General features: G+C 42.6%; 105 protein-coding genes and 1 tRNA gene. 84 read left to right on the top strand and 22 right to left on the bottom strand.

Features of this window, described 5'->3' with window-relative positions; genetic code table 11:
• The first annotated feature begins 133 nt into the window (after positions 1 to 133).
• Positions 134 to 463 carry a NadS family protein gene (gene nadS / locus DUK53_RS14660; protein WP_052164802.1) on the top strand — a complete coding sequence of 110 codons (330 nt, stop codon included), beginning with the start codon at positions 134 to 136 and terminating at the stop codon, positions 461 to 463.
• Positions 464 to 570: 107 nt separating this feature from the next.
• Here the strand turns inward: nadS and DUK53_RS14665 are convergent, their stop codons facing one another.
• Positions 571 to 909, bottom strand: a complete 339-nt coding sequence (locus tag DUK53_RS14665; protein ID WP_036130242.1) for a DUF898 family protein — start codon at positions 907 to 909, stop codon at positions 571 to 573.
• Between the two features lie 125 nt (positions 910 to 1034).
• Between DUK53_RS14665 and DUK53_RS14670 the strand changes: the two genes are divergently transcribed.
• The 11 genes from DUK53_RS14670 (at position 1035) to DUK53_RS14720 (ending at position 11664) form a co-directional block, all read left to right on the top strand.
• Complete coding sequence (locus DUK53_RS14670; RefSeq protein WP_052164803.1) at positions 1035 to 1514, top strand: hypothetical protein; 480 nt, start codon at positions 1035 to 1037, stop codon at positions 1512 to 1514.
• Between the two features lie 135 nt (positions 1515 to 1649).
• Positions 1650 to 2417 carry an ABC transporter ATP-binding protein gene (locus DUK53_RS14675; protein ID WP_036130244.1) on the top strand — a complete coding sequence of 256 codons (768 nt, stop codon included), beginning with the start codon at positions 1650 to 1652 and terminating at the stop codon, positions 2415 to 2417.
• Positions 2404 to 4386 (top strand): FtsX-like permease family protein, encoded by a 1983-nt coding sequence (locus DUK53_RS14680; protein ID WP_036130247.1) that lies wholly within the window; start codon positions 2404 to 2406, stop codon positions 4384 to 4386. The genes DUK53_RS14675 and DUK53_RS14680 overlap by 14 nt, the downstream gene beginning before the upstream one ends.
• Positions 4387 to 4443: 57 nt before the next feature.
• On the top strand, positions 4444 to 5121 hold the full coding sequence (locus tag DUK53_RS14685) for a response regulator transcription factor (protein ID WP_036077657.1): 678 nt from the start codon (positions 4444 to 4446) through the stop codon (positions 5119 to 5121).
• Positions 5122 to 5134: 13 nt separating this feature from the next.
• On the top strand, positions 5135 to 6001 hold the full coding sequence (locus DUK53_RS14690; protein ID WP_036092052.1) for an NAD-dependent epimerase/dehydratase family protein: 867 nt from the start codon (positions 5135 to 5137) through the stop codon (positions 5999 to 6001).
• Positions 6002 to 6121: 120 nt separating this feature from the next.
• The gene (locus tag DUK53_RS14695; protein WP_036130250.1) at positions 6122 to 6568 is read left to right on the top strand and encodes a hypothetical protein; all 447 of its coding nucleotides are present in this window, start codon (positions 6122 to 6124) and stop codon (positions 6566 to 6568) included.
• Between the two features lie 37 nt (positions 6569 to 6605).
• Positions 6606 to 8336 (top strand): adenine deaminase, encoded by a 1731-nt coding sequence (gene ade, locus DUK53_RS14700; protein WP_036130253.1) that lies wholly within the window; start codon positions 6606 to 6608, stop codon positions 8334 to 8336.
• 1 nt (position 8337) lies between these two features.
• Positions 8338 to 9381, top strand: a complete 1044-nt coding sequence (locus DUK53_RS14705; protein WP_036130256.1) for a sensor histidine kinase — start codon at positions 8338 to 8340, stop codon at positions 9379 to 9381.
• Between the two features lie 6 nt (positions 9382 to 9387).
• The gene (locus DUK53_RS14710; protein ID WP_036130258.1) at positions 9388 to 10488 is read left to right on the top strand and encodes an iron-containing alcohol dehydrogenase family protein; all 1101 of its coding nucleotides are present in this window, start codon (positions 9388 to 9390) and stop codon (positions 10486 to 10488) included.
• Positions 10485 to 10979, top strand: a complete 495-nt coding sequence (locus tag DUK53_RS14715) for a GNAT family N-acetyltransferase (protein ID WP_036130260.1) — start codon at positions 10485 to 10487, stop codon at positions 10977 to 10979. Before DUK53_RS14710 ends, DUK53_RS14715 begins: the two co-directional genes overlap by 4 nt.
• Positions 10980 to 11007: 28 nt before the next feature.
• Positions 11008 to 11664: a DNA alkylation repair protein gene (locus DUK53_RS14720; RefSeq protein WP_036092058.1), complete on the top strand. Its 657-nt coding sequence runs from the start codon at positions 11008 to 11010 to the stop codon at positions 11662 to 11664.
• Positions 11665 to 11696: 32 nt separating this feature from the next.
• Here DUK53_RS14720 and DUK53_RS14725 read toward each other — a convergent pair whose 3' ends face one another.
• Both DUK53_RS14725 and DUK53_RS14730 read right to left on the bottom strand, forming a co-directional pair.
• Entirely contained in the window at positions 11697 to 12356 is a 660-nt protein-coding gene (locus DUK53_RS14725) for an RloB domain-containing protein (RefSeq protein ID WP_036130261.1), read from the bottom strand.
• Positions 12357 to 13694, bottom strand: a complete 1338-nt coding sequence (locus tag DUK53_RS14730) for an AAA family ATPase (RefSeq protein WP_036092060.1) — start codon at positions 13692 to 13694, stop codon at positions 12357 to 12359.
• Positions 13695 to 13850: 156 nt separating this feature from the next.
• Between DUK53_RS14730 and DUK53_RS17945 the strand changes: the two genes are divergently transcribed.
• The 3 genes from DUK53_RS17945 to DUK53_RS14740 all read left to right on the top strand — a co-directional run bounded on the left by DUK53_RS17945 (position 13851) and on the right by DUK53_RS14740 (position 16119).
• Entirely contained in the window at positions 13851 to 13976 is a 126-nt protein-coding gene (locus tag DUK53_RS17945; RefSeq protein ID WP_255309551.1) for a hypothetical protein, read from the top strand.
• 259 nt (positions 13977 to 14235) lie between these two features.
• Positions 14236 to 14742: a flavodoxin family protein gene (locus DUK53_RS14735; RefSeq protein ID WP_077917871.1), complete on the top strand. Its 507-nt coding sequence runs from the start codon at positions 14236 to 14238 to the stop codon at positions 14740 to 14742.
• Between the two features lie 75 nt (positions 14743 to 14817).
• Positions 14818 to 16119, top strand: a complete 1302-nt coding sequence (locus tag DUK53_RS14740) for an MFS transporter (RefSeq protein WP_201740735.1) — start codon at positions 14818 to 14820, stop codon at positions 16117 to 16119.
• On the opposite strand, the gene DUK53_RS14745 is transcribed toward DUK53_RS14740, so the two are convergent.
• Positions 16111 to 17010: a LysR family transcriptional regulator gene (locus DUK53_RS14745; RefSeq protein ID WP_036130263.1), complete on the bottom strand. Its 900-nt coding sequence runs from the start codon at positions 17008 to 17010 to the stop codon at positions 16111 to 16113. The two genes, DUK53_RS14740 and DUK53_RS14745, sit on opposite strands and share 9 nt — an antisense overlap.
• A 321-nt stretch (positions 17011 to 17331) precedes the next feature.
• Here DUK53_RS14745 and gltB point away from each other — a divergent pair, with 321 nt between their 5' ends.
• The 6 genes from gltB to DUK53_RS14775 all read left to right on the top strand — a co-directional run bounded on the left by gltB (position 17332) and on the right by DUK53_RS14775 (position 28487).
• The gene (gene gltB, locus DUK53_RS14750; RefSeq protein WP_036130265.1) at positions 17332 to 21930 is read left to right on the top strand and encodes a glutamate synthase large subunit; all 4599 of its coding nucleotides are present in this window, start codon (positions 17332 to 17334) and stop codon (positions 21928 to 21930) included.
• 150 nt (positions 21931 to 22080) lie between these two features.
• Positions 22081 to 23550 carry a glutamate synthase subunit beta gene (locus DUK53_RS14755; protein ID WP_036130267.1) on the top strand — a complete coding sequence of 490 codons (1470 nt, stop codon included), beginning with the start codon at positions 22081 to 22083 and terminating at the stop codon, positions 23548 to 23550.
• Between the two features lie 1115 nt (positions 23551 to 24665).
• Positions 24666 to 25430, top strand: a complete 765-nt coding sequence (locus DUK53_RS14760) for a carboxymuconolactone decarboxylase family protein (RefSeq protein ID WP_036130269.1) — start codon at positions 24666 to 24668, stop codon at positions 25428 to 25430.
• Entirely contained in the window at positions 25427 to 26005 is a 579-nt protein-coding gene (locus DUK53_RS14765; RefSeq protein ID WP_036130270.1) for a histidine phosphatase family protein, read from the top strand. Before DUK53_RS14760 ends, DUK53_RS14765 begins: the two co-directional genes overlap by 4 nt.
• Positions 26006 to 26078: 73 nt before the next feature.
• A complete protein-coding gene (locus tag DUK53_RS14770; RefSeq protein ID WP_036130302.1) occupies positions 26079 to 27062 on the top strand; it encodes a Gfo/Idh/MocA family protein in 984 nt (327 codons plus the stop codon).
• A 288-nt stretch (positions 27063 to 27350) separates the two neighbouring features.
• A complete protein-coding gene (locus DUK53_RS14775; RefSeq protein WP_036130273.1) occupies positions 27351 to 28487 on the top strand; it encodes a DEAD/DEAH box helicase in 1137 nt (378 codons plus the stop codon).
• Between the two features lie 267 nt (positions 28488 to 28754).
• Here DUK53_RS14775 and DUK53_RS14780 read toward each other — a convergent pair whose 3' ends face one another.
• Genes DUK53_RS14780 through DUK53_RS14790 form a run of 3 tightly spaced genes read right to left on the bottom strand, consistent with a single transcriptional unit; the run spans position 28755 to position 31047 of the window.
• Positions 28755 to 29924 carry a tyrosine-type recombinase/integrase gene (locus tag DUK53_RS14780; protein ID WP_161564245.1) on the bottom strand — a complete coding sequence of 390 codons (1170 nt, stop codon included), beginning with the start codon at positions 29922 to 29924 and terminating at the stop codon, positions 28755 to 28757.
• A 51-nt stretch (positions 29925 to 29975) separates the two neighbouring features.
• The gene (locus DUK53_RS14785) at positions 29976 to 30350 is read right to left on the bottom strand and encodes a hypothetical protein (RefSeq protein ID WP_124892935.1); all 375 of its coding nucleotides are present in this window, start codon (positions 30348 to 30350) and stop codon (positions 29976 to 29978) included.
• 25 nt (positions 30351 to 30375) lie between these two features.
• Positions 30376 to 31047, bottom strand: a complete 672-nt coding sequence (locus DUK53_RS14790) for an XRE family transcriptional regulator (RefSeq protein WP_124892937.1) — start codon at positions 31045 to 31047, stop codon at positions 30376 to 30378.
• Positions 31048 to 31197: 150 nt separating this feature from the next.
• Here DUK53_RS14790 and DUK53_RS14795 point away from each other — a divergent pair, with 150 nt between their 5' ends.
• The 12 genes from DUK53_RS14795 to DUK53_RS14850 all read left to right on the top strand — a co-directional run bounded on the left by DUK53_RS14795 (position 31198) and on the right by DUK53_RS14850 (position 37070).
• A complete protein-coding gene (locus tag DUK53_RS14795) occupies positions 31198 to 31446 on the top strand; it encodes a helix-turn-helix transcriptional regulator (protein WP_124892939.1) in 249 nt (82 codons plus the stop codon).
• Between the two features lie 86 nt (positions 31447 to 31532).
• On the top strand, positions 31533 to 32243 hold the full coding sequence (locus DUK53_RS14800) for an ORF6C domain-containing protein (RefSeq protein ID WP_161564246.1): 711 nt from the start codon (positions 31533 to 31535) through the stop codon (positions 32241 to 32243).
• A gap of 44 nt (positions 32244 to 32287) precedes the next feature.
• Entirely contained in the window at positions 32288 to 32596 is a 309-nt protein-coding gene (locus DUK53_RS14805; protein WP_124892943.1) for a DUF771 domain-containing protein, read from the top strand.
• Between the two features lie 201 nt (positions 32597 to 32797).
• Positions 32798 to 33049 (top strand): hypothetical protein, encoded by a 252-nt coding sequence (locus DUK53_RS14810; RefSeq protein WP_124892945.1) that lies wholly within the window; start codon positions 32798 to 32800, stop codon positions 33047 to 33049.
• Complete coding sequence (locus DUK53_RS14815) at positions 33039 to 33680, top strand: hypothetical protein (RefSeq protein WP_124892947.1); 642 nt, start codon at positions 33039 to 33041, stop codon at positions 33678 to 33680. Before DUK53_RS14810 ends, DUK53_RS14815 begins: the two co-directional genes overlap by 11 nt.
• The gene (locus tag DUK53_RS14820) at positions 33667 to 33963 is read left to right on the top strand and encodes a hypothetical protein (RefSeq protein ID WP_124892949.1); all 297 of its coding nucleotides are present in this window, start codon (positions 33667 to 33669) and stop codon (positions 33961 to 33963) included. Before DUK53_RS14815 ends, DUK53_RS14820 begins: the two co-directional genes overlap by 14 nt.
• Entirely contained in the window at positions 33950 to 34327 is a 378-nt protein-coding gene (locus DUK53_RS14825; RefSeq protein WP_124892951.1) for a hypothetical protein, read from the top strand. The genes DUK53_RS14820 and DUK53_RS14825 overlap by 14 nt, the downstream gene beginning before the upstream one ends.
• Positions 34320 to 35183 carry a conserved phage C-terminal domain-containing protein gene (locus DUK53_RS14830; RefSeq protein WP_161564247.1) on the top strand — a complete coding sequence of 288 codons (864 nt, stop codon included), beginning with the start codon at positions 34320 to 34322 and terminating at the stop codon, positions 35181 to 35183. The genes DUK53_RS14825 and DUK53_RS14830 overlap by 8 nt, the downstream gene beginning before the upstream one ends.
• Complete coding sequence (locus DUK53_RS14835) at positions 35098 to 35979, top strand: ATP-binding protein (RefSeq protein ID WP_161564248.1); 882 nt, start codon at positions 35098 to 35100, stop codon at positions 35977 to 35979. Before DUK53_RS14830 ends, DUK53_RS14835 begins: the two co-directional genes overlap by 86 nt.
• 13 nt (positions 35980 to 35992) lie before the next feature.
• Complete coding sequence (locus DUK53_RS14840; protein ID WP_124892957.1) at positions 35993 to 36310, top strand: hypothetical protein; 318 nt, start codon at positions 35993 to 35995, stop codon at positions 36308 to 36310.
• On the top strand, positions 36307 to 36627 hold the full coding sequence (locus DUK53_RS14845; RefSeq protein ID WP_124892959.1) for a hypothetical protein: 321 nt from the start codon (positions 36307 to 36309) through the stop codon (positions 36625 to 36627). The genes DUK53_RS14840 and DUK53_RS14845 overlap by 4 nt, the downstream gene beginning before the upstream one ends.
• Positions 36624 to 37070, top strand: coding sequence for a hypothetical protein (locus tag DUK53_RS14850; protein WP_124892961.1), 447 nt, complete (start codon positions 36624 to 36626; stop codon positions 37068 to 37070). The genes DUK53_RS14845 and DUK53_RS14850 overlap by 4 nt, the downstream gene beginning before the upstream one ends.
• A gap of 268 nt (positions 37071 to 37338) precedes the next feature.
• Here the strand turns inward: DUK53_RS14850 and DUK53_RS17565 are convergent, their stop codons facing one another.
• Positions 37339 to 37479 (bottom strand): hypothetical protein, encoded by a 141-nt coding sequence (locus DUK53_RS17565; RefSeq protein ID WP_161564249.1) that lies wholly within the window; start codon positions 37477 to 37479, stop codon positions 37339 to 37341.
• Between the two features lie 123 nt (positions 37480 to 37602).
• Here DUK53_RS17565 and terS point away from each other — a divergent pair, with 123 nt between their 5' ends.
• From terS to DUK53_RS15000, 30 genes are all read left to right on the top strand, one after another.
• Complete coding sequence (gene terS, locus DUK53_RS14855; protein WP_124892963.1) at positions 37603 to 38379, top strand: phage terminase small subunit; 777 nt, start codon at positions 37603 to 37605, stop codon at positions 38377 to 38379.
• Positions 38369 to 39619 carry a PBSX family phage terminase large subunit gene (locus DUK53_RS14860; RefSeq protein ID WP_124892965.1) on the top strand — a complete coding sequence of 417 codons (1251 nt, stop codon included), beginning with the start codon at positions 38369 to 38371 and terminating at the stop codon, positions 39617 to 39619. The genes terS and DUK53_RS14860 overlap by 11 nt, the downstream gene beginning before the upstream one ends.
• 14 nt (positions 39620 to 39633) lie before the next feature.
• Entirely contained in the window at positions 39634 to 41112 is a 1479-nt protein-coding gene (locus DUK53_RS14865) for a phage portal protein (protein WP_124892967.1), read from the top strand.
• Entirely contained in the window at positions 41036 to 42025 is a 990-nt protein-coding gene (locus DUK53_RS14870) for a minor capsid protein (protein WP_161564250.1), read from the top strand. The genes DUK53_RS14865 and DUK53_RS14870 overlap by 77 nt, the downstream gene beginning before the upstream one ends.
• A 129-nt stretch (positions 42026 to 42154) precedes the next feature.
• Positions 42155 to 42781, top strand: a complete 627-nt coding sequence (locus DUK53_RS14875) for a capsid assembly scaffolding protein Gp46 family protein (protein ID WP_124892971.1) — start codon at positions 42155 to 42157, stop codon at positions 42779 to 42781.
• A 16-nt stretch (positions 42782 to 42797) separates the two neighbouring features.
• A complete protein-coding gene (locus DUK53_RS14880; RefSeq protein ID WP_124892973.1) occupies positions 42798 to 43712 on the top strand; it encodes an SU10 major capsid protein in 915 nt (304 codons plus the stop codon).
• Positions 43713 to 43739: 27 nt separating this feature from the next.
• Positions 43740 to 44054 carry a hypothetical protein gene (locus DUK53_RS14885; protein ID WP_124892975.1) on the top strand — a complete coding sequence of 105 codons (315 nt, stop codon included), beginning with the start codon at positions 43740 to 43742 and terminating at the stop codon, positions 44052 to 44054.
• Between the two features lie 6 nt (positions 44055 to 44060).
• Positions 44061 to 44411: a phage head-tail connector protein gene (locus DUK53_RS14890; protein ID WP_236637315.1), complete on the top strand. Its 351-nt coding sequence runs from the start codon at positions 44061 to 44063 to the stop codon at positions 44409 to 44411.
• On the top strand, positions 44408 to 44755 hold the full coding sequence (locus DUK53_RS14895) for a hypothetical protein (RefSeq protein ID WP_124892976.1): 348 nt from the start codon (positions 44408 to 44410) through the stop codon (positions 44753 to 44755). Before DUK53_RS14890 ends, DUK53_RS14895 begins: the two co-directional genes overlap by 4 nt.
• Positions 44724 to 45149, top strand: a complete 426-nt coding sequence (locus DUK53_RS14900; RefSeq protein ID WP_161564251.1) for an HK97 gp10 family phage protein — start codon at positions 44724 to 44726, stop codon at positions 45147 to 45149. Before DUK53_RS14895 ends, DUK53_RS14900 begins: the two co-directional genes overlap by 32 nt.
• A complete protein-coding gene (locus tag DUK53_RS14905) occupies positions 45142 to 45561 on the top strand; it encodes a hypothetical protein (RefSeq protein WP_124892980.1) in 420 nt (139 codons plus the stop codon). Before DUK53_RS14900 ends, DUK53_RS14905 begins: the two co-directional genes overlap by 8 nt.
• Before the next feature lie 4 nt (positions 45562 to 45565).
• A complete protein-coding gene (locus DUK53_RS17570) occupies positions 45566 to 46327 on the top strand; it encodes an Ig-like domain-containing protein (protein ID WP_161564252.1) in 762 nt (253 codons plus the stop codon).
• Between the two features lies 1 nt (position 46328).
• Positions 46329 to 47333 (top strand): immunoglobulin-like domain-containing protein, encoded by a 1005-nt coding sequence (locus DUK53_RS14915; RefSeq protein WP_124892982.1) that lies wholly within the window; start codon positions 46329 to 46331, stop codon positions 47331 to 47333.
• A complete protein-coding gene (locus tag DUK53_RS14920; RefSeq protein WP_124892984.1) occupies positions 47330 to 47608 on the top strand; it encodes a hypothetical protein in 279 nt (92 codons plus the stop codon). The genes DUK53_RS14915 and DUK53_RS14920 overlap by 4 nt, the downstream gene beginning before the upstream one ends.
• Positions 47609 to 47624: 16 nt before the next feature.
• Positions 47625 to 48098: a hypothetical protein gene (locus DUK53_RS14925; RefSeq protein WP_124892986.1), complete on the top strand. Its 474-nt coding sequence runs from the start codon at positions 47625 to 47627 to the stop codon at positions 48096 to 48098.
• A complete protein-coding gene (locus DUK53_RS14930; RefSeq protein ID WP_124892988.1) occupies positions 48095 to 48325 on the top strand; it encodes a hypothetical protein in 231 nt (76 codons plus the stop codon). The genes DUK53_RS14925 and DUK53_RS14930 overlap by 4 nt, the downstream gene beginning before the upstream one ends.
• On the top strand, positions 48326 to 51757 hold the full coding sequence (locus DUK53_RS14935) for a phage tail tape measure protein (protein WP_124892990.1): 3432 nt from the start codon (positions 48326 to 48328) through the stop codon (positions 51755 to 51757).
• 2 nt (positions 51758 to 51759) lie between these two features.
• Positions 51760 to 52476: a phage tail domain-containing protein gene (locus DUK53_RS14940; RefSeq protein ID WP_124892992.1), complete on the top strand. Its 717-nt coding sequence runs from the start codon at positions 51760 to 51762 to the stop codon at positions 52474 to 52476.
• Positions 52473 to 54713, top strand: coding sequence for a phage tail spike protein (locus tag DUK53_RS14945; RefSeq protein ID WP_124892994.1), 2241 nt, complete (start codon positions 52473 to 52475; stop codon positions 54711 to 54713). Before DUK53_RS14940 ends, DUK53_RS14945 begins: the two co-directional genes overlap by 4 nt.
• The gene (locus tag DUK53_RS14950) at positions 54688 to 55956 is read left to right on the top strand and encodes a BppU family phage baseplate upper protein (RefSeq protein ID WP_124892996.1); all 1269 of its coding nucleotides are present in this window, start codon (positions 54688 to 54690) and stop codon (positions 55954 to 55956) included. Before DUK53_RS14945 ends, DUK53_RS14950 begins: the two co-directional genes overlap by 26 nt.
• 41 nt (positions 55957 to 55997) lie before the next feature.
• Positions 55998 to 56345 carry a hypothetical protein gene (locus DUK53_RS14955; RefSeq protein WP_124892998.1) on the top strand — a complete coding sequence of 116 codons (348 nt, stop codon included), beginning with the start codon at positions 55998 to 56000 and terminating at the stop codon, positions 56343 to 56345.
• Positions 56342 to 56602 (top strand): phage holin, encoded by a 261-nt coding sequence (locus tag DUK53_RS14960; protein ID WP_124893000.1) that lies wholly within the window; start codon positions 56342 to 56344, stop codon positions 56600 to 56602. Before DUK53_RS14955 ends, DUK53_RS14960 begins: the two co-directional genes overlap by 4 nt.
• Positions 56602 to 57648 (top strand): GH25 family lysozyme, encoded by a 1047-nt coding sequence (locus DUK53_RS14965; RefSeq protein ID WP_124893002.1) that lies wholly within the window; start codon positions 56602 to 56604, stop codon positions 57646 to 57648. The genes DUK53_RS14960 and DUK53_RS14965 overlap by 1 nt, the downstream gene beginning before the upstream one ends.
• Before the next feature lie 22 nt (positions 57649 to 57670).
• Complete coding sequence (locus DUK53_RS14970) at positions 57671 to 58030, top strand: hypothetical protein (protein WP_124893004.1); 360 nt, start codon at positions 57671 to 57673, stop codon at positions 58028 to 58030.
• Between the two features lie 236 nt (positions 58031 to 58266).
• Complete coding sequence (locus tag DUK53_RS14975) at positions 58267 to 60948, top strand: sigma-54-dependent transcriptional regulator (protein ID WP_036130276.1); 2682 nt, start codon at positions 58267 to 58269, stop codon at positions 60946 to 60948.
• A 166-nt stretch (positions 60949 to 61114) separates the two neighbouring features.
• Positions 61115 to 61423, top strand: coding sequence for a PTS sugar transporter subunit IIB (locus DUK53_RS14980; RefSeq protein ID WP_103035028.1), 309 nt, complete (start codon positions 61115 to 61117; stop codon positions 61421 to 61423).
• A gap of 76 nt (positions 61424 to 61499) precedes the next feature.
• Entirely contained in the window at positions 61500 to 62780 is a 1281-nt protein-coding gene (locus DUK53_RS14985; RefSeq protein WP_036130279.1) for a PTS sugar transporter subunit IIC, read from the top strand.
• Positions 62781 to 63273: 493 nt separating this feature from the next.
• Complete coding sequence (locus tag DUK53_RS14990; RefSeq protein WP_036067278.1) at positions 63274 to 63579, top strand: PTS sugar transporter subunit IIA; 306 nt, start codon at positions 63274 to 63276, stop codon at positions 63577 to 63579.
• 71 nt (positions 63580 to 63650) lie between these two features.
• Positions 63651 to 64736: a DUF871 domain-containing protein gene (locus DUK53_RS14995; protein WP_036130281.1), complete on the top strand. Its 1086-nt coding sequence runs from the start codon at positions 63651 to 63653 to the stop codon at positions 64734 to 64736.
• Between the two features lie 116 nt (positions 64737 to 64852).
• Positions 64853 to 67543: a YhgE/Pip domain-containing protein gene (locus DUK53_RS15000; protein WP_036130284.1), complete on the top strand. Its 2691-nt coding sequence runs from the start codon at positions 64853 to 64855 to the stop codon at positions 67541 to 67543.
• A 234-nt stretch (positions 67544 to 67777) separates the two neighbouring features.
• Here the strand turns inward: DUK53_RS15000 and DUK53_RS15005 are convergent.
• A tRNA-Arg gene (locus DUK53_RS15005) sits at positions 67778 to 67851 on the bottom strand.
• A gap of 90 nt (positions 67852 to 67941) precedes the next feature.
• Between DUK53_RS15005 and DUK53_RS15010 the strand changes: the two genes are divergently transcribed.
• Complete coding sequence (locus tag DUK53_RS15010; protein ID WP_036130286.1) at positions 67942 to 69000, top strand: hypothetical protein; 1059 nt, start codon at positions 67942 to 67944, stop codon at positions 68998 to 69000.
• Positions 69001 to 69271: 271 nt separating this feature from the next.
• Positions 69272 to 69907, top strand: coding sequence for a CPBP family intramembrane glutamic endopeptidase (locus tag DUK53_RS15015; RefSeq protein WP_036130287.1), 636 nt, complete (start codon positions 69272 to 69274; stop codon positions 69905 to 69907).
• Between the two features lie 55 nt (positions 69908 to 69962).
• Here the strand turns inward: DUK53_RS15015 and mreBH are convergent, their stop codons facing one another.
• The 7 genes from mreBH to DUK53_RS15045 form a co-directional block, all read right to left on the bottom strand.
• Entirely contained in the window at positions 69963 to 70970 is a 1008-nt protein-coding gene (mreBH, locus tag DUK53_RS15020) for a rod-share determining protein MreBH (protein ID WP_036130290.1), read from the bottom strand.
• Between the two features lie 190 nt (positions 70971 to 71160).
• Positions 71161 to 72207, bottom strand: coding sequence for a rod shape-determining protein (gene mreB, locus DUK53_RS15025; RefSeq protein WP_036130293.1), 1047 nt, complete (start codon positions 72205 to 72207; stop codon positions 71161 to 71163).
• Between the two features lie 146 nt (positions 72208 to 72353).
• Positions 72354 to 73613: an MDR family MFS transporter gene (locus DUK53_RS15030; RefSeq protein WP_036092084.1), complete on the bottom strand. Its 1260-nt coding sequence runs from the start codon at positions 73611 to 73613 to the stop codon at positions 72354 to 72356.
• Positions 73614 to 73700: 87 nt separating this feature from the next.
• Positions 73701 to 74933, bottom strand: coding sequence for an aminopeptidase (locus DUK53_RS15035; protein ID WP_036092087.1), 1233 nt, complete (start codon positions 74931 to 74933; stop codon positions 73701 to 73703).
• Between the two features lie 84 nt (positions 74934 to 75017).
• Positions 75018 to 75185 (bottom strand): hypothetical protein, encoded by a 168-nt coding sequence (locus DUK53_RS17575; protein WP_156110575.1) that lies wholly within the window; start codon positions 75183 to 75185, stop codon positions 75018 to 75020.
• Positions 75186 to 75281: 96 nt separating this feature from the next.
• Positions 75282 to 75593 carry a hypothetical protein gene (locus tag DUK53_RS15040; protein WP_036092089.1) on the bottom strand — a complete coding sequence of 104 codons (312 nt, stop codon included), beginning with the start codon at positions 75591 to 75593 and terminating at the stop codon, positions 75282 to 75284.
• Between the two features lie 309 nt (positions 75594 to 75902).
• A complete protein-coding gene (locus DUK53_RS15045) occupies positions 75903 to 76352 on the bottom strand; it encodes a flavodoxin (RefSeq protein ID WP_036062755.1) in 450 nt (149 codons plus the stop codon).
• 271 nt (positions 76353 to 76623) lie between these two features.
• Between DUK53_RS15045 and map the strand changes: the two genes are divergently transcribed.
• Both map and DUK53_RS15055 read left to right on the top strand, forming a co-directional pair.
• On the top strand, positions 76624 to 77382 hold the full coding sequence (gene map / locus DUK53_RS15050; RefSeq protein ID WP_036092154.1) for a type I methionyl aminopeptidase: 759 nt from the start codon (positions 76624 to 76626) through the stop codon (positions 77380 to 77382).
• A 70-nt stretch (positions 77383 to 77452) separates the two neighbouring features.
• On the top strand, positions 77453 to 78250 hold the full coding sequence (locus tag DUK53_RS15055) for an AAC(3) family N-acetyltransferase (RefSeq protein ID WP_036092091.1): 798 nt from the start codon (positions 77453 to 77455) through the stop codon (positions 78248 to 78250).
• Here the strand turns inward: DUK53_RS15055 and DUK53_RS15060 are convergent.
• Positions 78237 to 78458, bottom strand: coding sequence for a DUF1128 domain-containing protein (locus DUK53_RS15060; protein ID WP_036092093.1), 222 nt, complete (start codon positions 78456 to 78458; stop codon positions 78237 to 78239). The genes DUK53_RS15055 and DUK53_RS15060 overlap by 14 nt on opposite strands.
• A gap of 93 nt (positions 78459 to 78551) precedes the next feature.
• On the opposite strand from DUK53_RS15060, the gene DUK53_RS15065 reads away from it, so the two are divergent.
• Both DUK53_RS15065 and rlmD read left to right on the top strand, forming a co-directional pair.
• On the top strand, positions 78552 to 79409 hold the full coding sequence (locus tag DUK53_RS15065; protein WP_036092095.1) for a YihY/virulence factor BrkB family protein: 858 nt from the start codon (positions 78552 to 78554) through the stop codon (positions 79407 to 79409).
• 24 nt (positions 79410 to 79433) lie between these two features.
• Entirely contained in the window at positions 79434 to 80807 is a 1374-nt protein-coding gene (gene rlmD, locus DUK53_RS15070; protein WP_124893006.1) for a 23S rRNA (uracil(1939)-C(5))-methyltransferase RlmD, read from the top strand.
• A gap of 77 nt (positions 80808 to 80884) precedes the next feature.
• Here the strand turns inward: rlmD and DUK53_RS15075 are convergent, their stop codons facing one another.
• The 4 genes from DUK53_RS15075 to DUK53_RS15090 all read right to left on the bottom strand — a co-directional run bounded on the left by DUK53_RS15075 (position 80885) and on the right by DUK53_RS15090 (position 84134).
• Positions 80885 to 82027: a tyrosine-type recombinase/integrase gene (locus tag DUK53_RS15075; protein WP_124893008.1), complete on the bottom strand. Its 1143-nt coding sequence runs from the start codon at positions 82025 to 82027 to the stop codon at positions 80885 to 80887.
• 418 nt (positions 82028 to 82445) lie between these two features.
• Positions 82446 to 83207 carry a DUF5067 domain-containing protein gene (locus tag DUK53_RS15080; protein ID WP_124893010.1) on the bottom strand — a complete coding sequence of 254 codons (762 nt, stop codon included), beginning with the start codon at positions 83205 to 83207 and terminating at the stop codon, positions 82446 to 82448.
• 69 nt (positions 83208 to 83276) lie between these two features.
• Positions 83277 to 83576 (bottom strand): helix-turn-helix domain-containing protein, encoded by a 300-nt coding sequence (locus DUK53_RS15085; RefSeq protein WP_124893012.1) that lies wholly within the window; start codon positions 83574 to 83576, stop codon positions 83277 to 83279.
• 147 nt (positions 83577 to 83723) lie between these two features.
• On the bottom strand, positions 83724 to 84134 hold the full coding sequence (locus DUK53_RS15090; RefSeq protein WP_124893014.1) for a helix-turn-helix domain-containing protein: 411 nt from the start codon (positions 84132 to 84134) through the stop codon (positions 83724 to 83726).
• Between the two features lie 181 nt (positions 84135 to 84315).
• On the opposite strand from DUK53_RS15090, the gene DUK53_RS15095 reads away from it, so the two are divergent.
• Genes DUK53_RS15095 through DUK53_RS15115 form a run of 5 tightly spaced genes read left to right on the top strand, consistent with a single transcriptional unit; the run spans position 84316 to position 86099 of the window.
• Positions 84316 to 84531, top strand: coding sequence for a helix-turn-helix transcriptional regulator (locus DUK53_RS15095; protein WP_124893016.1), 216 nt, complete (start codon positions 84316 to 84318; stop codon positions 84529 to 84531).
• A 42-nt stretch (positions 84532 to 84573) separates the two neighbouring features.
• A complete protein-coding gene (locus DUK53_RS15100) occupies positions 84574 to 85368 on the top strand; it encodes a phage antirepressor KilAC domain-containing protein (RefSeq protein ID WP_124893018.1) in 795 nt (264 codons plus the stop codon).
• A gap of 22 nt (positions 85369 to 85390) precedes the next feature.
• Positions 85391 to 85615 (top strand): hypothetical protein, encoded by a 225-nt coding sequence (locus DUK53_RS15105; protein ID WP_103035018.1) that lies wholly within the window; start codon positions 85391 to 85393, stop codon positions 85613 to 85615.
• A 16-nt stretch (positions 85616 to 85631) separates the two neighbouring features.
• Positions 85632 to 85892 (top strand): hypothetical protein, encoded by a 261-nt coding sequence (locus tag DUK53_RS15110; RefSeq protein WP_103035017.1) that lies wholly within the window; start codon positions 85632 to 85634, stop codon positions 85890 to 85892.
• A 24-nt stretch (positions 85893 to 85916) separates the two neighbouring features.
• On the top strand, positions 85917 to 86099 hold the full coding sequence (locus tag DUK53_RS15115; protein WP_103035016.1) for a hypothetical protein: 183 nt from the start codon (positions 85917 to 85919) through the stop codon (positions 86097 to 86099).
• Here DUK53_RS15115 and DUK53_RS15120 read toward each other — a convergent pair.
• The gene (locus DUK53_RS15120) at positions 86096 to 86284 is read right to left on the bottom strand and encodes a hypothetical protein (RefSeq protein WP_103035015.1); all 189 of its coding nucleotides are present in this window, start codon (positions 86282 to 86284) and stop codon (positions 86096 to 86098) included. The genes DUK53_RS15115 and DUK53_RS15120 overlap by 4 nt on opposite strands.
• Before the next feature lie 94 nt (positions 86285 to 86378).
• Between DUK53_RS15120 and DUK53_RS15125 the strand changes: the two genes are divergently transcribed.
• The 10 genes from DUK53_RS15125 to ssb all read left to right on the top strand — a co-directional run bounded on the left by DUK53_RS15125 (position 86379) and on the right by ssb (position 90307).
• Positions 86379 to 86564 (top strand): hypothetical protein, encoded by a 186-nt coding sequence (locus tag DUK53_RS15125; protein WP_103035014.1) that lies wholly within the window; start codon positions 86379 to 86381, stop codon positions 86562 to 86564.
• Between the two features lie 116 nt (positions 86565 to 86680).
• Positions 86681 to 87208, top strand: coding sequence for a hypothetical protein (locus DUK53_RS15130; RefSeq protein WP_124893020.1), 528 nt, complete (start codon positions 86681 to 86683; stop codon positions 87206 to 87208).
• 20 nt (positions 87209 to 87228) lie between these two features.
• Positions 87229 to 87462 carry a helix-turn-helix domain-containing protein gene (locus DUK53_RS15135; protein ID WP_036130654.1) on the top strand — a complete coding sequence of 78 codons (234 nt, stop codon included), beginning with the start codon at positions 87229 to 87231 and terminating at the stop codon, positions 87460 to 87462.
• Complete coding sequence (locus tag DUK53_RS17950) at positions 87455 to 87589, top strand: hypothetical protein (protein WP_255309554.1); 135 nt, start codon at positions 87455 to 87457, stop codon at positions 87587 to 87589. The genes DUK53_RS15135 and DUK53_RS17950 overlap by 8 nt, the downstream gene beginning before the upstream one ends.
• 165 nt (positions 87590 to 87754) lie before the next feature.
• Positions 87755 to 87916 (top strand): hypothetical protein, encoded by a 162-nt coding sequence (locus DUK53_RS17580; protein ID WP_156110579.1) that lies wholly within the window; start codon positions 87755 to 87757, stop codon positions 87914 to 87916.
• 10 nt (positions 87917 to 87926) lie between these two features.
• Positions 87927 to 88088 (top strand): hypothetical protein, encoded by a 162-nt coding sequence (locus tag DUK53_RS17585; protein WP_156110580.1) that lies wholly within the window; start codon positions 87927 to 87929, stop codon positions 88086 to 88088.
• A 445-nt stretch (positions 88089 to 88533) separates the two neighbouring features.
• The gene (locus DUK53_RS15140; protein WP_036130656.1) at positions 88534 to 88719 is read left to right on the top strand and encodes a hypothetical protein; all 186 of its coding nucleotides are present in this window, start codon (positions 88534 to 88536) and stop codon (positions 88717 to 88719) included.
• A complete protein-coding gene (locus DUK53_RS15145) occupies positions 88716 to 89192 on the top strand; it encodes a siphovirus Gp157 family protein (protein ID WP_124893022.1) in 477 nt (158 codons plus the stop codon). Before DUK53_RS15140 ends, DUK53_RS15145 begins: the two co-directional genes overlap by 4 nt.
• Positions 89193 to 89202: 10 nt before the next feature.
• The gene (locus DUK53_RS15150) at positions 89203 to 89853 is read left to right on the top strand and encodes an ERF family protein (protein WP_124893024.1); all 651 of its coding nucleotides are present in this window, start codon (positions 89203 to 89205) and stop codon (positions 89851 to 89853) included.
• A complete protein-coding gene (gene ssb, locus DUK53_RS15155) occupies positions 89843 to 90307 on the top strand; it encodes a single-stranded DNA-binding protein (RefSeq protein WP_124893026.1) in 465 nt (154 codons plus the stop codon). Before DUK53_RS15150 ends, ssb begins: the two co-directional genes overlap by 11 nt.
• The last annotated feature ends 121 nt before the right edge of the window (positions 90308 to 90428 follow it).

Raw genomic sequence — 90428 nt, forward strand, 5'->3', positions numbered from 1 at the left:
TTCCATAGCTCCATTATAATCTGGGAAATCACACAATATCAAAGCAAACCATTTACAAGCCGACAGGCTGTTATATGAAATTTTCAAAGAACAATTAAGAAGCTATAAACTTATTATACGAGGAGTGATGAACATGACAGAATTATTTGATTCTCTAGAAAGAGGGTTGAAACAAGCAGTTGCTCACGCGGATAATACGAAAAAAGCACGTACTAAAAAAATCATGATTACCGAACTTCCAACCTATACAGCGAAAGACATCAAGGCGTTTCGTCAAAAAGTGGAACTCACACAAAGCGCCTTTGCTGAATTGATGGGTATTTCTGTGAAAACTGTGGAAGCATGGGAAAGTGGTCGAAACAATCCAAACGGCTCAGCGTCTCGTCTCCTGCAACTAATTGAGGCGAATCCAGAAGTATTTATGGATGAACTGACGATAGAGAACGAAGCGATTTTGCATTGAAAAGAGCCACGAGTTTATACCAAACTCGTGGCTTCAGCGTGGCGACAAACGCTGGGGTTTGGTGCAAAATCATGTATGGTAGTCTTTCTACAGTCTAAAGCCACGAATTAATTTAAAAACGTTGTATTCCGTGCTTTCCAATCTTCCAGCTTAATGAAGACCCAGAAGGAGTAAATGCCAAGCGTGATGATAATAAGTAGCAGCCATTTAATCCAATTTCCAAATAAGCCAAATGCGGAGCCGTTGAATTGCATCCGGCGTCCTTCGATAACCGTATGATTGATTTTCCAACCATAAATCATCGTTAACGCCCACGGATAACAAATGCCAAGTGTTAGCACTGTCACAATGATTCCGAAGATACTCCAACCGATAAATTGCAATAAACCACCATCAAAAAAAGAAGTTCGTCCGTTCTTCGTTTCATAAAAATCTTCTCGAGCCATGTTTTAGCCACCTTCCATATAGCTCTATTTTAACGCAAAAATTGAAAAATTGTCTAGATTAACCCTATCTTTCTTGTTTTATTCAAGGTACAATAAAGATAAGTCTGAATTTAAATGAGGTTTTAATGGTGACAGAAAATTTTGCAGAGAAAATTGCAAGTGGGGAAAAAGCGCAGTTTAAGGTGAATCATACGCTAGTTATTTCGAGTAGTCTGTTGTGGATTGCGATTGGGCTATTATTATATGTTGTTTTTGACCATGTGAAGGCAATCAATGGTACGGAAAAACTGATTTTACTGATTTTTATTGGTTTCATTGTTTTGCGTCCGTTGTTTCGATTGCTTAACTTGTCGCCAACGCTTGAGCTTTCTGCTGAGGGAATGGCTTATCGTGGGGATTTTCAAGCGTGGAATCGTGTCGAGGAAGTGCGGGTGACGATGCCTTCGTTTAAACTTTTTTCACAAGGTAGAATGTTGGTCTATACGAAAATCAAGGATCAGCAGGAAATGGCGTGGGATATCGTAGCGGCGGATGTGAATATGCCACTTGCGGATTTGGAAATGTTGATCAACGAATGTATGGCGTTGTATAAGACAGAAGAATAAGAATAGAGGCTTTTCCTGATGTGTGACATGTCATGGAGAGCTTTTTTTGTAACTACATCTTAAGGTCAGGTGGGCATGTGTATGCTTTTAGTGTACAATGGATGAATAGAGATTTTGGAGCGGAGGTTTCGGTGAATGGGAGTTATTTTACAGGCAAAAAATGTGAGAAAAGTATATGGCTCGAAAAGTACGCTTTTTCCTGCGCTAAATAGTGTGAGTCTAGAGGTGCGTGAAGGTGAATTCGTTGGTGTAATGGGCCCGAGTGGTGCTGGAAAATCTACGCTATTGAACGTGCTGTCAACGATTGATAAAGCGACTTCGGGGAGTATCGAAATTGCTGGAAAACCGTTTGAGGATATGCGTGCGAAAGAGATGGCGATTTTTAGACGGGATAAGTTGGGTTTTATTTTTCAAGATTATAATTTGCTGGATACGATGACGATTAAGGATAATATCGCGTTGCCGTTGTCGCTTTCGAAGGTTAAGCCAAGTGAGGTGGAGGCACGTGTGGCGGATGTGATGCGCCAGTTTGGGATTGCGGATTTAGCGGCGAAATATCCGAATCAGGTTTCTGGTGGGCAGAAGCAACGGACGGCGGTGAGTCGGGCGATGGTGACGAATCCTGCACTGATTTTTGCGGATGAACCGACTGGGGCGCTGGATTCAAAGGCTGCGACGAATTTGTTGGAGAGCTTGGTCCAGGCGAAGGAAGTTCGGAATGCGACGATTATGATGGTCACGCATGATGCGTTTGCGGCGAGTTTTTGTGAGCGGATTTTGTTTATTAAGGATGGGGAGTTGTTCACGGAGATTTATCGTGGGACGGCGACTCGGAAGCAGTTTTTCCAGAAGATTTTGGATGTGTTAGCAATGCTTGGTGGTGGAATGAATGACACTATTTAATATTGCTTTTACGAACGTGCGCAAAAATTTCAGTCAGTTTTCGATGTATCTTGGTTCTTTGATTTTGAGTGTGTTGATTTATTTTACATTCGTTTCTTTGGCGTACACGAAAAGCATCGGCGTGATTTTTGAAAAATGGGGAATCGGTGGGCAGGGCGTCTTTATGGCGGCTGCGATTGTGCTGATTTTGTTTGTAGCCTTTTTTGTTTTTTATTCTAGTAATTATTTTACGAGGAGCAGGAAGCGGGAATTGGGTTTGTACTCGTTGCTTGGGTTGCGTAAGGGTCAAATTGGGCGCATTATTTTTTATGAGAACTTGATGATGCATGTCATGGCTGTCGTGTCGGGCATTGTGATTGGTGTCTTCTTTTCTAAATTTTTCTCGATGTTGCTGTTTCGGATTATGGATTTGTCGATCAATGGTGGCTTTACGTTTTCGGTGTCTGCGATTTTATCGACATTGTTTGTGTTCGGAATGATTTTGATTGTAACGACGGCGAATGGGTACTGGATTGTGTACCGGCATAGTATGGTGGAACTTTTTAAAGCGGATGTTCGGGAAAAAAATCCGGCGAAGGGTTCGCTGACGCTATCGATTGTGGGTCTTCTTCTGATTGGATTTGGTTATTTTTTGGCGACGAGATCGATTGAGGACTCTATTTTTTGGACGGAAGATTTTTTCTTTAGTTCGATGTTATTTGTCTTATTCGGCGTGATTTTGGGAACGTGGCTAGTATTGCGATTTTTGTTTCCGTATGTTGTGTATAAATTGTTTTTGCGTAAGTCGTTTTTCTATAGCGGAACGAATATTTTGACGCTGACGTGGCTGCGGTATCGGATGAAAAAAACGGCGGGGACGCTGACGATGATTGCGGTTCTCAGTGCGACGACATTGACAATTATTGGTGCGCTGAGCTCGGTTTACACGAATATTATTTCTTTTGCGGAGAGTTCGAATCCGAATAGTTATCAGACTGTTTGGAGTACGCAGACGGAGCGGGAGAAAATTCTGGAAGCGATTCGTGATAGTAAGTCGCATACGTTGGTGTATCACGATGCGGCGGATGTTTATAGCGGAGAAGTGATTGACAAAGTGGACGATGAGGACCTTCCTATAGTGGATCAGCGGATGACTCATTTTTCGGTGATGAGTTTGTCGGATTATAATCGGTTGGCGATGAAATTGAATAATAACTCGCAGAAAATACAGCATTTAGAGGACGGGGAGGCTGTTTTTCTTAGCCCGAATGATCGTATTGAAAACAAGAAGCGCGCTCATTTGTGGATGAAGGATCCGTACACGGTGGCGTTCAAGAATAATCCTACGACGTACAGATTGAAGATAGTAGATATTTATCATCATGTGGTGCTTAACACGGATATGGTGTATTCGGCGCTCGTTGTGAACGATAGGATTTATCAGGAAATTAGTCAGAAAACGATGCCGATGCATGTGGATATTTTTCAGGTGACGAATGAGGATAGGGCAGAGGCTCTGGACCAGAAAATTCAAAAAATTGTTGGCGGAAATCCGTATATGTATAACCTAGAGATGTCGAGTTTTTATTCGAATTATCACATGATGAGCACGCTTATTGGGGTCATTTTGTATATCGGTATGTTTATGGGTGTTGTATTTTTCGCGGCGACGGGTAGTATTATTTATTTCAAACAAATTACGGAGGCGGTGGATGAAAAGCCGCGATTCGAGGTGTTGCAGAAGCTGGGTATGAGCCAAAAAGAGGTGCGTGCAGTTATCGCAAAACAGGTATTGCCAGTGTTTTTGATTCCGCTAGTTTTGGGGATTTGTCATAGTATCGCGGCGATGATTGGTTTTTCGGTGAATATCATGTACAGAGTTGGTGCGCCAGTTGTGGTTAGTACGACGATTTATACGGTGTTTTTCATTGTCTATTATTTTGTCTGTGTGAACACATATACGAAGATGGTGTCGAATAGTGATGAGTAACGTTTGAATGGTAGCCGAATTTTCTGTACAATGGAATGAGGCGAAGGAGAGATGAGCATGGTAAAAGTGTATATAGTGGAAGACGACATCGTTATTCGTGACACGATTCAGAAGCATTTGTCAAAATGGGGATTTGAGGTCGCGGTTGTGGCTGATTATAACAATATTTTGAATGAGTTTTTGGAAGTGGAACCGCAGTTGGTGATTTTGGATGTGAATTTGCCGTATTTTGATGGGTTTTATTGGTGTAATCAGATTCGTGAGGTGTCGAATGTGCCGATTATTTTCTTGTCATCGCGGGATTCGCGGATGGATCAGATTATGGGCATGAACATGGGCGCGGATTATTACATTGAAAAACCGGTTGATTTGGATGTGCTGATGGCGCGGATTAATGCGCTGATTCGCCGCACATATTCGTATGTGGAGCTTGAGGAGCCGAACGTGATGGAGCATAATAATGTTTTCCTGCACATCGACACGAATACGCTGACTTATTTGGATGAAAAAGTGGAATTGACGAAAAATGAATTCTTGATTTTATACGAGTTATTGAAGCAAAAAGGACGAATTGTGAGTCGCGATGAGATTATGCGTGTGCTTTGGGAAGATGAGAGCTTTGTCGATGATAATACGCTGACGGTGAATGTTGTTCGGATTCGCAAAAAGTTGACGGAAATCGGTTTGGCAGACTTTATTACAACTAAAAAAGGTCAGGGATACATGATCGAGTAAGGGAGTGCTTCATTTGAAAATTCTAGTTTTTGGTGGAACGCGGTTTTTCGGTAAAAAATTGGTGACGCGGTTATTGGCGGATGGGCATGATGTGACGATTGCGACGCGCGGCAAGGCAACGGATGATTTTGGTGATGCGGTGAAGCGTGTGAAGATGAACCGGGAGTCTCGGGAGGCGTTGTTTTGTTTGGCGCAGGAGAATTGGGATGTGGTCTATGATAATATTTGTTTTTCGCCACAAGATGCGCTTTATTCGATTGCTGCTTTTCGCGATAAGGTCGGGAAATATGTGTATACGTCGTCGCTTTCCGTTTACCGGATGCGGGATCGGGCGTTAGTGGAAGCTGATTTTGATCCGTTTCATTATGAGCTTGTGACGGGATCGCGTGAGGATTTTGATTACGGGGAAGGGAAGCGTTTGGCGGAGGCGGTATTTTTCCAAAAGGCGAACTTTCCTGTTGTAGCGGTGCGTTTTCCGATTGTGCTGGGCGAGGATGATTACACGGGTAGACTTGAGTTTCATATCAAGCATGTGCAGGCGGGCGAAGAGATTGGCATGCCGAATGAGGAAGCAGAAATGGGCTTTATTTCTTCGGATGAAGCGGCGGATTTCTTATGTTGGGTTGGCACGAAGTCGGATATTGTCGGGCCAATTAACGCGACGAGTGATTCGGTGTACCGGTTGTCTGAGTTGATGGGCTTGATTGAGGATGCGACTGGGAAAACGGCAATCGTGGAAGAGATTACCGAGGATAACGACGATTCTCCTTTTGGCGTGGAAAAAACGTATTACTTGGATAATGCGAAGGCGAAAGAAGCAGGATTTGCGTTTCAGGATTTACACGAGTGGTTGCCGAAATTGATTGACGCAAAAATATGAGTATGTGAAAACAGGTGTCTGATGGTTAGGCGCTTGTTTTTATTTTTTTCGCGTTTTGTCCGTGGATTTAGTGTATAATAAGGCAGTGAAGAAAAATGAGAAAAAGGATGTGACGAAGGAATGCTTTCCTTTGAAGAGAAAAAGAAGATTATTGATGAATATACAGAATTAGAGGCACATCCTGTTTCCATGGGACGGATTAATTATCATTTCCCGGAGAGTGTGCGTGAAAAAAGAATCGCGGTCAATCATTTGCATCCGAACGGCAATGCGTTTGTGTATGCGCCTTATTTGGATGATGCGGACAAGAATGGTTTTATTAACATTCGTGAGGCGACGGAAAGCGAGATTCGGGAATTGATCACGGGCGCCATCGCATTTATGAGTACGGATGGAGACGAGTTCGAAGAGGGTTACGAGGAAGCGTTTCGTGATGCGTATCGGACGGTTGTGATTTTGCGTTATGAGAACAAGATGTGGGCGATTTATTCGGACGATCATTTAGAGGCGATTTTCCCTTCTCGTGAAGCGGCGGATGGCTATTTGGCGGACGAAGGTTTTCAGTGAGTTAGAACCGAATGAGACGTGAAAGGGGGAAACGTTGATGCGGAAAGTAAAGCAATTGCAAGAACGGGTTGCGGTGAGTGATTTACGTGCTGCGGCGGATGTGGTGATTAAGAATGGCCGAATTGTGAATGTTTTTTCGGGTGAAATCATGGAGGGCGATGTCGCGATTAAGAGTGGCTACATCGTTGGGATTGGCGAGTTTGATGATGCGGCGGAATTTATTGATGCGCGGGGCCAGTTTATTGTGCCTGGTTTCATCGATGCGCATGTGCACGTGGAGAGTGCGATGGTGCCTCCTTCTGAATTTGCGCGGGTGTTGTTGCCAAATGGTGTGACGACGATTGTGACGGATCCGCACGAGATTGCGAATGTGGCGGGTACAAAAGGTATTGAGTTTATGCTGGATGATGCGAAGGAATCACCGCTTGATATGTATGTAATGTTGCCGTCTTCGGTTCCTGCGACGCCGTTTGAACATAATGGTGCGACGCTTCTGGCGAGTGATTTACGCGCGCTTTACCAGCATGAAAAAGTGATTGGACTCGCTGAAGTGATGGATTTTCCTTCTGTGGCGAAAGGTCATGCAGATATGTTGCAAAAAATTGTGGACGCCGAACGGCATGGTGGTCGGATTGATGGGCACGGTGCTGGGCTTTCTAGGGCGGATTTGAATAATTATTTAGCGGTCGGGATTCGGACGGACCATGAGAGTACGACGGCAGTTGAGGCGATGGATCGGTTGCGCGCTGGGATGTTTGTCATGCTTCGTGAGGGCACGGTCGGTCGTGATATGATACATACGTTGCCTGCGGTGAATCCGAAGAATAGTCATAGGTTCTGTTTTTGTACGGATGATAAATTGATTGATGATTTGCTGGAAGAGGGCTCGATTAACTATAATGTGCGGCTCGCGATTGCGAATGAAATTGATCCAGTGATGGCGATTCAAATGGCGACGATTAATGCAGCGACGTGTCACAAGTTACCACATCTTGGTGCGGTTGCAGCGGGATATCAGGCGGATATTTTGTTTTTGCGTGATTTGGAAACGGTGACGATTACGAAGGTGATGAAGCGTGGTCATGTGGTTGTGGATGACGGTTTACGTGTGGAAGCGCTGTTTGAAAAAGCGGATTGTGCGTTTGAATCACCGGCGATTAGGCATTCGTTAAAGCCTGAGGATTTGAAGCTTGCGATGGGAAATAATACGGCGAATGTGATTGGTATGCAGCCGAATAGTTTATTTACGGAGCATTTGGTGGAGACGGTGACGGTTCAAGATGGCGAGTTTCAGACATCGGTCGAAGAGGATCAGCTGAAAATGGTCGTTGTTGAGCGGCATAAAGGTACGGGTTGTGTTGGCGTCGGAATTGTGAAGGGTTTTGGCATTAGGAATGCTGCCATTGCAACGACGGTCGCGCATGATTCACATAATATTGTGGCAGTAGGTTCGACGGACGCGGATATCATGGTGGCGATTGAGCATATTACAAAAATTGGTGGCGGAATTGCGGTCGTGAAAGATGGAAAAGTAGCGGCGGATTTGGCGTTACCGATTGCGGGACTTTTGAGTGTGCAGCCGTACGAGGAGATTCAGCACCAGTTAGGGCGTTTGAATGATGCGTTCCGTGATGTTAGTGCGAAACAAGGTTTTGATCCATTTTTGACGTTATCGTTTTTGACATTGCCAGTTATTCCGAATTTGAAGTTGACGGATCAGGGGTTATTTGATTTTAACAAGTTTGGGTTTATTGAAGTGGAGGTTTAACATGAATTGGTGGAGCTATGTGCGCGATAAGAAGTTTTTCTTGCTGTTCTTTGTGGTCGTGATGTTTTTCATTGGTGTGTTGCTTGCGGTTGATCCGAATAGTCAGTTGACGCTGGGCAATATTATTTATTTGTACGTCTTTATGTTGCTATTTTTGATTGCGTATTTGGTGCTCGGTTATTCGTTTAAACGCACGTATTGGAACGAAATGAAGGAATTGGTGGACGGCGAAATCGAGGAAAATATTCTGGAATTATTGCCAAAACCGCGGACGCGTGAGCAGGCTTTTTTCAATGAATTGATGCGTAAAAAACATCTGGAGGAGCAACGGGCGCTGACGGCATTGCGTGATAAGCAGCAGGAGTATCATGATTTTATTTTGTACTGGGTGCATGAGGTGAAAACACCGATTGTGGCGAGCAAAATGTTGATTAATAATCCGGATTTGAATGATCCTACGACGATTTATCGCGGGGTGGAGGCGGAGCTGGATTCGATTGATCGACTTGTGATGCAGGCGCTTTATTATTCGCGGTTGGATACGTTTGCGAAGGACTATTTCATTCAGGAAATGGCGCTTGGCCCTGTCGTTCGTGAGTGTGTGAAACGGCATTCGAAGCAGTTTATTTCGAAAAAAATGAAGCTTGATTTGGCGGAGATTAAGACGGATGTTCGCAGCGATAGTAAGTGGCTTGGTTTTATTTTGGATCAAGTGATGACGAATGCGCTGAAATATACGGATGCGGGTGGCGAAATTAAGATTTGGTGTGATGTGAGTGCCTCTGGCGGAACGGTGGCGCTTCATATTCGCGATACTGGTATCGGGATTAAGGAAGAGGATTTGCCGCGTGTGTTTGAGCAAGGTTTTACTGGAATGATTGGGCGGACGGAGAAAAAAGCGACGGGAATGGGGCTTTATTTAGCGCGCCAGATGTCTTGTAAGCTGGGACACAAAATCGCGATTTCGTCGGAACATGGTGTCGGTACGGAAATCGTGCTTACCTTCCAGCAAAAAGAGGATTATTTATTAATTGCAAAGGACTGAGGGCTTGTGGAGAAAAATTTGATTGTTCGCGGTGCGCCGCAGGAATTTGAATGTCGGGTTGGTGCTTGGGACGCGCTCGGTGAACATTTGGAACGTCGCGGGGTGAAGCGGGTTTTGGTGATTCATGGTGGCGTTTCTTGGGAGAAGGCGCGACGGTTTTTCCCTGATTTGACTGGTGTGGACGCGATTTTTGAGCCGTATGGCGGGGAATGTTCGTTTGAGGAGCGGGACCGGATGGTGGCGCTTGCGGAGACGGCGAATGTGGATGCGATTATCGGTGTCGGAGGCGGGAAAATTGCGGATTTGGCGAAAGCAGTTGCGGTTTATTTGGCGATGCCGGTCGTGATTTTGCCTACTTTGGCGGCGACGTGTGCTGCTTGGACGCCACTTAGCGTGATGTATGACGCGCGCGGGGAAATGTTACAGTATGATATTTTTGCGCGGAGTAATGCGCTTGTTTTGCTTGATCCGATGGTGATTCTGGATTCGCCGATCGAATTGATGGTCGCGGGAATCGGGGATACGCTGGCGAAATGGTATGAGGCGGACGTGATTATTTCGCAGCTCGCGGAACGGTCTGTGGAGATTGATATTTCTCATTACACGGCAAAATTGTGTCGGGATATTCTGTTGGAATCGAGTGCGGCGGCGCTTGAGGCAATGCGTGACGGGAAACTGAGCGAAGCGTTTGTGAAGGTGGTCGAGACGAATATTATGGTTGGTGGCATGGTCGGTGGATTTGGCGATGATTACGGTCGGACTTCTGGTGCGCATTCGATTCATGACGCGTTGACGGTGCTTGACGCGACGCACCATTTGCTACATGGGAATAAGGTGGCCTATGGTGTTTTTGTACAGTTGATGATCGAAGGACGGCCGGATGAGATTGTGGCATTGACGCCGTTTTATCAGGAATTGGGACTGCCAACGTGTTTGCATGATATGGGGCTGGACGGTTTGTCGGATGCGGAGTTGGTGCACGTAGCAGAACGTGCGACGGCTGAGGATGAGACGATTCATTTGATGCCGGGCGTGATTACGGTGGCAACGGTTTTGGACGCGATTAAAGGTTTGGAAATTTTGATGGCGGAGGTGCGTGTTCGATGATTCTGATCGATGTCGCGAAAAACGAAGATGCAAAAGGGATCCGTGATGTGCTGGAGGCAAGTTTTCAAACGCATGCCGAAGCCGATTTGGTGGATGCGATTGTGGCTTCTGAGCATTACGTCCCTGAACTTGCGCTCGTTGCGAAGGATGGCGCGGAGGTCGTTGGGTACAGTTTGCTGAGCGAGTGTTTTGTCGGGACGGAGCGGATTCTAGTATTAGCGCCAGTTGCCGTGAAACCCGAGTGGCAGTCGCGAGGCATTGGTGCGCAGTTGATTGAGGCTGGAATTGCCAAAGCAAAAACGACGGATTATAGCTGTATCAGTGTTTTGGGACATGAGATGTATTATCCGCGATTCGGTTTTGAATTAGCGAAAAACTACCAAATCACGGCGCCGTTTGACGTTCCAGATGTGAATTTTATGGTGTATCCGCTCCGGGAAGCGATTCCATCGGGAGTTGTACGCTATCCAGCGAGTTTTGATGTTGTATAAATAATGCGTAAGAAGGGATTTGTGTAAAATGGATAATAAGATAAAGCGCTCCCAAGAAGCAGAAAATATTTTAGCTCAGATCAATAGTCAAACGAAGCTGGGCGATTTAAGAAAAATCGCGAAGGACATCAAGAAAAATCACGAGCTCGCGATGGAACTTTGGTCAAGCGAAGCATTTTTGCCGCGACTATTAGCCATCTTAATTATGGACAAAAAACTTCTCACGCAAGATTTTCTAAATAAGCTGGATGAAGACATGCAGATGCACCCTTTTGATGAGCGGAATAATTTAATGGATTGGTTAATGGCTAATCAGCTCGCTAAAGACAAGAAAACAATCGCGTTGATGGCGTCGTGGGAAACCAGTTCTTCCGCTCTTCAAAGGCGAACTTTTTGGTATTATCAAGCGCGACTTAGATGGACTGGGCAAACACCGCCGGATAACACCGAGGACTTGCTAGCTGCATTGGAAACCACTATTATGCAGGAAGAGCCAGAAGTGAAATGGGCGATGAATTTTCTGGCAGGTTGGATAGGCGTTTATGATGAAACGAATCGCACGCGCTGCATGGAAATAGGCGAGAAAACAGGACTTTATAAAGATGAAGTAGTTTCAAAAGGCTGTACGCCGAACTATTTGCCAGAGTTTATTACGATGGAAGTTAATAAGCGGCGTGATAAGTAGGGGTGTTTGCAATCGGATAGCCCTTTTTCTACTTAGCCCCGACTAAGCGTCTGCAATTCCTTCACCAATAAATCCACATACGTGAAGGTTTCGCGGGTGATAAAATAATCCAGCAACTCCTCGTCGTTGAAATCGGGAAGTTCGGTTACATAGCGTTTCTTATCGCGCGTGCTACCGGACAGGATGATACGTCGGGATTTTTTTGCGTTGGCGCTGGCTGATCGTAAATTGTTATAGAGTCGCCCGCGTTCTTTGACGTACCAGCGCTCTTTTTTTGTGTAGTCGCGAGCCACGGTTTTGTTCAGGGCGGCTTGGGAGATGAAGCGCTTGGTGTAGACGCCGTGGTACATGCAGAGCCAGACTTCGAAGCTGCGACCAGAAACGAAGAGTTTGGCGTTTTCTCCAAGTTCAGCGAGATTGCGAATCTTTTTCTTAACGTATCGGAGGTTGGAGCGGTCTTCTGTGAAATCGAGATCGGTCACTATGAAAAATTTATCATCGGGATGAGCGCTGAATTTCAGCGCTTTTTTGAATTTGGTTTCTTGGGCGTGTGTGTAAATTTTGAGTTGGTAGTTTTTAAGTCTGCGTTGGAAAAGTAGTTTGAAATAGTGGGCTTCGCAGCTGTTTGGTTTGATGCCACCGCTGTCTTCGGGGATGAAGAGGTGGACTATTTTGCGGATTTCGCGGCTCATTTAAAACACCTCCGGAACGGCTCCAAAACGACCGTCTAAATAGAGATTTGTCCAATTGTGGTTGTCGTAGGTGATTTCATGGAATTCACTGAGGCTGAAAACTTCGCTGGCCTGGGTTTCGCGATCTTTCTGGATGAAAATGACTTGTTCTTTGGCAAAGCGATCGGGATTTAGCAGGAGCGGGTTATGGGAGGCGATTAGAAATTGTGCTTTTTTGTCGTTTTCTTGATGGATAAATTTGTTTAGTAGGCCTTCTTGGATTTTCGTGTGGTATTTGTTGTCGAATTCGTCGCTGATAAACAGGATTTCATGTTGCAACGCGTCGAAAAGCCGGATCGAACTTTCTAGGAATTTCTTGGTGCCATCGGATTCCATGCTCATGCTTAGCGGGTATTTCACGTCGTCCACGATATGCGCGGTACTGATTTCAAAGCGGCGGTTTTTCTTCGTTGTCGCGATAAGTTGAGCTTTCACGTCATCGGAAAATGTGGCTTGTTCAATGGATTCGACGAGATTATCAGTCATGTCGGTGACGGAAAAATCTTGAATCGCAAAATCGAAATCGTAAAGGGTTTCTAGGATTTCTTGTTTGAAATCGCTGTCTTTGTTGATTTGCTCGGCGAATGCTTCTAGGGAATCGCCGTCGAATTGCTTCGTTTGGAAGCCTTTGGTGACTTGGTTTGCGAGGGCTTCGGCGACTTTATAGGCAGGGGATGCGGTTTCTTTGCTGAAATAGGCTTTGTTGATGTCGTGAATGAGCATGGATAGGATGGATTTGTGCGTGATGTTTTCTTGTTCGATTTTAGCGAAAAGGCTTTTTAGTTGGGTGTTTTTTTTCGGAATTTGGCTTTTTAGGCGTTCAAAAACGATGATTGGCTTAGATAATGTTGTTTTGAGTATTTTTTTATACGTTAGGGATTCTGCTTGGATTTCTAAGGTGTCCGCGTCGATGGCGAGTTCGTAGGTGTATTGGATGTCTTGGTTTTCTTGGAAGTTAGTCTCGATAAAGGTGATGGTGAAGCGGCTGGTGGTTTCTTTTGTTGTGGAGAACTTGAAGGCGTTTGGTGTGATGTCAAAATCTGTTTTTTCGGTGTAGGTGTGGCTTTTTTGAATCATGGTGCGGATGAATTCGAAGGCGTAGAGTAGGTTGGTTTTGCCAGATGCGTTGGCGCCGTAAAGAATTGCGCCGTTTAGGATGCTGCGCTTTTTCTGGTTGTCGTAGTAGGTGTAGAGTGTGTTTTGGTTGAAAATATCGGCGGGGCTGTAGCTGTGATCTAGGGTTAGGCTTATTTGGTCGTGGATGGAAAAGAAGTTGCTGACGGTTATTTTGGAAAACATCGGATTCGTCTCCTGTCGTTTTTGTTTTATTATACCATCTGAGGAAAAAAGGAGTTAACAAAGATGGTTCCACCACGAAAACAAGGGATGAAACGACAATCACGAAAAAAGTCAAAAATGGTATTCAAGGCAACACAGAGCTGAAAGCAAGCGATAATGGTTGCAGAATGGGCACTGGCAAATGCGTATAAACAAATCGGTGAAGATGCGAAATCTACTGAAATGTTAGCGCGTTGCAAAGCTAATGTGCCGTATGGTATTATGCTACACAAAATGGCTTAAATCAAGGACTCATCAGGGAAACATAAATTCAAGCGTAAATATAGTATTGTTCGCAAGGCGTTTTCCTGATGAAGCGCCTTTTTTCGTGGTTTTAACGAAGGTTCCACACGAATTAGAAGCATTCACGCTTGCCTTGGAGTCCACTCCATGTGTTTTAATTTACAGGTAGAAGGTTGGAGGCGAGTTACAGAATGAACGCGAAATTACCTACAAAACTGCTCCAACTAAAAGAAACTGCTGAGTGGGGAGATTGTAAAATATGAAGAAAATAATCGCTTTTTCGGCTATGGCTGTAGTTGTGCTAGCTGTATGCGTTATCGTAGCTATAGATGCTAAAGGAGAGGACAAACAAATGAGTCATGTCAATTTATTTATCAATGCAAGTAAGAATCGGGACGGGAATACGGCAAGGTTAGCCAAGGAATATTTTGACGGGCAACCTTATAAGCAAGTTAATTTAGTGGATTATGACATCAAGCAACTTGGGCAAAATAGTGAGTCAGATGATTTTGAAAAGGTTCGTTCTGAGATTGAATCGGCTAAAAATATTGTGATTGGTACGCCTGTTTACTGGTCCGATATGACGGGGCTATTGAAAACGTTTATTGATCGACACGAGACGGTGGATACAAGATATGAAGGAAAAAATGTGAAGATTATTGTGCAAGGTTCTGGCCCCACGGAAGGGGAAATCGCAGCCATTTCGCATGTGTTAGAGCATTGGACGGAGCGGTTTAGTATGGAATATAAAGGAGTAATCAAATAACAAAATAGTAAACCTAACTGGTATTAACAGACGACCAAGCAAGGCAATATGAAAAATTGGAGTGAATGATACAAAGTGAAACAAGAAAAATTCGGCATGGTTTTGCCAATTACATTATTAGCATATTTTTTAATTTTGATGGATAATTCGATTATTTTTACGAGTTCTACGCAAATTGGGCAAAGCTTGGAGATGTCCGCGACTAATTTATCGTGGGTGTCCAATGCCTATACATTAACTTTTGGTGGGTTTTTATTATTGAGTGGTCGATTGTCAGATTTACTGGGACGCAAACGAATCTTTTTAATTGGCTTAACCATATTTGGCGTTAGTTCGCTGCTCATCGGTGTATCTCAAAATGCTACGATGATGATTGCTATGCGAGCGTTACAAGGTATAGGTAGCTCGATTATTGCGCCTACGACATTAGCTTTAATGATGGACGCGTATACGGGAAACATGCGGCAAAAAGCGATTTCTTATTATGGCGCGATGGCAGGCATTGGGGCGAGTGTGGGCTTACTAATCGGAGGAGCTCTGACCAGTTGGATTTCATGGCGAGCGGGGTTTCTAATTAATGTTCCTTTCACGATAGCGCTGATTTTCCTTACTTTGAAATGTGTTAAAAGTTCTCCAATGAGTAAATCAAAAATCGACTATTTGGGAAGTTTATTATCGATACTGGGATTAGGAGGTTTTATTTTTGGTTTGACGGAAAGGAGCGCTGTCTTAATTGGGATTAGTATTCTTGTTTTAGTTGCTTTTGTTCTGGGGGAACGTGCCATTAAATTTCCTATTCTACCATTGATGCTTTTCAAAAATCGAATTCGTTTTGGTGCTTACATCGTGCGTTTATTATTTATGATGGTGATGTTGCCGTATTGGTTTTTTGTGCCGCAAGTGATGCAGAGTGAATTTCATTTTTCAGCGTTACAAGCAGGGCTAGGATTTTTTCCGCTGACCATTTTGAATTTTATCGTAGCGATGCAGTTACCGAAGTTGGTCGCTAAATTTGGCAATAATCGTATGTTAATGGTGGGCGAGGTCATCCTATTTATCGGCTTATTGTGGACGGCTTTATCGGATTTGAGTAATGGTTATTGGATCGCGATTGCCCTACCGATGTCTGTTATTGGTATCGGTCAAGGCTTGATTTTAGCGCCAGTCACATCAGCGGGGGTTCATGATGCGCTTAAGGAACTGGCTGGTGCTGCTAGTGGATTGACAAATACGATGCATCAAATCGGACTTTCCATTATCGTGGCATCAACCGCCAATTTTCATATGGAAGTCGCCTTCATGACACTGTTTACTCTCCTTGCTGGCATCATTGTGGCGGTCATGATTTTAGGTGGAAGCAAGACGAAGCTAGATTGATTTATTGCTATCAAAATACCCCAACAAAAAATCACGGAACAGTGTCTCGGACGGCGACATGTTCCGTCTTTTTGTCGTGATAATCCCAACCGACCGCCGCAATTCCTGGTCCATCAACGCAATGCTTCGCGTCTCTTTAAATATCGCCCCATCCAATATCATCTCGGGCAAAATGCTGATGCCGAGTCCCGCGCCAACCAATCCTTGAATCGTGTGGAAATCGCGGCTTTGGAAAATCGTCTCAAGCTCAATGCCCTTCATCCGCGCCGTATCTTCCACCAAATGATACAAATCGAAATCTTGCGGGTATAAAATAAACTTCTCATCCGCCAAATCGGCAAGCGCGACCGAATGTTTCCCAGCTAACCGATGCCCGCTTGGAACAATCAACTTCAACTTCTCATCAAAAAATCGATGTGGCATAATCTCGTCATCTTCTTCTGGAACCGGCGACAAAAACGTGATATCGAGCGCGCCGGTCACCAACATCTGCTTCAAATCACGATTCGAACCTTCCATAAAACGATACGTAATTTGCGGATACTTTTCCCGGAATGCGGAAATAACGGCGGGTAGCACTTTTGTGGCAATCGAGTTTGGTAGTCCGACGCGAATCTCGCCAATCGTTGGGTCGGCGTATTCTTCCACGATCGCCTGGGCTTTTTGCAATTCTTGGAGGCCGATTTTGGCTTGGCGCAAGAAATCCTGACCTACCGCTGTCAGTTGCATGTTGCGGCCAATCCGGTCGAACAGCTTGATTCCGAGCTCTTCCTCGAGTTTTGTTATCTGTCTACTGACGGCAGATTGGGCAACGTGTAAATTTTCCGATGCTTGGGTCATGTGTTCGACGCGCGCGACTTCGATAAAATACTTTAATTGTCGTAATTCCATTGCTTGTCTCCAATCTATCTCGAAATGAGATTGTTTTATTCTATTATATATATTGTTTCGATAAATGAAAAGCATTAGAATAGATATTACACCAAAACGTTACAAACTAGAAATTAATGGGTAGAATATAGAATGGCGCGTGATACATAACCAGAGCGCCGACAAATGCTTAGTTTCTAGGCAAAGGAGAGTACCGAAGCGGAGCGTACGATTGTACGTGAGCATCGGAACGGAAGCTTTAACGACGAAAATGAGTATTTGTCGGTGCTCTGGATGAATTATCTGAACTCTTGAAAAATTGCGGTACGAGGAGGAATTAGGATGAAACAGACGAATATGCCTGAAAAACATGGCTTGTATGATCCAAAAAATGAACATGACGCTTGTGGTATTGGTTTTGTGGCGAATATTAAAGGGCGTTCTTCGCATAAAATTGTCGAGCAGGGAATTCACATGCTTTGTCAGCTGAAACATCGTGGCGGGGAAGTTGGCGGGGATACGGGCGATGGTGCGGGGATTCTTCTGGAAATTTCGGATGATTTCTTCCGTGATGCGTGCGCGAAAATCGATATTGTATTACCTGAAAAGTATCATTATGCTGTCGGGATGTTTAATTTCCCACAAAATGCCGACCAACGCAAAATTCTGCAGGCGGCGACGGAGTGTTTTATTGAGCAGGAAGGTCAGGACTTCTTGGGTTGGCGTAAATTGCCGACGGACGTGACGAAAGTTGGGCTTGGTGCGCAAAAAACGGAACCGGCTGTGTATCAACTTTTTATCGCGAAGGATGAGACGCTGGATGAGGCGGCTTTTGAACGGAAATTATACTTAATTAGGAAACAAGTGGAGCGTTTTGCGGTGGGCGATGCGCGGATTACGGAAACGTTTTATGTGCCGAGTTTGTCAACGCGGACGGTTATTTTTAAAGGGATGTTGACGCCGGAGCAGATTAATCAGTATTATTTGGACTTGGCGGATCCTGCTTATACGTCGGCTTACGCGCTGGTGCATTCACGTTTTAGTACGAATACGTTTCCGAGTTGGGAACGGGCGCATCCGTATCGTTATTTGATTCATAATGGGGAAATTAATACGCAGCGTGGGAATCTGAATTGGATGAAGGCTCGTGAGAAACGTGCGGAATCGGATTTGTTTGGCGCGGATTTGGCGAAACTTTTGCCGGTTATTGATGAAAGTGGAAGTGACTCGGCGACGCTTGATAATGCGCTGGAATTCTTGGTGCAAACGGGGCGGACGTTGCCTCACGCGGCGATGATGTTGATTCCGGAGCCTTGGGATAAAAATAAGGCGATGACGGATCCGAAACGGGCGTTTTATGAGTATCACAGTACGCTGATGGAGCCTTGGGATGGGCCGACGTCGATTTCGTTTACGAACGGGCGCGTGATTGGGACCATTTTGGACAGGAATGGGTTGCGTCCTGCGCGTTATTATGAGACGAAGGACCACACGATTATTTATTCTTCGGAGACGGGTGTTGTGCCTGTGGAACCGGAGGAAGTGATCCGCAAAGTGACGGTTGGCGCGGGTACGATGTTGTTGATTGATTTGGAAAAAGGCGAGATTATTTCGGATGATGTGATTAAATCGGAGTTGACGACGGAAAAGCCGTATCGTGAGTGGCTGGACGCGGAATTGACGGAGATTGGGACGTTGACGGAAAAAGATCGTTTGGAATATATTTCATTGAATAAGAAGGATTGCTTCAAGTTGCAGCGGGCGTTTGGCTATACGCAGGACGAGCTGAACAAAATCTTGATTCCGATGGTGACGGAGAAAAAGGATCCGATGGGGGCGATGGGTTACGATGCGCCGCTTGCTGTGCTTTCTTTCCGACCGCAGCTGTTGTTTAACTATTTCAAGCAGTTGTTTGCGCAGGTGACGAATCCGCCGATTGATGGTTTGCGCGAGGAGTCGGTGATTTCGACGATGACGTTGCTTGGAAATGAGGGCAATATTTTAAATCCAACAGCTGAAAATGCGAACCGAATCCGTTTGGAGACGCCGATTTTGTCTCGGAAACAGTACGCTTCGATTGCTTTACAGAAGAAATTTGCGAAACCGACCGCGTTCATTAATGCGTTGTTTAAAGCGGAGGAAAAGGAGAATTTGGCGGCAGTGCTGGATCGACTTTTTGCGGAAGCGGATGCGAAAATTGAGGCTGGCGCGGAGTTGCTTGTGATTACGGATGACGGCACGAACGATGAATTTATCGGGATTCCGGCACTGCTTATGACGAGTGGACTGCATCATCATTTGGTGAAACGTGGGACGCGGATGAAGGTGAGCTTGATCGTGAAAACGGCCGAGGCTCGCGACGTGCATCATTGTGCGATGTTGGTTGGCTACGGTGCAGACGCGATTTTCCCATATTTGGCGATCGATGTATTTACGAATTTGATCAAAGACGGTCGAATTAAAGGTTTTACAGCCGATGAGGCGGAGTCGCGCTATATTGAGGCGATTACAGACGGAATTTTGAAGGTTATGTCGAAAATTGGCATTTCTACTGTGCAAAGTTATCGGGGCGCGCAGATTTTTGAAGCGATTGGCATTGGCAACGATGTGATTGCGGATTACTTCCCAGGAACGGCGTCGCAACTTGGCGGGATTCCACTGGAAGTCATTGCGCAGGAGTCGTGGTTGCGTCATCGCGAGGCGTTTCACGATATCGGTTTCCAAGAATTCACGCTGAACACAGGTGGCGAATATCAATGGCGTTCGAACGGCGAATATCACGTTTTCAACCCGCTCGCGATCCATTCGTTGCAACAGGCGACGCGTGAAAACAATCGCGAAACGTACGATCTATACTCGGATTTAATGCAGAATCAAAATAACGCTTTCCTTCGCGGTTTGCTGACATTCAATTCGCATGGTCGCAAGCCGATTCCTATCGAAGAAGTCGAGCCTGCCGAAGCCATTTTCAAGCGGTTCAAGTCGGGCGCGATGTCTTACGGATCAATCAGTCAGGAGGCGCATGAGTCGTTAGCGATTGCGATGAACCGAATTGGTGGGAAAAGCAACAGCGGGGAAGGCGGCGAAAATCCAGACCGGTTCGAGCGTGATGCAAACGGCGATTGGCGTCGGAGTGCGATCAAGCAAGTTGCATCTGGCCGGTTCGGCGTAACGAGTCACTACTTGGTGAACGCGGATGAGCTGCAAATCAAGATGGCACAAGGCGCAAAACCAGGTGAAGGCGGTCATTTGCCAGGCGAGAAAGTGTATCCGTGGATCTCGAAAACCCGCGGATCAACGACGGGCGTAGGGCTCATCTCTCCACCACCACATCACGATATCTATTCCATCGAGGATTTATCCCAACTCATTTTTGACTTGAAAAATGCCAACAAGGACGCGCGGATCAACGTGAAACTCGTATCGAAAACGGGAATCGGCACGATCGCAGCGGGTGTTGCGAAAGGATTTGCCGACGTGATCTTGGTCAGCGGTTATGAAGGCGGAACGGGCGCGGCGGCGCGGAGTAGTATTCGCCATACGGGTGTTCCGTGGGAAATCGGTTTGGCGGAGACGCACCAAACGTTGCTACTAAACGGTTTGCGGAATCAAGTAGTCGTGGAAACAGACGGCAAACTGATGACCGGAAAAGACGTGTTAGTTGCCGCTATGCTCGGCGCGGAAGAATACGGTTTTGCGACGGCACCGCTTGTGACACTAGGCTGCGTGATGATGCGCGTGTGCCATATGGATACGTGTCCCGTCGGAGTTGCGACGCAGAACCCAGAACTTCGTAAAAAATTCGGTGGTTCCGCAGATTACGTCGTGAATTTTTTCAACTTCATTGTTGCTGAAATGCGCGAAATGATGGCCGAACTTGGCTTCCGCAGCCTCGAAGAAATTATCGGGCACAAAGAATATTTGGAGACCCATGAACGTAAGGAATCGCATTGGAAAGCGAAACATCTCGACTTTTCCAATATGCTTTATATGGATGACTTTTACAAAAATCAAGTCCAATTCTGCACGAAAGAACAAGACCATAAAATTGAGCAAACGCTGGATATGCGTGATTTGCAAAACGTTGTGGCGCCTGCGATAGAACGCGGTGAGAAAGTCACTGGACGCTTCCCAATTCGCAATATTGACCGCGCAGTTGGTACGATTACTGGCTCTTATATCAGCAAGAAATACGGCGCGGCTGGCCTCCCAGAAGACACGATCGACCTAACCTTCACGGGTGCGGCTGGTCAAAGCTTCGGCGCCTTCGCCCCAAAAGGAATGACGCTGCGCATTGAAGGCGACGCGAACGATTACTTCGGAAAAGGGCTATCTGGCGCGAAACTCATCGTATCTCCAGACGCCAAAACACCAATTGTAGCACATGATTCCGCGATTGTCGGAAACGTAACGCTTTACGGTGCAACAGACGGCGAAGCATACATTCACGGAAAAGCCGGTGCCCGTTTTGCCGTTCGTAACAGTGGCGCAGACGTGGTTGTCGAAGGAATTGGCGATAACGGTTGCGAATATATGACTGGCGGAACCGTGGTTGTCCTCGGCGAAACCGGCGAGAATTTTGCAGCAGGGATGTCCGGCGGTGTGGCCTACGTTTACGCCCCAGACCAAGCCCATTTCAACGCAAAAGTGAATCCAGAACTCGTGACGTGTCGCGGGATTACGACACCGCGCGAGGAACGGAAACTACGCGAACTCGTGGAAAATCATGTGCGCTATACCGACAGCGAATTCGCCCGCAAACTACTTGCAAACTGGGAACGCGAAATCCTGAATTTCGTCTACGTCATCCCGAACGAATTTGAAATCATGCTAACCCGCATCGAAAAACTAGAAGGCGAAGGCCAAACCCACGATGCCGCGGAGTTACAGGCGTTTTATGAGCATAAAAATAGGAAGCTGAATCCGCTCGTTCAGCTCTGAAAAAAACTGGAGCGGCCGCAGTGAAAACCCGATTTTGGTTTTTGCGGAGGGCGTGAAGTTTTCGAAGAGCTAGCGGATGAAGCTAGACTGCGAACACTTGAAAGAGGCGCAGAGCTCAGAAAAATTTCAAAAAAAGGAGCTGAAAAAACAATGGGAAAACCAACTGGATTTATCGAATATGACCGAATTCCAAGCCCAGTCCGCGATCCACTAAAACGGACGCGCGACTGGAACGAATACAATTTGCCAATGCCCGTCGCCGATTTACAGATCCAAGCCGCGCGTTGCATGGATTGCGGCGTACCATTTTGCCATACCGGCGAAGAAATCAAAAACGGCGTATCTGGCTGCCCGCTACACAACTTGATTCCCGAGTGGAACGACGCCGTGTACCGCGGAGAATGGCGCGAAGCCTTAGATCTTCTTTTAAAAACAAATAACTTCCCAGAGTTCACCGGCCGCGTTTGCCCAGCACCATGCGAAGGCTCCTGCACCGTCGCGATTTCCGAGCCAGCAGTTGGCATTAAATCCATCGAAAAAGCGATTATCGACCGCGGTTTTGAAGAAGGCTGGATCAAAGCCCAAGCACCGCAAAAACGAACTGGAAAACGCATCGCCATTATCGGCTCCGGCCCAGCTGGACTCGCGTGTGCCGACCAATTAAACAAAGCCGGCCACAATGTCACTGTTTTTGAAAAAAGCGACCGAATCGGCGGCCTGCTCATGTACGGCATTCCGACGATGAAACTCGAAAAAGACTCGATTAACCGTCGCGTCAACCTGATGGCCGAAGAAGGCGTCGAGTTCGTGACCAATGTCGAAGCCGGAAAAGACATCACGATGGCGCAACTAAAAGCAGAATACGATTCCGTCGTGCTAGCAACCGGCGCTGGAAATGCCCGCGACGTCAAGCTTCCAGGCCGCGACGCAAAAGGCATCCATTTCGCCGTCGACTACCTCACGCAAAGCATCAAAGACAACCTCGACAACAAAGGCGTTCAAACCATGTCCGCAGAAGGCAAAAACATGATCGTCATCGGAGGCGGAGACACAGGCGCGGATTGCGTCGCGACAGCTCTACGACAAGGCGCGAAAAGCATCTATCAATTCGGCCTGCGCGACAAACTGCCAGACATGCGTGCCATCCAAAATCCGTGGCCACAATTCCCGAAAGTATTCCAAATGGATTACGCACACAGCGAAGCCCAAGCGGTTTACGGCGAAGACCCACGTCAATACTTAGTCAGCTCCACCGAATTCATCAAAAACGAAAAAGGCGAACTCACAGGATTGCGCACTATCGACGTTGACCACGTAGACGCCGAACGCAACCTCCACGAAGTTCCAGGCTCCGAGAAAATATGGGACGCCGACATGGTGCTCATCGCGATTGGATTCGCCGGAGCGACGCCATCCATTTTTGAAGATTTCAAGGTAGGTAAAACAAAACGCCACACGATTGAAGCCGCGAAAGGTTTTTACCGAACTGACGTAGAAGGAATCTTCGCATGCGGCGACGCAAGATACGGTCAAAGTTTAGTCGTAACAGCGATTAACGAAGGACGCGAAGCCGCACGAGAAGTAGATTTCTACCTCATGGGCGAGACGTTTCTACCATAAAAACAAAAGAAGGCTCAAAAATCTGTCGATGTCCAGTAGCGCAAAAACTACAGGACATCGACAGATTTTCTTTATTAACTGGTATGACAGGGGTTAGGCGAGTTTTACGACAAATGAAAGCAACGCCAGATTAGCGAAAAAGGCAATTTTGCTATCGGTCGACAGAAATAGACTCATGAGGTATGATGGGAGTAGGGCTAAAATAGCACGGGGGTTTTATCTAAGTAATGTGAAACGTAAATCTAAAAAAGAAGACCGGTAGGCCTCCTGTGCGTTTTGGTTTTTATCTAAGTAATGTGAAACGTAAATCTTGATGGGTTTCCATCCACTCAAACCGTAGATAACGTTTTTATCTAAGTAATGTGAAACGTAAATAAGTAAATCGCGCTTAGCTACTGTCATGGCTGTGTAAGTTTTTATCTAAGTAATGTGAAATGTAAATGACGTAGCGCTTTCTGGTGCTGTTTCTGTTGTCGCTGGTTTTTATCTAAGTAATGTGAAATGTAAATTCGAAAAGTAGTTGTTTTGCTTCATCTTCTTCAACAGTTTTTATCTAAGTAATGTGAAACGTTTTTTATCCAACCAATACGAGAACTAAATACTTCAACCTGAAAATTTTCTGAATAAATCTACTCAATCCACGCTTCAAAAAAATCTTTTTGTTGCGTTTTCCCTGCGTATTGTGTAATCTGAATAAGGAAGCTCTGCAACAACTAGCCAAGCTTTCACGCATGTGCAATAAAAAATGCAATCATACATAAAGGTGGGGTCGATATGAAAAAAGGAAAAACAGTATGAACAGATCTGTTTACAATTATGATATATAAAGTAGTACTATTCTTTCTGGGAATCATTTCGTGCATCATTTATGTCTTTTCGAAAAAGAAAGATTGATAGAAATAAACTGTCCAATCTGCTGGTGTGCAGGTAACCGCGAAGTTACTTGTGCCACGGCGGATTTTTTTATGCCTACTAATCGTTTAAAATTGACTTGGAGCCCACTTCAGGGTTTAGACTTTACCTAGGAAGCAAAAAAAGTGCAAAACTTGGAGGTGTACAAAATTACGGCACCCACAGACTTTCCGGCAGAAAATCAATAATGGGAGGAATTGCAAATGTCTATTAGTAAAACGGCACAGGCCAACCACAATCAATTATTTCCAAATCACCAATCAACGTTAAAAGAAACGGACCCTGAGTTCATCGCAATTTTCGATAATTTTGCGTTTGATGAAGTTTTGCAATATACGCAACTGACGATCAAACAACGCATGAAAGTAACGCTCGCCGCGCTAATCGCGATGCAATGTGTGAACGAGTACAAAATTATGCTACACGCGGCGCTTCATATCGGTGTGACGCCAATCGAGGCAAAGGAAATCGTCTACCAAGCTGTACCATATGTCGGACTCGGAAAAGTATTTGATTTTTCGCAAGTAACCAACGATGTCCTGATAGAAAGAGGTGTACCCTTGCCGCTCGAAGGCCAATCCAGGACAACCCGCGAAAACCGATATGAAAAAGGTGCGGAGGCAATCAGGCGTGTAGCGGGGGACAAGGTGGATAAAATGCACGAGACGATGCCTGAAAATCAGAAACATTTCGCCGTTTTTTTAGCGGATAACTGCTTTGGCGACTATTTCACACGAGGCGGATTAGATGAGAACGAGCGCGAATTATTGATTTTTACGATGCTTGCTTCGATGGGTGGCGCTGATCAACAACTGAAAGGGCATATTGCGAACAACATCCAAATTGGCAATGACAAGCAATTAATGATCGACACTATCACCGTCCTGCTTCCGTATATTGGCTACCCAAGGACGTTGACAGCGCTAAATTGTCTCAATGAAATCATACCAGAAGGAGAAAACGAATGAAAAAAACACTTTATCTGATGCGTCACGGTCAAACACTATTCAACGTACGGAAAAAAATCCAAGGTTTCTGCGATGCACCATTGACGGAACTCGGCATTTACCAAGCCCAAGTCGCGGGAGACTATTTCAAAAAGAACGGAATCACATTCGGCGCGGCATACAGCTCCACATCCGAACGAGCTTGCGACACACTAGAACTGATTACCGATATGCCATACACACGCCTCAAAGGGCTAAAAGAATGGAATTTCGGCACATTCGAGGGCGAGAGTGAGGACTTGAATCCGCCGCTCCCATATAGCGATTTTTTCGCAGGATTTGGCGGCGAACGAGAAATGGATTTCCGCGCGCGCCTTGTTGAAACGATGGAATCTATCATGAGCCAAGAGGACCACGACGCCGTTTTGGCGGTTTCCCACGGTGCCGCTTGTGCTCAGTTCGCCCGCCATTGGGAAGCAAACAGCAAAACTGGCCCGATCAAAGGCTTGAAAAACTGCTGTATTCTGAAATTTGAATATGAAAACGGTCATTTCACGCTTGTAGACTTTATGAATCACGATTTTGCAAAAGTCTAGCCAATCTCTTCGCAAATTTTCCGATTTTCCGCTATACTGAATAGGAGAACACATGAAGAAGGGAAGTTTTGTTATGAAGCTTGGTATTATGGGAACGAACTGGATTACAGATGCATTTGTGGAGGGCGCGATTAACTCTGGCGAATGGGAAATGAACGCGGTTTATTCTCGCACACTGGAAAAAGCCTATGCCTTTGGTGAAAAATATAAAGTAGAAAACTATTTTGATGATATCGAAGTGATGGCGAGTTCAGACGTGATTGATGCGGTCTATATTGCGTCACCAAACGCGATGCATTACGAACACGCGTTACATTTCTTGCGTCACAAAAAACACGTTATCGTCGAAAAACCGATTTTTTCAACGGTTGCAGAACTAGAAGATGCGCATAAAGTAGCGAAAGAAAACGGCGTCTATCTTTTCGAAGCAGCGCGTCATATTCAAGAACCGAACTTCAAAATATTACAAGACAGCATTTCAAAAGTAGGGAAGCTTCACGGCGCAACGCTAGCGTACATGAACTATTCCTCGCGTTACGATAACGTGCTTGCTGGCGAAGAACCGAACATTTTCTCGCTCCAATTTTCAGGTGGTTCGCTGGTCGATTTAGGCGTTTATCCGATGTACACGGCGGTTGCGCTGTTCGGTGTTCCTGAAAAAGCGACGTATTTTGCGACGAAACTGCGCACAGGTGTTGACGGTGGTGGCCCGGTTATTTTCGAATATCCAGACTTCACGGTGACGATTTTACAAGCCAAAATGTCGCAATCCTTCATACCGAGCGAAATATACGGCGAAAAAGGCACGCTTGTAATCGACCCATTGACGGGCATTCAGAGCATCCAATACGCCGATAACCACACGAAAGAAATCGAGGAACTCGCGATGTCAACGATTCCAAACGACATGGAATTCGAAGCGACCGAGTTTGCCAGAATCATCAAAGAGAACGATCGATTAGCGTATGAAGACCTCGAAGACTTGAGCAAAGCCGTACTACAAATCTCCAACGACTTGCGCCACCAAAATGGTATTTGGTACAAAGTCGAGAAATAGTATAGAATAAAATGGACTTTACGCAAAATAGGGAGTTATCGCGAATCCTATTTTTGGGTAAGAAGTAGATTTTGCTTTACACAAATCGAGCGAAAGCGTTTGTATTCAGGGAGTTTGGCGGAAGCCGGAAGCGGAGCGTACGATTGTACGTAAGAACCGGAAGTCTGTCAAACTCCCTGAATGCGAGCGTTTGTCGCCGATTTTTTTTGACTATCACACTATTTTGTTGATTTTAGGGAAACGTGGTATGATAGGGATATCGAATTTAGAGGGAAAAAGGAGTTTATTATGACAATAAAAGAAGTACCTGAAATCTGGGCGGAGCAGTGGAAAGCCCACAATTATGAGGAAATGACCGAAATCCAGCAGCAATTATACACGCCGATCAAAGAGGGCAAAGATGTCATCGCGGTTTCGCCGACAGGAACCGGGAAAACAGTGGCTTATTCGCTACCTGCCATCGAGAAATTGGAAGTAAAACCGCATACGCAATGGCTTATTTTAGCGCCATCACACGAATTGGTCATGCAAATCGCGGATGTCGTGCGTTCGTGGCTACCGGCTGGTCTGAAAGTCATCGGCATCATCGGCAGCGCCAACATCAAGCGCCAAATCGACAATCTTAAAAAGAAGCCGCAAGTCATTGTTGGCTCGCCAGGTCGTGTTTTGGAGCTAATTAAACAAAAGAAAATCAAGATGCATGAAGTCAAAATGATTACGCTGGACGAATGTGATCAACTTTTGATTCGTGAAAACGTTCCGACCGTGCTTGAAATCGTGAATAGCGCGATGCGTGACCGCCAATTAGTGATGGCATCGGCGACGAAATTGGACGATCCGATGATGTTTTATCGCAATAGTGAGATCGAGCCGGTTATGATCGAAGCGAAAGCCGAGGAAAGCAACGCGAATGTCAACCATCTGTATATGGACGTTGAGCAGCCGCGCGACAAAGCGATTTTGCTACGCCGGATATCGAATGTGGAGGGCATGCATGCACTTGTTTTCGTGAAGGATAAAGTTCGGATGGACATTATTTTGGAGAAATTGCAGTATGATGGTGTTGCCGCAGCAGGAATTCACGGAGAAGTCGACAAAGAAAAGCGCAAAAAATACTTAGCGGCCTTCAAAAAAGCAGAATTGACGTATTTAGTCGTAACCGATGTCGCCGCGCGCGGTTTGGACATTCCCGATTTACCGTTCGTGATCCATTGCGACGTGGCGATGGACGCGAAACAATATACACATCGTTCTGGTCGAACAGGGCGGATGGGCAAAGAGGGGACAGTTCTCTCGTTTGCAAATGAACGCGAAGCTCGGACACTGCGCCAATATTTGAAGGAACTAAACAAAGACCCGATTAAAGTTCGCTATTACGAAGGCGTCTTGACAGATGACTTTGAAAGTAAAGCGAAACGTAAATAAAAAATAAACCCGTGAAAGGAGTGGCACGAATCTGAAATACTTCCTTTTGCGGGTTTTCTCTAAATTCTAAACAGCACAACACAAACCATGAAACAAATGATCGAGTTCGACTAGGTCAAGTTAGAAATTTTCCGACCTATTGATTTTTTAGTTTGCCGAATCACCTTTGTTACAGTTATAATAGAAGAATATACTGTAAAAACGCTAAGACCACTTTATACATCAGGTCTTAGCGTTTTATTTTTACGCTTGCCCCTAATTATGCCCCTAATGTTGCTGGGCCATGAAATTTTCGTACTGTTCTATTGCAAGCTTGTCCATCGCTTCATCACTGTGCATATATCGTTTTGTGACTGCCGATTCTTTTGAGTGTCCAACTCGTTGTTGAATCGTTATTTCTGGTACACCCGCCTCTACTAAATTCTTTACATGGGTATGTCTGAATGCGTGAACAGATCGTCCACGATAATTCACTACACCCGCACGTGATGATACGCGAGCTAACGTATCTCTTAGCAAAGAGTGGCGTATCGGCTTATTCAAATGAGAAAATAAAAAGTTATAGTCGCATTTTATTTCAGGATGTTTTAACTTCGACTTTTTGTTATCTAAAATGCGGCGTTTGATTATTTTTTCGGTTTCTGAATCTACATAAATTGTTCTATTCGAAGTAACTGTTTTAAGCCCTGAAAAGATGATATTACTGTGAGTTGATCTATTGAGTAACTGTTTGTTTATTGTCAGCGTACCATTATCTTCGTGGTAATCCTCCACAGTAAGTCCTAGGGCTTCACCAATCCTTAGACCAGTTCTTGGTAGGAATAAGATTAAATCAGCAATAACCGCCTTCTCCGTGGCTTTAGCAGTAGTATATAATTTATCAAGTTCCTCATTGGAGTAGTACATATGATTTTCAGTCACTAACCCTTTTTTCTTCTTCGCTTGAATTTTGATTTTCTCGGTAGGGTTATATTCGATGAGTCGTAAATCATGTAAGGCGAAGGACATGCAATTATTTACAACGGAATGAATAAGTTTAACCGTATTTATTGCATAGTCTTGGTTAATGAGGGAATTAATAAATTTCTGATACATTAATCTGTTTAGCTTGGTTACTGGTATAAATCCGAGATTGGGAAGGATATGATTTTCCATGCACCCTTTGTAACTAATCAGGGTGTTCACGGACAGTTTATCTTCCTTATAGGTTTTAAACCACTCGCGCATTAATTCCTCCAGTGTGATGTTACGATCTATTGCAACAAAATCGGAATTTTTCTCTTTCACCAGCTTAGCATATACTTGTGACCCTTCTAACTCGGCATCTTGCTGTTTATCTGCAGAACCTGATTTCTCATATTGCTTGCTATTAATCGTGACACGGGCGCGCCAGATCCATTTATTTCTTTTTTCATTATACTTTACTGAAAATCCCATAATAATCTCCATCCTTTTCCTCGGCGGAGGGGCGTGGATGGTTATTTGTTATTAAAAATAAGCGAGTTTATTGTCAATAAAAAATAGCTTGTAATCTTCGTCATTATTTTTTGCTTTGTAGATAAATACTTCTGATTTAGAACTGTTCTCAAAGTTAAATAGAAGCTCGTCAATATCATCTGTTACATACTTACTCAATGGATCATCCTTTAAACTCTCTATACTGTTTTTAATTCCGTTGCTTTCTTCTATTTTTTCATAAGGTTGGCCAAGTTCATCGATAACTTGGTCAACGGTCATACCAGTTTGAATATTTTCCATTTCTCTACTTGATGTTTCGTTATTTCCAGTAAAATAGAAAATAGCAGAAATTACAGCAATTACAACAAGAAAAATTAAAATAATCCAATACATTTTTTTCATCATTAAACCCCTTTTCTCTTTTTTTATGTCAATCGTAATTAACGATTGAAACCACTACTTTACCCCAAATTTTGAGGTTTTCAGCTGTTTCATATGGTACAACATAATCAACAAATGAACTGTTGAATGAATCAGGTCTGAAAATCACACGTTCATTTTCCTTGTCATTTGTATACCGCTTAATTGAAAAACTTCCAGAATCCGAAAAGACAACAATATCATTTGTTTTGAGTTTACCTATATCAACTGGTTTAATGCCAATAAAGGAGCCGTGCGGAATACATCTATTCATAGACTCACCATTTACATTAGTGATAATTATACTCGAATCACCAGCATACTTACCAAGCAAGATATCGGGTACTTCTATTGTTTCGAAGTCATCTTTTTTCAAAGAATCAATGTTATCAGGTATACCCGCAGAAATTGAAGAAGTCAAGTAGCTGTATGATCTAGTAGTTCCAATAACTACTGTATTTGTATCTTCACTAGCGGATAGGTCCGAGTCCATTAGACTAGATAAAGGAACGCTAAAAATAGTTGCTATATCCATTAGTACTCCAGCTTTTGGGGTATATTTTCCAGTTTCCCACTCACTTACAGAGGACGAGCTTTTTCTGCCGAGCATTTGGGCCAAATCTATTTGTTCCATTCCGCGTTGAGTTCTAAGATATTTCAAGTTTTTTGCAAAGTACGACATTTTTATTTCCTCCTTAGTTTCCTATAGTATAACATCAATTCGGTAAAAGTGAAATCTTTTTCTTGAAAATTATTTCGGTTTTTATGAATTGTATTTCTTGACTTCGGAATAACCGAAATGTATAATGGAAATCAGAAAGGGGATGAATTAATGAAAAAAAACGGAAAATATACACTCAAGCAACTTAGAGCAATGCAAGGAATGACGCAAGAAGAACTGGCGAAAAAGACTGGAATTACTACCAGAACGATAATCAACTATGAAAGTGATGTTAGTAATCTCCGTAATTCGGCATACAAGACAATTGAAAAATTGGCCGTGGCTCTAAATTCCAATGTGGATGATATATTTTTAGGTGGCATTTCGGAAAAACCGAATCAAGAGGAGGATAAAGAATGACAAATTTAAAAGTAATCGGAGTCCAACACTTAGGCCATTTCGAATTTACGGGCATTGAGGGAGGCTTTGGAGAAGGCAAGCGAGCAATGACAGTAAAGGATATCGCGAACATTCATAATCAACCTGTTAAAGAAATTAATCGACGTATTAATGATAATCGGGAAAGGTTCAAAATTGGCATCGATTTAATTGATTTAAAATGTGGTGGGTGTGAGCCACCACAATTCTTAGAGTTAGGGTATACCGCTATGATGATTTCGAAAGCTAACAATATCTATATCTTATCCGAACGCGGCTATTCCAAACTACTCAAAATCTTAGAAGATGATACAGCATGGGAGTTATACGATCAATTAGTAGATGGATATTTCGCGATGCGGGAAGCAATCAACAAGAAACTACCAACTGATCCGATGGAGATTTTAAGACTAGTTTTTGATGCCAACGACAATACAAACGTTGAAGTATCTAAGTTGGATAAGCGCGTAAATGAATTAGAAGTGAACAAACCACTTACTGCCAGTGATTATGGCTATATCACACGCTTAGTAAGTCAACGTGTTGGTAACGTAATTAAAGAAAGGCATTTAAAGCCAACGCAGGAACAAAAATCACAACTATACAAAGATTTAAATTCAGAAGTGAAGAAGATTGCGCAAGTGCCGCACCGTTCCCAATTGCGTATGCGCCACTATGATATGGTGATCGATTTTATTGTGAACTGGCAACCATCAACGGCGACCATGACACTCATAAATCAAATGGACAATGAGGACCTGGACAATATCGGATATTGAGCGGCAATAAAAAATTAAAAAAACGGCGGAGGGGCGTGGATTCCATGTCACTAATAAAATTTGACGAGGAAACAGTAAAACAGCTAATCAAGGAGAAAACGCAAGAGGTATTGGAAGAAATGGGTGTCGTTGGGCTAATTTGGAGAATGGACAGAATGCGGGTAGTTTGCGGTGGTTATAGCGAACGCTGGGTAGTAGATCATATTTGCCATCATCCTTATGTTGTTCAACATCAACTGGCTATTTCGACAAGTAGCGGCTGGATGTTCAAGGCGAAGCAGATGGAGGAATTTATCGATCTGTATTTTCCTGAACTCGGAGTCAATCACAAGCGAGGTGCTAAAATTGGCTAGTATATTAGCAATAGGGTGCGTGCTGATTATGTTCGCATTTGGTATGTTCAAAGTTGGCTATCATTCAGGATTAAAGGCAAAAAAATAAACCCACGCTCGGCAAAGCGGGGTTCGGGATGTAGCATACAATAAGCCACTGATTAAGCTTATTGTATGTCATATCCTCCAAAATATCAAGTTAAATTTGGGAGGTTTTTTATTATGAAAGCAGAAATATCATTGAAATTACTTGGCGAGGTGCTAAGGATTGCGAAGGCAGAAACAGAACGATCCATCGAATATATAAAGGGGTTGCCAGAGCGCGGAATTGGCGTAGGAATGGAAGATTTTCTATCTGGTCAACTTACTGAAAAAGAACGCTTATTAGCAGATATTGACGCTCAACTAGACGGACTAAACGCGATGACTTATTCCGTTGTCACGCGTCCATTGGAGGGGTTAGATGAAAACTAGACGAGATGGCCCAGACCTATACGAAGCAGCATTTTATAATTTTTGTGATCGTACGTTAGAAATAGGCAAAGTACACGGCCCTGATGCCAGCAAAAAATATTTAAAGGATCATTTTTTGTTCTATGCGATTAAATATCTTGGCAAATTGAGCCTTAAAAATAGAACAGAATCAGAACTAAAGTCACTTTTCGAATTATGTCGGATAGTAAGGGCGCACGTTGGTGTGATGACCCCCCGAGAATTTGCAACATTCTTTCCGATTGACAAGACTTACGACGGTGCTAAGTGGGGGAACAAAGATTATTTCTATACAATGAAATACATTAATGGCATCGGTGGAATGGACATGGTCATAGGGGAAAGAGACCTAGAATTTATATATGAGTACGATAATTGGGATGTTCGTTTCTTTACGCTTACCTCATTGGCGATTATAAGTGAGTTGCAAGAGGTTACAGACGGAAAGAACACCATGGAAGAATTTGCAAACCCATTAGATGCGGAAGTTTTTACAGAGCATGATTTTGGCACTGGCGTAATTCATTTAATCGGGGACAAGGGAACCACTCATATATTAAAGGATGGCGTGGGATTTCAAACAAATATCGGGGGTTTTGATGATGGCGAATAAATTTCATAAAGCGATGTTGGCATTTTCGTCCGAACGTATTAATTCGGTGGATAGAGCGTTAGATGATGTTTTGGAGTACAGAGAAACGGAGAGCGAGGCCAACGTAGTTCTACAGGAACTAACTAAAACACTCACGCCAGAGCAAAGGGGAAAGCTAGAAAAATATTTCGACAAAGCATCTTGTTTACCAATGGTATATGCCCAAAAAGTATACGAACTAGGTTTTTACGATGGTATAAGCTTTGCTCGCGAAATGGAGGGTTTTGGCAATGACTCAAACTAAAATCTATTCGCAATCTAAAATAAGCCAGTATGTAACAACAGCTGTAGCCATTGGAAGCCTTGAGGAAATTTTACAAGTTACAACTGGTTTATACTCCAAAAAGCAACAACTTGATCCAAAGGTTTATGCAGAACTTGCCGAGTTGACACGCGCGAAAATAAGGCAATATGACCATATGGAAGCATTTGAAGCAGGACGGGGGATTTACTTTATCCCAGTGTTGATGGCAGTGATTGAGGAAACGCCAACAGAAAATTTGAAGGATATATGTGGTGCGCTAACCGACAAACATATCCCTGATGTGATCCAAGTATACTTTGATGCGGTGTATGTGGAGCTTGAAAGAAGGGGCGCCAATGGCTAAAAAATATTACTGGTTGAAGCTCAAAAATGACTTTTTCAATAATACAGAAATAAAGGTGTTGCGGCGCGTTGCTGGCGGTGACACCTATACGCTTATTTATCTTGAAATGTTACTGTTATCGCTTGAAAACAATGGTTTTTTATACTTTGAAGGAGTTGGCGAAGATTTAGCCGACGAGTTGAGCGTCATTTTGGGCGAGAAAAAAGAGGACGTGCAATTTTTACTAACGTTTTTAGAAGCGAAAAAGCTAATCGAAGTAAACCAAGAAAGCGATACAATCTACCTAAATACGATTGAGGGAATGATTGGAAAAGAGAGCGGAAGCGCTAGGCGGATGCGGGATTTAAGAGCAAAAGAAGAACAACCTAAGTTACCCGAAGCGTCACATTGTGACAACGATGTGCAAAAGAGTGACAAAAAAGTGACCCTAGAGTTAAGAGATAAGAGTTTAGAGAAAGAGAAAGAGAAGAGATATATAGCCGAGCAAAAGCTCGACGACCTGTCCGAGGCAGTGAGTGCAATTGTGGCATATCTCAACGAAAAGGCGAATAAAAATTATAAAACAAGTACCAAGGTGACACGTACCAAGATTAAAAGCAGACTAGGCGAGGGGTTCACGATTGATGACTTTAAAAAAGTGATTGATATAAAAACCGTTGAATGGCTCAATGACCCTAAGATGCAAAATTTTTTAAGACCAGAAACGTTATTTGGCAACAAATTCGAATCGTATCTAAACCAACCAATGCCAACGAAAGGAGGTTATGGTAATGCGCAAAACAACGGACGTAATGCAAGAGGTGATGAAGATAAATACAAAGCGGGATTCTTCGGTGGAGGAGCGCCCAACGCTTGAGTACTCGGAAAATACGTGTAGCAACGAAGAAATGCACCCTTACCGCCAAAATGTGCAAATGTTTATTGTGGGCGGCGTGGAGTTATGCCCCATTTGTGAAATGGAGGAGCGAAACAGAGAGTTGCAAAAAGAAGTTGAGGCCAATATTTTACGGGTACGAGCGCAACGCAAAATGGGCTTACTGAACAATTTCAGCATTATTGCAGACCACACCATAAAAGACGCATCATTTGAGGGCTACATTGCAGAGGATGCAACAACAGAGGCGTATATAAACAAGCATCGGATGATAGACGTGTATAAGTCGTATCGGGCAGGTAAGGCGTTCAATACTTGGCTTTTCGGTAAACCAGGTGTCGGTAAAAGCCATCTTGCAATGGCCTTATTGAATAACCTTAGCAAGAAAGGTGAAGGCAAGGACTCGTGTCTATTTATCAAGGTTGACAAGCTCATGACGATGATTCGAGATACGTTTGATAATCAATATCAGGGCAAGGATTCAGAGAGTAGCCTAGTGCAACAGTTGATAGACGTGGATTATTTAGTCTTAGATGATCTTGGGGCGGAAGCTGGTAAGATTGACAGGCAGGGGCAGGCAAGTGATTTCGTCCATCGTGTTTTATACGCTATATCAGACGGACGACGCGGAAAAAGCACGATTATTACCACTAACTTACTCAATGCAGACCTCAAGAAAACGTATGATGAAAAGCTGATTTCTCGCCTGTTTAGTGACTATTATTTAATTGAGTTTCTAAATACCAAGGACCACAGAATAAACCAAATTGAGCTGTAAGGGGGCAGGGTAAATGTTTGACTTAGGCAAAGCAAAAGAAACGTTAGTAGAATTAGAAACGATGAACCAAAACCCCTCCCCATTTTTCAAGCGTATTGAAATGGACATGTCGGAGGCTATCGAGCTATGGGAAACTGTTATTAAACTGCTTGAAACAAATAAAAAGCTCGAACTGCAAATATATAATTTGGAAAACGCCTTGAGAATTAAACAAATGAGTATGGTTGGCGTTAGTTCGAAAGAGGCGCACCTTGTTCTAAAAGTTCACAGTTTGGAATTAGAAAATCATGAGTTGAAAAGCAAAATCAAGAAATTGGAGGCGAGAGAATGAAAAAAATGGCTATGACATATTTTTATGACATAATGCGCCCACCTCAAATGTTTGACATTAATATTCACGAATCAGGGACTAAAGCTATAGCGTTTTTTAAAGAAAACTGCCAAAAATATTTTCATCAACCAGTTCAGCTAAGAGCTAACCTCAGTATACCGACTGTTGGACAAGTAACTATAGGTGTTGGGCTTCGGCAGATGGTCGCTCGTTTTCTCACCGAAGAAGAAGCAGAGATATACAAAGTTTATGGGGAAAAGAGTTTGATAAATTTTAAGACGATGGAATTAGAGGCACCAGAGGAGGGTAAGCAATGACAAAGCCTAAGCGAGAGAAAATGCCTCGCGAGACGTACACATATATCGAAAGTGAATTATCCAATTATCATCGGTCAATCGAAAAAATAGACAAGTTAAAGCTGGCGATTATTGAATCAGAGCGCCGAGGCATGGATGAAAATGCAGGGCTGGGTATAAAATCAACGGGAGGCGCGCCATTAGCAAAAGCAATCTTGATTGACGAGGATGCCAGAATAGAACGCCTGCAGACGCTAATTTCAGGCATAGGTTATGTATTATCGATTTTGCCAAATACTAAATCGGAACCCTACCATGATTTGATTCAATTACGATATTGGGAAAAACGCCGTAGGTTGACAATGGAAGGCATAGCGGAGCAACTTCATATCAGCAGGGCCACCGTTTTCCGCATGAAAAACAGAATCATTTACGCTATTGCGAACCAGCTTGGCGAGTGGTGAAAAAATAAGTTGAAACTAAATTGAGACTTTTAGGCATAAAAAACGTGTTATTATGATATTGTCCAAGAAGTGCAGGGCATCACTTCGAGGAGGCACCAGATTCCATAATAACTCCCTTTTTTGAGCGATCTAATTTATTAGGTCGTTCTTTTTTATGGATTAAGCGGAATTTTGCCGCATAGTTGCCACCTATAGCTTAAGAAGTAAAAGATAACAATGTTCCCACTAATTCGATTAAAAAAACCCCTATGCGAAGGGGCTTTCTTAACTATTTCGAGTGTGCATACTTATCAACAGTTATGATTATTTGGCTAAGTACTTGCTTCATTTCAGCTGATGTATCTTTGAGTGAGTATTCTTTTGCTATATCTCTCAATCGAATTGCTGCTTCTTGGTCTTTAGGATTCATTTTCAACACCTCCTTAAGCTAATAATGCCAAATGTATAAGGTTTTTGCAAATAAAAGTGGCATCAAAGGAATAAGGAGTATTACAAAACAAAATCAATTATCAGGGGGTGGGGATGATGCGGCATGGTTGAACCACATATCAAAGCGGAAAAAGATTATGTAAAAGGCATGAAGTACAAAGACATCGCGGCCAAGTATGGCGTTAGTATCAATACAGTTAAGAGTTGGCACCGACGGCATGGCTGGGTACGAAATAAAGGACAACCAGACCCCGAGCCCAAAAGCACACCCGATAGCGAAGGGGTGCACCCGAAAAAAGTAGGTGCACCCAAAAACAACATCAATGCTAAAGGTGGAAAGGGCGGGAGAGCGCCAGAGGGCAACCAGAACGCGTTTAAACACGGATTGTTTGCCAAATACCTGCCAGACGAAACAAAAGAGCTTATGGAGGCTGTAAGAACGCTAACCGCGGCTGATTTATTATGGGGGCAGATTGAAATACAGTTCGCTGCCATAATGAGATCACAAAAGATTATGTGGGTGTCTGATAAAGATGACATGAGCAAAGAAATAAAAAAGACGGAGACATATACTGGCTTTGGTGATGAACCCGACACCAGCGAAAAAACAGAATACGAGATACAGTTCGCTTGGGATAAACAGGCGGGCTTTTTAAATGCGCAAAGTAGGGCGATGGGTGAACTTCGGTCGTTGATTAAACAGTTTGTTGCAATCGCGGACGAGAACGACATCCGCAAAGCGCAATTGGAACTAATTCATGCGCAGATTGACAAAATCAAAGCAGACACCAAGAAAGAAAAGGTGGGCGGAGTGGCGCCAGTCATTATCGATAATATCCCAATGCCTAAAGGGTTGGAAGGTGATTCCAATGGCAGTTGAATTATCCAATCTCATTGCAGAATCATTCTATGATGTGCATTGGTCCCTTAAAACGGAACAGCATACGCATTACTGGAAGAAGGGTGGACGTGGTAGTACCAAGTCATCCGAAAGTAGCATCCAAATTATAATGGGAATGATGCAAGACCCAGATGCTAACGCCGTTGTGTTGCGTAAAGTACGCGATACCTTAAGGGAATCAGTATACGACCAATTGTTATGGGCGATTGATGTTCTCGGCGTGGCTGATCTATGGAGCTGGACTGTCAACCCAATGCAGATAAGGTATATCCCCACTGGTCAAAGCATCCGTTTTCGTGGCGTGGATTATGCACGTAAAATCAAGTCAATCAAGTTCAGACACGGTTATGCCAAGTATTTGTGGTATGAGGAAGTAACCGAGTTTGACGGTATGCACGAGATACGAGCGATTAACCAATCTCTTATGCGCGGTGGTCCTAAGTTCGTTGTATTTTACACGTACAATCCACCAGAAAGCCAGCGTAATTGGGTAAACCTCGCAATCGCAGAGCAAGGCAAACGACCAGATACACTTATCCATCACAGCACCTATTTAAACGTGCCGTTGGTTTGGCTAGGAGAGCAGTTTGTTATCGAGGCGAACCATCTAAAGCAAACCAGTCCTCAAAAATACGCACATGAGTATTTAGGCGAAGTAATCGGAACAGGTGCGGAAGTATTCAACAATGTTAAGACGCGAACCATCACCGATGAGGAGATAGCAAGGTTCGAGCATATTAAACGCGGTATGGATTTTGGTTTTGCTACCGATCCGCTACATTACATTGTCGGCCATTACGATAAGACCAGGCGCAAGCTGTATTTGTTTCATGAAGTGCGAGGCGTCGGCATGAGTAATGCCAAAACAGCGCGAGAGATCAAAAAGGAAAACAAATCTAATCGCCCAATCACAGGAGATAGCGCAGAACCGCGTACTATTTCAGAGCTGAACAATCTCGGCTTGCAAATCCACCCAGCAAAAAAAGGGCCAGATAGCGTGGATCATGGTGTTAAGTTCTTGCAAGACTTGGACGAAATTATCATAGACCCCGTGCGTTGCCCGATGACAGCAAGGGAGTTCTTAGAGTATGAGCATGAAAAAGATAAGGATGGCGAATTTAAAGCCTCTTATCCAGATAAAAATAACCACAGTATAGATGCAGTACGCTATTTGATGGAACAGGACATGTTGCAAAGTGGCGTGTATATACTTGGATAGAAAGGAGCGACAGAATGCTAACAACCAACAACGAAAATAAGTTTAGGTTAGAGAATCGATTTATCAAAAAGCATTTGTACCAGATTGAAAACGATATGTTTGATCCTAACGCTTTTGTATTGGACTTTATTCCAGTGCGAGCAGAAAGGTATCGTAAATACCAACAGTACACGACGGAACATAATGCTATTGATGACCGCGTAATGCCAGAAAGTGAAATCGTGAAAGTGTTTAACAAAATTCATAGTAGTTATTTTAACTTTATCGTGGATCAAGGAACGGGATATGTATACGGCAATCCAATATCACTAAACTACGCGAATAGCGTTGGTGAGAAGTCCAAAACATGGATAGAGGAGTTTTTAAAGAAACAAAACATGGCTATCAAGCAAAATCTGTTAGGAACACAGCAAGGCGCAACAGGGACGGCCTTTCTATTGGTCGATATGGATGGAGATTTACCAACACTTAGATGTATTGATTCGTGGGACGCTTATGTCATTGACCAGCAAAAAGCAGCGGTCTATTTTGAGGATGGTTATGTAAAAGATGGATTTGTAAAGTACATGTACCTCATTACTCCAGATAAAATAACTACTTATCGTAGTAACGTCGATTTTGATTGGTCCACACCAGCATTTACAAAGCAAGACGATGGCACGATAGACAATCTTATCGGACATGTAACGCTAGCTGAATACAAAAATAATGATGGCAGCTTTTGCGACTTCGAAACCGTCGAGGATTTAAACGATGCTGCCGACCGTCTTATGTCCAGTGTACAAGACGAAGTGGAGCAGTTCCGTTGGGCGTATATGATGATTTACGGCACGCTTTTAGATAAGGTAGAAGCCGAGAAAATTCTAAAAACCCAAACAGGTATCTTAAATATAACGGAACCAGATGGGCGAGCGGAGTTTTTGACCAAGGATATACCCACCGAGTTTTTTAGCTTTATTTCTAAGATGTTAAACGATAATATTTATAAATTTAGTAAATCCATAGACCTCAACGATCCCGCGTTCGCTGGTGGTAATGAATCGGGAGAAGCGCGCAAGTGGAAGGTGATGCAGTTAGAGTTGAAGGCTAAGCTAAAAGAAAACTTCTTCAAAGATGGCTACAATGCCACGTTAGAAGCTCTTTTATCCTACATGCGGACAAAACTAAGTTACAACGATTTGGACATTGAGGATATCACCCAACAATTCACACGATCCTTACCAGTTGATACGGGTTATATTGCCGATACCATCAACAAACTATCATCATTCATTAGTAAGGAAACAGCATTGTCGATGATACCTGGTATTAATCCGAAAGACGAAATGGAAAAGAAATACGCGGAAATGAAGGAAGGACAAGCTATCTTGGATCAATATGGCCCGTTTGGAAATGGCGGTGTTGAGGATGGTAAACATGTATTGGGAACAGAGGAAGGCGGCACTCCTAAAGGAAACGACGACGAAGGAGAACCAAACGCTAAAGAAGCTTGAAAAGGCGCTTAAAAGCGAACTGGATGCACTCACCAAGTCGATTGAAAAGTATTACAATCGATACGGCGCAGATAACGTTTTTCAATATGAGCGACTGCTTGAAACCTCAACGGAAGCCGAGCGTTTCGAGCTGTACGCCAAAACAAAGCAGTTTATGGCCAAACATCCAGAATCGGCGTTCTTAACAGATATTCGCAACAGCTACTATAAACTGCAGCGCATGGATTTATTGCAAGCAAACATTAAACTATCATTGTATGAAATAGCCGAGCTGGAAAACAAGCTATTGCCAAAGACGCTCAAAGAAGTGTACGTCAATGGCTACAAGAAAACCCTCTACAACGAGGCGATGTATTACGGAGTAGAAACATTTCATGCTGGCTTTAACACACAAGTCTTACAGCGCACGTTACAAACAGAGTGGGTAAACGGCGGGAATTTCTCCAAGCGGATCTGGAAGAATAAAAAACGCCTGGTCGATATGCTAACCAATGATTTTGCCATGATGGTATCTCGTGGGGACAATATCCAATCCATTACAGAGGTTTTTAAACAATCGTTCCAGACGAGCTATAACGACGCTAGACGGCTTGTTCAAACGGAGAGTGCTTTTGTATTGGAACAGGGGACTTTGGAAGCCTACAAGGAGAATGGCACGGAAGAATACCGCTTCATGTCTACTTTGGACAGCGTGACCAGTAAAACGTGTCGGAAGTTGGATAATAAGGTGTACAAGCTGATAGATGCCGAGGTAGGCGTAAACTATCCGCCAATGCACCCGCACTGCAGAAGTACAACCGTAAATGCCGCTAGCAAGCTGAAAACGCGAGGAATGCGCACGGCTAAAGGCTATGAAAGGATTCCGTATATGGATTATGCCGAGTGGGAACAAAAGTATTATCAAGCGTCCTAAACATGACGTTATAAACGGTTTATTTATTTTGGACTGATTGGGGCGAGTAGAACTGGTCGGGACAGATGAATCACTAAAATAATGGCACTAGTTGGGGCTTAGGCACTGATTGGGGTTAGGAGGAACATAATGTATAACAAGTATGTACGTTCAATTATGGATGGGGTAAAATACGATGCTGAAACTGGCGGCGGTGGCGGAACTGGTGGAGAACCAGGAGGCGCGCAATCAGAGTTATCACTTGATACCGTTAAATCCTACCTAGAGACAAACGAAGATGCTAAAAAATATGTTCGGAGTCTAGTAGATGCTGATGTAGGTTCTGGCATTGAAACGTTTAAAAAGGACACCTTACCATCTTTGGTTGAAGAAGAGATTAAGAAACGCGGTCAATTGCAACCTTGGGAAATCGAAATCCAAAAATTAAAAGACCAACTAGCCGATACCGAGAAACGTAATGTTCGAACCGAGATTCAAAAAGAGTTATCTATCCAAGCCACAGAATTAGGCGTGTCTCCTGAAATTGCCGCTAAGTATTGTGTAGGAGAAACGACCGAGGAATCACTTGCCAATCTCAAAGAGTTAAGCGAGTATGTGGATTCATTGGCAGAGGATCGCACACAAGCAAAGGTGGACGAGCGTTTCAAAGCCAATTATGGCAAACCTAACGCGGAGCCACCAGGCGGGGTAAATCCAGCAACGCCGCAACAAACAAATAATGTCATGGACAGCCTTAGTAAAAAATTTAACCGATGAAAGGAAGTCGTAACAAATGAAAAAAACATCCAACCTAACCAAACTAGAAAATATTGATCTAAGTAATGAGGTAGCACTCGTATCGCCAACAGATACGCCATTTACAACCTTGCTCATGCAAAATGGATTAGTTGCCCCAGCAAACGCCACAACTATCACATGGAGAGAGAAAACACTTGATCCAGACCGTAAGACACCGAAGAAAGAAGCGGCAGACGCTAGCAATGTGACGACCTCGCAACGTGTTGAGAAATCGAATAATCAACAAATTTTCGAACGTACTGCCGAAGTTTCAGGGACACTACAAGCGATTAATGTTCCAGGTATTGGCTCGGAAATGGCACAAGAGGTATACGATGCGATGGTAACGGCTAAAATCGACCTAGAATATTATGCGATCCAAGGTACGCTAGCGAACGAAACAGCAACAGACCCGCGCCAAATGAACGGGATTATCAATCTGATTAACGCGGCGAATAAATTTGCCCCAGCAGATGCGGGTGGATTGATTACCGTGGACGACATCAAAAAAGCGTTCCGCCTGCCTTGGAATCATGGTGTAGGTGGCGATAAAATTGTTATGGTAAATGCTGATACGAAAGAATACATTGATAAATTGTTCAAAACAGATGAAGGTGTAACGTTACCAGCGCTACAAGGTGGCGGTAATATCGTTGGTTTGACAGCAGACCGTGTGCATACGAACTACGGTACAGGAAATATTATTTTGAACCGCCATATTCCTGCTGAAACCTTTCTTGTTTTTGATTTGCAAAGCTTCAAACTTCGCCCGCTTCGTCCGATGCAATCGAAACGCCTTGCAGAGAATGGGGACTATAGCCGTGAAATGGTTTTCGGCGAATACTCACTAGAACTTAAAAATAGCTATTCTGGTTCGGTTATTACTGGCGTTAAGGGTATCAAAGCCTAATTAAATGAAAATGAGAGGATGAACAGTATGGCAAAAGAAAAATTGAAAACAGTAGAGGATTTAGAAAAGGAAACAACAGTGGAGGAGAACGAACCTGCTGAAGAAACGGTTGTGGTAGAAGTAAAGGGCGTCGAGAAGCAAGAACCTATTGGACAAGCTGAAAAGCCAGCAGACAGCCCCGAAGTGTTTAAAATTATGACGCCTGAACCTCGGACATTCGTTTCATTTCATGATGGCACGAGTGTTTGGAGTGATGAAAACGGCATTATCCGTGTAGATGATGCAGAGACGCGGGATTACCTGCTTTCTTATGCTGGGTTTAAATTAATCCCAAAGGAGTAGATGGCTATGGCGAATGTGGCAAGTGATATTTTAAGCCGAGTACATGTTCGGTTATCGATTACAGATAACGCCAAAGATGAATTGCTAGGAGAGCTTATACAGGGCGTTACAGATAATATTGCGATTAGGGTAGGTTTAGTTGCCTTTCCCGCGGTATTGTCCAGTATTGCCGTTGATGCGTCTGTATCGGCATATAATCGAATCGGTAGCGAAGGGCTAACAAGTGAGTCCATTGATGTTATTTCAAGTTCATTTATTGATGATCTACTAGAACCGTATGACAAACAGTTCGAAAGGTATATCAGTGGCTTGGTCAAAGATGAGGGTAGCAAGCACAAAGGAGTGATATTCTATTGAGATATGACAGAAAGGCGATCTTTTACTATTCGGATAGCAAAGAAAACGCTTTGGGTGACTCGGTTGCCGCATATACGAAAATAGCTTCTTTTGATGTTGCTGTGACGCCATTTACGAATGACGAGACAAAGCTCTACGGCTTAGAAAAAATAAACAAGATGGCAAAGGTATTGTGCCGTGATCGTAAATCGTATGCGGCCACTTTGCTTTTTTTGTTGGATGAAGGCAGCGAAACGGAAGGGACATATTACTCCGTACTACCCAAAAAGGATTTAAAAAAGGTATTTTTGTTCAATTGTGAGGTGGCAAAAATTGAAGCTGAAAGTATCAACAACGGGGATTAATGCCCTGCAAAAGAAGTATGAGCGGTACGGGAAAGAGGTTGTCGAGCGTTCTGGTGATGCCGCACAAAGCTTTGTTGAGAATGTGCGCGATGAATACAAGTCTAATGCGCGCGTAGATACTGGGGACTTAAGACGGCGCACCGTTGCCGAAATCGAGCGTTCTGGCGTAGAAATACGCGCATCGGTATATAACAACTCGGACCACGTTATGTTCAAAGAAAAGGGGCATATGGTCCGTAAAGGGCAACTGTTTTACGATAAAAAATCAGGTACCTTTAAACGGGTGAAGCAAACCCGCTTTATCAAAGGCGATCATAATTTCGAAACAGCCGTTAGAGCGCACGAAAAGGATTTCAAAAAAGACATGCTAAAGGCTGTGAAATTTCATGATTAGAAAATTGGATATTGCCGCATTGCATAAATTGTTGTTGGCCGCTTTACGTGGTGCCGATGTAAACGCTGGGTTTAGTTTGAAAGAGGAAACCGATGCTACTGGCAAAGTAATAAAAGCAATTAACTATCCCGCTACCGTCCTAACGTTTATCACGGGACTGCCAGAGGACACGAAAACAAGCTATGGTATGACTCGTTATTTAACGCTGAATATCATTGATGAGTATGACAGTTTTATCCGTATTTACGAGGATATGGCCAAGATTTATGGCGTGTTTTCGGAAAAGCTCGAAATAGACGGATTCACGATCGATGCTGTAAAAGGCGTTGAAAACGATCCGTCGGAAGATAACGGTTTTTTACAACAAGAATTGCAGTACACGCTTCACATACAACAAATAATGGAGGTTTGAAAAAATGGCAGAATCAAAAATGAAAGTAAAAGTGGCGTCCTATCTGGGCGTGAAGAAAATTGTTCGTATTATTAATCCAGACACAAACGAAGTAATGGCCATCGGTGGCCAACGTAGTTCTACGATGAATAAGACTGCGGACACGATCGACGTCTCAACGAAAACAGGCGGTATTTTAAATTACTACGACATCATGAAACAGGTTGGTGTGGCTGCGGAAGATATTCCAGTGAAGCCGTATAACGATACGAAAGAGTACATTCAGGGATTGAAAGATTGGTCCGTGGATGTTGATGGCGCGTTGCCTTCTAGTGATGCCGCATTTGATTACTTGGATGAAGCGTACAATAAGGGTGGTGGCGTTGTCATTGTATCAGAAATGGATTTCGGCAGGATGCGCGAAACAATCGGTATCGGGATTATTACAGATATGTCTGAAGATGGCGCACAAGAAGATCTCGTTAGTTACAAACTTAGCTTAACAGGTACGGGGCAAGTGGTACAACGCAAAATCGAAGCGCCAACCACACTAACTGCAACGGCGCTTAGTGTGAAAGTGAATGAAAAGAAACCAATCGTACTAACTGCAGTACCAGCAACGGCATCTAAAGCAGCTATCTTTGTTTCTATGGATACCACGATCGCGACAGTAGATAGCGCGGGAACCGTTACAGGAGTGAAAGCGGGGACAGTGGATATAAATTACTTTTCTTCCTTCGATACGACAATTAAAGGCGTGGCGAAGATTACAGTAACTACACCCTAATATGCCCCAAAATGTTCGTGTAACTGAATTTACTGATACTAGCATAAAATATGAATGGGATACCGCGAATGATGCGCTAGAATATTTAGCGTATTTAGATTCAGCGAGTGTCCCATTTAGTGTTTATGAAGCAGGCTTTTTGTTTGAAGGGCTGGAACAAATGACTAGCCATGTAGCACAATTTTCAGTGTTTGACGGTTATACCGAAGGGGCGAAATCAGCACAAATTATACAAAAAACACGAGTGATAAAACCTATTATAGATACCTATTACTATGGTTCTACGTATCTAACTGGTACAGGCACTGCGGGAGAAAACATTACCAATTGTAGGATATATAAACACGGGGAATCAGTTGCGTTCGCAACGGGTACAATGACAGGTGAAGTATTAAAAGTATACCTAACGGGGAATGTAAACATTGTTCCCAATGAATTGTATGAAGTGTGTGTGATTGACGGCAAATCAGGAACGCCAATCATTGAAGGAATGAGAACAACGTTTAAGGTTGAGATACCTCAAATATCACTTAATCCAGTGACAACATCACAGAAACTTATTTCGGGTGTAACAGCTAAAAATATTCAAGTTCGAATTAGCCAAAACGGAACTGCTAAGACGATTATTTGGTCTGATGCAGAAACGGGAGTCTATTCATGGAGTGCTTCACCAGTTGTTGTTGGCGATGTCTTTAAAGTTGAAACAAAAGTTGGTAACGAGTATTCAACCAATCAAAGCACCGTTGCACGTGATCCAGTAGGAACATTAGCGCCCAAAAGCTATACGTTAGGTTCAAATTATGTAACAGGGACATTTACAGGCGATGTTTCCACGGTTGCTTTAGAGGTGAATAGTGTTCTGGGAACAAAGGTGAAAGTGATAGATACGTCTAATTTTCAATATTACTCAAAGGATAAGGTTATCGCTAAAACAGACCAAGTTTATATTATTGGTTATGATCCGACTAACAAACAACTTGACCGTAAAGGAGTTGTTATTTTATGAGGTATGACGATTTACCATACAGATTTGAAACAGGGTTTGAGGATCCATTACAGCTCAATGTCACAGTAGATAATCCAATAGTTATTGGTGTATTTGCTCCAGATACAAAATTATATCTGAAGTTAGAAAATAATAACCGAGTATCTGTAAATACTGATGAAGGCGGAAAATTTGAATATGAGTTTGATGGTTTAGAAGTTGATAATATTATTTCATTTCAGATTAAAAATGCGTCTCAATATCTGGAGTTTTGGCAAGAAACGATACGAGAATGAATTTGGAGGTTAGTACATGAGCGCAAGCGATTTTTTACCGTTTAAAGAGCTGAAAATAAGCAGTGGTGTGTATAAGTTAAGATTGTCCCGTTTCAGGCAAGAAGCCTTGGAACGGGATTTTGGTATTAATGCCAAAGCATTTTTTAGGAATGCCGTTTCAAATGGCGAGGTAAACGAAACAGAAATGGGCGCCGTAATCTGGTCCATGTTAAACACGAACGGGCAAGTTATCAGCGTAGAGCAAACGGGTGATATTTTAGATTTGGCCATTCGTGAACTTGGGCAAGATGAGGTACAGAAACTATTCTTATCAGCTCTTTCAGCTGCATTTATGACGGAGGAACAGCACCAGAAATATGAGGAACTTGTAAATATTATCGAAAAGGCAGCGGAGGAAGATGGCGACATAAAAAAGTCCCTAGTATCGAACGAGATTACGGAGCAGCAATTATTGACCTTGGTATCTCGCATACTGCCTTCTGGGACATGACGGAGAGAGAGTACACGGCCGCTTACTTGCGTAAAATCGAAATGGATCAAATGGACATGTTACGAGATCGCGATGTGATAACGAACAGTCTGGCCAACTTTTATCGTGGTACACATGATCCATTCAAACCGTTTGAATTTGAGAAGAAAAAAGCCAAACCGATTGTGGAAACAAAAGAAGATGCGGCGGCTATGTTTGCCGCTTTTGGCGGGAAGGTGGTGTTTTAATTGGCAAAAGAAGAATTGCGAACAGAACTGATTGTCGATGCTAAAGGTGTGAAAAATGGCGTTGATGATGGGGTAGAAGCATTAGAAAAAATGGAAAAAGCGTTTGATGGTGTCGGCGATGAGGCGACTAAATCAGGCGCCGAGGTAGACCAGTCCAGCAGTAAAATGCGGGATGGTTTATCCAAAGTAGGGGAAACACTCGGCACATTAAAACCAGCCATTCAAGCCGCTTTTGTGGGTGCGGGGGTTCTTGCTTTAAAAACAGCCGAGGACTTTTCTAGTTCTCAAACCAAAATCCAAAACAGTTTTGGCCTTACCAGCGCCGAGGCGAAAAAGTTAAATGGGACCGTAGAGGAAGTTTGGAAAGAAGGCTTTGGCGAGAGCGTGGAAGAAGTATCTGACGCGCTAGTTAAGGTCAAGACGAACATGCAAAAAATTGATGGCAAGGAATTAAAGTTTGCCACTAAAAGCGCCTTAACGCTTGCTAAAACGTTTGATGCAGATGTGAACGAAGTAGCCCGTGCTGGTGGGAACATTATGGAGAGTTTTGGCATTAGTTCCAAAGAAGCTTTTGACCTGATGGCAGTTGGTGCGCAAAAAGGCTTAAACTTCTCGGATGAAATGTTCGACAATATTTCCGAGTATGCACCATTGTTCAAACAAGCTGGCTTTTCAGCGGATGAAATGTTTAATGTCTTGATCGCAGGGACAAAAGATGGGGCGTATAACCTTGATTACGTCAATGATTTAATCAAGGAATTTGGAATCAGATTACAAGACGGATCTAAATCCACATCCGAGGCAATGGGTTCCATGTCCAAAGATACGCAAAAAATGTTTAAAGAGTATCAAAAAGGCAAAGTTACAGCAGCTACGATGTTCAAAACAATTACAAAAGAGCTGGAAGGGATGGACGACCAGCAGAAAGCTACACAACTTGGAACAGCTCTCATGGGAACTAAGTTCGAGGATATGGGGAATACAACCGTATACGCGATGGGGAACGCTAAAAATGCTATTGGTGATGTTTCAGGTGCAATGGACAAGATGAATAAGAACGATGCAAACGACACGTTTACACGCATGAAAAAGATTCTACGTGAAACTGGCGCGGCACTGTTGCCAGTCGCCAATATCTTTCTCGATCTAGCAGACGAGGTTTTACCCTATGTGTCTAATGGTATCAAAACCGCATCCGATTTATTTAATAGCATGAATCCTGGAATGCAAAAAACTGTTGGTATTGTACTTTCTTTAGTAGCCGCGGGAAGCGCTGGGAAATTAGCGCTTGGAGGTTTGACATCCATTCTTGGTGGCTTGTTAAATCCTCTTAGCATGTTCAAAGGTGGGGCGAAAGGTGCGAGCGATGCACTGGAAGAAACCGCTGGGAAAACAGGAGTAGCGGGAAAAGGTCTTGCTGGTTTAGGGGCGAAAATTGGCATTGGTGCGAGTTCATTTGGTGTTTATGGGATTGCGGCGGCAGCGGCTGGCGTTGCTCTTATTGGTTTAGGAATAGCTTTGAATCACTATAAAGAAAAAGCGGATATATCGAGAGAAAGAACAGCAAAATGGGGTTCTGATGTTGGCAAGTATGCAGATGATACACTGACTAAATTTGAAAACTTTTCAAGTAAGGCTAGCACAGCTATGGACAATTTCTCTACAAATACAGTTGCGAATGCTGAAACTGTAAAAACCGCGATGGCGGGGATGTCGAATAATATTGATAAGACCGCAAAAGATGCTGTTAGTAAGGCGGAGAAAGAATATAACAAGCTACCAGATGCAATAAAAGCCACGTTGAAACCACAACTAGATGCTTATAAATCAGGTACGGAAACCATGACTAGTGAAGCAAAGAAAGGTTCTGATTTAGTATCAGAAATATATACGAATGCGGCAAAAGAAAACCGTAGTATTACAGAACAAGAAAAAGTTACAGTAAATGCTATTCAAAAAAGCATGTATGAGGACCAAGTAAATCTTTTGGGATTGTCTAGCAAAGAGAAGAAGGCTGTTATGGCGGCTTTAAATAACGATTTATCAGGTATGAATGCCGAACAACTACAACAACGACAAGATGATTTAGCAATAGCATTAAGTAAAGAAAATAAAGAATATGAAAAAAATATAGGTGTTTTAAAGCAGCTATACAAAGCTGGGGTGATAGACGAGAGTAGTTTTATATCCCAGACCGAAAGCTTAACTAATGCACATACTCAAATGACTGATACTATAGGCGATAATTGGATGACTGCAATGCGAACGGCTGGGGATTCGGAGCAGACTATAAAGCGAGTAATGGCGAATTGGGGAATGGAATATAAAACTGCGGATCAAATCACACAGCAATCATCACAAAATATTGTCGATAACCTAGGTCTAGTTTCTATGAAAGCACTTGATGCAGGTGGAAAATGGGAGGGCTTAGATTTTAAGACGAAATCGGCTATTATTAACAGCAATTCACCACAAGAAATACAGAAAATATTAGAAGGTAAGGGTATATGGGATGATTTAACGTACCAACAAAAACAAGCAATTCTAAAGGGAAACACTAAAAATGTTGTTAAGGATGCTTTAATCGATACGGAAACATGGAATAAGCTAGATTTCAAAACGCAAACTGCTGTACTTGCATCTAATTCAAGCGATACGCTGTATGAAGCATTGTCATCCAATTCAACATGGAATGCGTTACCTTGGGATGAAAAACTAGCTTCAGTTACAACAAATGCAGGTGAGACAGGTAAAAAAGTTTTAATTGAAAATGGTAAATGGAGCCAAATGTCGTGGAAAGAGCGCTTAGCGGTGGTTTCTAGTAACTCTCAAGAAGAAATAAATAAAGTTTTACGAAATCATGGGACATGGACAAATACGAACTTTAGAAAAAAGGATGCAAATATTTTTACTAATTCTCAAGCTACTTTGGGCAAAGTTCAAGGTTCAAATAGAGTTTGGAATGGAACAACTTTCTATGCTAAAGATGCAGATGTATTTACCAATGCAGCTCAAACACAAAGAGAAGTAGATAATTTAAAATGGTCATGGAATAATTGGACACCGACAGGAAAAAGTTTGGGTATATCAGTTAGTAGTGTTGGTATGAACGCGCTAAATAGTGTGATGCAGAATGCGAATGGTTCTCCGAATTTTGGTGGAGGGTTAACAACCTTACACGAACGTGGCGATGAAATTTACGACTTGCCAAGTGGTTCGCGAATTATCCCGCACTCCTTGAGTGAGTCGATGATGGAACGTGCTGGGCGTGATTACGCAAAACAAAATACCAACACAAGCAACACGAGTACAAATACAGTGGAGCTTAAAATTGATAAGTTTTACAACAATACTCCAGAGGACATCAATTCGTTGTCCAGGCGTTTGGGACAACAAATTGAGCGTACAAAAAATCCTTGGAGGAGGCAATAGTTATGTCTTATTTTGAATATAAAGGAAAGCGAAGCGATGAACTCGGTTTGTTTGTTCAGCATGGCCAAACGTTTCCTTTTCCTGAAAAAGTAGTCGAACGGAACAACGAAGTGGATGGCTTAAGCGAAGAATTAATATACGACCGTGGATTTTATCGAAATGTGATTATTTCGTTTCCTGTTATCGCGAAGCCAATACCTGGTTGTACAGTAAAGGAACAAATACACGAGATTGTAGCGTACTTATATTCTTCCAAAGACGAGCCGTTATATACGCCAGATGATCCAGCGTATTATCGTATGGCGACCGTTACAAATGCGATGGAATTTGTAGAGCATTTGGAGAAAGTCGGCGAGGGTGTCATAGAATTTAGCGCACAACCTCACAGGCGTGCGTATGAGGGCGAAAGAGTCAAGACCTATACAAAGTTCCCAGCAACGATTTACAACCCGACATTCGAGCGGAGCAAGCCAATTATGCGCTTGTATGGCAAGGGTGATTTTGATGTTTTTATTAATCAGCAAAAAATGCAGTTCAAAGGTATTACCGATTATATCGAGATTGATTGCAAATTACTGCAGGGAAAAAGAGGAGCGGAAAACTTGTCTAACAAGATATTTTCGTATCCTTTTTTTAATATCCCCCCAGGTAATAACACAATCGAAGCATCTATTAATGTAACTAAAATGGAAATAGTTCCGAGGTGGGTAAACATATGATTCCAATTTTATATAAACAAACAGAAACTAATTTCGGACACCTTGGACTTGGACAATTAGCAGAAGCGCGGTCTTGTCTCGTGACAGAGGAACGTAATGGCATCTATGAGTTAGAGCTATTATATCCCGCAACTGGTCTTTTATTCAGCGAACTAAAGAACGGCGCTATCATCAAGGCCAAGCCAAACGACACGAGCGCAGATCAGAAATTTGCTATTTACTCGGTCGGTAAGGTTACAAATGGTGTAGTAACCATAAAAACGCACCATTGCAGTTACGATCTGATGGGGAACCCTCTAAAGTCCGATATTTTAAAAGGTAATCGCACACCAGGCGCGGCCATGACAGATATATTAGGAAAGACGGTACATCCTCATAAATTTACAGCATGGTCCGATATATCAAGCATGGTCAATTACGAACTAAAAGTACCAGCTTTAGCACGCGAGGCGCTCGGTGGTATGGAAGGTTCCATTTTAGACCGTTTTAAGGGCGAATTTGAGTTCGATAATGACACAATCAAGCTGCACAAGGCGCGTGGAAAAGATAACGGTGTGATTGTTGCGTATGGGAAAAACATCATTACCGCAGAGCAAGAGGAGAGCATAAACGAAACGTACACCTCTATTTACCCCTTTGCTCAAATAAACAGCGGGGACGGCGGAACCACACTCATTACACTGCCAGAATACATTTTAAACAGTGAAAACGCGGGCGCTTATCGTGTCAATAATACACTGATGCAAGATTTCAGCTATGACGAGACAGTGAAGGATGTAGCGACTTTAAGAACGGCAGCGCAAGCTTACCTGGATAATAATAAGTTAGGTGTACCCAAAGTAAATTTAATCGTTTCCTTTGCGAATTTATGGCAAACAGAGAACTACAAAGAAATTGCTATGCTTGAGCGTATTTCTTTATGTGATACGGTTTCCGTTTATTTTGATCCATTACAAATCAGCGTCAAGGCCAAGGTTATTCGAACGGTATTCAACGCATTACTAGAAAGGTATGACGAAATTGAGCTAGGCGAACCAAGCACCAACTTAGCTAGCCAAATTGGTGATGTGGAACAACGCTTAGACGAAAAAATTGACGGAAACAAATGGCTAGAGGATGCCTACAATGATTTGACGAATACCCTAAATTCCGCACCTCCTGGAAATATTGTCATTTATCCATCGTTAACCAACCCGCAAGAAATTCTAATCATGGATACTAACAATATTGATACAGCAAGAAACGTATGGCGGTGGAATGCAGGAGGGCTTGGACACTCTAAGACAGGATATAAAGGATTGTACACGCTAGGCATGACATACGACGGTAAAATCGTGGCTGACATGATTACCACAGGGACCTTAAAAGCTATCGACATTATTGGGGTGACGATCCGCGGATCTGCCGCTTACTTGGATACGCTATATTCCAGCTTTTTGCCACCGTTACCAATGCCACAATACAGAGAAATTTTACAGATTGGGGGCGGTGTTGGCTTTAGTTTATCCGCTAAAAAGGATGCCAAACCATACCCAGCGTTACAAATCCGCATGAACACAAACGGAGATTTAGGATTGGCGATTGAGGCAGTAAATGAAAGTACGGGAGTCGTCAATCAAGATATGGTCATTAGGCTTTCTCCGTATGCTGGTGTGGAAAGCCCACTGGATTACTCTAATGGATGGAAGTATATTGGATCAAGCCCAGATGGTTTGGTAGCATTTATTGATTTCACGACTTGGAAATCTGGTGGCGGTTCGCAAATCCGCTATGTTCCAGCTCGTGCAAAATCTTGGGAAACAGCATCTAGCGCAACGCTTAAGCAAGACATTGAGAAGCTAGCAGATAGTATTTTGTATGAGCAGTTCACAGCGAAGCATCTTATAAAAGATGTGGAAGTATTCGCGTATCGCATGATCCAGGATGCCGAGCAAATGAAGCTAGATAAAAACATCGGCTTTATCGCGGAGCTTTTGCCTAGCCTATTGCGTTCAGATAGTGGGGATATTGCAACAGTTGATTTATACAAAACATCTGCATGGCTTTGGCAGTATGCCCGTGAAAATGAGGAAGATAAGGCGGTACAGAATAGCCGAATCGATGCGTTGGAAGAACTCTTATTCGATACAGTCCAAGAGTTAGATCAGGAGAGAAAAAAACTCACACGGCTACAATCCATTATGAAAAAGATTAGAAAGGTGTTGAGAAAAATTGGTTTTACGAAAATTACAGATTGATGTGGATTTGAATAAGGTAGTTCGTTATAATCCCGAAGTTTGGGGCCGAGTTGGGGATAAAGATTTAGTCGTATTAAATGTATCGGCTTTTGATACGAGCGACGATATAAAAAAAGTAGTGGACCTAACTGGCGCAACTATGTATTTCACATTCGCACGTCCAGATGGTACCTATTTTAGAGATAGTTTATCAATCTCTAATCCTGATTTGAAAAACGGTAAATTTGACTATACGCTGCCTGCTAATGTTTTTGCACAAGCTGGGGTGTTTAACTGTCATTTCCGTATCGAACAAGGAGGAACGGCCAAAAATAGAACAAGTACCCGTGATTTTAAACTTGTGATTGAAGCAGATCCGTTGCAAGGGAATATTGCAATGCCTAACTTCGCGAGTGATATAGACCAGTTAAATGCGGACATACAAGCAGAAATAGCAGATTCAAGAGCGGAATTAGACGACGCGTTGGCAGAGTTGGCGACCGCATCTAGTGGTGTGGATGCGGCAGTAGTAAGGGCAAACGCAGTAATAGCTTCTATTGATGCCAATCAAGTTGTTCCTATTTCTTCCACAACGAACTGGCAGAAAGGCGTTAAAATAACAGCCGACAACGGATATTCTAAGGGTGTTCCAGCAGGTGTTGCGGATTGGAACGCGTTTACAGAAACAGGCTTCTATTCTGTATATGCTACTTCTTTGATGGCGAATAAACCGCCTGCAGTCGGATTGTATTTAGATGTCGAAATTCATCGTAGAAGCGGAGACACGACATTCCAACGAGTAACGGACGTCACGAATAACAAAACCTACTATCGTTCTCAAATGGTCGGCGTATGGACCGCGTGGGCAGAGGGTGAAACGGTTACGGGCGCACAAGCAAAAGCTGATACAGTCAAGACTTATATTGATAATAAACTTGCAGATACTGGTTGGATACCGCTTGTATTGAAATCTGGCTTTTCAGCTGGAACCTCAATTCCTCGCTATCGAAAAATTGGAAATGAAGTTAGATTTAGAGGGTTGTTAGTTCGATCAGGGAATACAACAAAAGGCATATTTGCAACAATGCCAGAAGGGTTTAGAACAGGAGATTCATATTTAGAAGGCTTTCCAGGTGGGCAACAAACAGGTGTAGCAGGAACTACAACGTTACTGTACGCGAAAATAAATGGCGATTTAGAGCTAGTATCGGCAGTTGCGGATAGTTCTGTCTGGCTTAGCACACTACGATACGACATTGATTAGCACCTTAACGGGTGTATTTTTTATGGGATGAGGTGATTAAAATGCGTATTTTAGGTTTAAGTATTACCGAGTTTGCGGCGCTATGTACGTTGATTGGGCTTGTTCTACGTTATGGGGTGATAAAACCTAACAGAGCGCAAAATAGGGCATTAAAAGAGTCACAGGAAGCGCAAAACGCGGCGCTGAAAGAATCGCAGAAAGCAAATTCAAGAGCGCTCGATCTAACTTTGAGAGCAACGATGGAGCCACTAAAGGTTTCTGTAGACAACTTAGCAAATGAGATGAAGGAAAGTCGTAAGGATCGTTCGGTATTGAATGGAAAAGTTGCCGATCACGAAACTAGAATTACGGTTCTGGAAAAAGCGGGGAAAGGGGGTGGAAATAGATGAAAAACATTAACTGGAAAGTTCGATTTAAAAATAAGGCTTGGGTAGTAGCAATGATTGCGGCTATCTTTTTTGTTGGGCAAGCTGTTCTATATGTATTTGGCATGACATGGGATTATAACGAGTTGTTGCAACGTGTGATTACCGTTGTAACTGGTGTGTTCGCCGTTTGGGGACTAATTATCGACCCCACAACGGCAGGAAGCGCGGACAGTGAGCAAGCAAAAAAATATGAAGAACCAAGAAAGGATGATAAATAATGGCTAAAATTTTAGATGTTTCACATCACCAAAATCCAAATAGTTTCGATTGGGACAAGTTAAAAAAAGAAATTGATGGTTTGATTATTCGGGTGCAGTACGGTAGCAACTTAGACGATTCGAAAGATGAAATCTTTATCGCTAAGGCCAAACAATACGGCATCCCGTTCGGACTTTATGCTTACGGTATGTTCGTTTCTGTAGCCGATGCCAAAGTAGAGGCGCAAAATTTTCTAAAACGTGGGGACTCGGCAGCGCGTTTTTGGGCGCTTGATGTGGAATCGGATACTATCGAAGCGTGTGGGACTAAAAATCTGGCGGCCGCATCACAAGCATTCATTGACACACTGAAAGCCGCTGGGAAGAAAACTGGGTTCTATTACGAACACCGCTATGTTGGATTGTACGGATTGGATAATGTAAAAGCTGATTTTAGATGGCTACCGCGCTACGGTAGTAACGACGGCACCAAACAAGCTAAATATAAACCAGTAATCCCGTGTGACCTTTGGCAGTATACAAGTGAAGGTACAGCAGGGGGCATTAAACCGCTCGACTTGTCAGACTTAAACGGTTCTAAGACACTTGATTGGTTTTTTGGTTCGGTTGCACCTACTAAGCCGATTACACCACCAAAACCGACAACACCCAAACCAACGACGCCCTCGAAACCGATTGCACCAAAACCAGTTGCAACAACAGCGTATTATGTTAATACGGCACATTTAAACATCCGTGAAAAAGCAAATGCGGCAAGTAAGTCATTAGGTGTAATGAACAAGAACGATCGTGTGCAAGTGATTTCTAGCGCAAACGGCTGGTCTAAGCTCAAATCAGGTGCGAAAGAGGTTTATGTTGCATCTAAGTATCTAAGTAAAAATAAAGCCGTGTCGGCGCCAGTGGTACAGTATTATACAATTCGCCCTGGTGATAATTTAAGTACGATTGCGAAGCGTTACGGTCAGACCGTCAAACAACTGCAGTCATGGAACAATATCAAGAATGCCAATAAAATTGTGTCTGGCCAGAAAATTCGCGTCAAATAATAAATGAATGGAGAATGTACAAATGACAAGCAAAAATGTAAGCAATATTTATGTAAATCCGATCAAAGATAATTTTACTACGAGCGAGGGCGGCGTAAAAATCGCATTTGAAAACAAAAATCCTTTTGATGTGGAATCGAAAGTAAAAGTTGAAAAGTTCAATTCTACAAAAAGTATTTGGGAAAGCGCTCGTGTGCTGCAGGGTTCAGAAGGTGGTTTGTCAGCGAACACTAAACAAATCGAACAATTGCTAACGATCCCATTCTTTAAAAAAGGAGTTGGGAAATATCGTATTTATTATGAGTTCTATAAAGCGGGAACAGTTATACCTTATTTCACTAAACTCGGCACGTTGACAACGACACCATTTAATATCAAGTAGTAAATGAAAAGGCTCACCAGCTAATAATGTTGGTGAGCCTTTTTCTATTTATATGATCCATCTTTTGCCCCTAGTCCGCCCCTAATAGTTTTCTAACGTAGTCAAATGTAGTCCTATGTTAAAAATAACAAAAGACTTAAAACGCTACTGTACCAACAATTGCACTTTTATAGTGACCGCGTAGGCAACTAGATGTTATAATAGAAGAATAGAGCTTTTAGTAAGGAGTCGGGGACATGCTTAGTAGAAGAGATGAAGTATTTAAGCTGCTGAATAGTGTAAACGGTAAATTGACGGCGAATGATGTTGCTGAGAAATTACAAATGGACCGCGCGAATGCAAGCCGTTACTTGAATGAATTGTTTAAAGACGAGCAGATCGAGAAACTTCCGGGAAAGCCGGTTCTTTACCGAGCCTTCACGAAAGAGGAAGCCAAACCGGGGATTGGCAGTACGCAGACGGCTTTTGATCGGCTGATTGGTTCTGCGCAAAGTTTGAAAGTGAGTATTCAACAAGCGAAAGCGGCGATTCTTTATCCGCCAAATGGTTTACATACATTAATTCTTGGGAAAACAGGTACAGGGAAGTCCTTATTTGCGGAGTGCATGTACAAGTTCGCTCGCGAGGCTGATATGGTTAGCAAAAACGCGCCATTTGTTTCGTTTAATTGTGCGGACTATGCGCAAAATCCACAGTTGCTTTTTGGTCATATTTTTGGTGTGATGAAAGGGGCATACACTGGGGCAGAACAGACGCGCGAGGGCTTACTTGCAAAAGCGGATGGCGGCATTCTTTTCTTAGATGAGATTCATCGGTTGCCTCCGGAAGGTCAGGAAATGTTGTTCACGTTCATTGATAAAGGCGAATATAGGCCACTTGGTGAAAGCCAGGCTGTGCATACGGCGGAAGTGCAGATTATTGGTGCAACGACGGAATCGCCAGACAATTTCTTGCTGGAAACTTTTACAAGGCGGATTCCGATGACGATTACGTTGCCACCACTCGCAGAACGGCAGTTGGAAGAGCGCTATCAGTTGATCGAGTTTTTCTTGTCACAAGAAGCAACGCGTTTGCACCAGACGATTCGGGTTCACCGCCAAGCTTTGATGGCCTTTTTGTTATATCACGCGAGCGCCAATGTTGGTCAGCTACAACGTGATTTGAAATTGGCTTGTGCGAAGGCATTTTTGCATTACAAAACAAAAGCAACGAACTATATTTTAATTGAGCAGGACGATTTGCCGATTTATGTTCAAAAAGGTTTGCTTCATTTGAAAGACGAGCCGGAGAAAATGAACCGGTTAATCGATGTGAACAAAACGATTTTTAAATTTTACGATACGAGTGAAGCGAGCGATATAGCGATTGAAGATGTGGATGACGTGTATCAAGCGATTCAGACGAAGGCCGACCAGTTAATGAAAGAGGGGAAGGACCAGTCGGAGCTTGAGGAAGCGCTCTACATGGATGTCGATCAGTATTTTCATGAATATATGGGCCAACTCCCGACGCAGCAATCGGCGAAGGAGATCATTAGTCCGGAAATCTGGCAGCTCACCGATCAAGTCTACGCCTTGGCAGAACAACGCTTGGAACGTAAATATAATGAAAAAATGCGTTTTGCGTTTGCGCTCCATTTACAAAGCACGATCGAGCGGATTCGCGAACAGAAGCACATTGTCCACCCGGATTTGAATAATGTCCGCAAAAAGTACTCGAAAGAATTCCAAGCGGCGATCGATATTTCGGGATTATTAGAACAAGCGCTAAGCATCGAAATTCCTTTTGACGAAATCGGTTTTTTGACGATGTTTTTAACCGAGGAAGTCGTGGAATCGATTTTCACACAGGAAGCGTTGGTCGAAGTCATTGTCATGATGCATGGCCGCTCCACGGCAACAAGTATGGTGGAAACGGTTCAAGAACTCCTCAACATTGAGTCTGGTACAGCGATGGACATGCAGTTATCGGTAGAAGTAAAAGCGATGTACGAGAAAGTAAAAGCCAAGGTCCAGCAGCTAAATCCGACAAAAGGTGTGCTGATTTTATCAGATATGGGCTCGCTTACATCATTTGGTAACATGTTGACCGAAGAACTCGGCATTCGCACAAAAACAGTCAGCATGGCAAGTACGCCGGTTGTACTGGAAGCGATCCGCAAAGCCTCATTGGGACGCGGATTGGAAGACATCTATCAAAGCTGCCAGCAACTCTTTGAAAATAAATACAAGGCACAAATTTTACGAACCAAACCAACGAAAAACGCGGTCATCTTCACGTGTTTTACGGGAGAAGGCGTAGCAGAACAGCTGCGATCCCGCGTGGCGCCAGTTATTGACGAATCAAAAGTGGAAATCATCGTCTTGCAATTTTTGCACAAAGAAGCTTTCCGCGAACGCATCGATCAATTAATGGAAGAATACAATATTTTAGCGATCATGGGCTCTGTCGAATTCCAATACCGCGAAATTCCGTTTTTCAGCGCATTAGAGGTATTTTCCGAAGGCGGCTTGGACATCGTGAAGCGGATTATCAACGACGAAGTACCGTACGATCAGCTGATTTCATCCCTAGAAGGCAACTTAAAAGAAGTCGAATCACCAGAACAACTCGTCTACTTCCTGCGCAAAATCATTTCGGAATTACAAGTCCAGATGAACCTAGTGCTGGAACCAGGCGTAGACATCGGCATCATTTTGCATCTCGCATTCCTAGTGGAACGAATGAAACTCGGCGGCGTTGATCGCGAATTCCCGAACATCGATGCCTTCACGAAGCAACACATGATCGAAATGCAAATCACACAACAAATGATGGAAAACGTCAATTTGGAGTATAACATCATCGTGCCACAATCAGAAATCGCGTACCTAACGCAAATGATGACAGCGAACAAAGTAATAACAAGTGAAAATTAACCCAACGAGACAAGTGTGTACATAATTTACACACTTGTTTTTTGTTCATGTGTAAGCAAAGATTCGGCGTTCTCATGCGTTTTTCTCGAATTTTAAAAGTTGGCACGGAACTTGCAATTATAAGAGTGAGGGTTAAGAAATAGCGTTTTAGGGAGGATGAATCGAAGTGAAAACAATCATGTTAGTTTGTTCCGCGGGTATGTCAACCAGTTTGCTAGTCACAAAGATGGAGAAGGCGGCAGAGGACAAAAACCTCGAAGCCAAAATTTTTGCAGTATCAGAAGCCGAGGCGCCAGATAATATTGGCAAAATCGACGTCTTACTATTAGGGCCACAAGTCAGGTTCTTAGAAAGCAAATTCAAGAAAAAACTAGAACCATTCGGGAAGCCCGTCGCAGTCATCAACAGTATTGATTACGGTATGATGAATGGCGAAAAAGTTTTAGATCAAGCACTATCTTTACTTGGGGAATAAGCGGTACCTTGTGACTGCTTAAATATAGGAGGAGGCAAACGTCTCGTCCAAAATAAAATTATTGGGGGAAATACAAATGAATGGTTTTATCGCATTTATGGAAAAGTACTTTATTCCTTATGCAGCCAAAGTCGGTGGGCAGCGTCATCTAGTTGCTATCCGTGATGGTTTCATTTCAACAATGCCATTAATGATCTTGGGGTCATTAGGGACATTAATCAACAACTTGCCAATCCAGGCTTACCAAGACTTCATGAATAACTTATTTGGGGAAGCGCTTTGGAAATCTTTTGGGGGAAATATTTGGAACGGTACATTCGCGATTCTAGCACTTTTAACTGCGTTTACTGTAGCTTATAACCTAGCGAAATCATATGATAAAGATGCTTTATCAAGTGGTGTTGTATCTGTTTCTTCTTTCTTTGCCATTGGTGGTTTAACAGGACTTAGCTCGTCAGGCCTATTTTTAGCCCTTATCGTAGCTCTACTTTCAACCGAATTATTCACACGTTTAAGTGGAAATCCAAAACTTATTATCAAAATGCCAGACGGTGTTCCGCCGGCAGTATCTAGATCATTCGCAGCACTTTTCCCAGCGATGATCACAGTAAGTATTTTTGCAATGTTTACAACGATCCTTTTCGGATTAGGCGTAAAAGATATCGTTGGCGAATTCTACAAACTAATTCAAGAACCGTTCATGGGCCTTGCGAATACATTACCAGCAGCATTACTACTTGCATTTATTTCTTCATTCCTATGGTTCTTCGGACTTCACGGTGCGAACATTATCGAGCCATTCATGCAAACAATTAACGTGGACGCGATCGCTAAAAACGTTATCGCAATCAACCACGGTTTAGACGCTCCTTACATCGTTAACAAACCTTTCTTTGACTCTTTCGTCAACTTAGGTGGTACTGGTGCAACGATTGCCATCATTATTTCGGTATTCCTATTTGGTCGCCGCAATAAGCAATACGTTACTGTATCAGGACTAGCTTCAGCTCCTGGACTATTCAACATCAACGAACCATTAATGTTTGGTCTACCGATTGTGTTAAATCCAATCCTATTCGTACCTTACATCTTGGCTCCACTAGTGCTTGTTACAATCGCTTACTTTGCGACATCACTAGGCATGGTACCAGCAGCAACAATCGTAACACCTTGGACTACACCGCCGATCATTGGTGGGGTACTCGCTACACAAAGTTGGACAGGTGGGGTTCTAGCCGCGGTCAATATCGCCGTAGCCGTACTCATCTACGCACCATTCATTAAAGTAGCAGAAATTCAAGAAATCCGCCGTGAAAAAGCAGCAGCAGCCGGCGAACCGACAGAAGATAACTTTTAAAACGAAGAGCTGACCACACCCGTTAGCTCCGACAGAAATTGTTAGAGGGCGCAGAAAAAGCCATCCTTTGGCTTTTGCGGAGGCCACGAAATTTCCGAGGAGCTGGTGTGGGGAAGCCGGACAAGACGAAGAGCTGACCACACCCGTTAGCTCCGACAGAAATTGTTAGAGGGCGCAGAAAAAGTCTTCTTTTGACTTTTGCGGAGGCCACGAAATTTCCGAGGAGCTGGTGTGGGGAAGCCAGACAAGACGAAGAGCTGACCACACCCGTTAGCTCCGACAGAAATTGTTAGAGGGCGCAGAAAAAGCCATCCTTTGGCTTTTGCGGAGGCCACGAAATTTCCGAGGAGCTGGTGTGAGGAAGCCGGACAAAACGAAGTGCGGAACAAGATGGATGACATGTTCACTTTGTTCACATGTATATTGAGGCTCTAAGTAAGCAAAGTACGCTTTCTAAGAGCCACAACAAATTTACTCAAGGATGTGGAACTTAATGGAAGAATTAGAACTGACAATTATGAATCTAATCATGTTTGGTGGTAACGCAAAAAGCGATGCCATGCTAGCAATCGATGCAGCTAAAAAAGGTGACTTTGCTTTAGCGGACGAACAAATCCAAAAAGCAGAACAATCATTACTTGAAGCACATCATTCCCAAACAAAACTAATTCAAGGCGAAGCTCGCGGCGAGAAAACAGAAGTATCTTTACTTCTAGTTCACGCGCAAGATCACTTGATGAACGCTATTACTTTCAAAGATTTAGCGATCGAAATTGTAGAGTTGTATCGCGTTAAGTAATTATAAAAATGGGGATGAGGAGTTTTCCTCATCCCCATTTTAAATATTTGTAGAGAGGAAGTTTACTTATTATGAGAAAATTAGGTATTTCAGTATTCCCGCAACATGCCCCACTGGAGGACTCATTAAATTACATCGAGACTGCCGCAAAATATGGCTTTAGCCGTATTTTCACGTGTTTAATTTCGGCAAATGACGAAGCAGAGTTTGCGAAATTAGAAACGATTTGCCAAACAGCAAATAAGCTCGGCTATGAAGTGATTGCTGACGTTGATCCTGGCGTTTTTGCCTCATTAAACCTGACATATCAGGACTTAGGGCGTTTTAAAGAATTAGGATTATCCGGTCTGCGTTTAGATTTAGGTTTTTCTGGTGCGGAAGAAGCGGCGATGTCTTTTGATGATAATGATTTGCAAATCGAACTAAATATCTCGAACGGAACGAAATATGTCGATAATATCTTGTCATACCAAGCAAATACAGCGAATATTATCGGTTGTCATAACTTCTATCCACGTCGTTATACAGCGCTTTCTCGCGAGCATTTCCTTCGTACAAGCGCCCAATTCAAAAAATACAACTTGCGTACAGCGGCTTTCGTATCTTCCAACACAGGTAAATTTGGACCGTGGTTTGTGGTAGATGGCGGACTTCCAACATTGGAAGAACACCGTGGCATGCCGATTACCGTTCAAGCGAAAGATCTATGGAACACCGGCTTGATCGATGACGTGATTATTGGCAACATGTACGCGTCAGAAGATGAGTTGAAAGCACTCGGCGAATTAAACCGTAACGAGCTAGAACTTGCGGTCACATTCCTTGACGGCGCCACAGCTGTTGAAAAAGAAATCGTAACAACGCAAAAGCATTTCAATCGCGGCGATGCTTCAGAATACGTGTTGCGCTCAACCATGACGCGTGTTAACTTCAAACAACACGATTTCCCAGCACATGATACAGATACCATCGAACTTGGCGACGTAACCATCGATAACAACGGCTACGAGCGCTATAAAGGCGAAATGCAAGTAGCTCTTCGCGAAATGGAAAACTCCGGTAACACAAACATCGTTGGCCGAGTAATTCCAGAAGAACGCTATCTCTTAAAAACAATCCAACCTTGGCAACATTTCCGTTTAAAAGAACATAAATAAGCGAAAGAAATACAAGCTAAGTACTGTAAAAAGTGCTCTGGCTTGTATTTTTTATTGCAGTCATCCAGTTCGCCCTGTATAATCGGACGTGAGGAAATATAAGGGGGATGTGAAGAATGAAGAAAATCTGGGGTATTTTTATACTCGATTGGCGTCGGCTTTTTAAAGCACCGATTGCTCTGACGCTAGTGCTTGCGCTCGTCATTTTGCCATCTCTATACGCGTGGTTTAATATCGAAGCGCTTTGGGATCCATATTCTAACACATCAGGAATCAAAGTTGCCGTTGTTATCGAAGACGAGGGCGCAGAAATTACCGTTCCAGGGAAAAGCCCGCAAAAAATTAATGTTGGCACACAACTGAAAGAACAGCTGAAGAAAAATGACTCGCTAGGTTGGACATTCACGACGGAAGATAAAGCCAAAGAAGGCGTGAAAAAAGGCGACTACTACGCGGCTATTTTTATTCCGGCTAATTTTTCGAAGGATATCGTTTCGGTTGTCGGCGGGGATCCAACGAAGCCAACGATTCAATACGCAGTGAATGAGAAAATAAACGCGATTGCCCCGAAAATAACAGATAAAGGCGCGTCGACCATTGTGGACCAAATCAGTTCAGAATTCATCGATAAAGTCAGCAGTTCTGTTCTCTCAGAGCTTAACCAAGCAGGAATCGATCTGGAAAATGAGCTACCGACTTTGCGCCATATCAAGGATAAAGTTTTCCAAGTGAAGCAGAGTATGCCGCAGATTATCGAGATGGGCAAGCAGGCTGTTATTTTAGAAGGAAAGCTACCCGATTTAAAAAGAAAAGCGAACCAAGTGGCGGAGCTAAATCAGAGTATGCCACAAATCAACGCAGCCGCACAAGACCTATTACGCATTGAATCGCAGTTACCGCAGCTCGACAAACTGGGCGAAGACATCCTCGTATTACAGCAGAAAATACCAGAAATCAAGCAAATCGCGACGGACGTAAAAGCGGTCAACGCTAATTTTGGAACGATTCAAAAAACGGTCAACGATGCGCTATCCGAGTCCACCAAAGCGCTCGGAATCATTTCAGACGCAGAAAAAGCCTTGCCGACTATCAAAAAAATTGCCGATGATGGCTCCAAATACGCCGATAAAGTCACGGATTTCACGAAACAAGTAGACCAATCCTTCCAAACGGTGGCTCCAGCGATCAAACAAAATCTGATTTTGCTACAACAAGTCACAAATAACGTCTACGAACTAACCGAGGCGCTCAAAAACGGCAGCATTGACCCAGCCAAAGTCATCACAGTCATCGATCAAATCGACACACAATTAACGAGCGCCAGCACGATGCTCACCAAACAAATCGAGCTGCTGACCTCCTTGAATGAAACATTGCCAAACAAACCGTTAACAGGCTTCATCAGCGACCTAAAAGCCATGCAACAAGACTTGGCGACGCAACAGCAAACACTGGCTGAAGTCAAAAAAATCATCGAAGCAGGCGAAGAACCTAGCCAAGCTTTACTCGATCAACTAAACGCAGAGGCAAAAAAAGTGAGCGATGACTTAGCGGCGATTATCGGCGCGTATGACTCCAAGATTGTACCAACAATCAACGCAGCACTAAAAGAAATCAGCGCAGACCTCGCCAAAAGTAGTGCATTACTAGACGGTGCCAAAAATAAACTACCAGACATTGCAGCGATTCTGAAAAACGCCAATCAGACACTTGTAACGAGTCAGACTTACTTGAAAGAATTCCAGAAACGATTACCAGAATTGCAACAAACACTAAGCGATGCGACGGCGTTCATCGATACGAAACTCGACACAGTAATCAGCGGTATCAACACAGCCGCAGCCTTTTACAAGTCAGACTACCCAGGCGTAAAAGCTAAAATCCACAAGGCCGGCGACTTCGTGCGCAATGATTTACCGACACTAGAATCCGAAATAAATAACGCCGCAAAACTAATTGAGGAAAAGTTCCCCGAATTTGAAAAAGCCGTCAAAGTTGCGGCTGATCTATCCAGAACAGAACTACCACAATTCGAGCAAGCCATCAATAAAGCGGCATCACGCATCAACGAATTTGACCAAAATTATGATATGCAACAAATCATCGCGTTTCTCAGAAATGACGTCGAAAAAGATAGTGATTTCATCGCGCACCCAATCCAACTGAAAGAGACAAAGTACTATCCGATCCCAAACTACGGATCAGCTAGCTCGCCATTTTATACAGCGCTTTGTTTATGGGTCGGCGCCTTGCTTCTCATCTCACTATTGCGCGTGGACGTCGAAGTACCACGAGGCATATTTAATCACTATCACGTCTATTTTGGCCGATTACTCACGTTCCTATCAATCGGTCTCGCGCAAGCCCTCATCGTCACGCTCGGCAACATTTTCCTTCTCGGCGTATCCATCGCAAGCCCAGTCTATCACGTCCTATTCAGCATGTTTATCAGCGTCGTCTTCATGATTATCGTTTACACACTCGTCTCGCTGTTCAACAACGTCGGTAAAGGAATCGCAATCATCCTGCTCGTCCTACAAATATCAGGAGCAGGCGGAAACTTCCCAATTCAAGTATCACCACCATTTTTCCAAGCCATCTATCCATTCCTACCGTTCACATACGCGGTCGGACTAATACGAGAAAGCGTCGGCGGCATCTACTGGCCAAACGCCATACACGACATCATCCTACTCGCAATATTTGGCGTCCTATTCATCCTGTTGGGCATCCTACTCAAAAAACCACTAGACAAAATCGTCCCAAGCCTCTCAGCAAAAGCTAAAAAAAGTAAATTAATTCACTAAAAAAAAGGGTCTGGCATTAGAACCAGATCCTTTTTAGCATCAAAATCATTGTTGGTAACACAGAAGAAATTATTTTGTAACATTACAGTAAAAAAAGAAGATTAACGCTTTATTTTTGAAATAAAAAACGCTATAATGAAATAGTACATAAAAGTTGAATCTTTTGGTGCATATAGTAAAATAGTTAACATAAATGTATGTGGAATGAAAATTTTTGTATTTCAACTAAAAAAATGTCCTGAGAGGGAATCGAACCCACGACCTACAGCTTAGGAGGCTGTCGCTCTATCCTACTGAGCTATCAGGACATGCTTGCATTTACGAACTTTATCATTTTAACATAAAACAGAGGCGGGGAGCAATCTGTTTGCAAAAATCAAGAGAGAGGAAGGAACAGATTGAAGAAATTTATACCAGTATTGATAGGAGTACTACTTCTAGTCGGATTAGCAGCATGTGGTAAGGAAGGCATAGACAAGGTTCTGAGCGACAATTCACTGACCGTTATCCAGAATGTGAAAACAGATTTAAAAGACTACCAGCTAGCGTATGTGAAGGATGACAACGATACAACAGGTGTGCTCGAGTACTACAAAGATACGAATGGAAAAGATATTTCGAATATACAACTGGACTCCGCGCTTAAAACAAAAGATTCGAAGGTGAAAATAAACCTCATGAATGGCTTGGACGGCTTAATCGCAATGGTCGAAATCCATGATGCCAGTCTCGCGAAAGAGGCGACGGAACTCGTTTTGCTCGATAGTAATGAAGAAGTAGACGAAGCAATCGGTGTTTCACTAGCCAATAAAAGCGCAGTGGGAGGCGGGAAAACAGTGGCGATTGTCGCGATTCCCTCACTAGATCCAAAAACAGCGAGCGAACTAAAGCGCATCGAATTACGCAACAATTCGAATGCCAGCGTCTATGAGAACGAACTCAATCCAAGTAAAATAAAATCCCCAGCCCCATCAGAACGCGCGAAGAAAAATGCCTTTTTCCCAGCAGTTAATAAATATATTGCTGACAAAGAATGGAAGGTAGTAAGTAGCGCGACACAAAAGAAACAAATCTACACAGCGATTTTACGCGATAAAGAAGGGGTGTATCATTTAGCAGAATTCACGTATCCAGACAGTAAACTAGTCGTGAAGGAAACTGCCAAAAATGATAATCCGCAATCCGATAATGACGTCTCATTATTGCAATTACAAGGTGACAAAAACCAGTATATCGGAGTCGTGGCTGAGTTGGAAACAATTCTGGACAAAGGCACGACAGTCATTTTGAAATCAACGGACGGTAAAGAGTATAAGCAACCACTACACACAGGTTACAATGACAGAAACGCCTTGATTCAACTCACAAAGAAAACAGAGATGACACTCGACACGATTTCCTCTGTTTCGATTCAGGATGATAGCGGTAACGAATTATACACGATGGAATTAAATTAAATGAAATGGTTGGCATGAGGTCAGATACAATACCTTGTGCCAATCCTTTTTACGTTTCATCGAGTTACAAAAGTGTAAGCTTAAATGGCTATAATGTAATATAATAAACATGTGAATTTCCAAACAATCATATATAATTAGCAACGTAATCTTTCCTATGCATTCAGATTTACATCATGAAAAGAGGGTAATAAAAAAGGAAAAAACTTTACAGAAGGATTTGGCATCTACGAGTGTGCGACATCTCAATTTATCGAAAAGGAGTAAGTAGATGAATCATTCAGTGGAAGGCCAAAAACAAGGATATCTCGTGTTATTAAGCGCGATAGTAGTAGGTGTAGCATATCAATTCTTGCCTTTTATATTCCCTCAAACATCCTATTTAGAAGTTATCGGCGCATTTTTCAATCTAACTTTCATGTTTATCCTGCTATACATCATACTGAAAGAAGAATTTCTAGATTGGTTTAAACATTTTAGCATTAAATGGATACTGATTGGAATCCCGTTTTTATTCATCGTCGGAACGTTAGCTGGAAGTCTTTGGTCCGCAGTCGCTGGCGGGATGACATCGAATGATATTAACAGCGTTCTATCATGGGAATATGTGATGAGGAACGTCCCATTCATGTTGCTTGGCGAAGAGCTACTGTCTATCGGAATTCTTTACGCAGCATGGAAAAAGTTGAACTGGAAATTTTGGCAAGCGACGATGCTCTGCTCGATTTTGTTCGCATTATGGCATTTGCCAGCCTATGACTATAATGCGCTACAATGTTTAGTCACGATTATTCCGAGCAGACTTGTTTTAAATTATCTATTCAAAAAAACCAATTCTATCTGGGTCACATGGATTGTTCATATTGCTTTTGATGTGATTACATTTCTACCAATACTATTAAAATAGACAAAAACCAGGAAAATGAGCCGAAATTCGACTCGTTTTCCTGGTTTTTCAAGTTTTAATTAATTTTTTTAGATACTTTATCAATGTACTCAAGTGACATACCAGTTCCAATAGCTACGGACTCTAAAGGACTCGTTGCCATATGTACGGGAACATCGATTTGATTGACAAGCCATTCTTGGAAGCCGTGTAGCTGCGAACCACCGCCAGTTAAAACGATGCCACGATCGACGATATCACCGCTTAGTTCAGCTGGACATTGTTCTAGCGTCACGCGAATTGCTTCGAGAATTCGGCCTAGCGTTTCTTCCAATGCTTTTTGAATCTCGGTAGATGTAATGGTCAGCGTCATCGGCAAGCCGGTTAACAGGTCGCGACCGCGTACGTCCATCGTGATTTCTGTATGGGGAATTGGCGCATAACCAAGCTCCATTTTGATGCGTTCGGCTGTTGCTTCTCCGACTAGGAGGTTATAATTTTTGCGGATATGTTGGATAATCTCGTCGTCCATGTGGTCGCCGCCAGTTCGGACAGACGTACTTGTTACGATGCCGCCGTAAGAGATGATGGCGATTTCACTCGTTCCACCGCCGATATCGACAATGACATTCGCAATCGGTTCATCCACCGGTAAATCAGCTCCAATTGCCGCTGCGACCGGTTCCTCAATAAGCGTTACTTCTTTTGCCCCCATCGATTTTACCGCGTCAATAATCGCACGGCGTTCCACAGAAGTTGCTCCAGTTGGTGCACAAACAACGACGTTTGGCTTTTTTACCGAATTTCCAACAACTCCTGTGACCCGACGCATAATTTCGCGTAAGAGACCTGATGTGACGTCATAATCAGCAATCACGCCATCTTTTAATGGGCGAACTGCAATAATATTAGTAGGCGTTTTTCCAATCATTTCTTTTGCTTCTTGGCCAATCGCAAGCACGGACTTGGTGTCTACATCCATGGCAACTACAGAAGGCTCGTTCAAAATTATTCCTTTAGATTTGCTATACACCAAGATGTTTGCGGTACCAAGGTCGATACCAATCGTTGTATTACCAAACATTTTTTTACCCTCCATATTTCCTTTTTCATGCTTTTATCGGCACAGTCTCTAGTATAAAGCAGTTTTGCGATTGTTGGGGCTTATAAAGATAATGATATAAAAAGGTAATATAGGAATCGCGTGGGAATAGGCTTTCGCTAGGAAAACGTAAACCGCATGTAAAGAACTTAACACAAATCCAGTATTTAACTCAAGAGAAAAATGGGAGATTTAGGCGTGGCGTCGTTAATTCCAAATCACCAGATACGGTATGTTGACTATAAAGATGAATCCGGCCCGTTCCGATTGCAACCGATTCCAATGGACTTGGATCGAGTATGACTGGAAAATCGACTTGATTTGTTAGCCATTCTTTAAAGCCATTTAGCTGGGAACCACCACCAGTTAAAATAATACCTTGATCCATAATATCACCGCTCAGTTCAGCAGGGGATTGCTCTACCATTACGTGAATCATTTTTATAATTTTTGCTAAAAATTCTGTAATCAGTGGTTGGATGTCAGCAGAGGATATTTTGGTGGTTGCTGGGAGTCCTGTTAGCAAGCTGCGACCGCGGACGTCCATCGCTTTTAGGATATGAGGACCAGGCGCGTAGCCAAGTTTCTTTTTTATTTTTTCGGCGGTTAGGTCACCGATGAGTAGATGGTGTTCTTTACGGAAATATTGGATGATTTCGGCATCGAGTGAATTACCGGCAGAGCGGACAGACATATTAGCCAGCACGCCGCGGTAGGAAACAATCGATACTTCTGTTGTGCCAGCGCCAATATTGACAATCATATTGGAAACAGGCTCATCGATGGGAAGGCCAGCACCAATCGCTGCGGCAACGGGGGCCTCGACAATGGTAACTACTTTGATTCCAGTCGCGAGTACAGCGTCACGAATAATATTTCGCTCGACAAGCGTTGCACCAGCTGGGACATTGACACTGGCGGCAGTTTTACGAATTGGGATGTGATGGATGCGAGCAACACGATCCAGCACGGCTTGCAATAATTTCACTGCATTATCAAAATCAGCAATAACACCGTCTTTTAGTGGTTTAATAGCTGTTAAAGTGGTAGGCGTTTTTCCGTACATTTGCTTTGCCAAATTCCCGATAGCATAGACTTCTTTTGTCTCGGCATCTAAAACGACGACAGCAGGTTCGCGAAACATAATTCCTCGCAGTTCATTGTAAACAACAATATTCGCTGTCCCTAAATCGATTCCAATTGAAGAATGACTAAACATAAGCACACACCTTACTTTCCTTTGAAATTTTTTAAAACAGATTGACTTCTTAATGACATAATTGCCTTAAAACGAGGAAGGTAAACCTAAAAGTATAAAAAAATACTAAAAAAGCCATGCGTCTTAAGCATAGCTTTTCTATCTACTTATTTAGCACGATCCTGTTTTTCGTATAGACTATACATATAGAAGTATATAAATCCGCTAATCACGGCGAGCACTGCGATGGTTGCAAACGTTGCGAAATAGCCAACGAGTGTAGAAAGGGTAATCGCGAGTGGGGCTATCACTTTTCCGAACGTGTAGCGAAGCCCAGCCGCGGAGAAGTACATCGCCCGTTTATTATCAGGAGCAATTTTGGCCACGAAATTCTGTTGGATTCCGACCGTCATTAACTCGGCAAAACTGAACAAAATAATCGCTAAAATGGCGCCCCATGGACCTGTTGCGATTCCAAAAAGCAGAATGGCAATCCCGTATAAGAAGGAGGAATTCATGAAGACTAGTTTTTCGCGATATCGGCTCATGAGTCGGGTGAAGAAGACTGTCAGTAAAGCCACGCAGAAGCCGTTGATGGAGACGATGAAACCAAATAATTGTTCTCCGGTAAGCTGTATGGAGAAAATCGATGAATCCCCAATAACCTCTGTAATATAGAGTGGAAATAGTAAGTCGAGTTGCATAAAGGATTGCGAAATAATGACGCCGGCAATAATGTATAAGAAAAAAACTTTATCTTTAAAAATCAGTTTATAGTTGCGCAGTTGTTCCATTAAAACGGTGCCAATCTTTTTCTCACGTTGAGCTTTGCGCAACTCCTTATCCAAAGCCATTGGCGCTGTTTCATGTCCGAATTTTGTCAGTAGAATCAAGAGGAGTAGATCGGCAAGAACAATGGCCAGCAAGGTTTGTGACGTATAATTATTAAACACGAGCGCCCCGATAATCGGACCAATCACGACCGCAATATTGATCATCATGTAGAAAATCGAATACACATGACTCCGGTGCTCCGGTTTCACAACATCCGCAATCATCGCCTGACTCGCTGGCTGGTAAAATGACATAAAAATACTCGCGACCATGAAGCCAAAAAACGCCACATAAGGCGAATGAAACATTGTTGTCGCTGCAATCGCAAAAATAAGGAAACCAGCACCTTCACCGATAACCGAAATACTCATCATTCGCTTACGCCCATAAGTATCCGCAAAATAACCGCCGAGTAGAGCCGTAATTACAGATAAAGCCTGCGATAAAATAAGCAACAGACTCGTCGTTTGTCTCCCAATCGAGTCTGAAAAATAAATCGTTAAAAAGGGAAAAACCGCCCAAAAGGAAATATCGAGCAAAGCCTCCCCGAATAGTCGCACTTTGAGATTAATGTCCCAAGTCTTAAATTTCATAGTATAAAACACCTTCTTTGCAAAAAAAGCCCATGAAACAGTTCTTCCATGGGCTTCGTTATAAATTAGTAAACAATTATTGTACTATTAAAATGCCCAGTCGCCGTTGCGGAATACAGGGACTTTGTCACCGCTCGCCGTAATGCCATCGATGTTCATTTTATCCGAACCAATCATGAAATCGACGTGTGTCATACTTGAGTTAACACCAGCTTTTTCTAGTTCTTCGCGGCTCATATCTTCGCCACCTTTAATATTAAAAGCATACGCGCTTCCGATAGCTAAGTGATTCGATGCATTTTCGTCAAATAGCGTGTTGTAGAAAAGGATTCCTGATTGAGAAATAGGGGAAGGGTCTGGAACCAAGGCTACTTCGCCAAGATAATGTGAACCTTCATCCGTTGCTACTAAATCTTTCAGGATATCTTCGCCTTGTTCCGCGACAACATCGACGATACGGCCATCTTTGAACGTGATTTTGAACTTATCAATGATATTGCCAGCATAGCTTAGTGGTTTTGTGCTAGATACATAGCCGTTCACGCTCGTTTTTTCAGCACATGAGAAAACTTCTTCGGTAGGCATATTCGCCATGAATTCTTTGCCTTGTTTATTGTAGCTTCCAGCGCCGACCCATACGTGATCTTTAGGAAGACCAATCGTTAAATCAGTTCCTGGTGCCGTATAGTGAAGTGCCGAATATTGTTGTTCATTCAGATAAGCAGCTTTATTATTTAGCGTTTCATCATGATTTTTCCATGTTTGAATTGGATCTGCCGTATTCATACGCGTTGTCTCAAAAATAACTTCCCAAAGCGCGGGAACTTGTTCTGCGTGTGGTAAATCAGGGAATACCTTCGCTGCCCAGCCTTCAGAAGCTGCGCCGACAACCGTCCAGCTGATTGCATTAGACTGAATCATTTGGCGGAATTCTTCCAAAGCTTGACCCATTGCTTTTTGGTTCGCCGCGATTTTTTTACCATCGACACCTTTTAGTAAATCTGGATTTTCCGAAACAATCGAGATAAAAACGGCATTTTCGTGAGCCAATTCAATGCGTTCTGCGGCACGGTGAAGCGCTGCTTTCTCGAAAATCTCAATCGGTGAATTTTGGTAGCGAAGTAACGTGATTTCTTCGTCTGCCCAGTTGATAATAACATCGCTAGCTCCAACTTCATAAGCTTTTTTCGTAATTAGACGGCTTAGCGGTGCGCTCTCGACGGAACTATTAATCACTACTTTTTGATCAGGTTGGACGTTCACTCCGACCTTGACGATTAATTCTGCATACTTTTCTAATTTCTCATTAAATGTTGACATATGTAGCACCCCTCTTCTATTCAATAAAAGCATTGTATCTTAAAAAAACGCGTAAAGCAACTGTTTGCAACGGCTAAGGAAAGTCTATCCAAACCACTGCTGATGCATATCGTTTAAAAATTCCCGACTGAGCGGTAGTATGTCTGATTCAGGCAATACCGAATCAATCATACAATACGGACAAAGCGCAGTATCCTCAGCGTGCCGACAAACACTCATTTTCGTCGTTAAAAGCTCCGTTCCAGTGCTCACGTACTCTAGTACGCTCCGCGCTGGTACTCCCTTTTGCCTAGAAACTAAGCGTTTGTCGGCACGCTGAGGTTTGGAGTCATAGAGGCGGCTTTTAGACTAATCAAATTCAATCTCCGAAAGTGCTTCATCCATCGACTCTAAAATATTGTACTTCACAAAGTAATCTAGCCAAGCTTGGTGTAAATCAGGGGCATCGCGTTTAATCGACGGCTTGATTTTGTCATACATTGTTTTCATGATATCTTGCCACATCGCATTCACTGCGCGATCTAGTTTCGTGTCTTTCCAACGCTTTGCTGGCGGTCGTTTCTTATTTTTCTCATTTTGAAATTCGAGTGCCTTTTGGTAAAAGCTATCTTTGGTTGTCAAGTTCTCAGACATATATTCAGAAAATTCATTAAAAGTCATCGTAACACTCCTTAAAATTGTAGGTCAATTAACAGTAACATATCCTCATCAGAGCGTCTACTCTACAAAGACAGATAGAAATAGCTTTATGCGACGGGTTACGTCATTTTCAAGGGCAGAAATAGGGCGAGAAACCATTTTTAAATAGAGCGGAAAAAAGCTTGAAACGACTGGTATAGAGTCGGATACAGTACAAATTAGCTAAACTTAAAAAACGTTTTTAAAATTATTTTAGCTATCAAAAAAATGCCTAACTATCAACGCGATAGCCAGGCATTTTGGGAGATTTCATTTATTCGATGTCGGAAATTATTTCCCAAGTAGGGCATCCGCAAAGGTTTTCGCATAAGCTTCTGCACGAACCACATCATCTTCATCGGGATCTAAATCCACTTTTAAGCCTTCTACAGGGACTGTTGCGCCTTGCTCTTTCAAGCGTTTCTCAACAAGATCAACCGTTAAGCAGAACTCGTCGTAGAATGTGTCGCCAGATCCGAAAGAAGCACAGACCTTGCCGGAAAAGTCCACATCAGACATATCTTCGTAGAAATCCACGAATTCATCTGGAAGTTCACCATCATCGTACGTGTAACCGCCGATGAGCGCGCCATCATATTCTAGTAATTTCTCAGGTTCGACAGAGATGCATTCCTCGATCTCGACCTCAATATCGTATTTCTCTAGTTCTTCGCCAAGGATATCTGCAATTTCTTCTGTATTACCAGTCATGCTGGCATATACGATCATAACTTTTGCCATTATTTACATCACCATTTCTTTCTATGAGTTCTAAGTTAATACGCTAAAAAAAGCACACTTGCGAACGCGGAATATGCTTGTTTCATCAATCACTAATACTTCCATTATAAAGAATTTCAGAAAAACTGCAAGAAATTCCGTTAAATTTAGCAAAAACGTCACATTCATACTTTCAAAATGAGGCGAATAAAGCTATAATGGTAGAAGTGAGAATTTCTGGCTACGGCAAAATCAAAGGAATCGATAGCTGGGAAGAGAAGGGATGGAAAAAATGATTACATTAAAATCAAGACGAGAAATCGACGAAATGAAACGTGCAGGAGAAATCCTTGTCGCGACACATAAAGAGATCAAGAAACTTATTAAGCCTGGGATTACGAGCTGGGATATCGAAGTATTTACAGAAGAATTCCTGCGTAAACAAGGCGCGACACCAGAACAAAAAGGTTTTGAAGGCTATGAGTTTGCGACATGTGCGAGTATCAATGACGAGATTTGTCACGGTTTTCCGCGGAAGAAAATGCTGAACGAAGGCGATATTATCACGGTGGATATGGTTGTTAATTTCCACGGTGCGCTTGCCGATTCAGCCTGGACATATGGCGTTGGACAAGTTTCACCAGAAGCTGAGCGTTTGATGGAAGTGACACGCAAATCGATGTACCTTGGTATCGAACAAGCACAAGTTGGGAACCGTATTGGCGATATTGGTCATGCGATTCAAACCTATGTAGAGGCTGAGAAACTGGCGGTTGTCCGCGAATTTATCGGTCACGGCGTAGGTCCGACACTACACGAAAAACCAGAAGTGCCACATTTCGGCGCAGCAGGCAAAGGTCCACGCTTGAAAGAGGGCATGGTTATCACGATTGAGCCGATGGTTAACACAGGCGGCTGGAAAGCGAAAATGGATGACAATGGTTGGACAGCACGCACAGCAGACGGTTCACTTTCCGCACAGTACGAGCACACGATTGCGATTACGGCAGACGGCCCAGAAATTTTGACGTATCAAGGTGAAAATGACTAAATAAGACGTAGGTGTGTTGCCAAGAACGCGACACACCTAAATTTTTTCGAGAGGTAAAGGGAGAATGGCTATGGGAGAGAAGAAAGCGATTCGCAAAACGAAGACGCCGCATACGGTGGCATCGATTTGCGAGGAATTACATAATCTTGGTATTGCAAAAGGAGATACAGTGATTTTGCATGCTGCGCTCGGTCAAGCTGGCTGGGTTTGCGGAGGCGATGTCGCGATTATTAAAGCTTTTCAAAAGGCGATAACCGAATCGGGGAATCTAGTGATGGCGTCGCAAAGTACGAATGTGTCAGACCCAGCCAAATGGCGAAACCCAGCGGTACCAAAAGAGTGGTGGCCAACGATTTATGAGGAAATGCCTGCGTATAATCCAGATGAAACGCCGACTTTTTTCATGGGCGTGATTCCAGAAACATTCCGCAAAATGGCGAACGTGAAGCGAAGTTCGCATCCGAAATATTCTTTTTGCGCCTGGGGAAGCGACTCAGCTTTCATTACGGAAAAGCATGCGCTAAATTTCGGATTCGGCGAGCAATCCCCGCTAGCACGATTATACGAACTGCACGCAAAAATTGTCCTGTTCGGCGTCGACCACAATAAAAACACATCGCTACACCTTGCCGAGCATCGCGCCAAAGCCTTCCGAATTCAACAAGAAAAGTCGCCAATTATGGTTGGCGGCGAGAAGGTTTGGCAAAGCTATGATGAAATAACGTCTAATAGCGAGGAATTTATTGGGATTGGGCGCGATTACGAACAAAAAACAGCGCACCAGCCGACGACGCTTGCTGGTGCACCTACAAAAATATTCGATATGCGCGACTTGGTGGATTACGTGAGCGGTGTTATTTCCGAATAGTGCTTAACTCTTCTGCAAAAAGTTGCATTTCACGCATACTGATGTTGTTTTTGCGATGAATCAGCGTGTAAATATCCAGCAGAGAATCATAATGGATGGCTTCCAAGGTCAAGTTTTCGAAGACGGAAGCATTAACCATTTTTAGTTTAGCAGTAATTTCATTTAACATATACGCAACATTTTCTTGCGTTGGATTTTCTAAGTTCATGTGAGACACTCCTTTTCAACTTTCAAAAATTGTAGCACATAGTTTGGAGTGACGCCACAATTAGCGTCTATTTTAAGAAGAAAGGGGATACCGATGTTAAAAAAAATACAAGATATCCGCCTTGTTCGTTTTGGTATGGCCGTTGGGGCTAGATTTACGAAAAATGATGTATCCGGAAGCGCCTCGCAATTAGCGTATTATATGCTCTTTTCCATTTTTCCGATTTTACTAATTGTTGCCTCGCTGCTTCCGTATTTCAACATTGATCAAGACCAGTTATTTACAACGATTAAGCAGTTTGTTCCAGAAGAAATTTATGATTTTATTAATAATAATCTGGATCAACTTCTGAATAGTAATTCGGGTGGAGCGCTTTCTGTCGGGATTATCGGGACGTTGTGGTCGGCTTCTAATGGCATGAATGCGACGACGAAAGCATTGAATAAAGCGTATGGCGTGCAGGATCGCCGGAACTATTTTGTCAAACGCCTGTTGTCGATGGTTTTTACAATGGGTATGCTTGCAGTTGTTGTCGTGACGCTACTTCTCGTCGTTTTCGGACAGCAAATCGGATTGTTTATTTTTAATCATCTGAATGTGTCCCAAGATACGCTCGATATTTGGAATAACTTCCGCTGGGTCGTGACGCTAGCCGTTATTTTTATCGTGTTTTCCTTTATTTTTTGGATTGCACCGAACCGGAGAAGTAGCCTGTTTAGCATTTTGCCAGGTGCGGTTTTTTCCACAGTTGGTTGGGCAGCAGCCTCAATCGGATTCGCCTATTACGTGAACAACTTTGCCAATTACTCTGCGACTTATGGCAGTATCGGCGTGATTATTATTTTGATGTTATGGTTTTATTTAACAGGAACGATTTTGATGATTGGTGGCGAAATCAATGCCACACTTAGCATAGTGAAGCAGAAAAAGCTGGTCGGGGAGATTAATTAACCGGGCCATAAGGAGAGAATTATTTTGAGCGAAAATCCAGTAACAGAAGGTCAACAATTCCCGCTAACGATTAAACGGATTGGTATTAACGGCGAAGGAATCGGCTATTTCAAAAGATCCGTCGTGTTCGTAACCGGCGCCTTAGCAGGAGAAGAAGTCGTGGTGGAAGCTACCAAAGTCAATCCACGCTACACCGAAGCAAAAATCCGCAAAATCCGTAAAAAATCACCACACCGCGTGACACCACCATGCCCCGTCTACGATGCATGTGGTGGGTGTCAATTACAACATTTATCGTATCCAGAGCAACTGAAAATGAAAAAGGACCTCATCGTGCAATCCATCGAAAAACATACACGTTTCCACCTAGAACAAATCAAGATTCGCGACACAATCGGTATGGGAAATCCTTGGGGCTACCGCAATAAAAGCCAATTCCAAGTGCGGGAAATCGATGATGTGGTCGAAGCAGGCCTATTTAGCGCGGAAAGCCACGAACTAGTTCCAATCGAAAATTGTGTCGTGCAACACCCAGACACGGTCAAAGTCACTAATTTTGTACGCGATTTACTGGAAGAACTCGAGATTCCAATCTACGAAGAACAACGTAATAGCGGCATTGTCCGGACAATCGTCGTTCGCACGGGGATTAAAACCGGCGAAATCCAGCTTGTCCTAGTTACGAACAGCAAGAAACTACCACGCAAACGCGAGTTGTTGGAGCGCATCCAAACAGCGTTCCCAGAAATCGTGTCGATCATGCAAAACGTGAATCAAGCGAAGACGTCCTTGATTTTCGGCGAAGAGACGCTCTTCCTTGCAGGGGAAGAAAAAATTACCGAGAAGTTAGGCGAAATCGAATTCGATCTTTCCGCACGTGCCTTTTTCCAATTGAACCCATCGCAAACAGAGAAGCTCTACCGCGAAGTAGCGCGTGCCATCCGCCTGACAGGTAACGAAAAAATTGTCGATGCCTACTGTGGAGTTGGAACAATCGGGCTTTCCTTGGCGAAACGAGCAGCAGAAGTGCGCGGCATGGATACCATCGCTGAATCCATCGAGGACGCCAAAGCAAATGCTGAACGCGCAGGGATAACAAACGTCAGCTTCGAAACCGGAAAAGCCGAAGAAGTATTCCCGAAATGGATCAAAGCCGGTTTCAAACCAGATGCCATTGTTGTCGATCCGCCACGCGTTGGCTGTGAAGATCAGTTATTGCAATCGATTCTGCGCACGAATGCCAAACAAATTGTCTACGTATCGTGTAACCCATCGACACTTGCACGCGATATTCAGATTTTATCTAAAAAATATAATGTGAAATATATCCAACCGCTAGACATGTTCCCGCACACAGCACATGTCGAGTGTGTGACTGTGCTAACGCTTAAATCGTAACGCTTTTCAAGGTTATAAGAGGATGGAAAACCACCATTTCCCACCCTCATGCCACCGCCTATTGAAGGTCGGTGGCATTATTTTATCTTATTTTCAAAAATATCTACGGTGTCATCTGCCATTTTTGGCGTAACATGAGAGTAGGTATCTACCGTTGTAGAGTGCCTAGAATGCCCTAAACGAACTTGAACACCTTTAGTGTTAGCTCCGCTTTCTATAAGCATCGTAGCGTGTGTGTGACGCAGAGAATGGAAATTAAACTTAATACCAAGGTCATAGTTCACAACTCGACTCAAATACTTCATTGTATTTTGAGTTACGAGCGTTCCGTTTTCCATCGTACATACAAAATTATTTTGAGTATAATACTCGCGGTATTTCTTTTTATTCTTTTCTTGCTGCTCTTTGTGTGTAGTTAGAATATCAATTAGAGTCTTGCCTATTTTGATGGTCCGAATAGAGCCTTTAGTTTTCGGCGTTCCGAACTTCGGTACATTTCCATGCAAAACTAATATTTTTTCTACGTGTATTTCTCCCTTTTCTAAATCAACACAATCCCACGTCAAACCGCAAACCTCGGCAATGCGCATACCAGTATGAAATCCTATTTGCAAAGGGATGTAGTAGGTTGTCGTAGCTGGAAAGCGTTCAATTATTTTGTTGAAATCCTTTAAGGAAATAACTTTTAAATCATCCGATTTTCGCACAATCTCATTTTTATTGTTAGGCTTTTTAGGTAGTGTCACATACTGCATTGGATTTTCTTTAATGTACTTATATGGATGAACAGCCATTTTAAAACCTTTAGACAGCACTCCATAAAAACCGCTGATTGTATTTTTTGTAAAGCCGGCTAATAATTTCTTGTTTAAAAAGTTCTGCAAGACATCCGGCTGTATCGCCTTAAGTTTGTAGTGTCCGAACTTATCTTTAATATGATTATCAATAATGTTTTTATAGGATACTTGAGAGTTATATTTTAAATTAATCATGACGTAGTTCTCATACCAGTAGTCAAAATAATCTGCTACGCTTATTTCTGATTGATCCACGAAAGAACCGCCGTTTTCGAATTCATCTAGCGCCTTTCTTAAATTAGATAAGGCTTCTTTCTTTGTGTTGCCGCCTTTGCGCTCAATCTTTTTCCGTTTGCCGTCAACACGGCCAGCCTCAAAATAATAGTACCAGCTATCTCCGCGCTTTCTTACACCACCTTGCATATCAACAAATCCCTTCATTCATCTGTTTAGACATTAAAATAATCGTCTTATTGTTAGGTATAAGTATCATCATGTTAACCATGTATCTCAATACATATTGTTTTCTTTCATTCGTCAACGTTGCGGAACAAGTTAGTATTTTTGTATGATTATCTATGCATGTAAGTATTGCATCGATTTCCTTATTAAGATTGAAATCGATAATCTGCATATTCAAGTTGCGAGATATTTCGATAATATCTGCTGAGCCAAACTCGTGAATCAAATCAACTAACTGTTTCATAATTTCCCACCGTTCCCGTTTATTTCCTTTGTTAATTGTGTACAAAAAGTTTATTTACATAAAAATCACCCCTCCAAAAACGTACATATGTTCTATTTTAGGTTCAAAGAAAAGCCCGGTCTGGGCAATTCTTCTTTATTTGATTTCGAATTTCAACCGGCCATATTCTTCATCTGAAACCATGTTCGCATAAACCAATTCAACCGGGGTGGTTTCGTCATCAAGTTCATATGATACTGCATTTTTCGCAGTGCCGCCTTTTTTTATATTTTCCATTTGTGAATCAGTGAATTGTTCATCAGGAAGCATGCCTATGTTGAGTTCGTTAATGGTGTCGGAGTTATTATCTTGAAAAGCCTTAATATTTAATATCCAGGAAGTGCTTGGGTCTACTTCGTTACCAGATACATTTTTCACGTTATACCAGAAAGCGATGATTGGTTTATCGCCATACTCATTACCTTTCTGTCCAACTGGAATTATTTTATGGTTTGTTATAGTAAGTTCGATATCGTCATTTTTTAATATATTTTCTTTAAAGGAAGGACCTTTTTTTGATTCAGCATATTCTTTTTCAAGATCTTCCTCTTTCTTTTTCTCTTCCGCGTCCGTTGAGTTGTAATCATTAGTAGCTTTCGTATCATCACCTAAAGATAATCCTATAGTTGCAAAAATTATTAACAAAGTAACTCCTACGGCAGAAATAATCGTACCTGCAATCGCTAATCCTTTAGGCTTCTTAAACAGACCTATGATAGAAAAAACTGCCCCTAATATCCATACAATCCAACCTAGAACAGGTATCCATCCGGTGAATAAGCCAATCAGAGCTAAAACAAAACCAGCTGTTCCTAAAGTGTTTTTCAAGTTAACTACATTTCCCTTTCCATCTTCCATTCCTTCTACCCCTTTTATGTTTTATTATATGAACGCATAGCGTTTATACCTATCATCTTTGTTGCGTCGTTATTTTCTATTTACTCCATCTACGAAGGAAAGAATCTTGTTCTTTTCCAAGTCGTTCAAGCCGTTATTAAAACGTAGCAGCATAACATCAACGTTTGTTTTTTTAGCACGTCCGAAAAGTTCTTCTATTGATACGTTTAACGCGTCTGCTATCTTTTCTATTTCAAAATGACGTAGCGCACGAGTTCCGTTTTCTATCTTGCTCATTGTGCTATCATCAACATCGATCATATTAGCTAATTCTTTTTGAGAAATTTCTTGACGTTTCCGAAACAATACAATGCGCTCGTTAATATCCATGATTCCCACCGCCCCTTTTGAAAGTACTCATATCAATCATTCTAATATAAAGAGTGATAACTTCAAAATAGAAAGTGAGTAAAATTCTAAAAAAGAGAGGGGAGGATATATTTAATTCTAAAACAGAATTTAAAGTGATGCAACTTATTACTTAGTATTTCTATTTATAAGTATAGCAGTTCTAACGGCGTTTTCAAAAGCGCCTCTTAAACTTTCTTTAGCGTCCTCTGAAAGTTCTTCACCTTCAAGGACGTAATTTCCTTTTTTAACATCGCTCAATAGTCTCTCTACTTCTTTTTGTATGTCTGTTTCTTCTTGTTCAGAAAATAAATCTTCGACCTTGCTATTATATAGATCATCTATAGTAATATTAAAAAAATCGGCAATCAATTTTATCGACGAGAGACGCGGTTCCTCTTTGCCGTTTTCCCATTTAGACAATTTCCCTTTATTAAAATTGATAACTCCAGGGAATTTTTCGTTAAGAGCATCAGCTAGTTCTTCTAGTGTCATGCCTCTTTGCAGACGCCTTGCTTTTATACCTTCTCCAATACTCATTTGAACAACCTCCTGATTATATAATTATACATTTAAAGTTGTGTAATCGCAACATATATACGTCATTACGAAACACAAATTTAATAAAAACAAACTAAAGTTGTTGACTTCGAAACTTTTTTGAGTTATTATGAATTTACATTAGTTGTTGTTTTCGAAACTAAAGAAAGGAGGAGGAGCGATGTTAGTTAAAAATGAATATGATGTACCGTATTTCAAATTGAAAGGATTAATCGTTTCTAGCGGTCTTAAACAGTCAGAGGTAGCCGAAATGATAAATATGGATAGATCATTATTCAATTTGAAAGTGAATAGAAAAAAAGGAAGAGACTTCTATTTTGAAGAAGCTATAAAAATTGCAGAAGTGTTAAATGTTAAAGTTGACGATTTTTTTTAAAAGTTAGTTTCGAATTCAACAACATATTAAAGGAGGTAAACAATGAATAATCTAAAAGTAATCGCAAATGAAATGTTACCAGTTCTAGAAAATGAGAACGGAGATAAGTTTGTTAACGCTCGATTATTACATGAGCGATTAATGACTACAACTAAATTCGCTGATTGGATTAAACGACGTATAAAACAATATAACTTTGTAGAGAATGAAGATTTTTTCTCACTTCTCAAAACTGAGAAACGAGCAATCGGAGGAACAAAATCTATTGATTATATTTTCACTCTCGATTCTGGTAAAGAACTTGCTATGGTTGAAAATAATGAACAAGGCCGAGCGATTCGAAAATACTTTATTGAAGTAGAAAAGCAGGCGCGGAAGTTGGCCAGTAATCCGTCATTCTCTTACATGATTGAAGATCCAGTAGCAAGGGCGAAAAAATGGATTGAAGAGCAGGAAGAAAAGAAACGCGCGCTAGAAGTAATCGAACAACAAAGACCAAAAGTATTATTCGCAGACGCTGTATCAACAAGCAAAACATCTATTTTAATCAGAGAGCTAGCAAAAATCCTTAAGCAAAACGGCATCGATATAGGACAACAAAGACTATTTGAGTGGATGCGCACTAATAACTATTTAATCAAACGCCAGGGGACAGATTGGAATATGCCGACACAATACAGTATGGAACGCGGTTGGTTTGAAATCATTGAAACATCTATCACCCGTTCAGATGGTTCAATAACAATTGGCAAGACTCCGAAAGTAACCGGAAAAGGCCAACTGTACTTTGTAAATAGATTTTTGAAAGAAAAACAATCCACCTATCAAGAAGCCTAAATATGATGTGAGGAGGAACGAAATGGCATGGAAATATGGGTTTAAAATTGGCGATACAGTAGTTATAGCGAAAGGTTATAAAGCTGGAATGGTCGGGCGTATCATAGCATCTAGGAGGAAATTATTCAGCACGATTATTATTATCAAAACAACACAAAATGAGCGAATCGTTACCTATAGTAAGTTTGTAATTAAAATGCCAGCCGAAGAATCTTTAGAATGGGCTGTAGCGATAAATACAAATTGACATGAGGAGGAACAAAATGAGAACAAATGAGTTCAAGGCAAGAATAAACGCATTAGGTTTTGAAATGAAGGAATCAATAACAAACGGCCGTTTTTTCACGATTAAAAGCGTCAGGAGTAGGAAAACAGTTGCTGACTTCTTTGCAGACAATAATCCTGTTTTCCTCAAAGATTTTTATACTTATAACGCATTTACAGAATTAGAAAAAGATACGCAAGTGCAGTTATTTAATCTACTGGAGCTTTACACACAAACACCCTTAGATGAACGAGAATAATTATCATCAATAGGAGGAGCCAAAATGACAAACCAAAGCGACGATAAACTAATCATCAACGTGAAAACGACGGTAGACGAGAACGATTTCGAGCGTGCACAGTTACTTGCGGACAAAGTGAAGTTTCATATCCAGCAAGCCAAAACATTTGCAGATGAATTGGCTAAACTAGATATTAAAGTCGATTTTGAACTTGATGCTAATTAATTGTGATTAAATTCAACTTCAAACGATTTATTGCAATGCGGACATTCATAGTTTAATGAGTTCACTGTGATTTTGGAGTCACAATTAGGGCAATTAACATCAACGCCTTTTGTTTCTAGTATTTCTTTCGCTTTTTTCGAACGAGCTTGCTCAACTTTATCTAAGTAGAGTTTTTCAAAATTCATTATTATTCACCCCCTCCATATCCAAATCATACCAAACAGGAGAGGCGAACATAAAGAGAACGTTGAAACTGAATAATATACAAGGAGGAAAGCTATGATTGAATATAACGAATATCAATTTAATTATTCGGAATCGATGGACGGCGAGCTTGTACGCGGATTAGCTCAAGTTATACGCAATGTGCTTGCAGAGCAAGAACTAACAGTAGAACAAGCTGAATGCGTTTTACAGGCAACCAAAGAAATGATTAACAGTAACGCTATTGTTAAAAAGGGTTAAAATCACACTGACCGCCCGCCTACCACAACGGACGATCTATATAAAAGGGCTTGAAACAATCATACCAAAAAGGTGTGTTATGCGCCTGTAAATTAAATAACAGAACGGAGAAAATAATGACAAACGCAATCAAAGAGTCGGCATACGCGGCGAAGGCTGTAAAGACTTTAACAGGAGAGCATCAACAAAAAGAAATAGCGATAGACAATCATATAACACAAGCGCTAGTAAGCCAGCAAGCGAACGGCAAACGAAAAGTATCAAAGCAAGTAGCTAAATCATATATGGATAATTACAACAATGCGGAAGTGAGCTTTAGACTTTTGCGCGAATTTTCAGGCGGGTTATTGCCTTGCATACTAGAAAAAGTAGATAAACATCAAATGTCGTTGCTTCATCACTTCTCAAGGGAAGCTACAGAGGCGGTAGAGAGTGTTAAACAGTCATTAGATACGTTTGCTTCGCCTACCGCTAAAATCAGCACGGAGCAACGGCAAACCGTTGTAAATGTAATGCGAGAAATGTTAGACGCATCAGCGATTATCAACACGACATTAGCGATAATGAGTGAGGGTTACAATATCGATTTAAAAAGACAAGTGTTGGAACGTGAAAAGTTTTGGGAGAAATCCGGCTGGATTTAATAAACGGAGAGGTGAGAGTAATGCCCGAATTATTAACAATGAACGAAGTTGCAAAAGAGCTTAAAACTAGTCGTGAATACGCATATAAATTAGTGAATAAAGGATTATTACCATCGTTGAAATTGCCACGTTTAAAAGTGCGAGAAGAAGCGTTAACGGAGTTTAAAGCAAAATACGAAGGTTACGATTTATCTGATATAGAAGCAATCAAAGAGATAGACTTAGACAGCATTGGAGTTGATGAAGATGCTTAACGGGATACTAGGCTTTATCGGAGGTTTCGCACTAGCAATGATGTATTTTAACCTTTTCTTAAGTGACAAAGCTAAGAGAAAGGCGGATGGATATGCGTATGACGAAGTGGAAAATGAGGACGTTTAGGCGCAAACGCAAGACAGGTGACAGCACCATTATTCTGAATTATGTAACTGGAACGGTTAAATTCAACGAGATATCAAGCGAAGTTCCGCTTATGGCAACCGGTTATCACACATTTCAAAAATACGTAGAGTACCTAGAATCGCAAGAATACGAGGAGGTAGAGCAATGTTTTCAGCACTAGTAAACTTTTTCTTTTGCGGACATGAGGACGAGAATGGGGACATTAAACTGGCGAAAGATACGAAAATATGGTTGCTAGTGATTGCGGCCATCGTGCTATCCGCCTTCGTTCTGATGGTAGGTGTAACGGTGATAAATAAATTGTGAGGTGAAACAGATGTACGCAGGATCAGTTGAGAATTTAATGGCAAATGAAGAGTACTGGGAGTTACGCAACCGCAACAGCCAAGCGTGGCATGACGAGTATATGGAAGATTTGAGAGGACGTGAAGAGAATGGACGAATTGAGAGTGAAACGGACGGACAAAGTGCATCGTAAAATAGCGGATATTTTAATAGAAAGATACGACGTTTCAGAAGATAAAGTAGCTATACAGCCATTTAAACGACACGATAAGCCATTTGAGGAGGTTATAAACATGGGTGAAATAACAGATATGCATTTAGATGGTACTTTGTGCGAGAGTTGCGGAGCAATGTTCGATGACATTTTAGAAGGGCAAGAACCACCTGGGCACACGAGAATTTGCTGGCATTGTGCTAAAGATAAACTATGTTGTCCAAGATGCAGGAATGAGGAAATAAAGTCGGACCATGCGTTTTGCACGATATGCGGATTAAAGTTTAACAACCATGGTTTTCTACGAGCAATAAAAAAAGCTCACTTTACAGAGTGAGCGAAACACATACAGGGAGTGCATGTATAAGAATAGATAACTTTATTATACATACTCCCGCATAAAAAAGCAATGGAGGCGATAGCAATGTGGTTCGAAGTGATGCACCACGGATTTAAGACGACGATTCACGAATACGAGGAAATCAGCACAGTATATAACTGGCTCAAGCGTCATAAGCAGGCGTTAGAAGGTTCATCGGTATACAACGAAATGATCGACATATATTTTCAGCTTGATAAAAAATTCCAAGAAAAGAGCGTGACAAAATGAAATTATATGAGTTAACAGAGCGTTATAAAAATGTATTAGACATTGCAGAACAGTTAGAAGTGGAGACTTTAAAGGACACATTAGACGCGATAACAGAGAGTATTGAAATCAAGGCGGAGAACACCGCTAAAGTTATCAAGACGTTAGAAGCAGAGATTGCTGGCTTAGAAGTTGAAATCAAACGTATGTCAGATAGAAAAAGCGCTATGAAAAATAACATTGACGGCATGAAACGCTATTTGAAAGATGAATTAGAGAAGGTTGGTACAGATAAAGTGACGGGCCAGCATCTAACGATACGTATTCAGAATAACCCGAAAAGCGTACGTGTAGAGGATGAAAGCAAGTTAGGCGCTTATTTGGTTGAGCAGCCTAAAAAATTGGATAAGAAAGCACTGTTAGCGGATTTGAAGGCAGGAAAAGAAGTAGATGGCGCGGAAATTCAGCAAGGAAGGTCACTAAGAATAGTGTGAGGTGGTTCAAATGAAAATGAGCGAAACGATCACAGAGTTGAGCAAATCTTTAGCAGAGTTTCAAGAGAGTGTAGAACAGCCCGCAAAGACTGCGAATAACCCGTTTTTTAAAAGTAAATACGTCCCTCTTGAAAATGTGATATCAGCAATAAAAAACAAGGCGCATGCGTTAGGTTTATCATATATTCAAATCCCACTTGCGGAAGAAAATAAAGTTGGGATAAAAACGATTATTAGCCATTCTAGCGGTGAATTTATTGAGTTTGATCCATTTCTCTTACCTGTTGACAAAAACACGGCACAAGGCGCAGGTAGCGCTTTGACGTACGCAAGAAGATATACCCTTTCAGCCGCGTTTGGTATAGCAAGCGATGATGATGACGATGGGAACGCTGCAAGCGGTGTTCAAAAACAAAAGAACAACAACCCTCAACCGCTAGCAATGGCGACAAAAGAAAAAATAGCAAAGTTACATGCCATGTTCAAAGAATATGCTGAATTAAAAGGCGGAGACGAGGCGGAAATAAAAGACTTTATTAAAGGTAAAGCAAAGGTTGAAAGTATTGGAAATGCAACGTTAATACAAGTGAATAACATGATTAAAACAATGCAAGAACTAATTGCGAAAGCGAAAGAGGGGCAAACACAAAATGATGAATAGAGTTGTACTAGTAGGCAGATTAACAAAAGACCCGGAGCTAAGGTACACGCCAGCAGGTGACGCAGTAGCTACATTTACTTTAGCTGTTAACAGAAACTATAAAACCGCAAACGGAGAGCAACCAGTTGATTTCATTAATTGCGTTGTCTGGCGTAAACCCGCCGAAAATGTCGCCAACTTCCTGAAAAAAGGTAGCCTAGCAGGTGTTGATGGCAAGGTGCAAACGCGAAACTACGAGGGGAACGACGGTAAACGTGTCTACGTGACAGAAATACTTGCTGAATCCGTACAGTTTTTAGAGCCTAGAAGCTCACAGGAAGCCCCACAACAGCAATCAAACGTGAATCAAAGCAATCATCAACCTAACCCGCAAAACAGCCGTCAGCAAGGTAATAGCGATCCATTCAGCACGGGAACGCCAATAGATATTAGTGACGACGATTTACCGTTTTAACCGATTTTAAAAAGTAAGAGGTGTAACAAATGAAGGGCGCATTCCAGATGAGTCGAGAAGTATTTGAAAGTGATATATGGACAGACGTAGCAAAATTTNGATTATTCTTCTACATCGTCGG

Origin of the sequence: Listeria sp. SHR_NRA_18 (assembly GCF_003856515.1) — a bacterium.
Classification (GTDB): Bacteria; Bacillota; Bacilli; order Lactobacillales; family Listeriaceae; genus Listeria_A; species Listeria_A newyorkensis.

Coding starts and splice junctions, on each gene's coding strand:
- nadS (WP_052164802.1), top strand. CDS start 134: ATGACAGAATTATTTGATTCTCTAGAAAGAGGGTTGAAACAAGCAGTT.
- DUK53_RS14665 (WP_036130242.1), bottom strand. CDS start 909: ATGGCTCGAGAAGATTTTTATGAAACGAAGAACGGACGAACTTCTTTT.
- DUK53_RS14670 (WP_052164803.1), top strand. CDS start 1,035: ATGGTGACAGAAAATTTTGCAGAGAAAATTGCAAGTGGGGAAAAAGCG.
- DUK53_RS14675 (WP_036130244.1), top strand. CDS start 1,650: ATGGGAGTTATTTTACAGGCAAAAAATGTGAGAAAAGTATATGGCTCG.
- DUK53_RS14680 (WP_036130247.1), top strand. CDS start 2,404: ATGACACTATTTAATATTGCTTTTACGAACGTGCGCAAAAATTTCAGT.
- DUK53_RS14685 (WP_036077657.1), top strand. CDS start 4,444: ATGGTAAAAGTGTATATAGTGGAAGACGACATCGTTATTCGTGACACG.
- DUK53_RS14695 (WP_036130250.1), top strand. CDS start 6,122: ATGCTTTCCTTTGAAGAGAAAAAGAAGATTATTGATGAATATACAGAA.
- ade (WP_036130253.1), top strand. CDS start 6,606: ATGCGGAAAGTAAAGCAATTGCAAGAACGGGTTGCGGTGAGTGATTTA.
- DUK53_RS14705 (WP_036130256.1), top strand. CDS start 8,338: ATGAATTGGTGGAGCTATGTGCGCGATAAGAAGTTTTTCTTGCTGTTC.
- DUK53_RS14715 (WP_036130260.1), top strand. CDS start 10,485: ATGATTCTGATCGATGTCGCGAAAAACGAAGATGCAAAAGGGATCCGT.
- DUK53_RS14720 (WP_036092058.1), top strand. CDS start 11,008: ATGGATAATAAGATAAAGCGCTCCCAAGAAGCAGAAAATATTTTAGCT.
- DUK53_RS14725 (WP_036130261.1), bottom strand. CDS start 12,356: ATGAGCCGCGAAATCCGCAAAATAGTCCACCTCTTCATCCCCGAAGAC.
- DUK53_RS14730 (WP_036092060.1), bottom strand. CDS start 13,694: ATGTTTTCCAAAATAACCGTCAGCAACTTCTTTTCCATCCACGACCAA.
- DUK53_RS17945 (WP_255309551.1), top strand. CDS start 13,851: ATGGTTGCAGAATGGGCACTGGCAAATGCGTATAAACAAATCGGTGAA.
- DUK53_RS14735 (WP_077917871.1), top strand. CDS start 14,236: ATGAAGAAAATAATCGCTTTTTCGGCTATGGCTGTAGTTGTGCTAGCT.
- DUK53_RS14745 (WP_036130263.1), bottom strand. CDS start 17,010: ATGGAATTACGACAATTAAAGTATTTTATCGAAGTCGCGCGCGTCGAA.
- gltB (WP_036130265.1), top strand. CDS start 17,332: ATGAAACAGACGAATATGCCTGAAAAACATGGCTTGTATGATCCAAAA.
- DUK53_RS14755 (WP_036130267.1), top strand. CDS start 22,081: ATGGGAAAACCAACTGGATTTATCGAATATGACCGAATTCCAAGCCCA.
- DUK53_RS14760 (WP_036130269.1), top strand. CDS start 24,666: ATGTCTATTAGTAAAACGGCACAGGCCAACCACAATCAATTATTTCCA.
- DUK53_RS14765 (WP_036130270.1), top strand. CDS start 25,427: ATGAAAAAAACACTTTATCTGATGCGTCACGGTCAAACACTATTCAAC.
- DUK53_RS14770 (WP_036130302.1), top strand. CDS start 26,079: ATGAAGCTTGGTATTATGGGAACGAACTGGATTACAGATGCATTTGTG.
- DUK53_RS14775 (WP_036130273.1), top strand. CDS start 27,351: ATGACAATAAAAGAAGTACCTGAAATCTGGGCGGAGCAGTGGAAAGCC.
- DUK53_RS14780 (WP_161564245.1), bottom strand. CDS start 29,924: ATGGGATTTTCAGTAAAGTATAATGAAAAAAGAAATAAATGGATCTGG.
- DUK53_RS14785 (WP_124892935.1), bottom strand. CDS start 30,350: ATGATGAAAAAAATGTATTGGATTATTTTAATTTTTCTTGTTGTAATT.
- DUK53_RS14790 (WP_124892937.1), bottom strand. CDS start 31,047: ATGTCGTACTTTGCAAAAAACTTGAAATATCTTAGAACTCAACGCGGA.
- DUK53_RS14795 (WP_124892939.1), top strand. CDS start 31,198: ATGAAAAAAAACGGAAAATATACACTCAAGCAACTTAGAGCAATGCAA.
- DUK53_RS14800 (WP_161564246.1), top strand. CDS start 31,533: ATGACAGTAAAGGATATCGCGAACATTCATAATCAACCTGTTAAAGAA.
- DUK53_RS14805 (WP_124892943.1), top strand. CDS start 32,288: ATGTCACTAATAAAATTTGACGAGGAAACAGTAAAACAGCTAATCAAG.
- DUK53_RS14810 (WP_124892945.1), top strand. CDS start 32,798: ATGAAAGCAGAAATATCATTGAAATTACTTGGCGAGGTGCTAAGGATT.
- DUK53_RS14815 (WP_124892947.1), top strand. CDS start 33,039: ATGAAAACTAGACGAGATGGCCCAGACCTATACGAAGCAGCATTTTAT.
- DUK53_RS14820 (WP_124892949.1), top strand. CDS start 33,667: ATGATGGCGAATAAATTTCATAAAGCGATGTTGGCATTTTCGTCCGAA.
- DUK53_RS14825 (WP_124892951.1), top strand. CDS start 33,950: ATGACTCAAACTAAAATCTATTCGCAATCTAAAATAAGCCAGTATGTA.
- DUK53_RS14830 (WP_161564247.1), top strand. CDS start 34,320: ATGGCTAAAAAATATTACTGGTTGAAGCTCAAAAATGACTTTTTCAAT.
- DUK53_RS14835 (WP_161564248.1), top strand. CDS start 35,098: ATGCGCAAAACAACGGACGTAATGCAAGAGGTGATGAAGATAAATACA.
- DUK53_RS14840 (WP_124892957.1), top strand. CDS start 35,993: ATGTTTGACTTAGGCAAAGCAAAAGAAACGTTAGTAGAATTAGAAACG.
- DUK53_RS14845 (WP_124892959.1), top strand. CDS start 36,307: ATGAAAAAAATGGCTATGACATATTTTTATGACATAATGCGCCCACCT.
- DUK53_RS14850 (WP_124892961.1), top strand. CDS start 36,624: ATGACAAAGCCTAAGCGAGAGAAAATGCCTCGCGAGACGTACACATAT.
- DUK53_RS17565 (WP_161564249.1), bottom strand. CDS start 37,479: ATGAATCCTAAAGACCAAGAAGCAGCAATTCGATTGAGAGATATAGCA.
- terS (WP_124892963.1), top strand. CDS start 37,603: ATGGTTGAACCACATATCAAAGCGGAAAAAGATTATGTAAAAGGCATG.
- DUK53_RS14860 (WP_124892965.1), top strand. CDS start 38,369: ATGGCAGTTGAATTATCCAATCTCATTGCAGAATCATTCTATGATGTG.
- DUK53_RS14865 (WP_124892967.1), top strand. CDS start 39,634: ATGCTAACAACCAACAACGAAAATAAGTTTAGGTTAGAGAATCGATTT.
- DUK53_RS14870 (WP_161564250.1), top strand. CDS start 41,036: ATGTATTGGGAACAGAGGAAGGCGGCACTCCTAAAGGAAACGACGACG.
- DUK53_RS14875 (WP_124892971.1), top strand. CDS start 42,155: ATGTATAACAAGTATGTACGTTCAATTATGGATGGGGTAAAATACGAT.
- DUK53_RS14880 (WP_124892973.1), top strand. CDS start 42,798: ATGAAAAAAACATCCAACCTAACCAAACTAGAAAATATTGATCTAAGT.
- DUK53_RS14885 (WP_124892975.1), top strand. CDS start 43,740: ATGGCAAAAGAAAAATTGAAAACAGTAGAGGATTTAGAAAAGGAAACA.
- DUK53_RS14890 (WP_236637315.1), top strand. CDS start 44,061: ATGGCGAATGTGGCAAGTGATATTTTAAGCCGAGTACATGTTCGGTTA.
- DUK53_RS14905 (WP_124892980.1), top strand. CDS start 45,142: ATGATTAGAAAATTGGATATTGCCGCATTGCATAAATTGTTGTTGGCC.
- DUK53_RS17570 (WP_161564252.1), top strand. CDS start 45,566: ATGGCAGAATCAAAAATGAAAGTAAAAGTGGCGTCCTATCTGGGCGTG.
- DUK53_RS14915 (WP_124892982.1), top strand. CDS start 46,329: ATGCCCCAAAATGTTCGTGTAACTGAATTTACTGATACTAGCATAAAA.
- DUK53_RS14920 (WP_124892984.1), top strand. CDS start 47,330: ATGAGGTATGACGATTTACCATACAGATTTGAAACAGGGTTTGAGGAT.
- DUK53_RS14925 (WP_124892986.1), top strand. CDS start 47,625: ATGAGCGCAAGCGATTTTTTACCGTTTAAAGAGCTGAAAATAAGCAGT.
- DUK53_RS14930 (WP_124892988.1), top strand. CDS start 48,095: ATGACGGAGAGAGAGTACACGGCCGCTTACTTGCGTAAAATCGAAATG.
- DUK53_RS14940 (WP_124892992.1), top strand. CDS start 51,760: ATGTCTTATTTTGAATATAAAGGAAAGCGAAGCGATGAACTCGGTTTG.
- DUK53_RS14945 (WP_124892994.1), top strand. CDS start 52,473: ATGATTCCAATTTTATATAAACAAACAGAAACTAATTTCGGACACCTT.
- DUK53_RS14955 (WP_124892998.1), top strand. CDS start 55,998: ATGCGTATTTTAGGTTTAAGTATTACCGAGTTTGCGGCGCTATGTACG.
- DUK53_RS14960 (WP_124893000.1), top strand. CDS start 56,342: ATGAAAAACATTAACTGGAAAGTTCGATTTAAAAATAAGGCTTGGGTA.
- DUK53_RS14965 (WP_124893002.1), top strand. CDS start 56,602: ATGGCTAAAATTTTAGATGTTTCACATCACCAAAATCCAAATAGTTTC.
- DUK53_RS14970 (WP_124893004.1), top strand. CDS start 57,671: ATGACAAGCAAAAATGTAAGCAATATTTATGTAAATCCGATCAAAGAT.
- DUK53_RS14975 (WP_036130276.1), top strand. CDS start 58,267: ATGCTTAGTAGAAGAGATGAAGTATTTAAGCTGCTGAATAGTGTAAAC.
- DUK53_RS14985 (WP_036130279.1), top strand. CDS start 61,500: ATGAATGGTTTTATCGCATTTATGGAAAAGTACTTTATTCCTTATGCA.
- DUK53_RS14990 (WP_036067278.1), top strand. CDS start 63,274: ATGGAAGAATTAGAACTGACAATTATGAATCTAATCATGTTTGGTGGT.
- DUK53_RS14995 (WP_036130281.1), top strand. CDS start 63,651: ATGAGAAAATTAGGTATTTCAGTATTCCCGCAACATGCCCCACTGGAG.
- DUK53_RS15000 (WP_036130284.1), top strand. CDS start 64,853: ATGAAGAAAATCTGGGGTATTTTTATACTCGATTGGCGTCGGCTTTTT.
- DUK53_RS15015 (WP_036130287.1), top strand. CDS start 69,272: ATGAATCATTCAGTGGAAGGCCAAAAACAAGGATATCTCGTGTTATTA.
- mreBH (WP_036130290.1), bottom strand. CDS start 70,970: ATGTTTGGTAATACAACGATTGGTATCGACCTTGGTACCGCAAACATC.
- mreB (WP_036130293.1), bottom strand. CDS start 72,207: ATGTTTAGTCATTCTTCAATTGGAATCGATTTAGGGACAGCGAATATT.
- DUK53_RS15030 (WP_036092084.1), bottom strand. CDS start 73,613: ATGAAATTTAAGACTTGGGACATTAATCTCAAAGTGCGACTATTCGGG.
- DUK53_RS15035 (WP_036092087.1), bottom strand. CDS start 74,933: ATGTCAACATTTAATGAGAAATTAGAAAAGTATGCAGAATTAATCGTC.
- DUK53_RS15040 (WP_036092089.1), bottom strand. CDS start 75,593: ATGACTTTTAATGAATTTTCTGAATATATGTCTGAGAACTTGACAACC.
- DUK53_RS15045 (WP_036062755.1), bottom strand. CDS start 76,352: ATGGCAAAAGTTATGATCGTATATGCCAGCATGACTGGTAATACAGAA.
- map (WP_036092154.1), top strand. CDS start 76,624: ATGATTACATTAAAATCAAGACGAGAAATCGACGAAATGAAACGTGCA.
- DUK53_RS15055 (WP_036092091.1), top strand. CDS start 77,453: ATGGGAGAGAAGAAAGCGATTCGCAAAACGAAGACGCCGCATACGGTG.
- DUK53_RS15060 (WP_036092093.1), bottom strand. CDS start 78,458: ATGAACTTAGAAAATCCAACGCAAGAAAATGTTGCGTATATGTTAAAT.
- DUK53_RS15065 (WP_036092095.1), top strand. CDS start 78,552: ATGTTAAAAAAAATACAAGATATCCGCCTTGTTCGTTTTGGTATGGCC.
- DUK53_RS15075 (WP_124893008.1), bottom strand. CDS start 82,027: ATGCAAGGTGGTGTAAGAAAGCGCGGAGATAGCTGGTACTATTATTTT.
- DUK53_RS15080 (WP_124893010.1), bottom strand. CDS start 83,207: ATGGAAGATGGAAAGGGAAATGTAGTTAACTTGAAAAACACTTTAGGA.
- DUK53_RS15085 (WP_124893012.1), bottom strand. CDS start 83,576: ATGGATATTAACGAGCGCATTGTATTGTTTCGGAAACGTCAAGAAATT.
- DUK53_RS15090 (WP_124893014.1), bottom strand. CDS start 84,134: ATGAGTATTGGAGAAGGTATAAAAGCAAGGCGTCTGCAAAGAGGCATG.
- DUK53_RS15095 (WP_124893016.1), top strand. CDS start 84,316: ATGTTAGTTAAAAATGAATATGATGTACCGTATTTCAAATTGAAAGGA.
- DUK53_RS15100 (WP_124893018.1), top strand. CDS start 84,574: ATGAATAATCTAAAAGTAATCGCAAATGAAATGTTACCAGTTCTAGAA.
- DUK53_RS15105 (WP_103035018.1), top strand. CDS start 85,391: ATGGCATGGAAATATGGGTTTAAAATTGGCGATACAGTAGTTATAGCG.
- DUK53_RS15110 (WP_103035017.1), top strand. CDS start 85,632: ATGAGAACAAATGAGTTCAAGGCAAGAATAAACGCATTAGGTTTTGAA.
- DUK53_RS15115 (WP_103035016.1), top strand. CDS start 85,917: ATGACAAACCAAAGCGACGATAAACTAATCATCAACGTGAAAACGACG.
- DUK53_RS15120 (WP_103035015.1), bottom strand. CDS start 86,284: ATGAATTTTGAAAAACTCTACTTAGATAAAGTTGAGCAAGCTCGTTCG.
- DUK53_RS15125 (WP_103035014.1), top strand. CDS start 86,379: ATGATTGAATATAACGAATATCAATTTAATTATTCGGAATCGATGGAC.
- DUK53_RS15130 (WP_124893020.1), top strand. CDS start 86,681: ATGACAAACGCAATCAAAGAGTCGGCATACGCGGCGAAGGCTGTAAAG.
- DUK53_RS15135 (WP_036130654.1), top strand. CDS start 87,229: ATGCCCGAATTATTAACAATGAACGAAGTTGCAAAAGAGCTTAAAACT.
- DUK53_RS17950 (WP_255309554.1), top strand. CDS start 87,455: ATGCTTAACGGGATACTAGGCTTTATCGGAGGTTTCGCACTAGCAATG.
- DUK53_RS17580 (WP_156110579.1), top strand. CDS start 87,755: ATGTTTTCAGCACTAGTAAACTTTTTCTTTTGCGGACATGAGGACGAG.
- DUK53_RS17585 (WP_156110580.1), top strand. CDS start 87,927: ATGTACGCAGGATCAGTTGAGAATTTAATGGCAAATGAAGAGTACTGG.
- DUK53_RS15140 (WP_036130656.1), top strand. CDS start 88,534: ATGTGGTTCGAAGTGATGCACCACGGATTTAAGACGACGATTCACGAA.
- DUK53_RS15145 (WP_124893022.1), top strand. CDS start 88,716: ATGAAATTATATGAGTTAACAGAGCGTTATAAAAATGTATTAGACATT.
- DUK53_RS15150 (WP_124893024.1), top strand. CDS start 89,203: ATGAAAATGAGCGAAACGATCACAGAGTTGAGCAAATCTTTAGCAGAG.
- ssb (WP_124893026.1), top strand. CDS start 89,843: ATGATGAATAGAGTTGTACTAGTAGGCAGATTAACAAAAGACCCGGAG.